Annotated in this window: 107 protein-coding genes and 4 tRNA genes (2 of these 111 running past the window's edge); 54 read left to right on the forward strand and 57 right to left on the reverse strand. The window is 56.5% G+C overall.

Going from position 1 to position 114347, the window contains the following annotated elements:
* The 3 genes from QMZ18_RS20900 to QMZ18_RS20910 form a co-directional block, all read left to right on the forward strand.
* A protein-coding gene (locus QMZ18_RS20900) for a PEP-CTERM sorting domain-containing protein (RefSeq protein ID WP_282608285.1) crosses the window boundary here: on the forward strand, positions 1–129 show its final stretch. Its footprint begins 1128 nt before the window's first position; 129 of the gene's 1257 nt are visible here — the last part of the coding sequence; its start codon lies off the left edge, out of view; it ends in the stop codon at positions 127–129.
* A gap of 177 nt (positions 130–306) precedes the next feature.
* The gene (locus tag QMZ18_RS20905; RefSeq protein WP_282608286.1) at positions 307–2148 is read left to right on the forward strand and encodes a 7TM diverse intracellular signaling domain-containing protein; all 1842 of its coding nucleotides are present in this window, start codon (positions 307–309) and stop codon (positions 2146–2148) included.
* Entirely contained in the window at positions 2135–2791 is a 657-nt protein-coding gene (locus tag QMZ18_RS20910; RefSeq protein WP_282608287.1) for a response regulator transcription factor, read from the forward strand. The genes QMZ18_RS20905 and QMZ18_RS20910 overlap by 14 nt, the downstream gene beginning before the upstream one ends.
* Positions 2792–2970: 179 nt before the next feature.
* On the opposite strand, the gene QMZ18_RS20915 is transcribed toward QMZ18_RS20910, so the two are convergent.
* Together QMZ18_RS20915 and QMZ18_RS20920 are read right to left on the reverse strand one after the other, a co-directional pair.
* Positions 2971–3354, reverse strand: coding sequence for a helix-turn-helix domain-containing protein (locus tag QMZ18_RS20915; RefSeq protein WP_282608288.1), 384 nt, complete (start codon positions 3352–3354; stop codon positions 2971–2973).
* Between the two features lie 287 nt (positions 3355–3641).
* A complete protein-coding gene (locus tag QMZ18_RS20920; protein ID WP_282608289.1) occupies positions 3642–3953 on the reverse strand; it encodes a helix-turn-helix domain-containing protein in 312 nt (103 codons plus the stop codon).
* Positions 3954–4562: 609 nt separating this feature from the next.
* On the opposite strand from QMZ18_RS20920, the gene QMZ18_RS20925 reads away from it, so the two are divergent.
* Positions 4563–4772 (forward strand): hypothetical protein, encoded by a 210-nt coding sequence (locus QMZ18_RS20925; RefSeq protein WP_282608290.1) that lies wholly within the window; start codon positions 4563–4565, stop codon positions 4770–4772.
* 597 nt (positions 4773–5369) lie between these two features.
* Here the strand turns inward: QMZ18_RS20925 and QMZ18_RS20930 are convergent.
* Entirely contained in the window at positions 5370–5834 is a 465-nt protein-coding gene (locus tag QMZ18_RS20930) for a hypothetical protein (protein WP_282608291.1), read from the reverse strand.
* A gap of 188 nt (positions 5835–6022) precedes the next feature.
* On the opposite strand from QMZ18_RS20930, the gene QMZ18_RS20935 reads away from it, so the two are divergent.
* Both QMZ18_RS20935 and QMZ18_RS20940 read left to right on the forward strand, forming a co-directional pair.
* Positions 6023–6364, forward strand: coding sequence for a DUF3088 domain-containing protein (locus QMZ18_RS20935; RefSeq protein ID WP_282608292.1), 342 nt, complete (start codon positions 6023–6025; stop codon positions 6362–6364).
* 428 nt (positions 6365–6792) lie between these two features.
* Positions 6793–8097, forward strand: coding sequence for a hypothetical protein (locus tag QMZ18_RS20940; RefSeq protein ID WP_282608293.1), 1305 nt, complete (start codon positions 6793–6795; stop codon positions 8095–8097).
* Here QMZ18_RS20940 and QMZ18_RS20945 read toward each other — a convergent pair.
* Positions 8068–8721 carry a PAS domain-containing protein gene (locus QMZ18_RS20945; RefSeq protein WP_282608294.1) on the reverse strand — a complete coding sequence of 218 codons (654 nt, stop codon included), beginning with the start codon at positions 8719–8721 and terminating at the stop codon, positions 8068–8070. The genes QMZ18_RS20940 and QMZ18_RS20945 overlap by 30 nt on opposite strands.
* A 492-nt stretch (positions 8722–9213) precedes the next feature.
* Here QMZ18_RS20945 and QMZ18_RS20950 point away from each other — a divergent pair, with 492 nt between their 5' ends.
* Complete coding sequence (locus QMZ18_RS20950; protein ID WP_282608295.1) at positions 9214–11127, forward strand: ABC transporter substrate-binding protein; 1914 nt, start codon at positions 9214–9216, stop codon at positions 11125–11127.
* 23 nt (positions 11128–11150) lie between these two features.
* On the opposite strand, the gene QMZ18_RS20955 is transcribed toward QMZ18_RS20950, so the two are convergent.
* Together QMZ18_RS20955 and QMZ18_RS20960 are read right to left on the reverse strand one after the other, a co-directional pair.
* A complete protein-coding gene (locus QMZ18_RS20955; RefSeq protein ID WP_282608296.1) occupies positions 11151–12062 on the reverse strand; it encodes an EamA family transporter in 912 nt (303 codons plus the stop codon).
* Between the two features lie 14 nt (positions 12063–12076).
* Positions 12077–12682, reverse strand: coding sequence for a nitroreductase family protein (locus QMZ18_RS20960; RefSeq protein WP_282608297.1), 606 nt, complete (start codon positions 12680–12682; stop codon positions 12077–12079).
* 181 nt (positions 12683–12863) lie between these two features.
* On the opposite strand from QMZ18_RS20960, the gene QMZ18_RS20965 reads away from it, so the two are divergent.
* Positions 12864–13412, forward strand: a complete 549-nt coding sequence (locus tag QMZ18_RS20965) for a MarR family winged helix-turn-helix transcriptional regulator (protein ID WP_282608298.1) — start codon at positions 12864–12866, stop codon at positions 13410–13412.
* Positions 13413–13478: 66 nt separating this feature from the next.
* On the opposite strand, the gene QMZ18_RS20970 is transcribed toward QMZ18_RS20965, so the two are convergent.
* From QMZ18_RS20970 to QMZ18_RS21010, 9 genes are all read right to left on the reverse strand, one after another.
* Complete coding sequence (locus QMZ18_RS20970) at positions 13479–14255, reverse strand: MBL fold metallo-hydrolase (RefSeq protein WP_282608299.1); 777 nt, start codon at positions 14253–14255, stop codon at positions 13479–13481.
* A complete protein-coding gene (locus QMZ18_RS20975; RefSeq protein ID WP_282608300.1) occupies positions 14252–15061 on the reverse strand; it encodes a TatD family hydrolase in 810 nt (269 codons plus the stop codon). Before QMZ18_RS20975 ends, QMZ18_RS20970 begins: the two co-directional genes overlap by 4 nt.
* Positions 15062–15077: 16 nt before the next feature.
* The gene (gene metG / locus QMZ18_RS20980; protein WP_282608301.1) at positions 15078–16637 is read right to left on the reverse strand and encodes a methionine--tRNA ligase; all 1560 of its coding nucleotides are present in this window, start codon (positions 16635–16637) and stop codon (positions 15078–15080) included.
* 90 nt (positions 16638–16727) lie between these two features.
* The gene (locus tag QMZ18_RS20985; protein WP_282608302.1) at positions 16728–17816 is read right to left on the reverse strand and encodes a DNA polymerase III subunit delta'; all 1089 of its coding nucleotides are present in this window, start codon (positions 17814–17816) and stop codon (positions 16728–16730) included.
* A complete protein-coding gene (tmk, locus tag QMZ18_RS20990; RefSeq protein WP_282608303.1) occupies positions 17816–18454 on the reverse strand; it encodes a dTMP kinase in 639 nt (212 codons plus the stop codon). The genes QMZ18_RS20985 and tmk overlap by 1 nt, the downstream gene beginning before the upstream one ends.
* A gap of 164 nt (positions 18455–18618) precedes the next feature.
* Positions 18619–19767, reverse strand: a complete 1149-nt coding sequence (locus tag QMZ18_RS20995) for a D-alanyl-D-alanine carboxypeptidase family protein (RefSeq protein WP_282608304.1) — start codon at positions 19765–19767, stop codon at positions 18619–18621.
* 252 nt (positions 19768–20019) lie between these two features.
* Entirely contained in the window at positions 20020–21027 is a 1008-nt protein-coding gene (locus tag QMZ18_RS21000) for a septal ring lytic transglycosylase RlpA family protein (protein WP_282608305.1), read from the reverse strand.
* A gap of 132 nt (positions 21028–21159) precedes the next feature.
* Positions 21160–22473: a lytic murein transglycosylase gene (locus QMZ18_RS21005; protein WP_282608306.1), complete on the reverse strand. Its 1314-nt coding sequence runs from the start codon at positions 22471–22473 to the stop codon at positions 21160–21162.
* Positions 22474–22603: 130 nt separating this feature from the next.
* Entirely contained in the window at positions 22604–23065 is a 462-nt protein-coding gene (locus QMZ18_RS21010; RefSeq protein WP_282608307.1) for a hypothetical protein, read from the reverse strand.
* Positions 23066–23184: 119 nt separating this feature from the next.
* Between QMZ18_RS21010 and QMZ18_RS21015 the strand changes: the two genes are divergently transcribed.
* The 5 genes from QMZ18_RS21015 (at position 23185) to QMZ18_RS21035 (ending at position 26441) form a co-directional block, all read left to right on the forward strand.
* On the forward strand, positions 23185–23655 hold the full coding sequence (locus QMZ18_RS21015; protein ID WP_282608308.1) for a PilZ domain-containing protein: 471 nt from the start codon (positions 23185–23187) through the stop codon (positions 23653–23655).
* Between the two features lie 245 nt (positions 23656–23900).
* Positions 23901–24344 (forward strand): FliM/FliN family flagellar motor switch protein, encoded by a 444-nt coding sequence (locus QMZ18_RS21020; RefSeq protein ID WP_282608309.1) that lies wholly within the window; start codon positions 23901–23903, stop codon positions 24342–24344.
* 253 nt (positions 24345–24597) lie between these two features.
* Positions 24598–25674: a type III polyketide synthase gene (locus QMZ18_RS21025; RefSeq protein ID WP_282608310.1), complete on the forward strand. Its 1077-nt coding sequence runs from the start codon at positions 24598–24600 to the stop codon at positions 25672–25674.
* Positions 25674–26222 (forward strand): isoprenylcysteine carboxyl methyltransferase family protein, encoded by a 549-nt coding sequence (locus QMZ18_RS21030; RefSeq protein ID WP_282608311.1) that lies wholly within the window; start codon positions 25674–25676, stop codon positions 26220–26222. The genes QMZ18_RS21025 and QMZ18_RS21030 overlap by 1 nt, the downstream gene beginning before the upstream one ends.
* A 129-nt stretch (positions 26223–26351) precedes the next feature.
* Positions 26352–26441, forward strand: a tRNA-Ser gene (locus QMZ18_RS21035).
* A 154-nt stretch (positions 26442–26595) separates the two neighbouring features.
* On the opposite strand, the gene QMZ18_RS21040 is transcribed toward QMZ18_RS21035, so the two are convergent.
* A complete protein-coding gene (locus tag QMZ18_RS21040) occupies positions 26596–27108 on the reverse strand; it encodes a PAS domain-containing protein (protein ID WP_282608312.1) in 513 nt (170 codons plus the stop codon).
* Positions 27109–27837: 729 nt separating this feature from the next.
* On the opposite strand from QMZ18_RS21040, the gene QMZ18_RS21045 reads away from it, so the two are divergent.
* Together QMZ18_RS21045 and QMZ18_RS21050 are read left to right on the forward strand one after the other, a co-directional pair.
* A complete protein-coding gene (locus tag QMZ18_RS21045; RefSeq protein WP_282608313.1) occupies positions 27838–28077 on the forward strand; it encodes a hypothetical protein in 240 nt (79 codons plus the stop codon).
* A gap of 317 nt (positions 28078–28394) precedes the next feature.
* Positions 28395–30911, forward strand: a complete 2517-nt coding sequence (locus tag QMZ18_RS21050) for a tetratricopeptide repeat protein (protein ID WP_282608314.1) — start codon at positions 28395–28397, stop codon at positions 30909–30911.
* 132 nt (positions 30912–31043) lie between these two features.
* Here the strand turns inward: QMZ18_RS21050 and QMZ18_RS21055 are convergent, their stop codons facing one another.
* The 3 genes from QMZ18_RS21055 to QMZ18_RS21065 form a co-directional block, all read right to left on the reverse strand.
* On the reverse strand, positions 31044–32108 hold the full coding sequence (locus QMZ18_RS21055) for an isocitrate/isopropylmalate dehydrogenase family protein (RefSeq protein WP_282608315.1): 1065 nt from the start codon (positions 32106–32108) through the stop codon (positions 31044–31046).
* Positions 32109–32277: 169 nt separating this feature from the next.
* The gene (locus QMZ18_RS21060) at positions 32278–33177 is read right to left on the reverse strand and encodes a hypothetical protein (protein ID WP_282608316.1); all 900 of its coding nucleotides are present in this window, start codon (positions 33175–33177) and stop codon (positions 32278–32280) included.
* 351 nt (positions 33178–33528) lie between these two features.
* Positions 33529–34428, reverse strand: coding sequence for a TauD/TfdA family dioxygenase (locus QMZ18_RS21065; protein ID WP_282608317.1), 900 nt, complete (start codon positions 34426–34428; stop codon positions 33529–33531).
* 109 nt (positions 34429–34537) lie between these two features.
* On the opposite strand from QMZ18_RS21065, the gene QMZ18_RS21070 reads away from it, so the two are divergent.
* Entirely contained in the window at positions 34538–35482 is a 945-nt protein-coding gene (locus QMZ18_RS21070) for a LysR family transcriptional regulator (RefSeq protein WP_282608318.1), read from the forward strand.
* An 841-nt stretch (positions 35483–36323) separates the two neighbouring features.
* On the opposite strand, the gene QMZ18_RS21075 is transcribed toward QMZ18_RS21070, so the two are convergent.
* A complete protein-coding gene (locus QMZ18_RS21075; protein ID WP_282608319.1) occupies positions 36324–37403 on the reverse strand; it encodes a hypothetical protein in 1080 nt (359 codons plus the stop codon).
* Positions 37404–37724: 321 nt separating this feature from the next.
* On the opposite strand from QMZ18_RS21075, the gene QMZ18_RS21080 reads away from it, so the two are divergent.
* Positions 37725–38954 (forward strand): MFS transporter, encoded by a 1230-nt coding sequence (locus QMZ18_RS21080; RefSeq protein ID WP_282608320.1) that lies wholly within the window; start codon positions 37725–37727, stop codon positions 38952–38954.
* A gap of 4 nt (positions 38955–38958) precedes the next feature.
* Here QMZ18_RS21080 and QMZ18_RS21085 read toward each other — a convergent pair whose 3' ends face one another.
* Positions 38959–40266, reverse strand: coding sequence for a cystathionine gamma-synthase family protein (locus QMZ18_RS21085; RefSeq protein ID WP_282608321.1), 1308 nt, complete (start codon positions 40264–40266; stop codon positions 38959–38961).
* A gap of 140 nt (positions 40267–40406) precedes the next feature.
* Between QMZ18_RS21085 and QMZ18_RS21090 the strand changes: the two genes are divergently transcribed.
* Entirely contained in the window at positions 40407–40874 is a 468-nt protein-coding gene (locus QMZ18_RS21090; RefSeq protein ID WP_282608322.1) for an Lrp/AsnC family transcriptional regulator, read from the forward strand.
* Positions 40875–41061: 187 nt separating this feature from the next.
* Positions 41062–41946 carry a sterol desaturase family protein gene (locus QMZ18_RS21095; protein WP_282608323.1) on the forward strand — a complete coding sequence of 295 codons (885 nt, stop codon included), beginning with the start codon at positions 41062–41064 and terminating at the stop codon, positions 41944–41946.
* A gap of 5 nt (positions 41947–41951) precedes the next feature.
* Here the strand turns inward: QMZ18_RS21095 and QMZ18_RS21100 are convergent, their stop codons facing one another.
* From QMZ18_RS21100 to QMZ18_RS21120, 5 genes are all read right to left on the reverse strand, one after another.
* Complete coding sequence (locus QMZ18_RS21100; protein ID WP_282608324.1) at positions 41952–42539, reverse strand: PAS domain-containing protein; 588 nt, start codon at positions 42537–42539, stop codon at positions 41952–41954.
* Between the two features lie 83 nt (positions 42540–42622).
* Positions 42623–43996: a phosphotransferase family protein gene (locus tag QMZ18_RS21105; RefSeq protein ID WP_282608325.1), complete on the reverse strand. Its 1374-nt coding sequence runs from the start codon at positions 43994–43996 to the stop codon at positions 42623–42625.
* A 56-nt stretch (positions 43997–44052) separates the two neighbouring features.
* Positions 44053–45249 (reverse strand): acyl-CoA dehydrogenase family protein, encoded by a 1197-nt coding sequence (locus QMZ18_RS21110; RefSeq protein WP_282608326.1) that lies wholly within the window; start codon positions 45247–45249, stop codon positions 44053–44055.
* 51 nt (positions 45250–45300) lie between these two features.
* Positions 45301–46071 carry a glucose 1-dehydrogenase gene (locus tag QMZ18_RS21115; RefSeq protein ID WP_322097252.1) on the reverse strand — a complete coding sequence of 257 codons (771 nt, stop codon included), beginning with the start codon at positions 46069–46071 and terminating at the stop codon, positions 45301–45303.
* Between the two features lie 39 nt (positions 46072–46110).
* Complete coding sequence (locus QMZ18_RS21120; protein WP_282608327.1) at positions 46111–47781, reverse strand: acyl-CoA synthetase; 1671 nt, start codon at positions 47779–47781, stop codon at positions 46111–46113.
* A gap of 172 nt (positions 47782–47953) precedes the next feature.
* Between QMZ18_RS21120 and QMZ18_RS21125 the strand changes: the two genes are divergently transcribed.
* Positions 47954–48595, forward strand: a complete 642-nt coding sequence (locus QMZ18_RS21125; RefSeq protein WP_282608328.1) for a DsbA family oxidoreductase — start codon at positions 47954–47956, stop codon at positions 48593–48595.
* A 204-nt stretch (positions 48596–48799) separates the two neighbouring features.
* Positions 48800–49201 (forward strand): VOC family protein, encoded by a 402-nt coding sequence (locus QMZ18_RS21130; protein WP_282608329.1) that lies wholly within the window; start codon positions 48800–48802, stop codon positions 49199–49201.
* A gap of 221 nt (positions 49202–49422) precedes the next feature.
* Here the strand turns inward: QMZ18_RS21130 and QMZ18_RS21135 are convergent, their stop codons facing one another.
* From QMZ18_RS21135 to QMZ18_RS21150, 4 genes are all read right to left on the reverse strand, one after another.
* A complete protein-coding gene (locus QMZ18_RS21135; RefSeq protein ID WP_282608330.1) occupies positions 49423–50262 on the reverse strand; it encodes a hypothetical protein in 840 nt (279 codons plus the stop codon).
* Between the two features lie 39 nt (positions 50263–50301).
* Positions 50302–53658: a transcription-repair coupling factor gene (gene mfd, locus QMZ18_RS21140; protein ID WP_322097260.1), complete on the reverse strand. Its 3357-nt coding sequence runs from the start codon at positions 53656–53658 to the stop codon at positions 50302–50304.
* Positions 53659–53816: 158 nt separating this feature from the next.
* Positions 53817–54089, reverse strand: coding sequence for a succinate dehydrogenase assembly factor 2 (locus QMZ18_RS21145; protein ID WP_282608332.1), 273 nt, complete (start codon positions 54087–54089; stop codon positions 53817–53819).
* Between the two features lie 144 nt (positions 54090–54233).
* The gene (locus QMZ18_RS21150; protein ID WP_282608333.1) at positions 54234–55289 is read right to left on the reverse strand and encodes a response regulator; all 1056 of its coding nucleotides are present in this window, start codon (positions 55287–55289) and stop codon (positions 54234–54236) included.
* 206 nt (positions 55290–55495) lie between these two features.
* Here QMZ18_RS21150 and recG point away from each other — a divergent pair, with 206 nt between their 5' ends.
* Entirely contained in the window at positions 55496–57577 is a 2082-nt protein-coding gene (gene recG, locus QMZ18_RS21155) for an ATP-dependent DNA helicase RecG (RefSeq protein WP_282608334.1), read from the forward strand.
* Between the two features lie 15 nt (positions 57578–57592).
* Here recG and QMZ18_RS21160 read toward each other — a convergent pair whose 3' ends face one another.
* The 3 genes from QMZ18_RS21160 to QMZ18_RS21170 form a co-directional block, all read right to left on the reverse strand.
* A complete protein-coding gene (locus tag QMZ18_RS21160; RefSeq protein ID WP_282608335.1) occupies positions 57593–59119 on the reverse strand; it encodes a DUF502 domain-containing protein in 1527 nt (508 codons plus the stop codon).
* A gap of 361 nt (positions 59120–59480) precedes the next feature.
* Positions 59481–59567, reverse strand: a tRNA-Leu gene (locus QMZ18_RS21165).
* A gap of 77 nt (positions 59568–59644) precedes the next feature.
* Positions 59645–59731 (reverse strand) — tRNA-Leu (locus QMZ18_RS21170).
* 354 nt (positions 59732–60085) lie between these two features.
* Here QMZ18_RS21170 and QMZ18_RS21175 point away from each other — a divergent pair.
* Positions 60086–60448 carry a TraR/DksA family transcriptional regulator gene (locus tag QMZ18_RS21175; RefSeq protein WP_282608336.1) on the forward strand — a complete coding sequence of 121 codons (363 nt, stop codon included), beginning with the start codon at positions 60086–60088 and terminating at the stop codon, positions 60446–60448.
* A gap of 46 nt (positions 60449–60494) precedes the next feature.
* Here the strand turns inward: QMZ18_RS21175 and QMZ18_RS21180 are convergent, their stop codons facing one another.
* Together QMZ18_RS21180 and QMZ18_RS21185 are read right to left on the reverse strand one after the other, a co-directional pair.
* Positions 60495–61022 carry a GNAT family N-acetyltransferase gene (locus QMZ18_RS21180; protein ID WP_282608337.1) on the reverse strand — a complete coding sequence of 176 codons (528 nt, stop codon included), beginning with the start codon at positions 61020–61022 and terminating at the stop codon, positions 60495–60497.
* Positions 61023–61124: 102 nt separating this feature from the next.
* Entirely contained in the window at positions 61125–61343 is a 219-nt protein-coding gene (locus tag QMZ18_RS21185) for a DUF3126 family protein (protein WP_282608338.1), read from the reverse strand.
* A 395-nt stretch (positions 61344–61738) separates the two neighbouring features.
* On the opposite strand from QMZ18_RS21185, the gene QMZ18_RS21190 reads away from it, so the two are divergent.
* A complete protein-coding gene (locus tag QMZ18_RS21190) occupies positions 61739–61939 on the forward strand; it encodes a hypothetical protein (RefSeq protein WP_282608339.1) in 201 nt (66 codons plus the stop codon).
* A gap of 105 nt (positions 61940–62044) precedes the next feature.
* On the opposite strand, the gene QMZ18_RS21195 is transcribed toward QMZ18_RS21190, so the two are convergent.
* Together QMZ18_RS21195 and QMZ18_RS21200 are read right to left on the reverse strand one after the other, a co-directional pair.
* Positions 62045–62455, reverse strand: a complete 411-nt coding sequence (locus QMZ18_RS21195; protein ID WP_282608340.1) for a VOC family protein — start codon at positions 62453–62455, stop codon at positions 62045–62047.
* A gap of 32 nt (positions 62456–62487) precedes the next feature.
* Positions 62488–63276 carry a 5'-methylthioadenosine/adenosylhomocysteine nucleosidase gene (locus QMZ18_RS21200; RefSeq protein ID WP_282608341.1) on the reverse strand — a complete coding sequence of 263 codons (789 nt, stop codon included), beginning with the start codon at positions 63274–63276 and terminating at the stop codon, positions 62488–62490.
* A gap of 165 nt (positions 63277–63441) precedes the next feature.
* Between QMZ18_RS21200 and QMZ18_RS21205 the strand changes: the two genes are divergently transcribed.
* From QMZ18_RS21205 to QMZ18_RS21225, 5 genes are all read left to right on the forward strand, one after another.
* Positions 63442–64287: a MoxR family ATPase gene (locus tag QMZ18_RS21205; protein ID WP_282608342.1), complete on the forward strand. Its 846-nt coding sequence runs from the start codon at positions 63442–63444 to the stop codon at positions 64285–64287.
* Positions 64288–64331: 44 nt separating this feature from the next.
* Positions 64332–65516 carry a VWA domain-containing protein gene (locus QMZ18_RS21210; protein ID WP_282608343.1) on the forward strand — a complete coding sequence of 395 codons (1185 nt, stop codon included), beginning with the start codon at positions 64332–64334 and terminating at the stop codon, positions 65514–65516.
* A 352-nt stretch (positions 65517–65868) separates the two neighbouring features.
* Entirely contained in the window at positions 65869–66105 is a 237-nt protein-coding gene (locus QMZ18_RS21215) for a hypothetical protein (RefSeq protein ID WP_282608344.1), read from the forward strand.
* The gene (locus tag QMZ18_RS21220) at positions 66095–67486 is read left to right on the forward strand and encodes a class I SAM-dependent methyltransferase (RefSeq protein WP_282608345.1); all 1392 of its coding nucleotides are present in this window, start codon (positions 66095–66097) and stop codon (positions 67484–67486) included. Before QMZ18_RS21215 ends, QMZ18_RS21220 begins: the two co-directional genes overlap by 11 nt.
* An 84-nt stretch (positions 67487–67570) precedes the next feature.
* Entirely contained in the window at positions 67571–69214 is a 1644-nt protein-coding gene (locus QMZ18_RS21225) for a hypothetical protein (RefSeq protein WP_282608346.1), read from the forward strand.
* A 2-nt stretch (positions 69215–69216) separates the two neighbouring features.
* On the opposite strand, the gene QMZ18_RS21230 is transcribed toward QMZ18_RS21225, so the two are convergent.
* From QMZ18_RS21230 to QMZ18_RS21245, 4 genes are all read right to left on the reverse strand, one after another.
* On the reverse strand, positions 69217–69723 hold the full coding sequence (locus QMZ18_RS21230; protein ID WP_282608347.1) for an N-acetyltransferase: 507 nt from the start codon (positions 69721–69723) through the stop codon (positions 69217–69219).
* A gap of 274 nt (positions 69724–69997) precedes the next feature.
* Positions 69998–70447, reverse strand: a complete 450-nt coding sequence (locus QMZ18_RS21235; RefSeq protein ID WP_282608348.1) for a PilZ domain-containing protein — start codon at positions 70445–70447, stop codon at positions 69998–70000.
* Positions 70448–70622: 175 nt separating this feature from the next.
* The gene (locus QMZ18_RS21240) at positions 70623–71171 is read right to left on the reverse strand and encodes a hypothetical protein (RefSeq protein ID WP_282608349.1); all 549 of its coding nucleotides are present in this window, start codon (positions 71169–71171) and stop codon (positions 70623–70625) included.
* Between the two features lie 28 nt (positions 71172–71199).
* Positions 71200–71781, reverse strand: a complete 582-nt coding sequence (locus QMZ18_RS21245) for a DUF1499 domain-containing protein (protein WP_282608350.1) — start codon at positions 71779–71781, stop codon at positions 71200–71202.
* A 212-nt stretch (positions 71782–71993) separates the two neighbouring features.
* On the opposite strand from QMZ18_RS21245, the gene QMZ18_RS21250 reads away from it, so the two are divergent.
* The 15 genes from QMZ18_RS21250 to QMZ18_RS21320 all read left to right on the forward strand — a co-directional run bounded on the left by QMZ18_RS21250 (position 71994) and on the right by QMZ18_RS21320 (position 84550).
* Positions 71994–72755 (forward strand): TIGR02281 family clan AA aspartic protease, encoded by a 762-nt coding sequence (locus QMZ18_RS21250; RefSeq protein WP_282608351.1) that lies wholly within the window; start codon positions 71994–71996, stop codon positions 72753–72755.
* Between the two features lie 10 nt (positions 72756–72765).
* Positions 72766–73761, forward strand: a complete 996-nt coding sequence (gene bioB, locus QMZ18_RS21255; protein ID WP_282608352.1) for a biotin synthase BioB — start codon at positions 72766–72768, stop codon at positions 73759–73761.
* Between the two features lie 98 nt (positions 73762–73859).
* Positions 73860–74159, forward strand: coding sequence for a ribbon-helix-helix domain-containing protein (locus QMZ18_RS21260; protein ID WP_282608353.1), 300 nt, complete (start codon positions 73860–73862; stop codon positions 74157–74159).
* Between the two features lie 176 nt (positions 74160–74335).
* Positions 74336–74731: a VOC family protein gene (locus tag QMZ18_RS21265; RefSeq protein ID WP_282608354.1), complete on the forward strand. Its 396-nt coding sequence runs from the start codon at positions 74336–74338 to the stop codon at positions 74729–74731.
* 108 nt (positions 74732–74839) lie between these two features.
* Positions 74840–75388 carry a twin-arginine translocation signal domain-containing protein gene (locus QMZ18_RS21270; protein WP_282608355.1) on the forward strand — a complete coding sequence of 183 codons (549 nt, stop codon included), beginning with the start codon at positions 74840–74842 and terminating at the stop codon, positions 75386–75388.
* A 36-nt stretch (positions 75389–75424) separates the two neighbouring features.
* Positions 75425–76996 (forward strand): GMC family oxidoreductase, encoded by a 1572-nt coding sequence (locus QMZ18_RS21275; RefSeq protein ID WP_282608356.1) that lies wholly within the window; start codon positions 75425–75427, stop codon positions 76994–76996.
* A gap of 265 nt (positions 76997–77261) precedes the next feature.
* The gene (locus tag QMZ18_RS21280; protein ID WP_282608357.1) at positions 77262–78575 is read left to right on the forward strand and encodes an arylsulfotransferase family protein; all 1314 of its coding nucleotides are present in this window, start codon (positions 77262–77264) and stop codon (positions 78573–78575) included.
* Complete coding sequence (locus QMZ18_RS21285; protein WP_282608358.1) at positions 78563–78781, forward strand: hypothetical protein; 219 nt, start codon at positions 78563–78565, stop codon at positions 78779–78781. The genes QMZ18_RS21280 and QMZ18_RS21285 overlap by 13 nt, the downstream gene beginning before the upstream one ends.
* On the forward strand, positions 78778–79155 hold the full coding sequence (locus tag QMZ18_RS21290) for a hypothetical protein (protein ID WP_282608359.1): 378 nt from the start codon (positions 78778–78780) through the stop codon (positions 79153–79155). Before QMZ18_RS21285 ends, QMZ18_RS21290 begins: the two co-directional genes overlap by 4 nt.
* Positions 79145–80191, forward strand: coding sequence for a sulfotransferase (locus QMZ18_RS21295; protein WP_282608360.1), 1047 nt, complete (start codon positions 79145–79147; stop codon positions 80189–80191). The genes QMZ18_RS21290 and QMZ18_RS21295 overlap by 11 nt, the downstream gene beginning before the upstream one ends.
* A 159-nt stretch (positions 80192–80350) precedes the next feature.
* A complete protein-coding gene (locus tag QMZ18_RS21300) occupies positions 80351–80944 on the forward strand; it encodes a PepSY domain-containing protein (RefSeq protein WP_282608361.1) in 594 nt (197 codons plus the stop codon).
* 61 nt (positions 80945–81005) lie between these two features.
* Positions 81006–81680 carry a response regulator transcription factor gene (locus QMZ18_RS21305; protein WP_282608362.1) on the forward strand — a complete coding sequence of 225 codons (675 nt, stop codon included), beginning with the start codon at positions 81006–81008 and terminating at the stop codon, positions 81678–81680.
* Positions 81670–83031, forward strand: coding sequence for a HAMP domain-containing sensor histidine kinase (locus QMZ18_RS21310; protein WP_282608363.1), 1362 nt, complete (start codon positions 81670–81672; stop codon positions 83029–83031). Before QMZ18_RS21305 ends, QMZ18_RS21310 begins: the two co-directional genes overlap by 11 nt.
* A 343-nt stretch (positions 83032–83374) precedes the next feature.
* Positions 83375–83947, forward strand: coding sequence for a phosphatase PAP2 family protein (locus QMZ18_RS21315; protein ID WP_282608364.1), 573 nt, complete (start codon positions 83375–83377; stop codon positions 83945–83947).
* Between the two features lie 45 nt (positions 83948–83992).
* Positions 83993–84550: a cytochrome b gene (locus QMZ18_RS21320; protein ID WP_282608365.1), complete on the forward strand. Its 558-nt coding sequence runs from the start codon at positions 83993–83995 to the stop codon at positions 84548–84550.
* 99 nt (positions 84551–84649) lie between these two features.
* Here QMZ18_RS21320 and QMZ18_RS21325 read toward each other — a convergent pair.
* A tRNA-Lys gene (locus tag QMZ18_RS21325) sits at positions 84650–84725 on the reverse strand.
* Positions 84726–85028: 303 nt separating this feature from the next.
* On the opposite strand from QMZ18_RS21325, the gene QMZ18_RS21330 reads away from it, so the two are divergent.
* Both QMZ18_RS21330 and QMZ18_RS21335 read left to right on the forward strand, forming a co-directional pair.
* Positions 85029–85598, forward strand: coding sequence for an amino acid synthesis family protein (locus QMZ18_RS21330; RefSeq protein WP_282608366.1), 570 nt, complete (start codon positions 85029–85031; stop codon positions 85596–85598).
* Positions 85599–85619: 21 nt separating this feature from the next.
* Positions 85620–85931 (forward strand): EthD family reductase, encoded by a 312-nt coding sequence (locus tag QMZ18_RS21335; RefSeq protein WP_282608367.1) that lies wholly within the window; start codon positions 85620–85622, stop codon positions 85929–85931.
* A 48-nt stretch (positions 85932–85979) separates the two neighbouring features.
* On the opposite strand, the gene coaD is transcribed toward QMZ18_RS21335, so the two are convergent.
* Entirely contained in the window at positions 85980–86492 is a 513-nt protein-coding gene (gene coaD, locus QMZ18_RS21340; protein ID WP_282608368.1) for a pantetheine-phosphate adenylyltransferase, read from the reverse strand.
* A 188-nt stretch (positions 86493–86680) separates the two neighbouring features.
* Positions 86681–89542, reverse strand: a complete 2862-nt coding sequence (gene gyrA / locus QMZ18_RS21345; protein ID WP_282608369.1) for a DNA gyrase subunit A — start codon at positions 89540–89542, stop codon at positions 86681–86683.
* 518 nt (positions 89543–90060) lie between these two features.
* On the opposite strand from gyrA, the gene QMZ18_RS21350 reads away from it, so the two are divergent.
* The gene (locus QMZ18_RS21350) at positions 90061–91239 is read left to right on the forward strand and encodes an ABC transporter substrate-binding protein (protein ID WP_282608370.1); all 1179 of its coding nucleotides are present in this window, start codon (positions 90061–90063) and stop codon (positions 91237–91239) included.
* 19 nt (positions 91240–91258) lie between these two features.
* On the forward strand, positions 91259–94294 hold the full coding sequence (locus QMZ18_RS21355; RefSeq protein ID WP_282608371.1) for a hybrid sensor histidine kinase/response regulator: 3036 nt from the start codon (positions 91259–91261) through the stop codon (positions 94292–94294).
* 9 nt (positions 94295–94303) lie between these two features.
* Here the strand turns inward: QMZ18_RS21355 and QMZ18_RS21360 are convergent, their stop codons facing one another.
* Entirely contained in the window at positions 94304–94759 is a 456-nt protein-coding gene (locus QMZ18_RS21360) for a GNAT family N-acetyltransferase (RefSeq protein WP_282608372.1), read from the reverse strand.
* Between the two features lie 18 nt (positions 94760–94777).
* Positions 94778–95317 carry a single-stranded DNA-binding protein gene (gene ssb / locus QMZ18_RS21365; protein ID WP_282608373.1) on the reverse strand — a complete coding sequence of 180 codons (540 nt, stop codon included), beginning with the start codon at positions 95315–95317 and terminating at the stop codon, positions 94778–94780.
* Positions 95318–95589: 272 nt separating this feature from the next.
* Here ssb and uvrA point away from each other — a divergent pair, with 272 nt between their 5' ends.
* The 3 genes from uvrA to trmFO all read left to right on the forward strand — a co-directional run bounded on the left by uvrA (position 95590) and on the right by trmFO (position 101022).
* Positions 95590–98460, forward strand: coding sequence for an excinuclease ABC subunit UvrA (gene uvrA / locus QMZ18_RS21370; protein ID WP_282608374.1), 2871 nt, complete (start codon positions 95590–95592; stop codon positions 98458–98460).
* A 120-nt stretch (positions 98461–98580) separates the two neighbouring features.
* Positions 98581–99588 carry a TAXI family TRAP transporter solute-binding subunit gene (locus QMZ18_RS21375; protein WP_282608375.1) on the forward strand — a complete coding sequence of 336 codons (1008 nt, stop codon included), beginning with the start codon at positions 98581–98583 and terminating at the stop codon, positions 99586–99588.
* Between the two features lie 60 nt (positions 99589–99648).
* Positions 99649–101022, forward strand: coding sequence for a methylenetetrahydrofolate--tRNA-(uracil(54)-C(5))-methyltransferase (FADH(2)-oxidizing) TrmFO (trmFO, locus tag QMZ18_RS21380; RefSeq protein WP_282608376.1), 1374 nt, complete (start codon positions 99649–99651; stop codon positions 101020–101022).
* Positions 101023–101070: 48 nt separating this feature from the next.
* Here trmFO and QMZ18_RS21385 read toward each other — a convergent pair whose 3' ends face one another.
* Positions 101071–101916, reverse strand: a complete 846-nt coding sequence (locus QMZ18_RS21385; protein ID WP_282608377.1) for a phytoene/squalene synthase family protein — start codon at positions 101914–101916, stop codon at positions 101071–101073.
* Between the two features lie 218 nt (positions 101917–102134).
* On the opposite strand from QMZ18_RS21385, the gene QMZ18_RS21390 reads away from it, so the two are divergent.
* A complete protein-coding gene (locus QMZ18_RS21390; protein ID WP_282608378.1) occupies positions 102135–102734 on the forward strand; it encodes a superoxide dismutase in 600 nt (199 codons plus the stop codon).
* A 306-nt stretch (positions 102735–103040) separates the two neighbouring features.
* Entirely contained in the window at positions 103041–103550 is a 510-nt protein-coding gene (locus tag QMZ18_RS21395; RefSeq protein ID WP_282608379.1) for an OmpA family protein, read from the forward strand.
* Positions 103551–104384: 834 nt separating this feature from the next.
* Here the strand turns inward: QMZ18_RS21395 and QMZ18_RS21400 are convergent.
* Genes QMZ18_RS21400 through yajC form a run of 4 tightly spaced genes read right to left on the reverse strand, consistent with a single transcriptional unit; the run spans position 104385 to position 107783 of the window.
* Complete coding sequence (locus QMZ18_RS21400; RefSeq protein WP_282608380.1) at positions 104385–104759, reverse strand: Mth938-like domain-containing protein; 375 nt, start codon at positions 104757–104759, stop codon at positions 104385–104387.
* A 53-nt stretch (positions 104760–104812) separates the two neighbouring features.
* Positions 104813–105757 carry a protein translocase subunit SecF gene (gene secF / locus QMZ18_RS21405; RefSeq protein WP_282608381.1) on the reverse strand — a complete coding sequence of 315 codons (945 nt, stop codon included), beginning with the start codon at positions 105755–105757 and terminating at the stop codon, positions 104813–104815.
* 10 nt (positions 105758–105767) lie between these two features.
* On the reverse strand, positions 105768–107336 hold the full coding sequence (gene secD, locus QMZ18_RS21410) for a protein translocase subunit SecD (RefSeq protein WP_282608382.1): 1569 nt from the start codon (positions 107334–107336) through the stop codon (positions 105768–105770).
* 27 nt (positions 107337–107363) lie between these two features.
* Positions 107364–107783, reverse strand: a complete 420-nt coding sequence (gene yajC / locus QMZ18_RS21415) for a preprotein translocase subunit YajC (RefSeq protein WP_282608383.1) — start codon at positions 107781–107783, stop codon at positions 107364–107366.
* Positions 107784–108250: 467 nt separating this feature from the next.
* On the opposite strand from yajC, the gene QMZ18_RS21420 reads away from it, so the two are divergent.
* Positions 108251–109138 (forward strand): ATP-binding protein, encoded by an 888-nt coding sequence (locus QMZ18_RS21420; RefSeq protein ID WP_282608384.1) that lies wholly within the window; start codon positions 108251–108253, stop codon positions 109136–109138.
* A 38-nt stretch (positions 109139–109176) separates the two neighbouring features.
* On the opposite strand, the gene QMZ18_RS21425 is transcribed toward QMZ18_RS21420, so the two are convergent.
* The 6 genes from QMZ18_RS21425 to tatB all read right to left on the reverse strand — a co-directional run.
* On the reverse strand, positions 109177–110622 hold the full coding sequence (locus QMZ18_RS21425; protein WP_282608385.1) for a peptidoglycan DD-metalloendopeptidase family protein: 1446 nt from the start codon (positions 110620–110622) through the stop codon (positions 109177–109179).
* Positions 110619–111296 (reverse strand): protein-L-isoaspartate(D-aspartate) O-methyltransferase, encoded by a 678-nt coding sequence (locus QMZ18_RS21430; RefSeq protein WP_282608386.1) that lies wholly within the window; start codon positions 111294–111296, stop codon positions 110619–110621. The genes QMZ18_RS21425 and QMZ18_RS21430 overlap by 4 nt, the downstream gene beginning before the upstream one ends.
* Positions 111293–112075 carry a 5'/3'-nucleotidase SurE gene (gene surE / locus QMZ18_RS21435; RefSeq protein ID WP_282608387.1) on the reverse strand — a complete coding sequence of 261 codons (783 nt, stop codon included), beginning with the start codon at positions 112073–112075 and terminating at the stop codon, positions 111293–111295. The genes QMZ18_RS21430 and surE overlap by 4 nt, the downstream gene beginning before the upstream one ends.
* Positions 112068–113345, reverse strand: coding sequence for a serine--tRNA ligase (serS, locus tag QMZ18_RS21440; protein WP_282608388.1), 1278 nt, complete (start codon positions 113343–113345; stop codon positions 112068–112070). Before serS ends, surE begins: the two co-directional genes overlap by 8 nt.
* 141 nt (positions 113346–113486) lie before the next feature.
* Positions 113487–114302 carry a twin-arginine translocase subunit TatC gene (gene tatC, locus QMZ18_RS21445; protein WP_322097253.1) on the reverse strand — a complete coding sequence of 272 codons (816 nt, stop codon included), beginning with the start codon at positions 114300–114302 and terminating at the stop codon, positions 113487–113489.
* 3 nt (positions 114303–114305) lie between these two features.
* Positions 114306–114347, reverse strand: partial view of a Sec-independent protein translocase protein TatB gene (gene tatB, locus QMZ18_RS21450; RefSeq protein ID WP_282608389.1) — the end only. Its footprint extends 483 nt past the window's final position; the window shows 42 of its 525 coding nt (coding positions 484–525); its start codon lies off the right edge, out of view — the gene reads right to left on this strand; it ends in the stop codon at positions 114306–114308.

A 114347-nucleotide genomic window follows, 5' to 3' on the forward strand; every position in this document is an offset into this window, starting at 1 on the left:
ACGCCTTTGCTGACAAACACGGGTGGTGGTGGAACACCGACAGCCAGCGTTCCCGAGCCTGGAACCCTTGCGCTGTTCGGTCTGGGGCTTGCTGGGTTTGTCTTTGCGCGGCGGCGTCAAAGCATCTGAAATCCCAGTAGGAACTCTTAACGGGCGACTGGGCGTTCTTCGAGTGCGATCGTTTCTACCGAACCAGTGAAAACGATCTGCCCTCGGGAACGCCCGGTTCGCTTGACCTGACGCGGTTTCTTGGGACAGGCTGCGCGGTGTGCACTGGATCGTTGTTAAATTTCGGCTGAGGGAAGCGTGACGCGAATCGTTGCCAAGAAACTCTTCCTGGCCGTTTTGATGGCGGGTGTATTCGCCCTCTCCATGCCTGGGCGTGCGGCGCAGGCTCCGGCCACGGCTTATTGGGTGGATGAAAGCGTTTCCGCCGAATTTGCCCAGGTGTCAGCGGCCGCTTTTCAGTCTCAATTCCGGCCCGTGGATAAGCCACTCAACTTCGGCCTGACACAATCGGCAATTTGGTTGCGCGTCGATCTGATGAACGTCGTGTTGGCCGAAGAGGGCGCATTGTTTGAAATCGGTCGGCCCTTTACAGATCAGATCGACGTCTATTTTCTCGACGTGGAAGGCGGGTTGATCGAGCGTCAGCTTGGTGGCGATATGCGGCGCTTCGACCAGCGGCCGCTGCCGCATGCCAAGAACCTCTTTCCGATACCGCTGAGTACGCGCGCTGCGACGGCTTTCATCCGGGTAAAATCCGAAGGCTCCATGGCTGTAAGCGTGAAGCTGCGGGCAACGCAAAGAGTCCTCAGTGATGATTCCGGCCGCCAGCTCGCCTTTGGATTGTTCTTCGGTATCATGCTGGCGATTATCCTGAACAACAGCTTTATCTGTGCCGCGCTCAGGGATGTTAGCTATCTGTATAACGTCTGCTATCTCATAACGGTCTCACTGCTGATCATGACTCTCAACGGCCAGGCAGGCATGTGGTTCTGGCCTGAGTCCGAAGGCATAACGAACACCCTTGCCTGCTTCTTCTTCGGAAGTGTCATTGCCGTCGGTGCGCAGTTTATAAGGCACTTTATCCAGACCTTTGCCACCGCGCCCAAATTCGACCTTCATCTAAAGTTTATTGCGGGTTTGGGCGCTGTCTTGGCGCTCGGCTGCGGCCTTATCCCTTACCGCATAGCAATTTCCACGCTGACCCTCGCAGCGCTTTATCTTCTGATCGCCGGATTCATAACCACTGTCGTCGCATATCGCTCCGGCTATAAGCCCGCGCGCTTTCTGATTTTGGGGATGTGTATGGTGGTTCCCGGTGGGTTTGTTCTCGTGGGACGGAGCTACGGCGTCCTTGAAGACAGTCTCCTGACTGAGTTCCTGGTCGAATTTTTGCTCGCCACTGAGGCGGTGCTGCTCGCTTTCGCACTGGCCGACCGGATCAAGCTGATCGAGGACGCGAAGCAGCGCGCCCAGTTCGCGGTGGCGGAGGCACGTGACACCTTTACCCGTCGTTTGATCACGGCGCAGGAAGCTGATCGGAAGCGCATTGCCGGCGAATTGCACGATTCGATCGGTCAGACGTTGCTTTATATTCGTAACCAGTTACGCAGGCTGCGCGGGAAATCGGAGGCTGCGGCCGGTCTCGACGAGATTACGGCCGTCGCGGGCGATTCTATCGACGAGGTTCGTGCGATCGCACAGGACTTGCATCCCCATCAGTTGGAGCGACTGGGGTTGAAAACGGGGCTTGAGGATCTCATCCAAAAGCTGGGGATGAGTGGCGGGCTCAAGACGGTGGTCGAAATCGACCAGGCCGCGGATGATCTGCCTGCAAGCAGACAGATCACCCTGTACCGTCTCGTCCAGGAAGCGCTCAACAATACACTGAAGCATGCCGAGGCGGCGACCTGCGAGCTGGCGCTTAAAATCGAATCAGGCGCTTGCGAGCTGACCATCGGCGACGATGGCAAGGGGCTGGACTGGGATGAGGCGGTTGCAACCGGGCACTTCGGACTTGCGAACATGCAGGAACGAATACGTCTCGTCGGCGGCACGCTCAGGCACAATGGCGGACCGGGCAGGGGCACGCAGCTTGTCATTACCTTGTTCGCGGAAGAAGGGCCTTATGAGACGAATTAAGATCCTTATCGCGGATGATCACCCTTTGTTTCGTCGGGGACTACGGACGGCGATAGACGGTTTGCCGGAAGATCGCATTGGTCAGAGAGTCGTATTTGAAGCGCCTGATGGAAACACAGCGCTCGAGGATATCCACGCTTTAAAGCCTGACATCGGTATTCTTGATCTGGCCATGCCTGGGCTCGATGGTCTGAGTGTCGCCGAACGCGCATTGGAGGCCGGCACCGAGACCTCCATTATTATCATGACCATGTACCCCGATGAGCCTTATATGCGTCGCGCCTTCGATATCGGTGCGGTCGGCTATCTGCTGAAGGATGATGCCGAGCAGGTGATCGCCGAGTGCATTGAAGCGGCATTGGCGGGGGAAACTTTCGTCAGTCCTTCGATGCGCGCTGATACGATGCGCGCGGCGCCTCCTGCATTGGACAATAAGGAAAAAGATAAGCTCGGCCTGTTGACGCGGGTGCAGCGTGAGGTGCTCGGCCATGTTGCCGATTATATGACGAGCAAGGAAATCGCAGAATCCATGGGGCTCAGCTATCGGACGGTGCAAAACCATCGTAACAACATTGCCCGGGTGCTGGGGCTGAAAGGCTCGAACAAACTCCTCGAATTTGCCCGCCGCCATAAAGGCGGTTAGTTCGATCTGCCGAAAGACCGTTTCGATTGCCTGAAAAATCGCCGCTGAAAACTTTGGCGTTAAGAAAATTTGATGCCGAGAAAGCGAAAACGCCGGGGCCCACTCTCCCCGGCGTTCTCAAATTCTATGCGCCTTAGATCCGATTCGATTGAAATCGGCTCATGCGCGTGTCGTATCAGTTATGCCGGCTCGGTCGTACCAAGAGCGCGGATCAAACCCGAAATGCTCCGCCGGATACTGTCGGACGGAATGGCATTGAACTGTCGGACCAAGCGTACCGATTCCATGGAACTGGTATAGTCGTTTGCCGTCTTTACCTCTTGCGAGCTGTCTTGTTCGTAACCCGCGAAAAAGTAGGTGATGCTTGTATCGAGAACGTCGGCCAATTGGTAAAGCCGTCCGGCGCTGATGCGATTCGTGCCATGTTCGTATTTCTGCAACTGCTGGAACGAGATCCCAATCAGGCGCGCGACCTGCTGTTGCGTCAATCCGACTTCGATGCGCCGTGCGTGTATTCGCCGTGCAACGTGCGCATTTATAGACTTTTGTACGTCTGGTGACATTTCTTCCACCTGTTCTGTGTGCCCATGAAACCGTAATTTCTTTTTTTGTTTTGCGGTTCTGGTGTAGGCATGCATTCTGATTATGATGAGATGGCACGAACCTATTAGTTGTTTTATTTTTTTAGAGTGTCAAACTCACACCCGACCGCAAATTAGGAAATATACTTACGCATAATGATATCAACCGCAATGCGTATACTTTGTTAAAGATCCTGATTTTTCATTCTTTTCCCGCATATTGCGCCTAAAACTTAACGACTATCAGTATAGTTAATTAGCTTATTAGTTTACTTAATAACGCCACCTGCTGAGGTGACACTTGCGGGCGGCGTTGCAACCTTTGCGGTCTCTTCCGCCGCTAGTTCTTCATTATAGCCCTCGAAAAAGAAGGTGACGGGAACGTCAACAACCTGTGCCGCCTCGTAGAGGCTTAGCGCTCCAATCGATTCTCTTCCCGATTCGATTTTTTCTATTGTCTCTACAGGCAGGCTGAGCGCGTTTGCGAGTTGTTCGGCCGAGATGTTTTTGATTTCCCGCTGATGCTTCAGTTTCCGCCCAACGAATTGATCCACTGCGTGGCTCGATCTACGCTTTTTCATGATGGCCTTGCTCCAGATGCAAGAGTCTACTCGTCAATTGTTTGAAACACTCTTTGCGCCTCTAACAACACGCCGGGCTTCTGATGGCCGGTTTTGACTGTCTCTTTCACCTTCTGCGATGGCATCGGCGACGCTGAAGTGATGATTCCCCAAAAACACCTCTTGTATCAATTTGGGGATTCTACTTATACGCGCGCATATGTTTATGCTGAAAAATGGCAGGAAACCTCAGAAAATGTAATCGTTTAATCTAATGAGAAGGAGGTAAGTCTGTCGGTCAGAGATCTTTCCTGGGTTGAAAAGGCGCGTGAAACGGGGTGTTCAATTACAAACTTAACAGGTGAATCGAAAGGGCAGCCGGACCGTTTTTCCGTGCTCAAACCAACGCAAAATGATCTAGGTCATATTCGGATCGATTTCCCTATGACCTTATTGGCTGCTGGCGCGGATCGTTTCGGTCACGGTCGGCTTGCTATGACACGTTTGTCGCAACTGCGAATCATTCTTGACATAGAGACCGACACTGTCGTTATTAACGCGGGTCCAATTATCCCGCGCTGGGGGTAGGCGTTGCCCTATAGTTTAAGCCATTTGAGAAAGACCCAAATTATGTGTCTGTGCAAAGCTGCCACCACGAAAGCCTACGACGAATTGCGAAAGCTGGGGGAAAGCGAAGGCGATGCTTACGATGCCGCGGTTCGGATTTATCGCCATCATCATCCCGAGCAGCGGCGTATCGAGGCTTACCAGGTGGTTGCTGATTGGCTCGAGCACCATGAGAGCGGAGATTCAACGGACGGCGCCACGGCGCAAAGTTGAGCGCAGAATCTAAAGTTGAGCGCAGAGTCATAGGCGCGAGATGACAGCGTGAGGGAGGCGTCGCATGAGGCGCCAAAAAGGCCAGGCGACACGAAGGCGGTGAAACGGGCAGGGCCGTCGTACCAGGACGCCCCAACCGGAATGAGTTGCCGGAGGCGCATTTGCCCGAACGCAGATAGCTTCTTTTAGTCTGGAACTGACGGCACCTCTGAACGCGGCACAGATGACTTCCGATAAATTACTGCGCTGAAGGCCGCACATTGGTGACGCTCTCATCGTACCAACTGATCGCCGTCACGAACTCGAGCGCCAATACAGGCGTCCCAAAGGACACCAACTCCAAACAAACCTCGAAAGCTTGACCGACTGCGGGGGAGCCATCTGCGCGCGCCAGGACGTCTCTTTTGAAACTACACGAAAGACGCATAATGTATATTATGGAAAATATTGTTTAGACCGTTGGACAGGCGATTTTCAGGACGCTCAGGCGATTGTTATTACAGACGAACAAACGCCTGGGCCCTCTCTGCGCACTATCTTAATCCGGGTCGGTCTAAGTCGTTTGCGGGTTTCTAAAATTTTGATTCACTGAACTACTCAGCTGGCTTTGCGCTTAAAATCTCTGCGCATTTGATCCAGATGCATCGCGAGTGTCATTTGAATCAGTTCCTCGTAGGAATTGCTACGAGCATTCATTGCCAGATCGATTTCCTTAGCTTTAGCGCTCTCAAGCCGCCACTCGAACAACCCTTTGACACCGTCATAGGTTGAGCGAGACAACCATGAAACCACCTGATCCACATCTGCATCGCGATCGAATAAATTCTCGTAAAAGCCTACTCCTGCTGCATTCCAAATGTATCTCTCCTTGTGACAGAAGCACCATTCAGTGAATGCATAGATCCTGGCTAGCTGATCGGTGTCGCCGGACTTAAGTGCTTTATCAGCAAGAGGATTGAGATCGAAAAACAAAAAATAGAGAGTTTCAGGGCGTTCTTTATCGTAAAGCTCAGGCAGAAGAGCCTTCGCTAAATGTCGCCAACGGGGAACCCACTTGTTCATTTATCCATAGGAATAGCTGTCGAACCAATCCGAACTTTAGGATCTTCCCCTAAAACCCGCAAACTACGAACCTTTCATGTGAGCCCAAAGCTTCCCCTTCAATCGCCTCTGAGGCTGTGGTTTCGCCAGGACCCGGTCTGTGCTACTCCGCATCATCGACAGCAGCGGCATTTAGGATGGTCGGTACGATGGATACGCTCTTTCTCGTCAAGCCTGGATTTCAGGATCCCGCTTATCCCGGCAAGGACTTCTATTGCTGGCACTGCGCTTTGATCGAAGGCATTCTCGCGTCCTTTCCCGAATTGGCACGCAAGCTTGAGGTCAGACGCATTGACTGGCCGCTGCCGCGGACTGATGTCATTGCACTGCTTGGCGAAGAACACCAGTCTTTGCCGCTTGTCGTCCTGGAGGACGGCGCGCAGTCCGAACATGAAAGCGGCCGTGCGCATGGACGCGGCTTTGTTGCCGACAAGGACTCCATTCTCAAGGTGCTGACCGAGCGTCACGGGTTCCCGCATCCTCATCCCTGAGTACGATCCCTGAGCATCCATCTACCTGTTTCGCCGCCGGCCACATTCCGCGATTAACTCCTATGGTTCCTGCCAGAGCGCGCGTTCGGTCCCGGTCGATGCACTGAAAAACGCGAATCCCTCTTTGAAGCTATAGTCACTCGCCAACGGCACTTTTTCAGAATCTTGCGGTTCACGCTCTTATTACGTAGCCGCTTGGAAATGAAGTGTCCGGTCTCCGGGCGCCCTGTCATGCTGCTGGAGAATTGGGCCCGAGCCAAAAGAAGATGGGCTCATCCGCCTCTGATTCCCTCCAGATAACGACGTAAAGTCCTGCTCTTGTTTGATGGCTTTACGGGGACGTTCATTTATTTTAATTGATAATGAGAATGAATCGCAATATTACATTCAAACATACCTCTACTTTCGAGTTATCCGGAGAAAATTGAATGCCTATTAAAAACGCCGCGCCTGCGGCGATTGCCTTTGCCTGCCTGATCGGTACCGGTCTGAGTATCGGTGTGACGCTGTTAAACGCCGGTTCAGTCCAGGCTGCGCCCTTCTCCCTGAATTTCGACGTCCTTCTGGCCGATCAGGGTCTGGATGGCGTTTACCGCAGCCGGGATTTTAACGGCGACGGCGATGCCAACGATGCTTGGGAAACCACGGTCTATTTCAACGCGGACAATGCCAGCGGCCTCGTCAACCCGAGCCGCAACGTTTTCACCATCCTGCAATCCCGCAGCGGCCATCAGTATATCGGCGACGGATCCAGTGATTCTGTTTACCGCTTGTCTGACGTGAATGGTGATGGTGACGCCAATGACACCGGTGAGGCCGGGCTTTGGTTTTCCGAAGACAATGCCGCCGGATTGACCCTCCCTACCCCCAACGGTATCGGCGAAGACAGAGACAATAATATCTATATCGTCAATGCAGGTGTTGGCTCCCGCCCGGCCGACGGTATTTACCGGACCCGTGATTTGAATGGTGACGGTGATGCAAATGACGCTGGGGAAGCAAGTCTCTGGCTCGATCTCGCGCGCCTGAATCCTTCGGCCTCTGCATTTGAGGTTACTTTCCAGGGGAATGTTGCCTTTGTTGCAGATACCGTCGGCGGCGACACCAACGTCATCTACCGGGCGGAAGACAACGACGGGAATGGCGAGATCAGCGACGACGAGGTGTCGGTCTTCATAGACGGTAATAATCCCTATGGCGCGAGCATCGACTTCGCCTTGGCGGGTGACGACACCAGCCTGTATATCTGGGAGTTCCTGGACATCGGAGCGCCGCAATCTCTCTTCAAGCTGACCGACCTGGATGGCAGCGGCATTATCGATGATGTCCTGGAAGTTTCGGAGATCTGGGATACGACGCTTCTGCCGAGCGGGTTTGAGAGCTTTGCCGGTTTCGGTGTTGCCGTTGATGCAGATGGAAATATCGTCCTGACGTCGAACGGCGGTGACGCGAACCAGGACAATATCTTTCTGCTGCAGGACCTGAATGGCGATGGCGATTACCGCGATGCCGGCGAGACGGGCATCTGGTTGTCGCGGCAGGCGAACGGCAGCTTTCCGGACCGGCCGCGTGCGGTCGCCTTTACGTCGCAAAACCCGGTTGTCGCCGTTGCAGAGCCGGGCTCCCTGCCCCTATTGGCAATAGGACTCTTCTCGGTGCTGGGTTTATCTGGCCTTGCCGGACGGCGCGATAGAGAAGGAATGTCAGGCTCTGGACTTCAGATTCCGGTTTGAGGCCTCAAAATCCGAACTCTCCGCCGCCCCCGGGTCGATCACGAAGAGAAGGCGTTCGTTGATATGTCCGGGGGCGGCCTGCCAGGCCGACTGCTCTGCATGCGCAGATTTGTCCCGAACCTGACCGACCAGCATCATTGTGGGAACCTCGGCCGTGCCGATAAGCGGCAGAAACAGGCGTTTGATCAGTTTGGGTCCACTGTTCGACGTATAGCCGTAGGAAAACTCGCTGTAGAGCCCTTCCCGGCTATTGGCGCCGAGGTAGTAGAGCTGCGTGATGTGGTTGCGGTATGGCCCTTCGGGCGCCTCTTCATGCAGGAACCGGCCGGTTGGGTCCGATCCGAAGGCGACATCTGTGCCCACCAACCGGAATCTGATGGATCGGCCGCCCTCTGAGCATTCGACCAGTGCGATATAAGGCAGAAGGTGGGGAATATCGATTGGGTCCAGATCTGAGCGCAGCGGCAGAAGACCGCGTTTTCCGGTGCCGGCCGTTCGCAGATCCGATCTGCGGGCGCTCGATTTCCGGAGCAACGCCCAATAGCTATAGAGGTCCGACAGGATTGGGTCGGAAATCGCTTCTGGCCCGTCGCTGGGGACATTGGAAGTCGGCTTGGTCTGCATTGAAGTACTCTAGCGGTGAGAGGTTTAGATTGATTTACCTGCGGCGATCGCGTGTGACGCCATAGTCGCAAGCTGGCTGCAGCTGGATCCACCGGGCAGTGAAAAGCAACGCCAGAGCAAGGCCTCACGTAGGAAAACCTGTCCCAGGTTTGAAGCCTTTTCCGTCGATTTGCTTCCTCGTTAGTCGAAAACGCACCTTGCGGCGTTGAATTTTTGTCACTGCAGTGGAAATTTCAACGACATGCCATGGAATGTGGGCTCCAAGCCGTGTAGCCTCTCTTCAACAAAAAGATTTAGCAGGGTTGGCGTTATATGTTGCTTGTTATGGCATCCGGACTTCGCTCAGGTTGGGCGGAGAGCAGAAAGCGTTGCTTCAGAGGTCTGTCTGGCGCTGTGAATAGCGCTATTCAAGGTGCGCGCCGGGGAAATGGCACCCGTTCCACGGCTGCGATAGGAGGCAGAGCGCTAGCTGCGACGGCGATAACGCTCGCTTTGTATAGCTCGGTTGCTGGGCTCCCGGCACAGGCCGAAGAACCGGTTGTCGAAGTTCTTTCTCTGCCTGAAGTGAAGGTCGTACGCGGCCTCCAGGAGTCGAGCTATCTGAGTGAGGCCGTGACGGCAGGGAAATTGCCGCCGGTTGCCGAGCGCCTGCCGGAAACGCCTCAGGTCGTTCCGCGCGGCAGCGCCCAGACTGTCGGAAAGTCCGGCGGTAGTGTGAAAACCCTGATCACCCGGGAAAAAGATATCCGTCTACTTGTTGTTTATGGCTATGCGCGTCTGGTTGGCTACAACGAAAAGCTCGAAATTACCCCGGATATCCTTGAGAAGGTTGAGGTTGAAGACGGTCGAAGCTTCACCTTTTATCTCCGAAAAGGCCACCGCTGGTCCGATGGACAGCCCTTTACGACGGAGGACTTCCGCTATTACTGGGAGGACGTGGCGAACAATGATCAACTGACGCCGACGGGACCGACCACCTCGCTTTCGGTTGACGGTGAATTTCCGGAAGTCGAAGTGATCGATGAAACGACCATCCGCTACAGCTGGCCCCAACCCAACCCCTTCTTTCTGACTCAGCTTTCCGGTGCCCGTCCGCTGTTCATTTTTCAACCGGCGCACTATCTGAAGCAGTTTCACGCAAAGTATGCCGACCCGGAAAAACTCGCGAAAAAGGTAGAGGATTCGAACGCAAGAGACTGGGCGCAAATGCATAACCGCAAAGCGCGGCAGTACCGCTTCACCAATCCCAAGCTTCCGACCCTGCAGCCTTGGGTCAATACGGTCAAACCGCCGTCGACCCGCTTCGTGGCCAAACGGAACCCCTTCTATCACCGGATCGACGAGTTCGGGCAGCAATTGCCTTATCTGGACGAGGTCATCTTGAGTGTGGTGGCCGGATCGCTGGTTCCAGCGAAGGTTGGCGCGGGTGAATCGGACCTTCAGTCGCGCGGCCTGAATTTCAGCGACTATACCTTCCTTAAAGAGAACGACGAGCGCAGCGCCTATGACGTACGTCTCTGGAAGACCGTACGTGGCTCACAGCTTGCGCTCTATCCCAATCTGAACACCAACGACCCCGAGTGGCGAAAGCTGTTCCGGGACGTACGTTTCCGTCGGGCGATGTCTCTGGCCACCAACCGGCATGAGATCAATCAGGTCATTTATTACGGTCTCTGTATCGAGGGAAACAATACGGTTCTGCCGGCCAGCCCCTTGTATCAGCAGGATTATCGGGATTCCTGGGCGATGTTCGATCCTCAGGCCGCCAGTGCTCTCCTTGACGAACTCGGCCTGACAGAGCGCAATGAGGATGGGATCCGCCTGCTGCCGGACGGCCGGGAGATGGAGATCATCGTTGAGACCGCTGGCGAAAACACGGAAGAATCAGACGTCTTGGAGCTGATTCACGATTCCTGGCTCGAAATCGGTGTAAAGCTATTCACCAAGCCGTCTCAGCGCGAAGTCCTGCGCAAACGGATTTTCTCCGGCGAGACCGTCATGACAATGTGGTTCGGCTATGAAAACGGTGTGCCGACGGCCGACATGAGTCCCGACGAGTTTGTTCCGCTGCATCAACAGAGCTATCAATGGCCGAAATGGGGCCAGTATCACGAGACCAGCGGCAAGTCCGGCGAACCTGTGGATTTGCCTCTGGCGCAGGAACTGCTTGAACTGCATATCGAGTGGACCACTGCCAGATCCCGCAGTGAACGGGAAAAGATCTGGCACCGGATTCTGGAGATCCACGCCGATCAGGTCTACACCATCGGCATCGTCGCCCAGGTCCCGCAGCCCATCGTGGTCGCCAACAGCCTAAAGAATGTGCCGGTCGAGGGGATCTACAACTGGGAACCCGGTGCCCAGTTCGGCATCTACCGCCCCGACCGCTTCTGGCTGGATCGTTAAATTGTAGCGAGGCATTAATTGCGCTACAGAGCCGGCTTGGGGCTGAGTACGTGGTCTGCTGAACTATGATTCGGCGGTGCGGCCCTGCGTCGGGACAGCCGCATACCTGCGATGGTCGAAGCGAAAATCACCAGGATTCCGGCGAACTGAACCTCTGTGAACCACTCGCCGAGCCAGTCGGCGCCGAGCAGCGTTGCTACGAGTGGACTGAGCAGTGATAAAAAGGTGACCCCTGCCCCAAGTCGCGTAATGCCGCGCACCCACAACCAGTAAGCCAGAGCAGTACCTGGTAGAATCAGATAGAGGAATCCACCAAGATTCTTCGCCGTCGGCATGGGCGGCAGACCTTCGATGGCGAGCGCCACAGGCGTCAGCACCAGACCGCCGAGGAACAGTTGCCAGGCTGCAAGAGCGAGCGGTGTTCCCAGCTTGCCCCAGCGTTCAATCAGCACCGTGCCCGTTGCCATCGATACCGCTGCCGCGAGCGCAGCGAAAACGCCAACCAGATTCAGCTGTGCGGAGGGATCCAAGACCAGAAGGCCGACACCGATCAATCCGGCGATCGCGGCTGTAATCTGGCCAGGACGGGGCTGCTGCATTAACAGCGGCCAGGCCAGCATCGCTACGATAAGGGGTTGGGCGGACATCAGTGTGGCAGCCACGCCACCGGGTAGGTTTGCTGCGCTGATGAACAGCAATCCGAAGAAGAGTCCGATGTTGGCCAACCCGAGGATTGTTAATGGCAGCAGCTTGTCACGCGGCGGAAGCCCCGGCCCCAGCAGCATCAAGACGATCCCGGCCGGGAGTGCCCGCAGCGCCCCCGCCAGCAAAGGATGGCTGTCCGGTAAAAACTCGGTAAAGACGATGTAGGTTGTCCCCCAGAGGCAGGGCGCCAAGAGCGTCATGATCAGCAGGATATGTCTTGAGCCAGTCATTGCTTTACTCCCGATCAGTGACTGTTTCCGGTTTGCCGGGGAAAGCCGCCTGCAAAGGCCAGTTCGTCAATGGGACGGCGCGGGCTGGGAAACTCGCGTTCCTGCAGTTCGGCCGGCAGCGCGGCTGCGTCGGCGCGGCGGCCAACGGCAATCGCGATTTCGATGCGGTAACGCTCGGGAACCTGTAAGCGAATGCGTGAAAGGTCATAATCGATGCCTGCCATGCCGTGCGCCTGATAGCCCATCCGTGTTGCCTGCAGGGCGAGCTGCGCCCAGGCGGCGCCGGCGTCGAAACTATGGCAGCGCGATGGCTTGGCCTTGCCTGGCTCATCGGCGAACATCAGGCGGTCGGATAGCAGGAAAACCAGTGCCGAAGCGTTTTGAGCCCATCCGATGTTGAAGGAGTCCAGTAACTCCAGAAAGTTTTGCCATTGGGCATCGCCCCTCAACGCGTAGAGAAAACGCCAGGGCTGAACGTTGAAAGCCGAAGGTGCCCAGCGCGCCGCTTCGATTAATGTCAGAAGGTCGGGTTCAGGCATTGGGCTGCTGTCGAACGCTCTGGGTGACCAGCGTTTCAAAAATATAGGATCAATGGGAAGATCGGTTTTGCGATGTGTCATGGTCGTCTCTCTCCGCAAAGGGGCAGCGTTGCCGGAATACGATTGCTTCCGGGGCGGGTCGGTCTGATGACCGTAAAGTTGCGGTATCGGCAAACTTTTGATAATCTTGCGTCGAATAATTTGATATAAAGTATTTCGACGTCGAAATACATTTAAGATCATTGGAGAGATGAGTCAAGACGTGAAGCAGCAGAAAGATGAGCCGCAACGGGATCAGACCCAGGACGGAGTCCAGGTACAGGCGATGAATCAGGCGCTGGGTGCGTCGATGGATGCCATCCTCGCTCAGTGGCAGCGCGAGCGACCGGATCTCGATTCAGCGGTTATGGCAATCTGCGGCGATGTTTGGCGGGCGGGCGAACGGCTCCGTCAGGGGGTGACGGGCAATCTTTCGGCCAGCGGCCTCGATATCGCCGGCTTCGATGTGCTGCTCACCTTGCGCCGTCAGGGCCGAGATGAGGCGCTCTCCCCTTCCGCGCTGGCCAAGGATATGATGCTCTCGACGTCCGCCATGACCAACCGCCTGGATCGCCTGGAGAAACGCGGCCTGATCAAGCGACAAACCGATCCGGGCGACCGTCGAGGACTTAAGATCGTGCTGTCGGAAGAAGGCTTTAGGCTGGCGGATGAACTCGTCGCCTCACATGTGCAGACGGAGGAACGGATGCTCGGCGCGCTGAGTCAGGAGGAACGAGATCAGTTACGGGAGTTATTGAGCCGGATAGGATAGTTATGGGCTCTTTGCAGAGGTTGCGTTACGCGGACTTGGACCGGACCAGACAAGCAATTGACTTTGCTAGATTTCGATCGTCAGCCCGTCATAGCCCGGTTCCACCCCCGCTGGACAGCGGGACTTGAGATCTTCGTAGTCGATCTGGTGATTCAGGTGGGTCAGGATTGCGCGTTCGGGCTTCACCCGTTCGATCCATTCCAGGGTCTGCTCGAAGTGTGAATGGGTCGGGTGCGGCTCGTCGCGCAGGCAATCGACGATCCAGACCTTGATGCCCTCCAAGGCCTCAAAGGCGGTCTCGTTCAGGGATGAAGCGTCGGTCGAGTAGGCAATATCGCGAAAACGGAAGCCCAGACTGGTGGTTGGACCATGTTGCTGCACGAAAGGCTGAACCGGAATCGGGCCAACCTCGAAGTTCCCCACGATCAGACAGTCGTTCAAAAGAGGGCGATAGAGGCTGGATTTGTCACAGCTCGAGCTGAAGATGTAATCAAAGCGCCGGGTCAGAGACTCGCGGGTTTTCTCATCCATATAGGTATCGATCGGACCCTTGTTGGCATAGGCCAGATAGCGCAATTCGTCGACGCCGTGGCTGTGGTCGGCGTGATCATGCGTGTAGATGACCGCATCCAGGCGCGTGATCTCGGCATCGATCAACTGAACCCTCAAGTCGGGCGAGGTATCGACCAGGACCTGGGTGCCCTGTTCTTCCACCAGAATCGATACCCGGCGACGGCGGTTCTTGGGATTATTGGGATCGCAGGCTCCCCAGGTGCCGCCGACGACACCGCCGGCCAGGGGCACGCCACCCGATCCGCCGCAACCCAGAACCGTCACCTTCATGAGGCAGCGTCGAACCCGGGTTCGTCCAGGGCGGCGCCGGCCCGTGAGAACAGCGTCTTGAAATTCGCCGTTGTTGTTTCGATCAGAAGATCGTTCGATACCTCTTTGATTTCCGACAATTTTTCTGCGGTGTGCACGACAAATGCGGGTTCGTTCTTCTTGCCGCGTTTTGGCACCGGCGCGAGATAGGGCGAGTCGGTCTCGACCAGCAGCCGTTCGAGGGGAACCTGTCTGACTGTATCGCGCAGACTCTCCGCATTCTTGAACGTCACGACGCCGGCGAGCGAGATGTAGAAACCCATGTCCAGGGACGCCTGGGCAAGTTCAGGTCCGGCGGTAAAGCAATGAATAACAGCCGGATAGGCGCCTTTGCTGTATTCGTCCTGAAGGATCGCGACCGTATCGTCATCCGCATCGCGGGCATGCACGATTAGCGGCAGGCCGGTTTCGCGTGCAGCGGTAATGTGTGCCCGAAAGCTGATCTGCTGCTGCTCCCGCGGTGAATGTTCGTAATAGTAGTCGAGCCCGGTCTCGCCGATGCCGACGACCTTGGGATGCTGGGCCAACTCGATCAGGCGGTCCGGCGTCTCCTGTCCCTCTTCTCCCGCTTCGTGCGGATGCACGCCGACGGAACAGAAGACATTCGGGTAACGCTCTGCGATCTCAAGCACAATCGGGAATTCACTCATCTTGGTGCAGATGGTGACCATCGCGCCGACACCGGCACGCCCTGCCCGCGCAACGACTTCGTCAATGTCGCCGTCACGCTGCAGGTAATCGAGATGGCAATGGGAATCTATCAGCATATTTCTGATCCCGCGGCTATGCGCTTTCCGCGTCTTCTTCGACGAAGCGAGGAAAGATGCCTTGCGGTTTAGGCACCGGAGAACCGGATGCGAGTGGAGTTGCGAGTGCCTCGAAACCACGTGCGTCCGCTGCCACAGAGAGCTGATCGAGCATTTTGGCCATGGAATCGGGCATCACCGGCTGGGTCAGGATTGCCAGGCGCCGGACCGTTTCGGCCAGGACGTAGAGAACAGTGCTCATCCGCTCCGGGTCTGTCTTCTTCAGAGCCCAGGGGGCCTGATCGTCGACATAGCGGTTGGCGGCAGCAATGACATCCCAGGTGGCTTCCAACGCCTTGTTAAAGGCCTGCTGGCCGTATTCCTCGCGCAGGCGCTGCGGCAGAACTTCGGACAGCGCCAGCAGAGCTTCGTCCACCGGCTGAAAGGCGCCGGGGGACGGCACCGCGTTGTTGCAGTTCTTCGCGATCATCGAGAGAACCCGTTGCGCCAAGTTCCCGAGATCGTTGGTCAAATCCCCATTCATGCGCCCGACGATGGCCCGCTTTGAAAGATCACCATCGTTTCCGAAAGGCACTTCACGCAGGAGGAAGTAACGCACCGGATCCAGCCCATAGGTTTCGACCAGTTGCAACGGGTCGATGACGTTGCCCAGCGATTTGGAGATTTTCTGCCCCTCGTTCGTCCACCAGCCGTGGGCGAATACCCTCTTGGGTGCGGGCAGATCCGCGGCCATCAGAAAGGCCGGCCAGTAGACGGCATGAAAGCGAAGGATATCCTTGCCCACCATGTGAAGGTCGGCTGGCCAATAGTTTGAATAGTCAGCGCTTTCTACGTCAGGATAACCGGCTGCAGTGATGTAGTTGGTCAGGGCATCCAGCCAGACATACATGATGTGATCTGCATCGTCTGGAACCGGAATACCCCAGGAGAAGGTTGTGCGGCTGACGGAAAGGTCCTTCAGGCCGCCCTTTACGAAGCTGATCACCTCGTTGCGGCGGGTGTCCGGGGCGATGAAATCCGGGTTTGCCTCATAAAAGGCCAACAGTCGGTCCTGCCAGGCCGACAGACGGAAAAAGTAGGAAGGCTCTTCAACCCACTCGACCTCGGCGCCGCTGGCGGTAGCGATCCTTGTGCCATCCGGCTGCTTTGTCAGCTCGCTTTCCGTATAGAAGGCCTCGTCCCGGACTGCGTACCAGCCGGAGTAGCTGCCTAGATAGATCTCGCCGGCGTCCAACAGACGCTTCCAAAGAGCCTGACAGGCGACCTTGTGGCGTTCCTCGGTGGTACGGATGAAGTCGTCGTTGCTGAAATTCAGCGCCGGTGAGAGATTTCGGAAGTTCTGTGAGACCCGGTCGGTGAAGGCTTGCGGATCGATGCCGGCCGCCTGGGCGGATTTCTCAACTTTCTGGCCATGTTCGTCGGTGCCGGTCAGAAACTTCACGTCGCGGCCGTCCAAACGCATGAAGCGCGCCAAAACATCGCATGCCAGGGTGGTATAGGCGTGACCAATGTGCGGAACATCGTTCACGTAATAGATTGGCGTCGTGATGTAGTAAGGCGTTTTCTGCCCGGACATTCCACTCTCCTCGCGGGCGATCAAAAGACGACTTCGTCCGTCACACCTGCGCCTGCAAAATTCTATCAGGCTCTTGGACGTCTCATTATCTTAAGACGTTAGGGCCTCAATCTCGGAAAAGACACTGATCACAACATGTTTGCGGTCGAGGTTCGCACGATCCGCGGAGTTGTACAGGGCCGAGGTCTTGTCCCACAGCGTGAGCCACTGCGCAAGAGGGCGCCGGGCCAAAAGGCTCTCCATAATGTCAGTCTCACCCGCGACCACAGGGGGTGGCAGTTGCTGCCGCGCACCGCCGTTGATCATCCTGGCCAGCCACCAGAGCAGCAGCTCCATGCCGGTCCGGAAGGTATCACCACCACTGTCCTGTGCCAGCCGGTCGCTAAAAGCCTGCACCTTGACGATGTCCATACCTGGTATGTGAGCGACGATATCCATCAAGGCCTTGTAAAGTTCCAGACCGCCGATTGCGTCCAACTGTAGTGCGCGACCAATGCTGCCTTCCGACAGACGGGCCAGAGCCTGCGCCTCAAGCGGGTCGAGTTTGGGCCGGTGCTGCTGAAGCAGTGTCAACAAACTCTCCTCTCCCAGCGGCGTCAGTGGAAGATGGCAGCAGCGCGAGTGGATTGTCGGCAGCAGGCGCGCCGGTTGGTGGCTGATGAGCAGTAGGAGGACATCTTTCGGTGGTTCCTCCAAAATCTTCAGTAAGGCATTGGTTGCGTTGATGTTCATGTCATCGATTGAGTCGACGATCACGATCCGCCAGCCGCCTTCCGTGGAGGTCCTGCGCAGAAAGGACACTACGTTGCGGGCGTCCTCGACCGGAATTACGGAGCGGACCTTGCCTTTCTGGTCGACACCCCGCTCCACGGTCATGAGATCGCCATGGCCGCCGGACGCGACCCTTCGAAAGACTTCGTTGCCGGGATCCAGTGAAAGCCCATCCGGTGATCCGCCGAACAGTCCGGGGGCGGAAGTGCCGCCATTGAGCACAAAGCGGGCGAAGCGAAATGCAAGTGTCGCCTTGCCGACGCCGCGTGGTCCGGTCATCAGCCAGGCGTGGGGTAAACGTCCCGATTCGTAGGCAGTTAGAAGTCTTTTCTCAGCGGCACCATGACCTAGAAGATCGGCATTTTCCCGAGGGGCCGTGGTTTCAATCTCAACTGCTGCCTTTGCCATTACGTCTGATCCAGCGAAAGGCGCTGTGCGGCGAGTTCCCGGATCTGGACCGCAATGTCGTCGATGGCGCCGTCTGCATCGATCACAGCACAACGTTCGGGGTCACGGGCGGCAATATCCAGGAAACCTGCGCGAAGCCGTTGATGGAATTCCAGGGCCATGGATTCATAGCGATCTTCGCCGCCCGCCCGTTCACCGGCACGGCCGAGGCCACTCGCAGGGTCGATATCCATGATCACGGTAAAATCAGGTAGAAAATCAGCAACAACAATGGTTTGAAGCTGTTCGATGATTTCCCGGCCGAGCTGATGTCCATAACCCTGATAGGCCATGGTCGAATCGACGAAACGATCGCACAGGACCCAGTGTCCGGCTTCCAACGCCGGTATCACCGTCTTTTCAAGATGATCGCGGCGCGCGGCAAAATGCAGGAGCGCCTCGGTGCTTGCCGACCAGCGGTCTGCCGGTCCATTGACCAGAAGTGACCGGATCTGCTCCGCTCCGGCACTCCCCCCAGGTTCGCGTGTCGTGGTGACCTGCCGGCCCTGCGCTGTCAGCCATTGGGCAAGACGCTTGATCTGCGTTGTCTTGCCCGCCCCCTCGCCGCCTTCGAATGTAATGAATTTACCGCGAAGCATGAAATGACCTTGCCGTTCGCCCCAGTCTGCGTCAACCGCCTGCCGGCTTAGGGACTGATCGTTTTTCACTGTTCGGGTGAAAAGCGTAAATCAGCCCCTCTTTCATTTTGATTCAAGAAGTAACGATCGGACTCTGCTCCCGAGAAGCAGAGCGCAATCGCACGTTAAGGCGATCCGAATATCAGGTGTTTGACACCAGCCGCGATCTTGCCGAATCCGCCAAGCTGTCCGACAGCCGCCCCAGTGACCAGCGGCACTTCGAAGGGGTCGAAGTCCGGAGCTTCCACGCGAAGGCTGCCGATCTGTGTCCCTTCGGCAATCGGTGCAGGGATCGGTCCTTCATATAAGACCGTGACCTTCATCGCGTCGCGCGACTTACGCGGCAGTGTTACCAAAACGTCATCTGCGGCAATGAGCGGGACTGTGACCTCTTCGCCGAGCCAGACGGGGGCATCCTCGACGGTTTCACCGGCTGAGAAGAGCTTGTAGTTGTCGAACTCGCGAAAGCCCCACTGAATGAGCCGGGCCGACTCTTCGCTGCGTGACCGGTTGCTCGGCAGGCCGTTGATCACCAGGATCAGGCGGCGGTCGTCCCGTACGGCGGACGAGGTCAAGCCGTAGCCGGCTTCCTCGGTATGTCCGGTCTTTAAACCGTCTGCGCCGATATTCATGTAAAGCAGAGGGTTACGGTTGCTTTGTTTGATGTCGGACCAGGTAAAATCGGTCTGCGAGTAGTAGTGGTAGTATTCCGGGTATTCGGTGATCACGTACTGCGCAAGGGTCGCCAGATCCTTGGCAGTCATGCGGTGGTTGGGGTCGGGCCAGCCCGTCGCATTGGCGAAGGTGCTGCCGGTCATGCCGATTTCCCGCGCTTTTTCCGTCATGGTCTCTGCAAATGCATCTTCGCTGCCTGACAGTCCTTCTGCCAGAACGATGCAGGCATCATTGCCTGATTGCACGATCACGCCCTGTAAAAGGTTCTCAACGCTGATTTGATCGCCGACCTTGACGAACATCTTTGAGCCGCCCTTTTTCCAGGCCTTTTCGCTGACCGGGAGAGTTTCCTCCAGCGACAGCCGCCCATCCTTCAGGCGTTCGAACACGATGACTGAGGTCATGATCTTGCTCATGGAAGCCGGCGGCATGGATTGTTCGGCGTTTTTCTGCAGAAGGACGGCACCAGTCGTGACATCGATCATGTAAGCTTCGCGCGCCTGAGTTTCGATTGCGCGCGAAGGCGATGCCCACAGGGCCGTGAGACCACCGGCCAGTGCCAGACCAAGTGTGAAGTTGCGAAGATGTCTTTGTGGCATCTTAAATTGAGATCCTTTGGTGTCGTGGTCGAATCCAGCTGGCGGAATTCATTGGCGTGAATGCCAATGCATCTAGCCTGCCCGATGTTTCTTCACATTGCGTTAACCAAACTTAGCGGGTTGCACCGAAAAGGGCTAGCCGTCTGACGCACGTTCAGTTGACGAAGCTCCCATGGGATTTTGGAGAAATTGAGGCCAGGCGCCAGACCGCAAGATCTTGTGGCTGCACCTTCGATGTGCGGTCATATCTGCTCATTCAACAACGACTCGCGCGTCGCTGAATCCATTCCCGTGCAAAGTCGTCAATAGTCTGTCCGCTTCCGTAACCGACACCATGGGGCCAAGCCGCACCCTGAAGTACTGCTCGTTGCCCACCTGTGCGGTCGCGATTTGAGTCTTACCAAGGGACGACAACCGCGCCCGAAGACGTTCGGCGTTGGCAACCCGGACGAAGGAGCCGGCCTGAACGAAGATGTTGCTTTTAATAACCGGCGTCTGGGTGACAACCCCGTCGGGTTCCGGCGCCGAGATTGTCCTACGTGCGGCGGGCGCTGCCTTTGTTGCCGGTGCGGGCTGGGCCGCCGCCACTGAGGGAACGCCATCGGGCGCCGAGAGGGATTCTCCGGTTACGGAGACTGTAGGGGCCGCTTTAACGGAGAGCGAGGTCGGCTCGGTCGCGACCTGATCGACCCGTGTGGAGGGCTGTGCCAACTGTGTTCCCCCGCCCCGTTGGGCAAGGGCCGCGAGTTGACGGCTCTCTTCCTCCAAGACCTCGACCTTCACCTTGGCTGTGCCTTGAATTCTAAAACCCAACAACTCTGCGGACCGCCGCGAGAGGTCAATAATTCGATTGTTTGCGAAGGGGCCCCGATCATTAATCCGCACCGTGATCGAGCGTCCGTTCCCCAGATTGGTCACGCGTACCATGCTTGGCAGCGGAAGCGTGCGGTGGGCGGCGGTCAGGTCGAACTGGTCGTAAATCTCGCCATTTGCGGTTTTCCGGCCGTGGAACCCTGGCCCGTACCATGATGCGATCCCCGACTCTTTATAGGCATAATCGACCTTGGGGTAATACCAGATGCCACGGACTTCGTAGGGCTTACCGATTTTGTAAGACCCTGAAGATTTCTTCGGGGCAGAAGTTCCCGGTACCTTGACCTGCTTTGCCGTATGAGAGGCCAATTCCAACTCCGCACAGGAGGTGAGAAATAACCCCGCAACAGCAACAGCGATCCAGGCCGATACACGCCGACTGAGCATTATGTTGTGCACCTGAACGATGTTAACTATAGATTTGGTAGTCTACTTACTCTCAGTGACAACAGCAACGCTGTGCTTTTTCCCAGCAAATGATGGTGGAATCTCACTCCCGCGGTGCCGGAGACGAAGCCCCTATCCACTGGCCGCGGCAGAGCGCAAGCGTTTCAGAAGGTCACTGTCGGGATAACCGTCGGCAGGCATCTCAGATTTACGCTGAAAGGCTTTGATGCCGGCTCTGGTCTGCCGTCCCGCGACACCATCCGGTTTGCCCACATCATGTCCAAGTCGGTTCAGAAGTGCTTGAATTTCTTCAATTTCACTCCGGCGCAATGGCGTTTCATTTTCCGGCGCTTCGGTCAGCAGCTTGCCTTTGCCGGCAATTCTGTCCGCCAGATGCCCGACGGCGATCGCATAGAGGATCGAGTTGTTCCACTTTAAGGTTGCGCGGAAATTGCCGTAAACCAGGAATGCCGGGCCTTTATGTCCGGATGGCAGCACGAGCGAGCCTTCAATTGCGGCACTCGGAAGGTCGCGGCCGTCGGCACGGCGCACGCCCATTTTCTGCCAATCGCCGATCGGCTTTTTGTGTTCAAAACCAACCAGCTCTAGATCGAAGTTGGATGGCAGTCTGACTTCCCTGCCCCAGGTTTCGCTGTCGTCCCAGCCGAGGTTGCTCAGGAAGTTGGCCGCAGAAGCGAAGATATCAGGGTGGCTGTTCCAGAGATCGCGGCGTCCATCACCGTCAGCATCGACGGCATGGCCGCGGAATGTCGAGGGAATGAATTGCACCTGTCCCATGGCACCCGCCCAGGATCCGCTCATCTGCGCAGGAGCGATGTCGCCGCTGTCGATGATCTTCAGCGCATCCAGTAGCTGGGCACGGAAAAAGGCGCTTCGGCGTTCATCGTAAGCAAGTGTGGTCAGGGCTGTGATGACGGAAAAGCCACCGGTATGTGACCCGAAGTTGCTCTCCAGACCCCAGAAGGACACGAGAAAACGCGCTTGGACGCCGTACTTTTTCTCCGTTTTGGCCAAGAGCGATGCATGCTTCGCCATCAGGCCCCGGGCTTTTTCGACCCGCTTTTCGTTGACGGCGCGATTCAGGTAGGTCCAGAAGGTAAGCGTGAATTCAGGCTGCCTGCGATCCAGCTCGATGACTCTGGCCAGGGGCTCGACTTCTTTAAGAGCACTGTCGAGCACGCCTTGGGATATGCCCTTAGACAGTGCTTCCTGCTTGAGTGCGGCGAGCCAGACTGAAAAGTTCTGATCTGTTGCGGGTGCCTGATCTTGTGTTTGCGTTTGGGCCTGCGCACTTGTGCCGACGGTCTGCAGACCTGCCAGAGGCAGAAGAGACAATCCGAGGAACGCGCTGCCCAGCAGCCTTGAAGTCAAGCCTGCACGAAGTGAAGGGAGTTTGGTGAGAGCCCTTCCGAATCCGAATGTCATTGGGAATCCTCTGGTCACAGCTGTGCTTGGTTCTTCTGCCACAGCGGGGTAAGTCACGCAATCGACCTATCGTGGGTTTGCCGGAGCGAGTGCGATCTTTAGCGAAGCGATCGCGAACGTGAATCAGTTTTTAGCCTGCAGGCGGCTGCAGCTGTCCTCGATGATAGACTCGACAGCGGGACGTCCCCTGGCTGCGAAACACATAGACGGTATCGGGTGCCGCGACACCGCGCGGATCATAGAGTGTTGCGCGTGATGACGTCGCTGCCCCGTAGGTACGGCCGTTCAGCACGGCGGTGTATCGGCGATCGCGCTTTTGGACGAATTTGCCTTCCCGGCAATATTCACTCAGGACCTGATCGAGATTCCAGTTCCCGGTTCCGAGTGTGTCGTCACTACGAAGCAGAACACCCGGTTTTATGGGCGGGAGGCGTACCTTGCCGTGGGGAACCGCGGCTGGTTTCGTGGTGACGCGCTTGGGCGGCGTTGCGTAGTGGCGGGGATGTGTGACTGAAATTTCAGCTTCCGCGGACCAGGTCCAAGTCAGTGAAAGAATCAAAACAACCATTGAAGGTAGAAAGGATTTGGACATCACGCATACGTTTTGGTTTGAATTTTAGAAGTATGCAGACTAAAGCCTTGGCAATAATACCAAGTTAACGGAAATTTTGTGGTCTCTGGCTAAATATCAGGCAGCTTTTGGAGCCGACCATGACTGAGAATGTAACCGAGGAAGCTGCGTTGCCCGGTGAAATTGATGCGGCTGAATCTGAAGATGTGCAAGGCGCTGAGATTTCGCCAGCCCCTGAATCTTCCTCTGAGGAACCACAGTCGGAGGCTGCCGAAAACGGTGAACCTCCGCAACGGCGCCGTGAACTCCGAGAACTCGAGGTTACCGGTACCGTCGTAATCCAAGGCGACTCCTTTCCTCTTAAGGACTGGAGCTCCAGCGGCTTCGGCGTGACCGGTTGCAAGATCGAATTCGAAGAGAACGCGCGGATCGACATAGATTTTTCCATTACGCTTTCTTCCGGCCCTCTGGCCTTTTCCTGTAAAGCGATCATCGTGCGCGCCGACGCGGAAAGCGGCGACGTCGCCGGTGCCTTCGTCGAGATGCGCCGCGAAGACCGGGTAACGGTTGCCCGCTATTTCGATTCGATGGAGGCTGGTGAATCTGCGTAGGCTCGCGCAATCACCCAGTTGCTAGGACCGAGAGCCGGTCCACCTTAAAAAATGCCGATCGTTCCTGATGGAACAGACTTGGGCATAAATCGCCCGACGAACGCATCAGATCCGCGTCATTTTCCCCGCATGGTTAACAAATATTTATACTTTGCCGCCTTTTAATGCTGCAGAGGCCTTCAGTGATGTTTGCCTGAAGCAGAAACCTAGCAGATACAACAGCGTTCTATACCCAGGAGTGAATGATGGCAGACGAAGACGACGTCGCACCGGATGCGGATTCGGAAGAAGCGAACGAGTCAGCTGCTGACGATACTGAAAACTCGGGAGAGGACGCAATCGACGACGATGCCGTCGCCGCCGAATGGGCTGCGTCCATGGGTGATGACATTGCCGAAGACGATGCCTGGGACGCGGCAGGCGGCGATGCCAGTGCGGCAGACCTTCCCGACGTGCCGGCGATACACGGTGTTTCGCTTGAGGCGTCGGCGATACTGGGCACGGCCTTGATGCCGGTCAGTCAGCTTCTGAAGATGGGCCGCGGTGCCGTGGTCGAGCTCGACAAGTCGATCGGCGATACCATTGACATCAGCATCAACGACCAGATGGTGGCTCGCGGAGAAGTGATGATCAAGGAAGAGCGGCTCTGTGTCGAGATTACCGAGATGGTCAAGCGCATCAGCAGCTAGCCGTTTCCATTTGAGCGTTCAGTGATCGCATTCGCGAAGAAAACCTCTGTAATCCGGGCGTTGCGCCGTTTTTGCCATCATGGCCAGCCTTGCGCAGAGTCGTGGCGGCCTAACGCGGTTTCACGCATTGAGCGCTCTCCCCGACAAAAAAGTTCCGGTCTGCAGCTGCCCCACTTCAGATAGTGAGGCTTTAATTACCCCTAATCCGGTCCACATCACCGAATAGGACTGCAGGGTTAGGTGTTTCTTAAATATGACAGATTTTCCACGATTGCTGTCGCTTGCGACAGCCGTTCCGCCATTTGTCCTCAATCAGACCGAGGTTGCCGCACAGGCGCGGGAACTCTTTGCACACCGCGCGCGTGACATCGACCGGTTGATGCCGGTTTTTGCGCATGCCGGTATCGAAACGCGGCATTCCTGCGTGCCACTGGAGTGGTACCGCAACGCAGCGGATTGGAAGCAGCGCAATAGTATCTACGTTGACAGCGCTGTAGACCTCTTGGCAGAGGCGGCGTCCAATTGCCTCGAGCAGGCCGGGACCGTGGTTGATGAGGTCGATGCGATCATCACCGTCTCGACCACAGGAATTGCGACGCCCAGCCTGGACGCTCTTCTCATGGACCGGCTTGCTTTTCGACGGGACGCCATGCGTCTCCCGGTTTTTGGCCTGGGGTGTGCGGGCGGTGTTCTTGGTTTGTCCCGGGCTGGTTCTTTTGCGTCGGCGATGCCGGGCAAGAAGGTGCTATTGCTGGTGGTCGAACTCTGTGCCCTCACCTTCCGACCCGATGATCTCTCCAAGAGCAACGTCATTGCGGCCGCCTTGTTCGGCGACGGTGCGGCCGCCGCCCTGGTTGGCACCAGCCCGTCACCCGCAAGCACTCACATCCAGCCCGCTTTGACGGCGGCGGGCGAATATACCTGGCCTGATTCTCTTGATGTCATGGGGTGGCATATTGAGAACGACGGCTTCGGTGTCCTGTTTTCTAAGGATATTCCGGGCATCATCGGTGAGCGCTTTGGCCCGGCGCTCGACGGTTTCCTACGCCGCAATGGCCTGAAAAGGTCGGAACTTGACGACTTTGTCTGCCATCCGGGTGGAACCAAGGTTCTGGCGGCACTGGAAGCGGTGCTGGGATTGCCGGACGGTGCCATGAGCGACGCGCGTGATGTGCTGCGGAACTATGGCAACATGTCTGCGGCGACGGTGATGTTCGTGTTGGAACGGGCCTTGAAGCGGCAAACTGAACAGGCGGGTACAGCCGGTAAAATGCTGATGTCTTCGCTGGGGCCGGGATTTTCCGCGGCATTCCAGGTGCTTGAGAGCTGATGTCCGTCTTTTGGATAATCTTGGCAGCCGTTGCGCTCGCACGATTGGGCGAACTGCTCTACGCCCGTCGCAATACACGTCGGCTTCTGGCCCGAGGCGCACTGGAAGCCGGTGCCGGACATTATCCTCTGATTGTTGTTCTCCATGCCGCCTGGCTGGCGAGTCTGGCGGTTTTCGTTCCGGCGGAGACTCTTCCGAATAGCCTGTTGCTGCTGTTGTTCGTCGCCGTTCAGGTGTTGAGAATCTGGGTGCTGATAAGCCTTGGCCGCTTTTGGACGACCAGGATCATTACCCTCCCGGACGCCCCCCTGATCCGAAAGGGGCCCTATCGCTTTCTGCGTCATCCCAACTATCTGGTGGTGATCCTGGAAATCGCCTTGCTGCCGCTTTGCTTCGGCGCCTGGCACATCGCCCTGCTGTTTTCGGTGCTAAATGGCGCAATGCTGTTCTGGCGCATCAGGGTGGAGAACACGGCGCTTGCAGCACGCAGAGGCATTATTCAAAGCAGGAACGACGCCCATTCCGCAGACCAAATGGCGCAACGCTAAACATTTCGCATCTTCGCTGGACGCGGCCCTGGCAAAAGCGTTAGAAGGTTGCCCGTGCCGCAGCGCCTCCGGCGGAGGCGGACGAAATTGAGGCCGAGGCGGTACAAAACCGGCATCGGTAGGCGCAATGGATGGGTGGCCGAGCGGTTGAAGGCACCGGTCTTGAAAACCGGCAGGCGTGCGAGCGTCTCGTGGGTTCGAATCCCACCCCATCCGCCATAATGTGATAAGCGCGAACCTATCCGCCGACGCTTTGCGATGGCATCTGGTTCACTGTTGGTTCTGTCACCCCGCCCTACCGGGACTCTGGGTTTGGGATTCCGGGCGCTTGCACTGCAGACTCCGATTTTGTGGCCAACGCTCGCCGCAGCCCTCAAAGGTCCGGCACGTGTCTGACATCAGGCCAGCAAAAAAACACGCCTGCCAGCAACATATCGACCCTGCGGTCATTTTGGCCAAGCGGCAGGATGGCGCGTAGGTAGTGGATTTGAAACCGGTTCTGGTAGCGCACCTCGCCTTCCTGAAAGCAGGGTTCGGCGCGGGATACGGTCTGTTCATAGCCACGGCGGATGATTGCCTGCATACCGCCCGTTTCTATTTCATCGAGATAGCGGCCGGTAAAGTCGACACCATAGAGCTGAACGATCGCGGTTCCGACGAGACGGAACCTGAATTGCGGTGGCGTTCTGCTCGTAACATCTACAAGAATGATGTTCGGCAAAAGCGTGGGCATTTCCGTGGGATCAATGTCGGCCCTTGAAGGAAAGGCCCGCGCACCTCTTTTTCGCTTCCAATAACTGTAAAGGGCGTCCCTGCGTTCACGTTCCCAGTGTCGTGTCGCGACTTTGTCCCTCTGGGAAACTTGCAAAAGTGGTTCTCGTGTCATGGCCCTCGTCTGAGAAATACGGCTGGGTTTACCGCACGCTTCAGCCTAAAGATCGTAATGCCCGCCGAGATCTCTTTGAGTGTAGGAAGCTTGGACCTTTTGTGGCTGAGTATCAAGAAATTGTTCACGTACAGGTGGTGTTCAATAAATTGTTTTTCGCGCCAATCTCTCGAAGTGTGGCTTACACTCACCGCGGGGACGCGAAGACGACTTGGCAAGAATCAAGCGGATTCCCCGATTAGGTTTGTTTGTGCTTTATGAAATCGTTGCAACCGATTGAATATAATAGATAGTTCAAAATCTATAAATGTTCGATCGCGATAAGTTTCTCAGCTCATGTAATTAATAAGAAGTTAACCTTAAGCATTTATTTAAAAGCAAAACACAACATCTATGACGATTCTCTTCGCAGCCCCCAAAATATTGATCAATACCAAATGTTTCACGTGAAATATTAATGACTTATGGAGATTAACTCACTTCTGGCCTGATGAGTTGTTCAGGTCTTTTTATCCATTGAACCAAAGCTATATGAATCGGCGTCCTGTCGCGCTTCGCCTCATGCCTTGTAAGCGCAGCTGCAACCCTTTATGCCTAGCAGCTTGTCTGCTGAAGGGAACTGCAGCGACCCGCCTTCTGATCCGGTTAAAACACAAGCCGGGATCGAAAGGGTTTCCATCCACATGAGCTTCTTATGACACGCGACGGCCCCTTATGAACACTGGCGGAATGATCGACGGAAAATCGCTACCGGAACTTCAGGCGCATCTCGAGCAGGTGAGTCAGGAAATGATCGGGCTCATCCGGACCTACGATCTGGATGCGACCTCACCGTTCGAGGTGATCAAAGTGGCGCGGGAAAAAATCGTAAATCAGGAAGATTACGTGCGTTTTCTGGAACTTTCTCTGGAAGGACGCATCTTCGGTGAGGCTGCCGCCGCCGTGATGGATGCAGAAAAGAATTCTTAGCCGTAAGAATTGCCGCCTCTGAAACGGATTGCGTTTGTCGTTCCATTCGTGACTGAAGCGATTTTAACGTTGGAAGAATCGTTCATTTTTTCAATATATTATCGGCCGTTCTTTATCTCTTTAAATTGCGCGACAACGAGGGCTGCAGCGGCCAAAAGAGCCGTCGCCGTCGCTGCCATCCGGGCTGGCTTCGACCTGCTCGATCATAGGTTGAGAGGCGATAAGTCTAAAAAGCCATCCAGTAATCGCACATTAATGAAGCAGGTCCATAATTGTCCCCACTTTCATAACCTTAGAGGTTGGCAGAGGCGATCATCATGGGCCCACGACTTCCGATCACGACTGCGTCAAAGATTTTCCTCACCGGCGCAGCGTTGCTGCTGCTTGGCGCTTGCACGAGCGTACCGGTTGAACCTGAAACCGGCGCGGCAGGACAGCAGGTGGGTTCCGCAAGGATCCTGGCGATCTGCGAGAAGCTCTCCACGAACAACGATACCCGGCTTGCGATCGGCCTGTGCGAAAAAGCGCATGTGGAAGATCCGGACAACCCGGTCCCATTGCTGTTGCTCGGTGATATGCTTCAGCAACAGGGTGCGCTGGCTCAGGCCGGACGCGCCTACGGCATGGTAATCGATCTGGAGCCTGACAATGTCGAGGCCCACTACGGCCTGGGTAAGGTTTTCCTGGCGCGTAACCAGTTCGAACTTGCGATCGAGCAGTTTGAAGTGGCCCGTGAACTCAACACCCGTGATCATCGCCTGTACAACGCGATTGGAGTGGTGCTGGACAATCTGGGTGATCATGTCGGCGCCCAAGCCCACTACAAGATCGGGCTCGAATTGGCGCCCAACAATCATGCTCTGCTGAAGAACATGACGCTGTCACGCCGGCTCGACAATACGGTGACCACGCCCGCAATCGGTCCTCGGCATCAGGTTCAGCCGGCTCCCGCATCGCCGCTCAACGTTTCCCCCTCTGAAGCGATTCCCACGGTCGCACCGCAATCCAGTCCGCTGCAGAGTCCCCAGCCGCGCTCTCCGGGGCGGCTCGGACATGAGCCCCTCGCTCAGGTTCCCGCTGCCGGAACCGACAGCCCAATCGAAACCGTCGCGGTGAAAGAGGTTGCCGCGAAGTCGGCGCCAGTCCAGTCACCGCCTCCCCAACCAGCAATACCCCAACCGGAGCCGATTGCAGCCCTTGAGAAAAAATCAACTGTAGAACCGACCCCCGCGCGTCGTGCCGAGGATTCGTTATTCGCCGGGACCGATAGCGGTTATTTGGCTTACTACACGATCGGCAGGCCCGCGCAGAGTTCTTCTTACGTATCGCGCGGTGCCGGTGCAGAGGTCGTTCAGAAGGCAGAGGTGGTCCAGAGGGCAGAGATTGTCCGGAAGGAAGACCGTCAAACACCTGCGGCTTCCCATGTGACGTCCTCCGTCACTTCCCCTGAAACACCAAAAGAACCGGTGAAGGTGGCTGCAGCAGAATCAGTCCAGCGGATCGAAACCCAGAATCTCGAAGCCCAGAATCTCGAAGCCCAGAATCTTGAAGCCCAGAATCTTGAAGCCCAGGAGCTCGAGGCGGCGCCTGAGACCCGGAACGGTCCGAAGGCGATTGACGCCTCTTCCCCGGCCCCTGTACCGGCCCCGGCCCATGTCCAAGGCCCAGCCAAGCTGGCCGATGTTGAAACTGCCCCTGGTTCCATTCAGGTGACTGCGGCGCCGGCAGCAAAGGCGGCCCCGATCACCTTCCCGTCCCCCACACAGCAGACTCTCTCGGCCGAGGGGCCTAGGATCCTCGGGTCAGGTTTCAAAATGGTTCAGATTGAACGGGAAGCCTTGGAAGCGCCGTCAACCCCGTCAAAGCAGCAGCTGCAGGTTGCCGATCTGCCGCATGGAGGCTTTAGGGCTGATGATCTTGAGGTCGAGGCTTTGGAATCGGAACCGAAGGAACTCGAGGTTTTTGAGTCGGAGACCCTGGGGTCTGGGTCTTCGAAGGCCGATGAATTGAAGAGCGATGAACTAAAGACAGGTGTTCCGCACAACGGGTCCAAAGCATCGCTTGGGAAATCGGTCAGCGTATCGCCGGCAGCTGCCGACAGAGTGGAGCAGATTGAGGCGGGCGTTGTCCCTGGAGACTCGAGGCACGCCTCTACGGGAACCACAATCCGTTACGAAACCGAAACGAATGACGGTTCCGATCGCCGGTACCCTGCCCGCCTCTTGTTGGCCTCGCTTCCCAAAGACGAAGAGATTGGTCGGCAGAGGAATCAAAAAAATGACCTGGCTCAGGTTCCTGCCGGAGCCGCAACTGGAGCACCCGCCCCGGCCCCTCTCTCGCTCCTGTCGACGCATATGAAAGAGGTGGACGTAACCCGGAACGATATGCCTGCCGCCGATCGCGTAGCGGTCCTTGCTGCCGTGGAAGCCGACCAGCAGGTGCGGCCGTCACGCGCCACAAAAGTGCGCCGCAGGTTTGGACGCGAGCATGAGGAAGATCACGAGACCAGACAGTTCGAGGGTGAAGTCTGGGATCTCGTCGATGTCGTTAATCCCCTGCAGCATATTCCCGTGGTCGCAGCCATTTACCGCGACGTCACAGACGACGAAATAAAGCCTGCGGCCCGAATTGCCGGCGGGACTCTCTTTGGCGGTATTCTGGGATTCGCGTCGTCTCTTGTGGATTCCGTGGTTGAGGAGGCGTCCGGCCAGGATATCGGAGAGACGGCGATCGCCGCCTTCTTCAACCCTGATGCCGACAGCACTGGGGAAGTAACCCTTGCCCAACGGGAGCGCGAGGCGGTGCTGCGTCAATGGCGCGAGTCGAACCGCTAGAAATATTGCTTTTGACAGAACGGTCCGGGAGCATCTTTTCCAGGCCCTGCAGTAAACCGTCTCTCTGATTTATCGGTCCAGCGATGGTCAAGTCCTACGCGACAACGAGTATTGGCGCCGTTCAAACCTTGCTCAGGAATGACCTTCTTTAATTCTGTCTGCGATCAGCTTGGCAAAAGCGGAGGTTCCCAAGGCTCCGCCGAGGTCTGCGGTTCGCGAAGCCGGATCCGCCAGCGCTGCCTCGCAAGCGGTCTCTATCGCACTCGCAGCGTCATTGAAGCCTAAGTGATCCAGCAGCATGGCCGCCGAGCCTATCAGCGAGACGGGGTTGGCGCTGTCCTTGCCTGCCAGGTCTGGGGCCGATCCATGTTGGGCCTGAGCAGCGGCGTGCGTCGGACCGGCATTAAGAGATGCCGCGAGCCCCAGCCCGCCAGAGAGCTCCGAGGCGAGATCAGACAGGATATCGCCGAACATGTTGGTGGTGACGATCACGTCAAATCGCGAGGGATCACGGACCAGCAGAGCCGCCGCCGCGTCCACAAGAATTTCTTCGTAGGCTATTTCCGGGTAATTCTCGGCGACCCGCCGTACTTCCCTCAGAAACAGGCCGTCCGATACCCGCATGACGTTGGCTTTGTGTATGGCGGCTACGCGTTGGCCTGGACGCTGGGCGGCGATCGAGAAAGCCTGCTCCGCAATGCGTCGCGAGGCCGTCACCGTGACCCGGCGTATGGCAAGTGCCGTATCTGGCGTGGGCATGAACTCGCCAGGGCCCAGGTGCATATTCCGATCCGCATAAAAACCTTCGAGGTTTTCGCGTACGATGATCAGATCGATTGGGTTTGCAATGGGCGTCGGGACTCCCGGACGGCTGCGCGCCGGGCGAATGTTCGCAAAGAGATCCAATGCGGTGCGCAAGATCCCGGAGGGATTCACGCCTCCTTCGGCCAGCGGCGGGTAGGCATTGTGGGATACCGGTCCAAGAATTACGCCGTCCGCTTCCTGGGCAGCGTCAATCACGGATTGAGGAAGGGTCGTTCCGTGATCAGCAAGTGCGGTAAAACCTATATTCATTGAGTGAAGTGAAAGGTCTAATCCGAATACTTCGGCGCTTGCCTTAACAACTTCGCTGGTGGCCCTGGCAATCTCGGGACCAATGCCGTCTCCGGGCAAAACGAGTATCGATTTTTCAGGCACGCGCACGGAATCCTCATTTGAATGCAGTGCCAACACCACACTCGCTATCGTTTCTCATTTTAGGTCGCACATCCTGGAACCGACACAGCCCAAAGGCGATCAGGATTGGACGAAGCCCTGGCCCGGCGATTGTTCGCGCAGCCGCACTTCGACACTCACTGGATTTCTTTTAGACGACCGAACTCTGCACGGGTAGCAGAGGAATGTCCACGTTCGCACTGATGAGGGAATTCGTCATCAGAATTGGATGGTTGTTTTCGTCTCGCCAGAAGGTGCGCAGGCATTTATATCGGCTGCGCCGGTTTTCCCCGGTCGGACGCCGTATCCGCGCATCGATATGCTCGTATTGCGGCAATCCCGTCTGCCGCATCACGGCAAGCGCCTTCGCGACCCAGGCGCCATAACCGGAATCGAACTGCTGTTCGACCGGCAATCCGATGCCCTCATGGGGCCAGGCCGTTCCGTAAACGGTAAAGTCGTTCCCGATGAAGGTGAACTTTCCGCTGTCGTTCTTGTTGGCTGGTTCAATCAGCAGGGTCCGGGACAGAAGCCCGAATTCTCTGAGCAAAGGGATGGTCGTCGCGTTAAAGACACCCATCGACTCACGCCAGACCTTCAGCAGGTTACTCAGCCGGCGTGCCTCGGCACCCCTTTCGCTAAAGAGGATGTAAGGATCCTTCGCGGAGGCGAAAAACTCATATTTCCGCCGAAGCTGCTCCGCGGACTGCGCGATCTCCATGATACGCATGCTTGCTGACGCACCATCCGTGAGCCGCTCGTCATGCCAACCGTGGAACTCGTATTTGAGGACAACTGTCTTGAGTTTCGGGATCAGCAGCAGTGCACAGACCGCTGTGACCGCCTCATCAGCCATCTCCATGGCGCGGAAGGTCAGTTTGATTTCTGCCCGCGACACAGAGTAATCAACGCCGATCCAGCCTTTTTCCCGAACCGCGTGATGGATAGCATCAAATTCAGTAGGCGCCTCTTCGTCCGACTGCCGGGCACCGTGACCCACCACTGGACAGCGCTTACCGTCATTGGTGATCAAAAAACTTTCTTTACGCATCGCCGATGTACCAACCGCCTGTTTGACCGAAGTATAGAAACTTTAATCAACGGTTGCTAGGTCCTATTTATATCAACCAGAGAAATACAGATGGCTCTAGTTCATAACAACCATAGGAAGAATTGTATTCTTAATTCATTAAGCCGAACGACTACTTCAGTAATCTCCTGACACGACAAGAGCTTTAGTGTGTTTTTAGGATATTTTTTGGTTGCAAAGATTTGCTATTCACCAGTCATTGGTTGTGTTTTGTTAGCTCTTTACGAGCTTCCACTTTTATTTGCGGTTGTCCGCCATTTCGAGGCGGCATCAATCTAACCGAAGGCACCGGTTCTGCTCTGATCCAAAAAACTACACCTGGAGATTTACCAATGCCGTGCGCGCGGCATCCAGGCCGTCGGTGCCTTGCAATGAACAGCAGACGCTGGCCAGTGTGCGCGGCTGGTCGTAGGGCCAGGGTGTTCCCCGATGCAATGTCGCACGCTGATCCCAGAGCAAAACATCGCCAACTTTCCATTTGTGGGAATAGGTGAACTGCGGCTGTGTGCAAAAGGCCATCAACTCTTCGATCAGGCTTTTGCCCTCTGACTGAACCATGCCTTCCACCTGATACACATGCGAGGCGATATACAGTGCTTCTTTGCCATTCACGGGATTGGCCCAAACAGCGGGCCAGCGCTGTGGCGGCCACTTGTTGAACATTGATTGTTGCGCAAGTTTTGGCGAAATCAATTCGCGCGAGCGCCTATAATTGTGGCCCAAAATTTTGCCCCGGATACATTCCCTCAAAGCTTCGGGCATGCCGGCCCAGGCGGCGCGGCTCGAGGCCAGTTCGGTTTCTCCGCCGGTTTCCGTGACAACTTTGGCTGCCAGAATATTGCACAGCGACGGAGTGGGCATGAATGTGGAATCAATATGCCACAACTGATTCGCCTTCAGATGCAGCGTATGCATGTCCATTTCGCCGGTTACGCGGCCGTCCGCGATTTGATTGCTGACTGGCGAGACCCCAAGCTCTTCGCCGGGCTTACGGCTGTCGGCCATGCGGTCTTCAATTGGGCCGAACATTCTGGCCAGGCGCAGATGATCTTCTGCCGACAGCTCCTGATCACGAAACAGAAGGGCTGAATGCTCTTCAAATAACGCCCGGAGTACCGGATACTCCTTGTCCTCCGCGATCTTTGACAGATTTAGGTCGTGCACCATAACCCCAAAAGTATCGGTCAATGGCGTTACCTTGAGGGAAGTCATATTGGGTCGCATTTGCTCGTCCGCGCATATGTGGATCTGCTGAAAGCTTAAGCAAAGAGAGCTGTCATATAAACTTGCTGTTTTTCTATCGGTTGCATAGCGTGAGCGTATGCCATCCCGGTTTCATCGCGTTCGTCATTTGCTCACCACCCTACCGGTTCTCGAAGCCGCGGCGCGCAATGGCAGCTTTACCCGTGCAGGTGATGAGCTTGGATTAAGCCAGCCCACTGTCAGCCGTCATATTGCCAATCTCGAGGCTGATCTGGGCGTGACTCTCTTCACGCGACAGCATAACCAGCTCACACTGACTCGTGAGGGACGTGCACTGGCAGATGCCATCGAATTGGGACTGTCGCATATCGACGCTGCAGCCCGGCAGGTGTCGATCACGCAAAAGCAGCTAGGTCTGACGCTGGCCTGTACACATAGTTTTGCTCATGGGTGGCTGTTACCGCGCTTTTCCAGCCTGAGACGCGCCACCAATCAAGCTCCCATCCATCTGGTCGTATCTTACTGGCTGGAGGATGTGGACCTTGATGAGATCGACTTGGTCATCAGTTGGCGCACTCGCGGCTGGACGGACTGGCCCCGCCTGGCCCTGTTTGACGAGGTCACATATCCTGTGTGTTCCGCCGCATTTCTGGCTCAACACCCCGGGATAAACTCGGGAGATAGCAATCCTTCGCAATTGTCGCAGGCGCCACTCTTGAACTATGTCGAGCGAGACAGCGATTACGTCAGCTGGGAAAATTGGTTCAGCCATTTTGGCTGTTCATATGTCCAGGCGCCGGATGCTTATCGCTTTTCAAACTATCACTTCATGATTCAGGCGGCGATTGATGGTGAAGGAATCGCGCTCGGATGGCATCACCTGGTGGCAGACCAGATTGCTGCTGGAAGATTGTGCCGTGTTGGGCCCGCATACAAACATCGCAATGCAGCTTACACGCTGGAGTTCCGGGACGACCGGAGCGCGCCGGATCGCTTATCACCGGTGCTTGAGTGGTTTCGGGCCGAGGCTTCAAAAACACCGGAGATTTCCATCGACAGATAGATTTGTTCGAAAACTCGCCGATGCGGCCAAAGCGATTGGCCAGACAGTTCACGACTTGGGCCAAGTCGAACGGCAAAGCCAATAACCGCTTTTCTAACTCAATTTCTCGGAAAAAATCTCACCGCTGAGACACTATTGAAGAGTTGCGGGTCGGTCAGTCATAGACTGCCGGAATTCCCATTCCTGCTTTCCGGTGCGGCTTTTGTCTGCCGGCCGAAACCACCCCGCCCTAGCATTTATATTGAACTGCCCAACGACAGCCAGACTCTTCCCCGTCCTGACAGCGCCGTCGTTCTTACCTGATGCACAAGATTAGGGGGGGCTTGGCATCGCGAACCGCGCCTTGTCAGGACGAGAAAGTTTCCGACTGAATGTTTGGAGTGGAACTTTTTTATGTTCCGGATAGCGGTGCTACATGCCTTAAAGAAAAATAGAGCTTAGCGGGCCATAACCTCGAATGCCGTCACCCATCCAAAGGTCAGTACGAACAGGAAGAAGCAGAAGCTTCCAACGGCGGCAATGCTGCTGAGGAGCATGTCGAGATTTCTTGTTCGTTCTTGAATCACTGTAAGTCCTCCATCTGCGTCTTGTTGAAAGCAGGATAGGAGATAAGGATTCTTGAATCAAGAACAAAAAGAGAACATTAAGAAATCATATAAGGAACATAGCGTGTGATCGGTCTTGAACGAAGCGAGCAAGACCACGAGGGACTTCTAACCATATGAATTAAAGGATGTTTCCCGCCTGTCACGAAACCGGCGAAAAGCGATCAAAGCGATTTTGCCAAGCGCGGCCCATCGGCAGCGCACTCTGTCGTGGAAAAATCAGACCTAAAGAGAAATTAGACGCTGATGTCGACGGGCTCGAGCAATTCGAAGGGGACAGCGGTGGGCTCGTTCGTCAATTGGTTGACGGACGTCTGTTGGGCCGGGGCTTGCTGGGCTTCTGCCGCGGGCTGTGAGATCCGCACCAGGATATCAAGCCGGAAGCGTTGCACCGCTGTACTGGCTTCTGTCGGCTGCTCGTCGGTGGGTGAGGAAATCAGGACAAGCGATCCGGCTTCACCGTCGTCATCCGATGTTTCCTCGATATCGTCCGGAGATTTGAGGCGGGTGACCGCGTCGACGTCATCGTCGTCTGTCTCTTTGGCCGCCGGCTGGACGACCGCCCTCTCCTGCTCCCCGGCCGCAAGCTGCAGGCCGTTGAAGAAGGAACCGCCGAGAAGCTGATCAAGATCAATCTGCCCGCCATCGCTGTTCAGCAGGGTTCCGGCACCGACATCATTCACGAAATCGCCGGTACCGACTTCCACTGAAATCGAAACCCGGACAACACTGGCCTGGAACACACCGGTCTCGGCATCGTAGGAAACTTCAAGCTGTTCGGCCACAAGAGACGCGCCGTAGTAGAAATCACCATCGCTCTGCTGGGCGCGGGTTTCCTGGGCGGTGATCTGGCTCAATTCAAGCTGGAAGGACTCGCGCTGAGTGGCGCCGGTCACGGCGTCCCGCGCGGCATTGGCGGCACTTGCTGCCTTGCTCGCATCGAGACCCAGGGCGGTGAAAGCCTTTTCAAGCTCGTTTCTGAGTTCCTGAATGGCCCCGGAGACGGCCTGTCCCAGATTGTCGAGGCCGAGGCCTTTGGCATCATTGTTTTCGCTTGCTCCGCTCGCCCCTTTTTCCTGGCCATAGGCCTGAAGACGGGCGCGTGCGGACAGCCTCAGTGTCGTGGCATCGCGATCGAAGCGATCGAACGAACCGCCCTCTCCGTCGCTTTTCTCGAGTGCGGGAACGGCGCCTGCGGGGTTCTTTGCTTCAGAGGCAGAGTCGGAGGATGCGGGGAGACCCAGGGAATTAGCGTGCAGCCGGTCTCGGGTCTGCTGCAGCAGATCGGAAGCCTGATTCATCAAAGCGGACAGCATACCTTGCGTCTCCTCGTCGCAATGCGTAGCGGTCCATGACGAATTGGATATGACCGCTTGGATTTATCTAAAACATGATCCTGCGCGTGCGAACTATAGGTGCACGACCTTGAAGAAGCGTTAATTCACGCCGTTTTTCCGTGATCAATCACGAAAGCTTAAGCAGATATTGCGATTTTAAGACCTTGATTATCGGCGAGTCTGTGTCATGAACGAAACTTGTTCTCAGCACTACCCTCCGACTTTTGACGTCGACTGCCGAAAGTTGACGCCATTCGTAACCTCTTGCTGTGTTCCGCCCGCATTTGGACACTTTATTGTATGAGCTACCTGTCGTTCATATTCGCCAATCCGCGATTTCTGGGTTTTGGCCTGTTTCTGACCTTTGCGTCGAGTTTCGGGCAGACCTTTTTCATCTCGTTGTTCGGCAACGAATTGCGGAGCGACTTCGGGCTGAGCCACGGCGAATTCGGCAGCGTCTATTCAATAGCAACCCTGAGCAGCGGTTTCTTGCTGATCTGGGTTGGCCGGGCGATCGATCGTTTAGATCTTAGGATTTTCACCGCTTTGGTCATTCTCGGGCTTGCCGCGGCCTGTCTGACCATGGCAAACGCGACTTCGGTCGCGTTGCTTTGCCTGGCGATCTTTGGGTTGCGGCTTTGCGGCCAGGGTCTCTTAGGGCACATCGCCTTGGTCTGTATGGCACGTTACTTCAAGCGCGCGCGCGGTAAGGCGGTCAGTCTGGCGACTCTCGGTTACCCCTTGGGCGAAGCCGCCCTGCCCTTTATTGCGATCGCGGTTTTGGGGGCTTACGGCTGGCGGTCTTCCTGGAGTCTCTTTGCTGCAGCCGTCGTGGTCGTGATTCTGCCGATCGCGATGGTCCTTTTGAGTTCGGCGCCCCATAAGAGGGTCTCGGAACCCGAATCCGCCCTGCCGGGCAACGAGCGCAAGCGAGTCAGCAGGGAATCATCCCTGCGGGAGGTTCTGCGTGACAGCCGCTTTTACCTGGTCCTGCCGGCGGTGCTGGCGCCTTCTTTCATTACGACCGGAATGTTCTTTCATCAGCGCCACCTGGCCGATGTAAAGGGTTGGTCTCTCGAATTGCTGGCAACGGCCTTTATCGTCTTTGCCATCAGCCAAAGTTTAACCGGACTCTGCGCAGGTCAGGCAATCGACCGTTTCGGTGCGCGCCGCCTGCTGCCGGTCTTCCTGTTGCCCATGGGCGCCGCCATGCTGCTACTGTCCTTTTCGTCGGATCCTCTGGCTGCGACCCTCTACATGTTTGCAACCGGTGCGACGGCTGGTACTGGTGCCGCGCTCTTCGGCGCGCTCTGGGCGGAGCTTTATGGCGTGACCCATCTAGGGGCCATCCGTTCCTTCGTCACTTCCCTTATGGTTTTTTCGACGGCGCTGTCGCCACCCTTTATGGGCCTGCTGTTCGACGCCGGGACGTCCTTCGAAACCCTAACCATGGGCTTCTTTATCTACAGCTTCCTGGTTTCTGGGTTGTTATCCCTGGTGGTTCGCCGAAAAGCCTGGTCTGGCGTCTGACCGGCTATTCGGCCGCGGCCTGTCGTTTGATTACCGTGCGAAAAGCATTCTCCAAATCGGCGATCAAATCGTCTGGATGTTCCAGGCCGATTGAAAAACGGATCAGGCCTTCCTCGATGCCGACCTGATTGCGTACCTCATCCGGCACGCCGGAGTGGGTGGTCGAGGCTGGATGGCTGACCAGGGATTCCGTACCGCCGAGGCTGACCGCGGATTTGAAGAGAGAAAGGGCGTTGATGACGCTAAACGCCTGGCTGCGGGTTCCAGGGAAGACAAAGGAAAAGGTCGAGCCGCCTCCGCTGCACTGGCGTTTATAGACGGCCTGATAGATTTCGCCTTCCATGGCTTCGGGATGAAGGACACGGCCGGGAAGGTAGCTGTTGCCGGCGAGCCAGGCGGCAACCTTCAGAGCAGACGTCGCAGCCCGCTCCATCCGAAGGGTCAGGGTTTCCAGCGAGCGAGAGAGCATCCAACTGGTATGCGGGTCCAGGTTCAAGCCCATTGCGCCGCGGATCGCCCAGACCTTTTTGACCGCCTCTGCCTTGCCACAGACTCCGCCAGCGACCAGGTCGCTGTGCCCGCCGACATATTTGGTCAGTGAATAGACGGAAAGGTCGATACCGTGCTGGACCGGGCGCTGGAACACGGGGCCGAGCATGGTGTTGTCGATCACAGTTACGGGCCTGAGACCCGTATCTCTTTCCAGTTGCTTGGCGAGATTCGTTATCAGATCGAAATCGACGAGGGCATTCGTGGGGTTTCCAGGAGTTTCCGCGTAAATCATAGCCACCCGCCCAAGTGACTTGGCCTTTTCGGCCGCAGTGGCGAGTTCTTCATGGTTCAAGCCGTCGTGGAACTCGACCGATTGGATGCCGAATTCGGGAAGAATGTTACGAATCAGCACCTCGGTTCCACCGTAGAGTGGCGAACTGTGCAGTATGACGTCACCGGGGCGCAGAAAAGCCATGAAGGTTGCGGAGATGGCTCCCATTCCGCTCGACAACACCACTGCGGCCTCAGCCCCTTCCATGAGGGCAAGGCGGTCCTCGACGATCTCGACGTTGGGGTGATTGAAACGGCTGTAGATTAGGCCCGCCGTTTCGCCTTCGGGCAAGGGTTTGCGACCGGACGTGACGTTGAAGAATTCCTCGCCGTCCTCTGCAGTGGGAAAGACGAAAGTGGAGGTAAGAAAGACTGGCGGCTTCACCGCGCCTTCGGACAGACTGGGATCGTAACCATAGGACATCATCAGAGTCTCAGGCTGCAGCTCCCGCTCACCAATGCGCGTTTTTCCGTAGTTCGACTTGGTCATGACTCGCTCCATGCAATTCCACGGCGCCTTCGCTTTGAACGGGCCGGTGGAAAGCATTCTAGCGATTCTCTAGTAGTGTTATCGGCCTATTTCGGCTAAATAATATCTATATTTTAGTGTTTTTCTCTAATATTGATCTCATGAAACGAACCCTAGACCACTTTGATCGTAAGATTATCACAGCTCTCCAGATAAAGGGGCGCATGCCGGTTCAGGAGCTCTCCGAACGCGTTGGCCTTTCCCCGACCCCCTGTAAGCGCCGATTGAAGCTGCTGGAAGAAGCCGGTGTCATCCTTGGTTATAGCGCGGTGGTTGATCCCAAGGCTTGCGGCTTTTCCATCTCGCTCTATGTCTTCGTGAAGCTGGAAAACCGGAACCGGGACAACATCCGGCGCTTTGAAGACGCGATCCGGCGGATCGATCATGTCCTGAACTGTCAATTGATCACCGGTGCCTACGACTATCTGCTGACCATCCACCTGCCCGAAATGTCGGATTACGAAGCTGTTCTGCGTCAGGAGTTGGCGGACGTTCCCGCAGTTTCCGAAATCCAGACGTCCGTCGTCATCGGCGATGTGAAGGCGAAACGGGATTTTGTATTCGACTAGGTATGCTGAGATTCAAGAGTTTGTTGCGGCGATATCCAGAACCTCAATAATCCCTAATGCGGCCCGAAGCCTGTACGCGTGCGGTTTGGGAGAGACGTCACAGAGTCTTGAAGAGAATCGAAAGCTTTTGCAATTACATAGGCTTCGTTTACCATGCCGCGATTCTCCGGGGGATTCCGCCAGAAACATGATTCGCATCGTCTTTTCCTACCTGTCATGGCCGCTGCTTTTAGCGGTCTGTATAGGTTTTACCCAGCTCGGCATGATGAACGGTCATGGTGTGCTCACCTTCAACGCTGTCTATTTGAGCCTTGCCGTGACGCTCTTTTTCCTGGAGCGCGCCATGCCGCACGAGGCCAACTGGCTGCGGAATGACGGACAGATCCTGCCAGATCTTTCGCACACCCTGTTGAACAAGGGGTTGGTTCAGGTTTTAGTCGTGACGGCGACGGCAATGGGTGCCGCAGAGACGCTGGCACCGGAAGGCGGCGGGATCTGGCCGCGTGAATGGCCTCTTGCCGTGCAGGTCATCGTTGGACTGGTGGTTGCGGAATTCGGTCTCTACTGGGCACATCGTCTGGCTCACGAGATCCCCTATCTATGGCGCTTTCATGCCGTGCATCACAGTGTCAAACGCCTCTGGTTCTTCAACACCGGCCGGTTTCATTTTGTTGACACTGCGCTCAGCATTGTGCTCAGCCAACCGCTATTGTTCCTGGCCGGTGCGCCCAAGGAAGTGTTCATTTGGGTCAGTGGGATCACCGCCTTTATCGGTATCCTGACTCACTGCAACATCGAGATGCGTTTCGGCTTCCTGAATTACATCTTCAACACACCGGGCCTGCACCGCTGGCACCATTCGATGGACCTGCGCGAAGGCAATAAGAACTACGGCGAGAACCTGATGCTGTGGGACCTGCTGTTCGGAACTTACTTCGACGCACCGCGGCGCCCGCCAGCAGTCATCGGCATTCACGATCATATGCCCGAGAGTTTTGCCGGCCAGCTGATACAGCCGTTCAGCCCGCGGATACCGCCGTCAGACGCAACAGCTGAACGCACGAAAGCCTAAGAATTTTAGGAAATAGCCTGAGTTTGGGGCGGGCTTGGTGTCTGGATCGCGAAGAGCGCAGCCGGTTCGATGAGTTCGGGCTCGGTCAGCCAGATCGGCTTGGCCAGCGGCGTGCTTTTGTCGCGTACCTGTCCGACCAGAAGCATCGAGGGGATATCCTCATCGCCGTTTAACGGCAAAAAGATGCGCCTGACCATTTTGGGACCGCTATCGCCAAGATAGCCGTAAGAGAAGGCGCTGTAGACGCCTTCTGTACTGGTGGCGCCCAGGCGGTAGAGCTCGCTCAAATGCTCCAGATAAGGCGTTTTAGGCCCTCTTTCGTGGATGTAACGTCCCGTGAGGTCCGAACCCGGTGCAAAGGCGATGTCGGAGCCGGTCAGCCGGAATTTGATGCGTTGGCCGGCGTCGTAGCATTCGGCCAGAATGACGTAGGGCAGCAGATGCGGGATATCGATAGGATCCAGATTGCTGCGCAAGGGGATCGCGCTACCCAACCGCAAACCTGACCAATAGAGATAGAGATCCGCCAGCAGTGGATCGTCAATCTGATCAGGTGTGTCTTCCGACAGGCTATAAAGTGGCTGAGAGCACATCACGCCAGTCTACAAACAAACTCTTTAGATAAACTTGCCAGTAATACGCGAGGATTTTTTCTCGAGGTGCACCAAGGCGATGTTCAGCTGTCGAGGTTTCTGGAAATCTCTCCTAAAAGCGCAAGGTGCGTGGCGTTTTCGCCGTCCATGTCGCCGTTGCGAATTTGTGCGGCAAGCTTCTCATCTTTGGACGAAACTTGCTGTCCGGCTCCGTTTTCATTCGGTTCCAGATCTGACAAAACACAATCGAGCGCATCGCGGATCATACGGCCCGTTTCACGCCGATTGGCTGGCAACACCGGTTCAATCTCGTCCTGGAACAGCGTGGCGGCACTTGCGAGAATGCGCCTGCTTGCTTCGCGATCGGTCATGCTTCTTCCCTTCTGCGGCCTTGCCTGCGGGATATTGCTGTTCGCGGACTCCGGCGGTGGCATCCGGACCTCCCACATTTCCGGCGCCGTCATCTTAAGCAGCAACGCCTGTATCTGCGCAGGCCTGCGCCGCCCGGTCAGGGCCAGGTCGAGGCTGTCTTCCCTGCCCTCAAAAAAGCGGCTGCCCTGCTGCACTGCTATCACGGCCCAGCGAATATGGGCGAGCACCTCCCAGAACCGGACTGCTTGAGGATCGACCTTTGCACCGGATGCGTCCTGATAGGCCTGATAGAACACTTTCCTTGAGCCGATCCCGCCGGCCTCGAGATCAGGACGGTCAAAACGCCAGCAGGTTGCGCAGAACCAGCCGATGTCGCTCATGGGATCGCCCCAGGAGGCGAATTCCCAATCCAGGATTCCAGTCAGACGTCCGGTGCCGCCCGCTTCGGCTTCGACCATGTAGTTGCCTGTGCGGAAATCACCGTGCAGCAGGCATTCTTCATCCGGCTCGGCGGCGAGATGCTTTTCACACCAGCGCAGGCTCCATTCGAGGATGGGCCATCTGCCGGGAAGGTCATCGAGTTGCTGCCGCCAATGCCGAACCGCATTCTCTGCAGGACTTCCGAGTGGTTCGCGTAGGGTCACGAGTTCGGGTGGCAGGTGTTTGATGTTATGTATTTTTGCGAGCTGCTGTCCGAGTTGACACACCAGATCGGGATTACCGTCCTTTTCCCGGTTTAACGCCATGATCGCGTGGCCTCGCGCGCAACCTGCGACCTCCCGTGTGAGAAAGAAAGGTGCTCCGATCACTGCTTCGCTCTCGCAGATCCACAGGGGTTCGGGTACCAGGACACCGGCCGCCCAGGCCAAGCTCTGGATGTTGAATTCCTCAGATTTAGGCCGGCTGTCCGGTAAGGCCGTTTTGGCGTCCGTGCGCAGGACATAGCGCTCAGTTTGGCCGGCGTCCCGATCGCCAATGGCAACGACAAGTCGCCAGTTCTCCTGCACCGCGCCGCCTTCCAGGCGTTCGCAGGACAGGAGCCTGATATCGCTCCGGCCAAGCCTTTGTGCAATAAATGCGGTCAAGCCTGCCGCCGGCTGCGGGGATGATGTTCCCGGCCCTTCTCGCGGAAGGGAGTGATCTAGCGCCAGGACCAAAAATCCGAACCTTCTTTCATGTAGTTACGTGCCAGAACCATCTTGTGGACCTCAGACGCCCCATCGACCAGCCGCGCCTGGCGGGCGTAGCGGTACATCCATTCCAGCGGCGTATCCTTCGAGTACCCCCGGGCGCCGCAAAGTTGGATCGCGGTGTCGATGGCTTTATGAAGGGTTTCGGAGACTTGCACTTTAGCCATGGAGACCTCTTTGCGCGCAAAATCGCCAGAGTCCAGAGTCGCGGCGGCTTTCATGGTCAGCAGCCGTCCGATCTCGATTTCCATGGCGACTTCGCCCAGCAACCACTGTACGCCTTCATGTTCAGCCAGTTTACTGCCAAAACTGTCACGTTCACGCACGTAGGGCACTGCGATCTCCACCGCACGCTTAGCCATGCCGAGCCATCGCATGCAGTGGGTCAGGCGGGCCGTGCCCAGACGGATCTGGGTCAGCTTGAGTCCATCGCCGGCCTCCATCAGGCGGTTCTCGTCGGGGATCTCCAGATCTTCCAGGTGGACCTCGCAGTGGCCGCCGTGTTCTTCCGGTCCCATGATGGGAATGCGCCGGCCGACTCGGAAACCGGGCTGGTCGTGGGCGACCAAGAAGGCGGTCAGGCCTCTGCGTGGATCGTCCGAAGTTTTTGCGAGCAGGATGAAGTGCTTTGCTTCTGCCGCGCCGGTGATGAACCACTTGTGACCGTTGACGATCCAGCGGTCGTTCCGGCGCTCTGCACGGGTCAGCATGACCGAGGGGTCGGACCCGGAACCGGGGGCAGGTTCGGTCATGGCAAAGGCGGAACGGACCTTGCCGTCGATAATTGGCTGCAGCCAGCGTTCCTTCTGCTCCTCCGTGGCCACCCGGTTCAAGACGTACATGTTGCCGTCATCGGGCGCGGCGGAATTGAACACCACAGGCCCGAAGATGGAGCGGCCCATTTCCTCGTAGCAGGCTGCCATGCCGACTGTGGAAAGCCCGCCGCCGCCCCGTTCCTTGGGCATCTGTAGCGACCAGAGCCCTTCGGCCTTCGCTTTGGTACGGACCGTCTCCAACACATCCAGGCGGATGTTCTCATGTTCGTCGAAGTTGGCGCGGTCGTCTTCCAGCGGCAGGATCTCGTCGGCGACGAAGGAACGGATGCGCCGACAAAGCTCGGCGGTTTCTGAATTTAAAGCAAAATCCATGGCTTAGGCCTCTGGGTTAATCTGGTTTTTTGACGTTTCTACTGAGTGGAATTACACCGCCGCCGACTGTCCGCCGTCGATGGTAATGACGCTGCCGGTCATATAGCGTGAGGCTTCTGATGCCATCAGCAGGAGGGCGCCGTCCAGATCGCTTTCCTGGCCGAAGCCGCGCTGGGGAATTTTCTTCTTCAGGGTTTCACCGGCGGCAGAGTTGAGAAATTCGCGATTGATGTCGGTCTCGATATAACCCGGCGCCAGCGCGTTGACGCGGATATTATAGCGGGCCAGCTCGATCGACAGCGCCCTGGTCAGATTGACCACGGCGGCCTTGGTGGCGCAGTACCCCGCCAGGTGTCCGGTTGCGCGCATCCCCAGCACAGAGGCGATATTAATGATCGAACCGCCATGCCCCAACCGCGTCATGTGCTGGGCAACTTGCTGCGCCATATGCCAGACACCATTGAGATTGGTATCGATCACGCGGTTCCACTCTTCACGGTCAAGTTCCAGCGCTGGTTTCGAAATCGCGATGCCGGCGTTGTTTATCAGGATGGTGATCGGGCCCAGTTCGGTCTCGGCAGTTTCGATGCAGGCCCCGATCGAATCAGGGTCGGTGACGTCGAGGCGGACCGGGATGGCACGGCCGTCTTCCGCGCCGATTTTGCGGGCCAGATCACTCAAGGAATCCGTGCGCCGGGCCGCAAGCGCTACTTTGGCGCCGGCGGCGGCGAGGGTTTGCGCAAAGTGCCGGCCTAGACCGCTCGATGCACCGGTGACGATGGCGACCTGGCCTTCGAGATTAAAGAGAGAATTCATAGGCATAACGCGAAGATATCTCCATCAAACTGTTTCATCGCTCAGTCATAACTCCTGGGCTTGGTCTCGCAGCAGGTACTTCTGGATCTTACCGGTCGAGGTCTTGGGCAATGCGCGGAAGACGACCGTTTTGGGGATCTTGAAACCGGCCATGTTCTCGCGGCAGAAGGCAATAATATCTTCAGCGGTCGCGTCTTGACCTTCTTTCAAAGTCACAAACGCACAGGGAGTTTCACCCCATTTCTCATCCGATTTCGCAACCACGGCGGCTTCGAGAACTTTTGGATGACGGTAGAGCGTATCCTCGATCTCGAGACTGGAGATGTTCTCGCCGCCCGAGATGATCACGTCCTTGGCCCGATCTTTGATCTCGATGTAGCCGTCCGGATGCCGAACTGCCAGATCGCCGCTATGAAACCAGCCACCCGAGAGCGCAGCGCTGGTTGCTTCCGGATTCTTCAGATAGCCCTTCATCACGGTGTTCCCACGCAGCATCAGCTCGCCCATGCTTTCGGCATCCCAAGAACACTCCTCAAGACTCTCCGGATCGGCAACCATGATGTCTTCAAGGGTCACGAGGCTTACACCCTGACGCGCCATCATGGCCGCCCTGCCCGGTAGATCCAGCCTGTCCCAATTATCCTGCCAGGCGCAAAGCGTTGCAGGTCCGTAGGATTCTGTCAGGCCATATAGATGGAGGACTTGAAAACCATTGTTTTCCATAGCTTCGATCACGGCGCTTGGTGGTGCTGCGCCGCCGGTTGCGATCTCCACCTTGTGGTCGAAGGCTATTTTCAACCTATCCGGCGCATTGGCCAGCATGTTGAGCACGATTGGTGCGCCGCACATCTGGGTGACTTTGTGTTCATTAATCATCGGATAGATCAGGGCCGGATCGACCTTGCGTAGACAAACGTGTGTGGCACAAGCCGCAGTCACCGCCCAGGTAAAGGTCCAGCCGTTGCAATGGAACATCGGCAGGGTCCAGAGATAGACGCTCGCCGGAGAAAGACCGAAGGTGATCACATTGCCCAGGGCATTCAGATAGGCGCCCCGGTGATGGTAGACCACACCTTTGGGGTTACCGGTGGTCCCCGAAGTATAGAGCAGACAGATGGCTTGCCACTCGTTTTGAGGCTGGCCTGCCGGAAACGCTGCGTCGCCCTCGACCAGCAAGGTTTCGTAATCCAAATCGCCCAGGAGTTCGCCCGAGTCTGCAAGCGGATCATCGATATCCACGACCAGAAGATCGCTTTCGACGTCTTCGAGCGCCTTTGAAATGACCGGTGAAAATTCCCGGTCTGTGATCAGGACCTTAGCTTCCCCGTGCTTCAGGGTGAAGGCGATGGTGGCGGCGTCGAGCCGGGTATTCAGGGCGTTGAGTACGGCCCCCAGCATTGGAATACCATAGTGTGCTTCCAGTAAGGCCGGCACATTTGGCGCCATGACGGCAACGGTATCGCCCGGGCCGATCCCCCGCTTTGCCAGGGATGAAGCCAGCCGGCAGCTACGCTGATGGAATTCGCGATAGGTGAAGCGTTGTTCGCCATGAATGACGGCAATTTTGTCCGGGTAAACCTGGGCCGCGCGCCGGAGGAAGCTGACCGGTGACAGAGGCTCGAAATTTGCCGGGTTGGCGCCGAGACCGCGTTCGAAAATCGAGACCTCACCGGGCATCGCGCCAGTCCCCGCGTCAATTTCCTTCGAACCCGGCATTGCGCCTCCCAACCCGATGTCTTTCTTACTCCGCGATCCTGCCTTGTCCGCTGGACCGGGGTCACGATTAGGCGAGTATGCTTGAATGCTGGGGGAAGAAAGGTCAAGTTTAACAGGCTTTAAATAACGACCTGCCGGGTTTTCTTCCGGCTGAACTTAAGGACGCCGCGCCATGGAACTCGACATTTTCTCCGACACGATCTGCCCATGGTGCCTGATCGGTAAGCGCCGCCTGGAGCGGGCGCTGGCTGAGCGTCCGCAGCCGGAGCTCAAGATCCGCTGGCGTGCCTTTCAGTTGAACCCGGACATGCCGGCGGGTGGGATGGACCGGAAACTCTATCTGGAAACCAAGTTCGGTGGCCCCGAGAACGCCAAGAGCGTCTATGACCGGATCCGTGAGGCGGGTGTTTCCGAAGGCATTCAATTTAACTTCGATGGCATCACGCACACACCCAATACCGTCGATTCCCACCGTTTGATTCGTTTTGCGGAGCGCAACCTCTGTCAGGATGCGGTGGTTGAGAATCTGTTTCAGGCCTATTTCATCGATGGCCGTAATATCGGCGATCACGACGTACTGGCCACGGTTGCGGCCGACAGCGGCCTAGAAGAAGATGCGACGCGCAGCTATCTGGCGTCCGGCGAGGATGCCGATGCAATCCGCGCCGAGGATGCACAAGCCCGCGGTGTCGGGATCAACGGCGTGCCCTGCTTCATTTTCAACGGCCGACACGCCCTGCCCGGCGCTCAGTCGCCGGAGGTTTTCTTCCAACTCTTCGACCTCGCGCGCGAAGAAGCGGAGCCGGTTGGGTAGGCTTGACTGCGATACGCCCGGTAAAGCCAAAGTGCCTCATGTTGCCAATCCGGATTCCAGTTTCCTCTTAACGTGCTATCGTTCTTGACCGAAGCGATCAAGGACCTGCACCATCCTCTACCAGTATGTTATAGAGGCCAACTAACGCATTTCGCAGACTGAGTGAAATGCGACCAGACTCTAAAAAGTACCTGGAGCCGAACATTGAAAGAGATTACGCGGATCAATCATGCAGGCCTGAGGGTGCGGGACTTGAACGTCACCCGTGATTTTTACGACAAGCTTGGCTTTGAGTTTATCGTCGGCCCGATCGGTCCAGAACCCGTTGCGGTCATGGAGCACCCAAGCGGAGTTAATATCAACTTCATCCTGAATGCGTCAGAAGATGCGGCGCCTGAGAACCTGCTTATGGATGTGCCGCAAAAGCATACCGGTTTTACGCACATTGCCTTGGAGATTACAGACCGGGATTCTGTGAAGGCTCAGCTTGCTGAACTGGGGATCCCAATCACGGAAACCGTGAACCTGCCTGACGGGTCGCAGTTCTTTTTCATTCGTGATCCAGATAAAAATGTCATCGAATTCCACCATCCAGGCAAAGCGTGATTGCCCGCTTAAGGTAGTAACAAACACTTCAGTGTTGGTCTGGTTCTTCGATAGCTGAAGTCTATGCCGCCACGCCCTAGCCGACACTCAGTTGCCGGGATCTTCGTCCAAATCTTGATGTTACGCGTGAGCAAGAAAAGTCGGTTGGATAGCGCTGGCTGCGCTTGTACCCGCCCGTGGACACATGCCGTCTGGCCAGAGGCAATGCGTGCCAATACTCCCTAACTCGCCGCCTTCCAGATTTCGAAGGCGAGATAGCCCAATACGGTGACACGTAAAACAATTGCAATCGGATGTGTTTTCAACGTCGTGTTCTTGGTTTCGATATTTAGTTTCAGATGCTTTGTCGGATTGGCCCAAATTAAGAAACCGAACTGCACACATCGTTCGGGTGTCTCCAACTGAAGAATATTGTGAGTGAAAGGCCACTGCTTCGTCTTATAAACTGTCGCCTTAGTCACCTCGGAAAAGGGGAAAATCCAATTGCCGCACTGGACCTTGTCGTCGAAGATTCGGAAAAACGCGCGGCGCGCAAGAATCCAAGACCAGGAAATTTTCGGTTCTCCTGACTCGCCATCAGCGGCCTTGCAAAAGCAGCTATATAGTTGCTGCCCTTTAGAATCATACCACTCGCTCGACGAATTGCCTCCGCTTGCTTGTCCGTTGCCCGTACGTCGTTTGGTTGGCAGAATCAGGAGTGCGATGACAAAGAGTAAATTAACAACTGGTATAAGTGCGCAATAGGCGACGATCTTTCGTAAGCCTGCGTCAATGCTCCGCCGTGCAATCCGTTGGAAATAAAAGAAGACTAATGCGTATGCGGCCAGCAAAGGAGGCAGTACGGATACCTCGGGAGGTAGTCCAAATTCGCCGTAAGCCCCGCCGACATAGGCGAGAATTAGAAATAACAAAACGCAGAAACCGACTGTCCAAAGGGCAAATTTTCCTCTCGTCGTAAACTTTTGTCCGCGTTCAAGGGCAATCGCTATTGTGGGTAGTGCAATAAAGACAACCAGACCAACAAGATCGAATATGCTGCCCTCACCAACCGGTGCGTTCATGAGTCCTGGTTCCTGTTCGCGTTTGTTTTTCTTAACGCCCTAACCGGTGGCCAACTTCACCAGACTGTCCAGCATCATCCGTACACCCTTCACGCGCGCCTTGGCATCGCTCCAGGCGCGTTTGTAGACCAGTTTGTGGTCCGGGCGCAGGTTGACGATCCCGGCCTGGGACTGGATGTAGCCGATCAGCTTTGCCGGGTTGGCGAACTGGTCGTTGTGGAAGGCAACGACGGCGCCCTTGGGACCGGAATCGACCTTGATTACGCCGGCGTCGCGGCAGAGCTGTTTAATTGTCATGATGTCGAGCAGATTTTCGACCTCCTCAGGGAGATCGCCAAAGCGGTCGATCAATTCGGCGGCAAAACCCTCGATCTCGTTACGCGTAACCAACTCCGACAGGCGGCGATAGAGGCCAAGACGGACGTTGAGGTCGGTTACGTAACGCTCTGGAATCAAAACCGAAGTTCCGACATTGATCTGCGGCGTCCAACCCTTGGCTTCGTCTGCCTCTTCGGCCCGGCCACCACTTTTGGCAACCGCGACAGCCTCTTCGAGCATTTGCTGATAGAGTTCAATTCCGACTTCGCGGATGTGCCCGGACTGTTCCTCGCCCAACAGGTTACCGGCACCGCGAATGTCCATGTCGTGGCTGGCGAGTGTAAATCCGGCACCCAGACTGTCGAGAGTCTGCATGACGTTCAGGCGCTTTTCGGCGGCCGTGCTCAACAATCGGCCCGGCGGCAGGGTCAGATAGGCATAGCCACGGGTTTTGGAGCGGCCGATACGTCCTCGGATCTGATAGAGTTGGGCCAGGCCAAACATATCTGCCCGGTGGACAATCATGGTGTTGGCGCTGGGGATATCCAGGCCGGACTCGATGATGTTGGTGGAAAGCAGCACGTCGTACTGGTGATCGTAGAATGCCGTCATGACGGCTTCCAGTTCGCTGGGCGGCAATTGCCCGTGTGCCACTGCAATCTTGACCTCAGGCACCAGCTTGGCCAGCCGCTCTTTCAGTTCGGCGATATCGGCCAGACGCGGGCAGACGTAGAAGGTCTGTCCGCCCCGATAATGCTCGCGCAGGATCGCTTCTCGAACGATCACCGGATCGTAAGGCAGTACGAAGGTACGTACGGCCAGCCGGTCGACCGGCGGTGTCGCGATCAGGCTCATTTCCTTCACGCCTGACATGGCGAGCTGCAGCGTACGTGGAATCGGCGTCGCGGTCAGGGTGAGGACATGTACGTCCTCGCGGATCTGCTTCAGGCGTTCCTTCTGTTTCACGCCGAAATGCTGTTCCTCGTCGACAATCAACAGACCCAGATCCCGGAAGCGAACCGACTTGCCCAACAACGCATGTGTTCCGATTACGATTTCGACTGTGCCCTTCTCCAGGCCCGCCCTGGCGTCGCTGGCGTCCTTGGAGGTGACCAGGCGCGACAGTTGCACGACATTCACGGGCAAGCCCGTGAAACGCTCTGAAAAGGTCTTGTAGTGCTGACGCGCCAGCAGGGTCGTCGGCACCACCACAGCGACTTGTTTGCCAGCCATGACCGCGATAAAGGCGGCGCGCAGGGCGACTTCTGTTTTGCCGAAACCGACGTCGCCGCAAACCAGCCGATCCATGGGTTTACCGGATCCCAGATCGTCCAGAATATCTTCGATGGCGCGCAATTGATCTTCGGTTTCCGGAAAGGGGAAGCGCGCGGCGAACTCGTCGTAAATGCCCTCCTGAGGCACAAGTGAATCCGCGGTCTTCATGGCACGGGCTGCGGCGATCTTTATGAGCTCGTCGGCAATTGCCTTGATACGCTGTTTGACTTTGGCCTTGCGGGACTGCCAGCCGGCGCCGCCCAGCCGGTCGAGCTCGACCGATGCATCTTCAGAGCCGAAGCGCGAGAGCACCTCGATATTCTCGACCGGGACAAAGAGCTTGTCGCCCCCGTGGTAGATCACCTTGAGACAGTCGTGGGGTGCGCCACCGACCTCGATGGTCTCCAAGCCCTCGTAGCGTCCTATGCCATGGTCGACATGAACCACGAGATCCAGCGCCTGCAGCGTCGAGACTTCGGTCAGGAAGTTCTCTGAACGCCGCCGTTTTCGCTGTTGGCGTCCGATCCGTTCACCCAGGATGTCCTGCTCGGTGATGAGGGTGAAGTCCGGTGTAGTAAAGCCGTGATCGATCTCCAGCGTGATCAGGCCAACGGAGGATCGGTCCAGGTTGCCTGCATCGGCCCAGCTCTCTGCCGCAGCCAGACCTGCCTGACCATGCTCGCGCAGCAGGCTGCTTAGGCGGTCCCGGGCCCCGTCGCTGTAAGCGGCAACGATGACCCGTCGACCGGCTGATTGTTCCTGCAGGATGAACTGCCGGACAGCATCGAAGACATTGGTGTCATCTTTGGCCCGGGCTTCCGCGAAGTTCTCGCCCGCCTTTGCGCCGGCATCCAGGATGCCGTCAAGGTCGTCCGGGAGGTCATAGGGCGTGAAGATCCCGCCGCGCAGGGCTGAGAGACCCTTGTCCCATTCATCCGTGGTCAAGTAGAGGTGGGCGGGGTTTAAGGGCTTATAGGGTGCGCCACCCGCGTCGCGAACGGATACCATGGCCTTTCTGGCGCCATAGAAGTCGTCGATTGCCTCCAGGCGGGCGTCGCGCGCTTCGGCCGCCTGATGATCCAGCAACACGACGGGATCGGAGAGGTAATCGAGCAGGGTTTCAAGCCGATCATGGAAGAGCGGCAGCCAATGCTCCATGCCGGGATGAACCCGGCCGTCCGACACGCTTTCATAAAGCGGATCGTCTCGCGATACCGCGCCGAAGGTTTCGCGATAACCGGAACGAAAGCGTTCAACGGCATCAGGAGTCAGTGTGATCTCCCCGACCGGCTTCAGAACGACCCGTTCCAGCCGGCCCGTGGTCAGTTGGGTCAGGGGATCGAACTGGCGAATGCTCTCGAGTTCGTCACCGAAGAAGTCCAGCCGTACGGGCTGTTCTTCACCGGTTGGAAAAACATCCAGGATCCCGCCACGGATGGCAAACTCGCCGGCTTCGCCGACGGTTTCAGTGCGGAAGTAACCGTTTGAAGACAGAAACGAGAGCAACTCCGCAGTTTCGATCCGCGCACCCGGCGTGATCTCCTTGAGACGGTCGGCGAAGGTGGTGCGCGGCGGGACGCGCTGCATCAAGGCATTGACCGTCGTCACAATCACGCGCGGCGGCCCTTTGGCACCGGTCGCGGCTTTTGTCCCCGTGGCGAGATCCGTCAGGACATCTATCCTGCGCGCCAGAATATCCCGATGTGGACTGACCCGGTCGTAAGGCAGGCAGTCCCAGGCTGGAAAGCTACGGATTTCGACTTCCGGCGCAAAAAAGGCGAGCACGCTTTCCATCTTCGCCATGCGGGCGTCATCACGGGCGACAAAAACAAACGTGCTGTCTTTTGCTGCCGATGCAAGATGGGCAAGGGCGACGGCGTCGACGCCGTCAGGGGCGTTGGCGATCTGGTGCCGTACCGACCCGTTTTCACCGGCCGGTTTAAGAAGAGACTCTAGGGAATTCAAAGTTTTTCAGGCGTATAGCGGAAGTTTAGGAGAAGCTGGGTGACGTCGTTCAGCAGGTGTTCGGCTGGTTGCGACTCACCAGTGAACCACTGATAGACGACAGGATCGGGTTGATCCAGGATAACTTCGTAGCGGTCAAGCTGGGCTGCGTCCATAGCGGCCAGATGCTGGTCGGCGAAGTTCCCCAAAAGCAGATCCGCTTCCTTTGTGCCGCGATGCCAGCTTCTGAATTTCAACTGTTTGCGGCGCTTGGCAAGGTCATCGCTCATTGGAATTTACCGATCTGCTTAACGAAGAAAATTCGGCGCGTCTGCCGATCAGGATGCCGTCGAATGACACGAGCAAGATGTGCCGTCTCCGTCGGGCTTTCAAGTGTCGCATGCAGGCGCCGGCACCCAGCCACAGGAAACGCTCTATTGATAGCGTTTGACCGCTTCGCTGATTTCCTTCAGCAAAGCAGTTCCGACCTCGCCGCCGTCCCCAACAATCTTATTCTTAAAGACGGTGCGAATGGTGTCGATATGTGCACCGATCAGTTTGATCCGGTCCTTAGTCGGTGGGTGGCCGGTCGGTTTGGTTGCCTTGTAGAGGGATTTTCCCACGTCTGTAATCAGGGGATAGTCGAAGATGCCTCCCTGCCCGCGAAGTTCGTGCGCGACTTCGTTGATCTTGGCTATTGCCTGATCCGGATCGCCCTTGCCTGTCTGCAAGGTCTGTTGCGCTTCCGTGGCCGCGATGAGATAGCGTTCCATCCAGTCGCCATAATCGCCGACAAGCGCCTGAATGCGTTTCTCGGCCGCCTGAATGAGTACCGGATCGAAGGCGACCGGAATCTTGCGGGCATCCGGGCCCAGTTTTTCACGCAGACGGTCGTCGAGGTCGAAGTGAATCGCCCGGACGTCCTCGCGCAGCGTCTTCTCCGACGACGGTCCCCGGATAAACTGGATATCCTCGCGCATCGTCACGCGCCGCTCTTCTGCAACCGGCACCGTGGTGCGCCGACGGTCCGGACCGAAGTAACCGGCTGCCAGGACGTAGTGGCGTGGTGTGTTGACCAACATCAAGAGGCGGTCCGCGATGGTCTTGGAGGCAAAGGGCTTCGCGAGAAACTCTGTGACGCCGCCGTCTCTGGCGTCCTCCACCACTTCCCGGTCGGCGGCGCCTGATATCATAACAATGGGCACGAAGCGATCCGGCACATTCGGTCCCGTGCGGATCCAACGCAAAAACAGCTTGCCGTCGACTTGAGGCATGACCCAATCCGAAATGATCAGATCAACGGTTCCGATCCCCGCACTCACCGGATCTTCAAGGCTCAGCTTGAGGCGATCGATTGCCGCTGCGCCGTCGACGTCCGCAATCACTTTACCAACACCGAGGGTCTTCAGAACCGAGGTCAGCAGTTCCCGGATGAAACGATTGTCGTCGACAATCAAAACCGTCAAACGATCCCAGCGAAGATCTTTCATACCTACCAAACGTCCCCAGCCGCTCGAATACCCCCGAGGGGGACCGTGCTTTTCTTTTGTCACGCCGTTTCATAGCCAGCCCGTGACCGAACCATTTAATGCTATAGGATGGCGGTTGTAAGATAACTCCGATTCTAGAGCCCGATCGATTCGATCAAGACCGATCTTGCACTAGGCTCTCATGCCCATTTCAGGCTTATAGACCCTTGCGACCCGAAATCCTCTTTCCTCTCTTTGCTCCGATTACCAGTATTTCCGGCATCGGTCCACGTTTCGCTGTGCTTTTTGAGCGCTTGGTCGGTGTTCACATCCTCGATCTTTGCTGGCATCTCCCAAATGGGTTGATCGATCGCCGCTACAGTCCGCAGGTTGCTCAAGCCGAAGCGGGGCGGATCGCGACGCTCGTCGTACGTGTTCTTCGGCACCACCCCGCTCCGGCGCGGGGCCGTCCCTACCGCATCACCGTGGCCGATGAAAGCGGCGAGCTGCAACTGGTGTTCTTCCATGCCCGGGCCGATTATCTGGAGAAAATTCTTCCTGAAGGCGAAACCCGGGTGGTCAGCGGTAAGCTGGAAGTCTTTGGCGGCGGATTGCAGATGCCCCACCCCGATCATATCGCGCCCGAAGCAGAGCTTGCTGAAATTCAAACCGTGCAACCGGTCTATCCTCTGACCGCGGGCCTGCCGCAAAAGGTCGTGGCCAAGGCCGTTACCTCGGCCTTGGCGCACACTATCGATTTGCCGGAATGGCTGGATCCGGCCTTTCAGCGCCAAGGCGGCTGGCCGGCTTGGAAAGATGCCCTGGACAGTGCTCATTGTCCCCACGAGTTGCCGGACCTGGACGCAACAACGCCGGCGCGCAGCCGCCTGGCTTACGACGAACTGCTGGCCAATCAGTTGGCCCTCGCCCTGATCCGGCGCAATCAGACCCGGCACAAAGGGCGGCAAATCAAGGGCGACTCGCGTCTTCGGACACAGGTGCTCGAGGCCCTGCCCTTTTCTCTGACCAAGTCCCAGCAGCAGGTGTTGCTGGAAATTGATGATGATATGGCCAGTGACTCCCGCATGCTGCGATTGATTCAGGGCGATGTGGGCAGCGGAAAGACCGTGGTGGCCCTGTTGGCGATGTTGGCGGCGGTTGAATCCGGCGCCCAAGCCGCAATCATGGCACCGACCGAAATACTGGCGCGGCAGCATCATAAGACGATCGAACCCCTGGCCCGGGCCGCCGGCGTATCCGTCGAGCTGCTGACCGGGCGGGACAAGGGCAAGGCACGCGCCGCGGTTCTGGCCAGGATCGCATCCGGGGAGTCTGCGATCGTGATCGGGACCCACGCCCTGTTTCAACAGGACGTCGCCTTCCAGGACCTCGCTTTGGCGGTGATCGACGAGCAGCATCGCTTCGGCGTCCATCAACGCCTCACCCTGGCGGATAAGGGGCGCGGGGTCGATATGCTGGTGATGACGGCGACGCCGATCCCGCGGACCCTGATGCTGACAGCCTACGGCGACATGGATGTTTCGAGGATTACCGAAAAGCCGGCAGGCAGGCAGGCGATCGATACCCGGACCATGCCCATCGACCGCCTGCCCGAAATCGTCGACGCTATCGGCCGGGCGCTGCGCAGCGGCACGCGCGCCTATTGGGTCTGTCCACTCGTCGAGGACTCCGAACTCAGCGACTTGGCGGCGGCCGAGGAACGCCATCGGGAATTGCAGGCCCATTTCGGTGATTGTGTGGGTCTCGTGCACGGCAAGATGAAGGCCAAGGACAAGGATGCCGCCATGGCCGCCTTCGTCGCAGGCGACATCACTCTATTGGTGGCGACCACGGTGATCGAGGTCGGTGTGGACGTTCCCGAGGCGTCTATCATGGTGATCGAACACGCCGAGCGTTTCGGCCTGGCTCAGCTCCATCAGCTCAGAGGCCGGATTGGCCGCGGTTCGCTCAAATCGAGTTGTTTGCTGCTTTATCAAGGGCCGCTTGGCGAAGTCTCGCGCGCACGGCTAAACATCATGCGTGAGACTGACGACGGTTTCCGGATTGCTGAAGAAGACCTGCGTCTGCGCGGCGCCGGTGAACTTTTGGGAACGCGCCAAAGCGGTTTTCCAGAGTTTCGCCTCGCGGATCTGCAGGTGCACAGCGATTTACTGGCCGCTGCGCGCGACGATGCAGCGCTGATCCTGAATAAAGATCCCGACCTGGAATCGGACCGGGGCCGGGCCTTGCGCATCCTGCTCTATCTCTTCGAACGGGATGCGGCAGTGAAGTACTTAAGATCAGGGTAACAGTGGGAAAACGGGTCAGCCGGCCTTTGCGACCTTTTCCATGCCCTGTGGCGGTTGGCCGGGATCTTCGGGATCGTTGTCACTATCCGAGGCCAGTTCTGCGCCGGAACCGGTAATTTGGGTCGGTTCGGTGGACCTGAGCCGCCGATCCGGGGGCGTCACGATTCCGCCCGAAACCACCATCTTGATCCCCTCCTCCACCGTCATGCTCAACTTGCGGGTCTCTTTTTTGGAGACAAAAAGCAAAAAGCCCGATGTCGGGTTCGGGGTGGTCGGCAGGAAGATATTGACCGCGTCATCTGGTCCGGCCTCGGTGAGACGATAGTTTGCATCGCCGGTCAAAAAGCCGATGGCCCAGCTTTCCTTGCGCGGATACTGCACCAGGACAACGTCTCGAAAGGCATTGGACTGCTGTTTGAAGACGGCTTCGAAGATCTGTTTCAGTGCACCGTAGACACTGCGAATGACCGGCATGCGATCGAGCAGGCGCTCTCCGATACGTACGATACTGCGGCCGACCAGTCCGGCCGTCATAAAACCGATAAGCGTCAGGACTGCCACCACCACGATCACACCGAGACCCGGGATGCCGAAGGGCAGATAGGTTTCGGGGTTCCACTGCGCCGGAATCAGCGGGGTCACCCGGTCATCGATGAAGGTCACGATCTCCAGCGCCAGCCAGCAGGTGATGCCGATCGGTGCCGTAATCAGAACGCCAGTGAAAAAGTGGTTCCTCAGCCGGCCGATAATTCCGAGTTTATGAGCTGCCTGCACTTCGCTCTCAGCTTTTGCGTCCCGTTCGGACAGGCTTTTGGCAAGCGTTGAGGTTTCTGCTGCTCCGCCTTCGCCATTGACCCGTCCGTTGTCAGGCGGCGTGACAATGCCACTGGAAATGACCAGCTTGATCCCCTCTTCGACGGTCAAATCGAGGTGGTGAACATCGCGTTCGGGAATGAAGAGCAGGAAACCTGTTGTCGGATTAGGCGTGGCTGGAACGAAAACGTTGACGACGGTTTCCGAGGTAAGTTCCTGAACCTCGCCTTCAGTTCGTCCCGTAATGAAGCCGACCGCCCAGGTTCCCCGGTTTGGGTATTCGACCAGGACCACTTCCCGAAAGGCTGTGGATTTCTGGGACAACACGGTTTCGAAAACCTGACGGGTCCAACTGTAGACGCTGCGCACGATCGGCAATTGGGAAATGGCGCTTTCGCTCACTCTCGTGATCAGGCGGCCGAGATATCCGGTGGTAACGGCGCCAACCATGGTCAGGGCGATCAGAACGACAAGCAATCCGATGCCGGGCAGCGCAAAGGGCAGATAGCTTTCCGGGTTCCACTTGAACGGAATGTAGGGACGGACCGTATTGTCGACAAAGGAGATGAACTGCCAGGCCAGCCAGAAAGTGATTCCAATTGGCGCGGCAACCAGCAATCCGGCAAGGAAATAGTTCCGAAGACGCCCGGCAAAGCTCAGCGCATGAACTGGCTTCGGCTTACCTGCCTCAGGTTTATCGGCCTTCTTGCGATCTTTCTTGATCGTCATCCAGGTCTCGTCCTTTTAAGGGCTGTCATTCCGCAGCCTCAAAACTAGCTTGGGAACCGGTCCATGCCTCAGTTTTACGCCCCATGGCGCAAACGTAATCTCGGATTGCGTCACATATGGGCATCGACCGGTGGCTCCGCCAGTGCGAACTCTACTCTGTGGATCACTTCTGCGGACGCCGATTGAATAACCCCAAACATCGTACCCTAGTGAAGATCGTGCCGGGGAGCCAGCATCGGATTCGGCGGCAACAGCTATTTTCGCGCGCCGGGTCCACAAGGACGATAAATTGTCTGGAAATTGTCGCTCGGTTTTAGTTCTGCCACACTAGCCCGGCAGTTTCTCATCGTTCCGGGTCAGGTGGTGCGGATGAGAGGACTTGAACCTCCACTCCCTTTCGGGAACATGCACCTGAAGCATGCGCGTCTACCAATTCCGCCACATCCGCATCAGTCGGTCAGGTTCAAACTTGGAACCCAATACCGTCTCGTGACTTCCATACCATCCGGCTCGATACTCCGGATTTGGTGCGGCTGAGAGGACTTGAACCTCCACCCCGTTTCCAGGACAACGACCTCAACGTTGCGCGTCTACCGATTCCGCCACAGCCGCATGCATGGAACGAGCCATTGGCCCGTCGTCACGGAGCCGGATTTATAACGTTCTAATCCGAAAGGGCAACGGAAATTTGCGCCAATTCGTATTTATTCGCTTTTCCCATGTTTTCTGGCGCTTGCGGGAACCTGAAGACCGCTTTTGCCGTACCAAAGAGGCGATGTTCGCGGAGAGGACGCGATAACGTTTCCGGCAGTGGTTCTCCGATTCTCCGACGAATTACGAGTGTCTTCTCGCGGTTGAACGACCTTGAATTGTATCGCGCACTTGCTGCAATTATGTCTATTCGCGCTAGAAATGCAGGACTAGACTATACGAGCGGCCAATATTCCTGCTATCCTGCGAGTTCTTGTGACCGATCGAAACGACATCGATATTCCTGCCGTGACCAAACGCTTGCACGATCGCCGTGCCGAGCTTCAGGAGCTGACAGCCAGCAGTGAAGATCAGCGACGGCCCGTCGAACTGGACCAGACCCGTGTCGGTCGTCTGTCCCGTATGGATGCCCTGCAGAATCAAGCCATGTCGATAGAGACCGAGCGCCGCCGATCGATCGAGCTGAGTCGCATCGAAGCTGCATTGGAGCGCATTGCCGGCGGCGACTACGGTTACTGCCTGGTCTGCGGTGAAGATATCGCCATCAAACGGCTTGAACTCGATCCTACGGCCACGACCTGCATCTCCTGTGCCCGCGACAGCCAGCACAAACATTAGTGGCTGAATGGTGATTTTCACTCAGCTGGTGAAAAACCAATAAAATCTAGCTGTTACTCCCGCCTTCGTGCCAAATCAGATGCTTGCGTCCGGGGCGCGTCCCAGCCTGTCCGTCATGACGAAAGCCGATGCTCTGAAGCATATGCCACGAAACTTCGTTTTCCGGACGGCATTCGGCGATAATCCTGCGTGTTGGTATGGTGGCATGCAGCAGAGTGACCACGCTTGCCGCAGCTTCACGCGTATAACCTTGCCGACGATAGGCCGCACCAGCCCAATACCCGATTTCGATGTCACCCGTGTTACGCAGATGACAGCCGACAACGGCGACCAGGGCCTGATCTGTTTTGCGTGTCGCTCCAATGAATTGCTCGTTCCCCGACATTCCGCGCCGGATCAGCGCCTCGATGTCGGCGAGCGTTGGTGCGGACTCGAAAAAGGGAATGCTCGCGATCACATCAGCTTCGTCCGTGATTTCGAGCAAAGCCGGCGCGTCGCATAAAACCAGTGGGCGAAGCCGCAACCGCTCACTATCCACGTCAGGCAGCATGGTAAGCGTTCTATTATCTGACATGACAGGCGGCCGCTAATCTATCGCTCCGGCTTGACTTCGAGAGCCTGTACGAGGGTTTTCACCGGTTCAGTGAAAAATCACCGGACTCTTGTTCGTAGCGGTTCAGGGAGCCAGCGGCAGGTCGATGTCCAGAATCGCCATGTTGAAGGCATAGGAGGTTTCGCCCTCGTCTTCATCCTTGTAGATGACGCCGATAAACTCACCGCCGATGCTGACCTCGACCGAATCGCTTTTCCTGGTCTTCATATCCAACGTGATCCGCTCAGTGTTGAACTTTTCGCGCAGATAGCTCTGGATGCGCAGGATTTCTGATGTATCCACGTTGGAACTCCGTTCTTTAGGCTTTGCTGCTTTGTGGTTACCGCTGCCTGCACTGCCCTGTCATTGACGAAGGGTCGCAGTCGCGCAACTAAGCAGTCCCTTAACATATTGATCGTTCTTACGGCTTTTCCAACGGAATAGTTGCTGTTGGTTAAGCTTCTCCCCCGAGCCGCGTCCCTAGGGTTAGCAGGCACTGTCGGGGCACTGCAATGGTCAATTTTCGTCTTTGGAACAGTCAATTGGCAGATAGAATAAATCTTGTCATTACATAGTAAATAAAAATTTATTCAAATTAATCGTTAAATTATTATGTAATATTATGGTAAAGATAAAATATATACTTGACTTATTTCAATACGTACAATATATATCTCGTTATGATTATCCAAAGTCCCATGACGCCAGCAGCAGTGCGCGATGGCGATACTTCTGCGGCTCCGTCCCTGGTGGCCAATCAGCCACGGATATCTCAGTCGACCGCTCCGGAAACCTCCCGGCCGGTTGAAGCCAGCGATCATGCGGAGATCGTCCGCGGAGACGACTCGGCACCCAGCGAAGCGTCCGGTCGCGGCAGCCTGGTCGACGTATCGGTCTGATATTACAGAAAGTTCGGCAATAAAGTCGGATCAATCACCCATAGCCGGACACCGGCTATGGGTTTATTTCGTTTGACCCAACAGCGGAGTCAATTCGGGAGTGCTTCAGCGCGGATCATAGGCGAATTCCACGCGCAGGCCGCCGGGTTCGCGAATCATGGTGTGAATCTTCGGTCCTGCCCCAGAGGGCTCCGGGGAGAACTCGACATTTACGCCAGGCCAGGACGCGACCGCTTCGAAAAGCGTGTTGAGGGAGGCCTCATCCGCCACTTTGAGAGCCAGATGATGGAGGCCGACATTCTGGTGCCGGTCGAAGGAAATACAGCCGTCCGGATCTTTCACCTGCCACAGGGTCAGCACCGATTTCCCATCCGAAACGAACGCTGCCGGGTATTCGGGTTTGCCGCCGACCTTTTTCCAACCGAGGCAATTCGTAAAGAAACCTTCCGAGGCTTCGAGGTTCTGGACGGCAAGCCCAACGTGATCGACGCCAAGTGTCAGAGGGGAATCCGGCACGATATGTCTCCTTTAATGGAAGTCATGATTGCTTAAAGCACGGTAATCAGCCGCCGCAGCACAATGGCGGCACCGGCGGCTGTTTCATGCAGGAACTTGATGAAGTCGATGCCGCTTTCCTCGCCGGCGAGATCACTCAGAGAGCGCACGACAAGCCAGTCAACGCCGAAACGTTCTGCGACCTGGGCGACGGCGGCGCCCTCCATCTCAACCGCCTGCCCGCCCAGTTCGTTATGAAGGCGGTTGCGGGTGGCGGTGCAGTTGACGAACTGGTCACCGGTCAGGATCGTCCCGAATTGAAGCGTTGGGGTTCGGGCCGTACCGCCACTGGCCTCGGCGGAGAGTTCAGGCAACACAAAGCCTTTCAATGCCTGTTCGATGCGAGTGTGCAGCGCACCGTCCAGATGATATCCGAAGCGCTCGCTGGGCATGAAAATCGGCAGATGTCCGGGGTGATAGCTCTCGGTCACCTCATTATTGATGATGCCGTAGTCATGCTGGATCAGATGTTTGCCGATGACCACGTCGCCCACGCCGAGCGCCGGATCGAGTCCGCCCGCGACGCCAGAAAACAGCAGGCTCCGGCAATTGAAGTTCTGCGCCAGGATGGTCGCAACCACTGCGGCATTCACTTTGCCCATGCCGGCCTCGACCAGAATGCAGCGCTTGCCCTCAAGCAGGCCCTCTGCAAAGTCGAAGCCGCCAAAGCTGGTGCTTTTTTCCTTCTGAAAGGCATCGCCGAACTGTGCGATTTCGTCCGGGATCGCACAGATGATCCCAATGGCTGCGGATTCTTGCGCGGACAGGTCATGCTCGGGCACGGGCGACTCCTTGGTTGAGGAAAGCTACAAAGCTATACGGTCTTGGCGGGCGGCAATTCAAGCCTTTCGCTTTGCGAATGAAACGATCACGCACTAGTCTGCGCCGAGTTTGTGCGGTGCGGATGAAGCGTGCCGGGATTTTGATGTTTCCAAGGAGGAACAAGCGTGCAGTTTCAAGGCACCGAAGCTTACGTAGCGACTGAGGATTTGAAGGTTGGCGTCAATGCGGCAATCACGCTGGAACGGCCCCTGTTGGTCAAGGGCGAACCGGGCACCGGAAAAACGGTTTTGGCAGCGCAAGTCGCTCAATCCCTGGGCCGCAACTTGATCGAATGGAACATCAAATCAACGACAAAAGCCCAGCATGGTCTTTATGAGTACGATGCCGTTGCCCGCCTGCGTGACGGCCAATTGGGTGATGAGCGGGTCAACGATATTTCCAACTACATTATCAAGGGCAAGCTCTGGGAAGCCTTCAACGCCGATGTCGCACCGGTGCTGCTGATCGACGAAATCGATAAGGCAGATATCGAGTTTCCCAACGACCTGCTGCAGGAACTCGACCGCATGGAGTTCTATGTCCATGAGACCAAGCAGCTGATCAAAGCGCGCAACCGGCCGATCGTGATCATCACCTCCAACAACGAGAAGGAACTGCCGGATGCCTTCCTTCGGCGATGCTTCTTTCACTACATCCGCTTTCCCGATCGAGACACCATGGAGCAGATCGTTCAAGTTCACTATCCTGATGTAAAACAACAACTTCTCCGCGATGCTTTGACCGTTTTCTATGAAGTCCGGGATGTCACGGGCCTGCGGAAAAAGCCTTCGACATCGGAACTGCTCGATTGGCTGAAACTGTTGATGTCAGAGGACATGCCCGAGGATGTACTGCGGGCACACGATCGTTCCAGCATGATCCCGCCTCTTTATGGCGCGCTGCTGAAGTCTGAACAGGACGTGCATCTGTTTGAAAGGCTTGCTTTTCTGAACAGGCGCGAGCGGACCTGATTGGGATAGCATAACGCCTCAAGGACCAGGAAAGCTGCGAAGCGATGTTTCTGAAACTCTTTTTTGAACTGCGGGACGCAGAGGTGCCGGTCACCTTGCGCGAATATCTCGATCTGTTGAACGCGGTACAATCGGGTGTAGCGGACTACCGGGTCGACGACTTCTATTACCTGGCGCGGACGGTGCTGGTGAAGGACGAACGCTACCTGGATCGGTTCGATCAGGTTTTTGGACATGTCTTCAAAGGCTTGGAGAAAGCAGAAGGCGTCGGACGTGAAGCCGAAATTCCCGAAGAATGGCTGCGCAAGCTCACCGAACTCAATCTGACGGACGAGGAAAAAGCCAAGATTAAGGCCATGGGTGGCTGGGATGCTCTGATGGAAACCTTGAAAAAACGGCTTGAGGAGCAAGAAGGCCGGCACCAGGGCGGCAGCAAGTGGATCGGTACCGGCGGCACCTCGCCCTACGGCGCGTACGGCTACAATCCAGAGGGCGTACGTATCGGCCAGGATGGGAACCGGAATTTCAGCGCGGTCAAGGTCTGGGATAAGCGCGAATTCAAGGACCTGGACTCTAACGTCGAGCTTGGGACCCGCAACATCAAGATGGCGTTGCGCCGCCTGCGCAGCTTCGCGCGCGAAGGAGCCGCGACTGAACTGGATCTTGACGACACCATTTCCTCCACCGCGCGTAATGGCGGCTGGCTGGACGTAAAACTGGTCCCCGAGCGGCACAACGCGGTGAAACTGTTATTGATGCTTGATGTCGGCGGTTCCATGGATCCCCACGTGAAGACCTGCGAAGAGCTGTTTTCGGCTGCCCGGACCGAGTTCAAGCATCTGGAATATTATTACTTCCACAACTGCCCCTACGAGGCTTTGTGGCGGGAGAACCGGCGCCGCTGGAACGAAACCACAGACACCTGGGAGGTTCTGAACACCTACCCTTCCGACTACAAGCTGGTCTTTGTCGGCGACGCCTCCATGAGTCCTTATGAAATCACCTATCCCGGTGGTAGCGTCGAGCATATGAATAAGGAGGCGGGCGCGGTCTGGATCCAGCGTTTGTTACGTGCCTATCCCTCGGCCGTATGGTTGAACCCCATGAAAGAATCCTACTGGGGGTACACGACCTCGATCGGAATCGTCCAGCAGCTGATGGAAGGGCGTATGTTCCCCATGACCTTGGAAGGGCTGGATGCCGCCATGAGGGAATTGGCAACGCGCTGAAGCCTGGCCACTTCACTTCGAAGCCGTTTCATTCCGAACCTACACAAACGAAAATCAGCCACTTTACAATCAGATAGAGGGCGGAGAAGAATTGCGGCAACAGCGCTGGAGGCCTGGGGTATCGCAAGGCGCGGAGCAAGAATGCCCAACTTAGCGCCCGCCGTTTCCGCGTTTCTTCGGTTGAAATTCTTCTCTATTAATCGCAGCCCTTGAGTTGTGCCAGGATATCATATTACAATTTTATTACAGGTTCGGACTGGTTTTTTGCTGGTAAACCTGCGCTTAATTGTTTGGTAACAAAGCAAGATTGCTTTCGGGTTTTTTATTTGTTTCAGTGCGAGAGGCGTATTCGATGAAGAAATCATTCTCTGCTTTTTTAATAGCAGCTCCATTTATTTTGATCTCGCAACCTTCCTACGCTTACCTTGATCCTGGTACCGGGGCCTTTTTGCTTCAGGCGTTACTCGGCGGTGTTGCGGGTGTTCTTGTGGTCGGCCGAATTTATTGGGCGAAGATCAAGGGTTTTTTCCGCGGGACGCCAGCGAAATCTCCTGAAGCTGCACAGCCAAGCAGAATAGATGAAGCCTGATCCCGGGTCGTTTCGTGACCCTAGTGGCCGTGTCTATAGCAGGGATGGCCACATCTATCGGACGGTGAGTGCCGCTGCCGCCGAGGAATTCGATGCGGTACGGGCAACCGGTATCATTGAGGAGTTGGAACGCGAAGGGCTTGTCGTCGGGACCGACGAAGCTGATGCGGGGAAGCTTGGGCTGGACATCGAATCCGGTGGCCGCGTGCTGGAACACGAACGGATTCCCTTTGTTTCTTATTATTACGAATGGCCTTTCTCCGCGCTGAAAGCGGCGGCTCTGCTGCATCTTCGCATGCACCTGCGGGCCTTGTCCAAAGGCGTAACACTCAAGGATGCCACTGCGTACAACGTGCAGTTCAAGGGCTCCCAGCCGGTGTTCATCGATCTGCTGTCGTTCACCCCCTACATCGAAGGTCATATTTGGGAGGGGCATCGTCAGTTTTGCGAACAGTTCCTTAATCCTTTGCTCTTGCGCGCTCTGCTTGGTGTCCCCCACAACGCCTGGTGCCGCGGTTCGATGGAGGGCATCGATAGTGGAGAACTGAGTCGACTGCTGCCCCTGCGCCGCAAGTTCAATCCCAAGATCCTCATGCATGTGACGCTTCTGTCGCGGCTGCAGACACTGGGTGCTGGGGATCGCGATGCGACGTTGGAGACCATGTCGATGCCGCCGGTTCTGCCGCGAGAAAAACTCGTGCGCATGCTGGAGAAGCTTGAGAGTTGGATCGAGGGCTTGAGTCCGGCAGATACTGGAAAAACGGTTTGGGCCGACTATGAGAACGACAATATTTACGATTCCGAGGAACGGGCTGCGAAACACGAGTTCATTGCCAAGACCGTGACGGAACAGCGGCCTTCCCTTGTCTGGGATATCGGCTGCAATACCGGCGAATTCAGCGAAACGGCCCTCAAGGCCGGCGCCGAATATGGCATCGGCTTTGATTTTGACCAAAATGCCTTGGATTCAGCCTTCACCAGAAGCAGCAAAAAGGAACTGGCGCTTCTGCCTCTGTTCCTGGATGCAGCAAACCCTTCGCCCAATCAGGGTTGGAACGAACAGGAACGCAGTGGTTACAACGGCCGCATCTGCGCCGACTGCGTGCTTGGTCTGGCGTTGGTGCATCATCTTGCGATCGGAAAAAACATTCCCTTGCGCGCTGTGGTTCACTGGCTGATGGCCACAGCGCCTCTGGGCGTCGTGGAATTCGTCCCTAAAAACGATTCCATGGTCAAACAGATGCTGGCTTTGCGGGAAGACATCTTCCCTGACTATACGGCCGAGAATTTCGAGGCCTATATCAAGGAAAAGGGAGAAATCCTGGGCAAACAGCAGACATCGAAATCCGGACGCTGTCTATACCTCTATAAAAGGCGATGATCGAAGGCATCTCTATAAAAGGCAATGAGCGAAGGCGCCCAAGTTTCTTCTGCTGAACCTGAAGCAAAAACCCAAGAGAGCGGATTGCTTATCCGGTTCTTTTGTTATCTCCTCGCCTTTTCCGCCCCATTTTCGAGCTTTCTGGTCTACCACGACTATCTGGAGTTCCGATCCGAGGTCGCTGGTATCTTTGTGTTGTTCGTGGTTTTTGCCCTCCTGTTGACCGCGGTAAACCTGTTTCAGAATCTAATTTTCAGTTCTGTGATTTACGGCGGGATCGTTGTCGTTTTCTGCGACTTTGCTTTCGCAGAGATGATCAAGCAGGACTCACTTGTCCTGTCGTTGGTGATTTTATTTGCGGTGTTCTTGGTATCGGCATTTGCAGCCAGATTTATCACGAAAGCCTGCTGGCCGGCCCTGCTTGCCTTCCTGTTGGTATTTTTGATTTCCAGTGTTGTTGTTCCGCAACAGCAGCAAGCAGAAGACAGCTCGACCGGTCTGGCAAGTGCAGAGGGTAACCCATCGCTGCCACCTGTCATCCATATCATTCTCGATGAGCATCTTGGGCTGGATGGCTTTCCGCCTGATATGCCTGAAAGCGCGGCGGTCCGGACGGAACTTCTTGGGTTCTTTCATCGCTGGGGTTTTCGGGCCTACACACAAGCTTTCAGTGAGGAATTTGCGACCAAGAATTCTCTGCGCAATCTCTTCGCGGCCCAATCGGGTCCGGAGTCTATGGATAAACTCGGCGAAGATGACATTGCTTCTGTTGCCGGTGACGCTCTGCGGGACATGTCGGCGCAGGGCTACAGGTTTGTTGTCGAAGGCATAGATCACGCCAACCTCTGCAACTTTATCGGTTTCGCGGGAGTCGAGTGCCGAAACTATGAAGCTCTCTCAATCCGTACGCTCAAAGATATGCCGCTTCCCAGCTGGCAGAAGACTCTTGTCATTGCCGGTAACTATTTGAAACAAAGTACTTTGTACAAAATTGCCCTGAATGTGGAGATCCTTGCTTTCAAGCAACTTCAGGCGGCCGGGATCACTATTCCAATCTTCGACGCCGAAGCTTATTCACTCTCCACGCTGTCCAGTTTTCGCCACATCGACAAGATCATCGGTGACGTTCCGCAGATAAAGGACGGCGAATACAGGATCTATCACCTGGTCATTCCGCACTTTCCCTATGCCCTGAAAGCGGATTGCAGCATTCGTGAGGTGAGCAACTGGCAGAGTTACGACAGCTTGTTAACGGCAACATTTAATTCCCTGGAAACCAGGCGAGAGAAGTACCCACTCTACATCGAGCAGTTGCGCTGCCTTTATGCGCGCCTGGATGTCCTGATGCAGAGACTGCGTGAATCCGGGTTGGAAGAACGCGCGGCGATTTTGCTCCATGGCGATCACGGGTCGCGGATTACCGTCAACCTACCGCCGGATACGCCGCGCGCTAGAATAACTGACACTGATCTTGTCGACAGCTATTCGACCCTTTTTGCCGTTCGTGCGCCGGGTTTGAAGGCGGGCGTGGACAGAAGCAGGGTTTCCATCCAGAAGCTCTTTCCCGCCTTTACGGGCAGTGCATTTTCCGCTTTGCCGGCGCCTGAGGTGACCGGGCAGCCGCCGTTGCTTAACTTACGTGGCAAGCCTTCGCATCGTTGGATCGAAATGCCGAACTTCGGCATGGGCTGGTACAAAAACCCCGACCGGGAAATTCCTGAACCTTGAAGTCAATGGCCGTCGGAATGCAGGTCCAGCGTCATCAGGTGGTACTTTCGGCGTGGTACGAAACCGCAGCGTTCGTATAGGGTCTGTGCGGCCCTATTGTCGTTGTCGACCTCCAGGTGCAAAGCGACGACACCGGCCTTGGTCAGGCGCTGCGTGATCGCCTCCAAGGCCCTCCTCCCGAGACCCCTGCCCCGTTCTTGCTCGGCGATATAGAATTCATCGATAAATGCGTCCCGTCCGGCCAATTCAATAGAATAGCCGAAGCAGATGGCGATGTAGCCGATGGCTTGCACATCCCGTTGGATCAGCCAGATCTCTCCCAGAGCCGGTTCCTCGAGCAATTTCGAGATCGCCTGCCGCCGAGAGGCTTCGGACATCATGATGCCCTCGAAGGTATGATAGGCAGAAACGAGAGGAAGCAGTGGGAGCAGATTTTGGGGCAAAGCCTTGTGGAGACTGAAAGGTCCCTCGCCGCCGATGGAAATGTCGCCGTCAACGGGGTCAACCACGAGAGACATCCGTGGCGAACTGTGGGTCTTTTCGGCAGCCAACCTTGCCGCGCGGCTTAAATTCAAGATGCATGAGCGAAATTTGTCCGAGAAACCAGGGTGTTAGAGTCCAATTAGCCGGACGTTATCTCAGGTTTTGCGGTTTGGGAATGACCAATCTGCTGTCCAGTGCCTGCTGAGGCAGCGACAAGCAGTTCAAGGTTGGATGCCCGGGGCTCAGATGCCAGAGCCCAGATAGTAGGTTACAGATGCCAGAGCTCAATTGGGCGAGACGTCAGACAGCTTCGACCTGTATTTCGCTGTGCAGAATCATGCTGATCAAGCGGAGCAGATAGGTGCGCCGGTTTTCGTCGTCCAGCATGCGGATACCGATATCGCTGTCGGTCTGCCAGGCCAAACGACCACGCATGGTGCCGGCGGTCGGATGACAGACGGCCACCTCGCTGTCGTGCGGAAGCTCTTCGGTGAGATGGAGGCGGAAACCTCCTAGAGAAACATCGACCAAAGGCACTCTTTCGAAGGCATCCCGTCCTGCGACCTGCAGAGTGATATGCGCAGGATCTTCCAGCATGAATCGTTGCCAGGCGCGCCTGTCTTCATCCGACAGATAACTTGCCGACTGTTCGTTTTCTGTGCCGTGGTCTGATGATGTCTGTGCAGGCGCAACCTCTTCCGATGATAATTTGGTCGAAGTCAGGTCGATCGCCGTATTGACCCGTGCCATGATTTTCCCCATGAAGCCTTAAAAAGGTCCAGGAGGAGCTTGGCAGAATATGGTTAATCAATGGTTAAGAGGTCGCTATTGACGTGTGCTGCCGGCGCTACGGTGCGGGGCTTCGCAAGTCGGCTGATCGCTGTTCAGGGCACTCGCTGCGCCGCCACTGACAACCGGTAATCCGCTAACTGTTGCTCGCTGCCTGAACTAAAAGCGTATCAAAGGTGGTTTGATCACGCTTCAGGACGAAAGGCAGATGGCCGCTGGAAAGACTGAAACTGTCTTCTCGCCGGATTTCGGCAATGGATTCTGCATAGTTGGACAGCAGGTCACAGGTGAGATTCTTGCCGCGTTTTCCCGTGATGAAATGACGGCTGTTGGGCCCGTAACTCCAACAGATCTCGTACTTTTCCCGCCAACGCCGAACAACCCAGTGACCGCGAACCAGGCGCCTATTGCCCGGGAACCAAAGGTAGCTCTGCCCGTTTTCAGCCAGATACTCGACCTGCGTGCCGGGTCCCGGCCTCTCACTGCAGGAAGTCGAATAGTACTTTCCAACCGGATAGGTGCGGCAGTCCCGGTAGACGTCAATGAAGGTCATGACCGTCTTTCCTGCAAGATGCGTACGCGCCTCTTCGACCGGCATTTTGTATATTTCATAGATCGGTGGGCCGAAAACCTCGCTCTGATAGCCACAGGCGCTGAGGAACAGGCAGACTCCGACGAGAGGCATGAAAATCCTGGGAACGGTCATAGAGATGTTAACCTGACGTAGAAGCTTGCTTGGCAACCGCAATCTCGATGGCTTCGATCCAGGCGGCGATGCGATTTTGATTGGCGCCGAAGTCCTTACGGCCGTAAACCGCGCGGCTGTAGATTACCAAACTCGATTTTCCGTCTCCGGCTTCTAAGATCCTGATCGTGATGAGATCGGGAAATTTCATGTGTCGGGTTGTTGCGACATAGTCCCACTGCATCGCGGGGGGCGGCTGACTGGACTGATCGGCCTTTGGCCTCTCCCTGTCATCCCGTCGCAAGCCTTCGGTCGATTCGACGACCTTGCGCACGATCTTCACCAGCTGTTCCTGTGAAACGTCGTAAACCGAACTGGCCCTGTCCGGCGGACGCTTGGCGCAAAAATTCTCGGGGCACAGAAGGAAACTGTTGGGGGTGGCGCGCGGTTCGAGTGTTGCGAAATCGACCACATCCAGTGGCGGGGCGCCGAACAGGACCGCCCAGGTGTTCTCCCGGCCGATAATTGCCATGACGATAGCCAATGCCAATGCGGCGGCAATAAGGAGTCCGAACAGCCACTTGAAGCCGGTAACGAGAATTTTGATCATTGGTCCTTTTTTCGCCGTCGAACTTACCACTGTGCGTAAGCGTCCTGCTGGGTTACAGCAGGCCAGCGCCGATCGCGCAAGTCAGAAGCCATTGGAGCTAGCCGGAAATTCACCGCCAAAGGGGCGGGAAAAACTTGTAAAGTCCTGACTTATCCTGCTTTTCTCTTGAGCCTTCGTTTTCGACACGGAATCCGGATTTTTTAAGAAGCCTTATGTCCGATCAGTTTCCCCGATCGCCGATCGACCAGGAGCCACCCCGGCGTGGCGTTTCCGGTGTCTTGATCTTTGTCTTGATTCTGGTGATCGGAGCCGTTGCCCTCTATTTCCTCGTACAGCGATTTCCAGGTGCGCTGTCGGGCCAAGACAATCAGATTTCTCTGGTTTATCTGGTCGTTCTGGGGGTTGTCGTGCTTTTGTCCGCATTAAGCATTCGCCGTCTGGATGGAACCGCCCTCGCCCGCTATTTACGCTATGGCGCGCTCTGGGCCGGCATATTTGTCGTGCTGGCCGGCGGCTACAGTTACCGGACCGAGATGCGCAGCCTGGGACAGCGGATCATGGGTGACATGCTGCCAGGCTACGGCGGCGCGACAGGCCCGAACGAATTGACTTACACGCGGGCTGAGGACGGTCACTTCTATGTCGATACCGAGTCCAGCCAGGTGCCAGTCCGCTTCCTCGTGGACACCGGTGCGACTCTGGTCGTGCTTAGCCCCGGGGACGCTCAGCGGCTGGGGTTTGATTTGACGAAAGTTCGCTTTGATCAGTATTTTCAGACCGCGAACGGCACCGTCAGAGGCGCAAGCGCTGTCCTGAACGAGCTTTGGTTCGGCGAACGGGTGCTCAGGAATGTCCCCGTGTCGATCAACGAGGCGCCGATGTCCGACTCCCTACTCGGCATGTCCTTTCTTCAACAACTCGACAGCTTTGAGGTTCGCGGCGACCACCTGATCCTCCGCTGGTCGGCCAATTAAGAGGTTATCCATGCAGGTTGCGTTGAGCGCGAAACCGCTAGAGCAGCATGACGATGTGAGCGCGCCGCGCCACGACTGGACCCGCGAGGAGGCTCAGAGGCTTTATGATCTCCCCTTCAACGATCTGCTGTTTGAGGCGCAAACCGTTCACCGCCGGTATTTCGATCCCAACAAGGTCCAGAAGAGCCGGCTGCTGAGCATAAAAACGGGTGGTTGTCCGGAAGATTGCGGCTATTGCAGTCAATCGGCAAGTTATCCCTCCGGCCTGAAGGCTTCCAAGCTGATGGAAGTTGAGCGGGTGCTGAACGAAGCAAAAAAGGCGCGTGATGCCGGTGCCAGCCGCTATTGCATGGGCGCGGCCTGGCGCAGTCCAAAAGCGCGTGACATGGAGAGTGTGGTTGCCATGATCCAGGGCGTGAAAGCGCTGGGGATGGAGACCTGCATGACTCTGGGCATGTTGAGCGGCGACGATGCCGTGCGCTTGAAGGAGGCCGGACTTGATTACTATAACCACAACATCGACACGTCCGAGCGCTATTATCAGGAAATTATCACCACCCGGAGCTTCGAAGAACGGCTCGAGACTCTGACCAACGTTCGCGAAGCCGGCATGAAGGTCTGTTGCGGCGGTATTCTCGGTATGGGCGAAGACTCCATGGACCGGACCGACATGCTGGTAACGCTGGCCAACTTGCCGCAGCACCCTGAAAGTGTGCCGATCAATATGCTGATCCCGATTGAGGGCACGCCGCTGGCCAAATCCGAACCTATTGATCCGATTGAATTCGTCCGAAGTATCGCTGTCGCGCGTATTATGATGCCGAAGTCCATGGTCCGGCTGTCGGCCGGCCGGACCGAGATGTCCGATGAAACCCAGGCTTTGTGTTTTTTCGCCGGTGCCAACTCGATATTCGTAGGCGATACATTACTGACTGCCGGAAACCCGGAAGAAGACAAGGACGCGGTCTTGTTCGGCCGCTTGGGTCTCAAGCCGATGGAGCTGTAAGTGCGGGACACCCCTACGGGTTGCAAACGGTTAAAAAGTGCGCCACGCCAGTCAAAGGCGGGCTATAATCCCACACAAAACAGAGGTGGGAGAACGAAATGTGTCACATATTTGCGGGACAGGATCCTGAGAGTTACGCCTATCAGACCCGCTCAATGCGGCTGAACGGCCAAAGTACCAGCATTCGTCTGGAAGAGACTTTCTGGAACCTGCTCGAGGAGATTGCCGCGTCCCAGGACATGACGGTGCCGAAGTTCGTCTCGACGCTCCACGACGAAGTCTTGGAGATTCACGGTGAAGTCAGCAACTTTACCTCTTTGCTCCGTTGTGCCTGCACGGTCTACCTCGACAAGGTGAAAGCCGCGAGTCCCGCCATAACCGAGAGCGAAGCCGCGTAGTATCAGGATAACACCTCCTCTGCATCCGGGCCGGTTACACTCTCTGTAACACAACGGCGCGGATCTCACTGTCGGCGGTCAAAGACCGCTCGACAGGACCAGCGGCAAAGCCGCCTCTGTCACGCGCCCCAAGTGAGCCCAGGTGAAAAACACCGGGCGATACAGGGAAAGGCGCAATGGCAAAAGCTATCCACAGTATGATTCGTGTCCTTGAAGAGGCACGATCGGTCGATTTTTACCAACGAGCCTTTGGTTTGGAGGTTGCCGACCGATACGAATTTGACGGATTTACACTGGTTTACCTGCGTAACGGCGACGCGGATTTCGAGCTGGAACTGACTGTGAATCACAGTCAGACCATGCCCTATGAACATGGCGACGGTTATGGCCATATTGCTTTTGCCGTCGACGATCTGGAAGCCGAACACAGCCGCTTTCACTCTTCGGGCCTCGCACCGAGAGATATCGTCGAATTCGAACGCGACGGCGCGTTGATGGCTAAGTTCTTTTTCGTGCAGGATCCGGACGGCTACAAGATCGAAGTGCTGCAGCAGCACGGCCGCTATCGCTGAGCACGCGGGCATTCCTGTGGAACGACTGGGCCATGTACCTGGTAGATGCCGATCAAAAAACAAGCAAGACAAACAGAAGCAAAAATTTTCCGAGGGAGGAAAAAAACAATGAGAACAGTGGATAAGCGACAAAAGCTATCACGCCGCGGCTTCCTTGCCGCGTCCGGTGGCGCCGCTGTCGGGGTTGCTCTGGTCACCTCAGCAGGCGTCGTTTCGTCGCCTAGCGGTGCCTGGGCAATGGAGGTTAAGGCTTTGAAGCCCGAAACCATGGCGACCCTGATTCAATTCGCCCGCGACATCTATCCGCATGACCAAATCGCCGACCGCTATTACGCCAAGGCGGTTAAGGGGCACGACGAGACCGCAATGAAGGACGCCAAACATAAGGCGATGATCGAGGAAGGGATTGCCGATCTCGATCGCCGGGCCGAAGCCGCCGGTTCCACGCAAGGTTACCGCGGTATGGGTTGGGAAGCAGAGCGCGCGGCACTTCTGCGTGAAATATCATCCACCGCTTTTTTCCAGGCTATCCGCGGCGGTTTGGTGGTCAGTCTCTACAATCAAAAAGAGATCTGGCCGCTGTTCGGCTTCGAAGGCGCCTCCGCTGATAAAGGCGGATACATCGAGCGCGGCTTCGACGATATCGACTGGGTTTAAGGCGCAATGCGCTGATAAAGAGGTGGGAGAAGAATTATGACTGCGCCTTATGAAATGAATGATGGCTCTGTGGTGGTCGTCATCGGTTCGGGTGCCGGCGGCGGCACGCTTGGCAATGAATTGGCCCAAAAGGGCATTGATATCGTGGTGCTCGAAGCGGGCGGGCGGCACGAGTATGATGACTTTACCAACGACGAGTGGGCAAGCTTCGGTCAGCTGGCCTGGCTCGATAACCGCACGACCTCAGGGTCCTGGCTCGTGGCGCGGGATTTCCCGAACCTGCCGGCCTGGATCGTCAAGGCGGTCGGCGGTTCCACGACCCACTGGGCCGGAGCATCTCTGCGTTTTCAGGAGCACGAGTACAAGGTTCGCACGACCTACGGTGAAATCGAAGGGGCCAACCTGCTCGACTGGCCGATTACCCTAAAGGACATGGAGCCTTACTACGACAAGGCTGAGAACAAGATGGGAGTCACCCGGACCAATGGGATCCCTGGCCTGCCGGGCAACAACAACTTCAAGATCATGAAAGCGGGCGCAGACAAGCTCGGCTACAAGGAATGCCATACGGGGCGCATGGCCATTAATTCGCAGGACCGCGATGGGCGTACCTTCTGTCAGCAATCCGGCTTTTGTTTCCAGGGCTGCAAGTTCGGCGCGAAATGGTCCACGCTCTACACGGAGATCCCCAAGGGTGAGGCGACCGGAAAGCTGGAGGTCCGGGCAAATGCTCAAGTGCTACAGATCGAGCATGACGACAGCGGTAAGGTCACCGGCGTGGTCTACGCGGACAAAGATGGTAACCAGCAGCGTCAGAAGGCCCGCGCCGTCTGTGTGGCAGGTAATTCGATCGAAAGCCCTCGCTTGCTGCTGAATTCCGCCTCGTCCAAGTATCCGGACGGTTTGGCCAATTCGTCGGGTCAGGTCGGCAAGAACTACATGCGGCATATGACCGGCTCGGTTTACGCCGTGTTCGACAGACCGGTGAATATGTACCGCGGCACGACCATGGCCGGTATCATTCAGGATGAATCCCGTTTTGATCCTTCACGCGGATTTGTCGGTGGTTACGAGCTAGAAACCCTCTCGCTCGGCCTGCCCTTCATGGCGGCCTTTCTGCAACCGGGTGCCTGGGGGCGTGAGTTTACCACGGCACTGGATGCTTATGACCATATGGCCGGCATGTGGATCGTAGGCGAAGACATGCCGCAGGAAAGCAACGCGGTTACACTGCACGGCGAGTTGAAGGATCAGCACGGCCTGCCGGTTCCCGATGTGCATTTCGATGATCATCCAAATGATATCGCCATGCGCAATCATGCCTATCGTCAAGGCGCCGCAGTCTACGACGCGGTGGGCGCCACCCGGACTTTCCCAACACCCCCCTACCCGTCGACCCATAATCTGGGCACCAACCGGATGAGTGCCAAGGCGTCGGATGGAGTTGTGAACAGTCATGGTCAAACCCATGATATCAAAAATCTTTTCGTTTCCGACGGAAGTCAGTTCACGACCGGTGCAGCCGAAAATCCGACTCTGACCATCGTAGCGCTGGCCATTCGCCAGGCCGACTACATCGCCGATCAAATGTCCAAAGGCGCTTTATAAACCCTGCAGCTTCCTAAGGCTGATTTTCTTGGCCGGTCCTTTACAGGGCCGGCCATTTTTTTGACCCGGTATGAGGAGTTTGTGCCGCAACCTTAAGCAGAATCCCTAAAGTTTTGGACACAAATCGGTCACTGGAATTGACGAGATCTGGCTTGAAAAAAAACAAACTTGGTATCATCATCCGGCATTAGATTGGCAGTGGGGAACCAGTTGATTTTAAGTTAATAACTCTCGGCGCACATAAACTGCTTCACGGATCGAAGTAATGAATTTTGCGCAGCGCGCCGGGTTTTTTTATTTATTTGCCTTGATTTTCGTCGGCTGGGGCGTGGCAATTGGTAAGTACGAAGTTTTTCCTTATACCGTACTTAAAGGTATTCAAGATTTTTTGGTCGGAGACCCGGCTGAAGAAGCTGATTTATTTAGCAAGTTAAAAAACGACTTGGATATCGCACCGGAACGGCAGCTGCATAAAATCGTTCCTAACCCGAATCGTGAATTCACCGAGTTACGCGTCGACGGCTTGAAAGCGCGGCGCGACTCTCCACGCATTTTTCTCGGTGATGCTCAGGCTCCCGGTTACCGGATCCTTTTCGGCGCCTTTGACTTCGATCAGCATTTTTGGGGCGCTTTGCTGCTGGACGACCAGGGCAAGCTTGTTCATCGTTGGCTGCTTTCCACTGAAGAGCTGCCGACCAACGAGGCTCAGGATCTCCTGAAGAATCTGTACGGGGTCGCCGTTCTGCCTGACGGGTCGGTCATTTTCTCTATGCAGGAAAAGGCTGGTGGAATTGCGAAGGTCGATGTTTGCGGTAATCACCTTTGGGCTCTGGAAGGCAAGTACCACCATACGGTTTCCTTGACGGACGAAAATAGCTTTTGGACCTTTGGCGGGTCACAGAAAGCCTTCGATCATCACCTGCACCTGGTCGATGTGGAAGACGGAAAGATCCTGAAAACGATCGATATGAAGGAGGTTCGTCTCAAGAACCCAAACATTCATATCTTCGACCTGCAGGTCGAAAAAGGTGTTCCGGACGCCGTTCACGGTAATGATATCGAAGCCCTGACCGCTGCGATGCTGCCCGCCTTTCCGGGGTTTGAAAAAGGCGATCTGCTTCTGAGCTTCCGAACCACCAATCTGGTCTTCGTGCTGGATCCGGACAGCCTGAAAATTAAATGGTGGCGGGTCGGTCCTTGGGATCGGCAGCACGATCCTGATTGGAACCCGGACGGCACGATTTCCGTGTTCAGCAACAACGAACGCGGCGTCGGTAAATATTCCAACATCATCTCGATCAACCCGCAGACCTATGAATTTCAGACCCTGGTCGACGGCTCGAACTATGACTTCCGTTCGAGTTTCAATGGAATGCATCAGATCACCGATCGTGGGTCTGTACTGATCAGCAGCGGACTGCAGGGCCGTCTGTTCGAAGTCGACCGCAACGGCGAGGTCATTTTCGACTTCGTCAACAGCTACTCCTGGGAACATCAGCGGGCCTTGCGTGTTTCCGAAGCCCGTTATCTGGAACGTGATTTTTTCAGCTTTGAAGGATTTCCGACATGCGAAAACTGATTGCTATTCTATCCTTCGGTCTCGCCCTGTTGGCAGCGGGAAGTGCACAAGCCTACGTCGGCCCCGGCCTTGGATTGGGGGCAGTCGGCGCTATCTTGGGGGTTGTTCTGTCCATTGTTTTGGCGTTGTTCGCGATCTTTTGGTACCCGCTGAAGCGCCTGTTCAAGAAGAAGCCTCAGCCTAGGAAGACCGAGAAAGAAGCGTGACCTACTTTTTGGTCGTTATCGCCAGCGTAATCGCAGTTGAGCTCTTTGTCCGGCTGCCGGTCGTCGATCAGGTTTACCAGCTGTTTGGGACGACGCAGAAGGCAGGCCATATCATTGCCGCCAAGGCCGTTTCCGACCATTGGAAAGAACGAGTCATGCTCCGCTACGCCCAGGAAATCCTGCTCAGTTCGATAAAGCTGGTGATGTTCATGGCCGGCGTCCTGTTCCTCGCAGTTCTTCCCGCGGTCCTGGTCCAGCAGTTGATCGATCCCAATTTGTCGATCGAAGCGCTGTTTTCAAGCTGGAGCGCCGTCGTGGTCTCATTGATCGCGGCAACCATCTATTATGTCATGAGGCATCGCGTTGTCGGATAGCGCCTACGGGACGACATCCAAGGTCTTGCATAGATTGGCGCTGGCCTCGCCGATGGTGGTTCAGGTCTCCCACGACATCGAATCCATGATGAACCGGGGTGCGGTGGCGCCCCGGAGCGAGCGGCATGTGTTCGTTGCCGGTCTTGCGCGCGCCGGCACGACCATCGTTATGCGCAGCCTCTATCAATCGGGCTTGTTCCGGTCTCTCACCTACCGGGACATGCCCTTTGTTTTGATGCCCAGGACCTGGTCGGGCATTTCCTCGTTGTTCCGGCGCCACAAGGAACAGGAAGAACGCGCTCACGGCGATCGGGTTATGGTGAATTTCGACAGCCCGGAGGCCTTCGAGGAAGTCTTCTGGCGCAGCTTTTGCGGCGCGGACTATATTTTCGAAGATGCCTTGAGGCCTCATAGGCCGGATGAGGAGATTGTCAGCCAATTTCGCCGTTTCGTCGAAAATATCCTGGCGAGCGGAGAGTCCGACTGTCAACTGCGCTACCTCTCGAAGAACAACAACAACCTTCTCCGGCTGCCTGCCATTGCCGAGGCCTTTCCCGAAGCAGCGATCTTTGTGCCCTATCGCGATCCGATCCAGCATGCGCTTTCTCTCAGTCGACAGCATGAACTGTTCCGGCAAACCCATGCACAAGACGCTTTCGCGCTGGATTACATGAACTGGCTCGGGCATCACGAATTTGGCGGCAATCACCGGCCTTTCCGCTTTGGAGAGAGTGGTCTTGAACTTGCGACCTTCTCACCGGACGGTCTGGATTACTGGCTTTGCTGCTGGGCCGACGCTTATGCCTACACTCTGAAAAACCTGCCCGAAACGGCCCGCCTCATCTCCTACGAAGGCCTCTGTGCGCAGGACGGCATCGAACGGGCACGTTTGCATGATCATGCCGGGCTCTCGGCGGAGCGTGGCGCGAAGAAATTTGAGTTCACAAAAGCCAGACCTCATGCCGCACCTGACGTCACCGCCAAGGTCAAAGCCCGGGTCTACGAGCTATATGCGGCTCTGCAGGACGTCCATTAGCGATCGTCCGGGCCCGGTCGGACTCAAAGAGCGCGTCGTATCCGAACCGTTACTCTCCTCCATCCAACATTAAGAATAATTCACGATGCCGAAAGCTTCGTGACAATGGCGGTTTGTTAGCGTCCAGATACATTAAGGCAAAAGACAGAGAGCAGTTTTATGAAACAGTTAAAGGTTCGCCCCCTTGCACTTGCGTTTGTCGCTATGACAATGACGAGCGGGGCGATGGCTGGTGAGTGGGAGCAAGACGACGCCCTGGCGTTGATTGAGCTTATCGATACTCTGAATCAGGAAGCATTGAGCCTTCCTCAGGCCGTCGAATTTGCGCTGAAACAACAGCCTGGTCTGGTCCAGGAAGCACGAGTGGAGTGGAACGACGAGCGCATTCACTTTGAAATCGAGATTACGAGTGGGCGCGACGTTTACCAGCTGGAGATCGATCCCAGTGAGAGCAAGGTCCTGAATAAGGGATTGAATCTAGGTGAGACGGTCGTCAATCATATGGCGTCGAGCGGAGACTTCATTTTCGGCGGGAATGCTTTGTCGGCAGAACGGCAAGGTGAAATCACGGCGATGCTGAAAACCGGGTTAACTCAGATTGAGGGCAAGCCGATCGCCCTGTCGTTGGAGGAAGAACGCGGAAGGATATTTTACGAGGTTCTAACCCTGGCCAAGGGGCGTCTCTCGACGGCAGTGATCAGCGGCCAAACCGGAAAAATTATCTTCTACCGCCATTATTCGAATGACGACTAGATCACAAAATGCCTTTGAGGAACCAAGAGTCGTCTTTCAGCAAGTCGGACCTGTCGGACCCATGCGTGTACTCGTAATCGAAGATGACCGGCAGGTCGCGGATTTTGTGGTCAAGGGGCTGAAGGAAAACGGTTTTGCTGTGGATTCAGCCCATGATGGCCGCGAGGGGATTTTCCTGGCCGCCAGCGAGCCCTATGACGTGATCGTGCTGGATCGTATGTTGCCACAGGTTGATGGACTTTCGCTGCTTAAAACCCTGCGGGCGACGGGCGTCGAGGTGCCGGTGCTCATTCTAAGTGCCATGGGAGAGGTCAATCAGCGCATCGAAGGGCTCCGTGCCGGCGGAGACGATTACATGGCGAAGCCCTTCTCGATTACCGAACTCGTGACCCGGGTTCAGGTTCTGCTCAAACGTAAGGTAAGCCATGGCAGCGAAACACTTCTCCAGGTCGGCAGCCTTTCCGTCGATCTCCTGACCCGCAGAGCCAGCAGACTGGGCAAGGAAATCGACCTCAAGCCCCGCGAGTTCCAGTTACTCGAATTCCTGATGCGGCACGCCGGTCAGATCGTGACCCGGACCATGATTCTGGAACATGTTTGGGACTACAATTTCGATCCGCAGACCAATGTGATCGACGTTCACATCAGCCGCTTGCGCAATAAAATCGACAAAGGCTTTTCGCCAAGTCTGCTGCACACGGTACGGGGAGCCGGCTATTCAATTCGTGAAGACTAGAGGCGCGTACAAACGCTCCATTGCTTTCAGATACACAGCTACCTTTGCCGGCGTCTTTGCCGTTCTGGCGGTTCTCTTCGCCGGGACGGTATTCTGGCTTTCCCAGTCCTTCCTCAGACAACAGATCGACAACACCATTGAGGCCGACGCAAGCGGCCTCATTGAATATTACGAAAGTGGCGGTCTGGAGCTTTTAACCGATTTGCTCAAGACCCGCCTGAAGCGGCTTTCAAAGGACGATGCGGTCTATCTTTTGACCGACCGCGAGTTCCACCCCGTGATGGGAAACATCTCGGAATGGCCGAAAGGCCTGCCCAAGGATGATCAATGGGCCGACGTGGACCGGGGACAGAATTATCCCGGCGACAGCGATTTACGTTTGCTCCATCGTGTTCTGCCGGACGGGCATCATCTGTTGGTTGGCCGCGATACCTATCAGGCCGAGGAACTCGAACAACGTACGGTTATCACCCTCCTCATCATCCTCGTCCTGACCATGACCACAGGCGGCGTCGCCGGCCTGTTTCTGCATTTTAATCTGAGGAACCGGCTGCGCCTGGTGGCTGAGACCTGTGGGGAAATAGCCGAGGGGAACTTTTCGCACCGCATCCCGGTTACGGCCGTGCGCGACGAAATTGATGCCATGTCACAGACCTTGAACATGATGCTGGACCGGGTCGAACAGCTCATGCAGGGGATCAGGCAGGTCACGAACGGTATCGCCCACGACCTGAAAACACCTTTGACTCGATTGCGTGGACAGCTGGAAATGCTGGCCCTGGAGGAGCCGGAAGAGGCGAAGCGGGAGAAAATGGGCCTGGCACTCTCGGAAGTCGATCGTCTGCTGTCGACCTTTAGTGCGTTGCTCAGGATTTCGCGCGTCGAATCCGGCGACAGCCTGAGCGAGTTCGTTCCGATCGACTTGAGCGCCATGCTGCGGGACGCCGTAGAGTTTTACGAACCCATCGCCGAGGAACGCGGACAGGGGCTCGTTTTGCAAACCGAGCGCGATATCCATCTGACCGGTGATCGGGATCTTCTGTTCCAGTCGGTCGCGAACCTCATCGATAACGCGATCAAATATGGTGGCGGCGGCACCGCAGTTACAGTCAGCTTATCCCGACACGGAACTAACGCCGAGATCACTGTTTCAGATCACGGCGATGGTATACCCGAAGCGGAATTGGACCGGGTCTTCGAGCGTTTCTATCGGGTCGAGAATAGCAGAACCCGCCCCGGAAACGGGCTGGGATTGTCATTGGTTGCGGCTGCCGTGAAGCTGCACAAGGGAACGATACGGCTCGAGAACGGCAATGGACTAAGCGTGATCGTCCTGCTTCCCTTGTCCTGATCTCTATCTACAGTATGGCTTCTTACGACTGATACTGTACCTGGCGTGCGGGCAATGCTCCGTGGTCATGACCTCCTTGCGTGAACGAAATTTAATGTTCGGGTAACGACGGCGATAACCCCCTCATTCTACTCTCCTTCCAGAGCTTGATCGTTGTTCACAGCCTTGTTGAAAAGCGATCGAACGCCAAAGAATTTTTGCGCGACTGCAAAACTAACGCCCTGAATTTGGTTCGTGTTTGAGCGTAATCGTAGTCCGAATGTTCAACGGATATTGCGGTGATCTTTTTGCAACTCATCACGTTACGACCGGGCATATGTCATTTTGAATAAGGAATATCGCGATGCTGAGCGAACTGAATCACTCATTCTTCCTCTTCCTCAATGCGGACAGCTCGACCCCTTGGTTACTGGTACAGTTCGCGAGCATCTTCGCCGAAGCGCCGCAGTTCATTCTGGCGATGATGCTGGTTTATTCCTGGCTGCGCGACCCGCATGGCGGTTGGCCGATCGTCGTCAGGGTCGCGTCCACCATGACACTCGCGCTTATTTTCAGCAAAGCCATCGGCATGGCCTATCCTGTTGATCGTCCCTTTGTAATCGGCCTGGGTAATCAATGGCTGGAGCACAGCCCAGACCCATCGTTCCCCAGCGATCATGCAACGCTTCTTTTTGCCATCTCCTGCGCCTGTCTGGGACGTCCAGGCTGGCCAACCGTCGGTTGGACAGCGCTGATTCTCGGCGTGGTGAATGGCTGGGCGCGTGTCACCGTCGGCCTCCACTACCCCTTGGATATCCTTGCTGCGCTGGGTGTCGGACTCGCCAGTGCGGTCATCGTCAGCCAGGGCGCAAAACTGCTTTCGGTCCGCAATATTCGGCTGCTGCAGCGTAATATCAACTCAAAAACAATGAGATAACACGCGATGTCAATTGGCGTTGGGACGTGTCGTGGCGGAGTCAGCATGAAAGACAATCTTGAGAAGACTTGGGTAACGATGCTTTGTCTGCATTGCGGTCTCGCAGCAGTCATCGTCGTAGTCACATCGTTTGGGCTTTACCTGGAACCCTTGGACAACGGTCTAAATGCGGACCATCTCCTGGACCTTCACAAGATGGCAGGTTTTGTCGTCGTTGCGCTGGCCGCGCCATGCTTCGTGTGGCGATCACTGGCTGGCGCCCCTCCTCGGACAAGGCACTCAGCTGGCCGGCGATACAAAGCGGTTTGTGTGGCTCACGGCCTCTTGCTGTCGAGTATCCTGTTGCTTCCCGTCTCCGGCGTTTTGGCGATCGTATGGAGTGGCCGGGATGTGTCGTGGCTGGGTTTACACCTAATCTCGGCAGGGCCGAAAAGTGAAACGCTCCGTGCACTATGCCTGACCCTGCACGAACTATCGGCGTTTCTCATGGCCGCGGTGCTGCTCGGACATTTGATCCTTGCCTTGAGAGGGCTCGTGATCGAACGAGATGGAGCGGTTTACCGCCTGTTTTCCAGACGCCTTATTGTGAAGCGGGCAGAATAGAAGACAGCCTGCTTGTCTTGACCAGGATCATTGCTCGCTGGTCCCGAAGGCGCGTGAGAACAGCTTCGGTCGAAATAATCTGCTGAAATCTTGAAAGAATGGTGAGCCCGACAGGATTCGAACCTGTGACCCGCTGATTAAAAGTCAGCTGCTCTACCAACTGAGCTACGGGCCCACTCTGCCCACTGGCGTGAGCGGGCGCACCATAGGGCCGGGATGGGATTCGGTCAACCTCGAGAAACAGCGATTTTGGCTCCGAATTGCGATTTTTCTCCTGTGTTGTCGACTGCGTATAGAAACAGCCCAGGAATCAAGACTTTTCAGCCGAATTTGGCGGGCGATTAAAGCGTTAAACCGGGCTTCTATGCCCAGATGATTCCTAAATCTATTCGAATCTGGTGAATCTGCGCCCAACAATTTGTTTGTTTGGCCTCCACCGACTTCATACCATTCGCGCTGCAAAAATGCGGGGAGCAAGATGATAGACAATGAACAGGCATCGCAGCCAGAAATCCGAAAGATTGTCGTGCAGCTGGAGGAGACCTATAGCGAGGCAGGCCGGCAGGTCGAGGGGGCGAAACACAAGGTCACTGTAGCCGCAGTCATTCGGAACCCCTTCGCGGGACACTATGTCGACGATCTGGCACCGCTTTACGATCTCGGCCGCAATATCAGTGGCATGCTCGCTGACCGGGGCGTTCAGGTTCTCGGCGTAAAACCTGAAGAGGTGACAAGCTATGGCAAGGGCGCCGTGGTTGGTGTCGATGGCGAGTTGGAACATGCCGCCGCGCTGATACATCCTCGATTTGGAGCACCTGTGCGCGCAGCAGTCGGCAAGGGCGACGACATTATTCCCTCAACCAAGAAGATGGGCGGTCCGGGCTCGGTCATCGTGATGCCGTTGACCAACAAAGACAGCATCTGGGAATTCGACGATATGGATGCAACAGAAATTACCGTGCCCGACGCGCCGAGGAGCGATGAGATCCTGGTGGCTGTCGCATTGGGGATAGGCGGGCGGCCGTTGAACCGGATCAAGCCGGATTAATTCACGCAGAAGGGAGACGGCATGTTCAAAGCAATGATTCTACTGAAACGGAGCGAAGGAAGCGATTTCGAGAGCTTCAAAACCTGGTGGTTGAAGGATCACAGGCCCCTCGCCCAGCAGCTCCCCAACCTGCGGCGAGCCGTCTTTAATGTCGTTGAGGGCGACGGTTCAGGTGAGTTCGACGGAATCTCCGAGCTCTGGTTCGACAGCCATGCTGATTTCGATTCGGCCTACAAGTCGGACATCGGCAAAGCTGTGGCGGAGGATTCGATGGCCCATGTTGCGCGCCGGGAGCGCCTTTTTATAGCCGAGCACATCGTCAAAGACAGTTAACCTCAGTTTCTCGTCTACCCATCATCAGGGACAAGCAAAACAGTTGGGTTAGTCCATCGGATTGCTTTGAAAGCGTTCTTTCAATCGAGTCGCAGTCAAGGGGCTGACGAAGGTTGAGATATCGCCGCCCAGTTTGCCGATCTCCTTGACGAAACGCGAAGAGATGAACTGCTGACGCTCGGACGCCATCAGGAACATGGTTTCGATCTCTTTATCGAGACGGGCGTTCATTGCCGCCATCTGGAATTCGTATTCAAAGTCAGATACGGCGCGCAGGCCACGGATGATGACTGCCGCTCCGGTATCGCGCGCAAAGTGAACCAACAGATTGTCGAAGGCCATGACTTCAATGTCGAGCCCGGTACGACGTAGTTCGGCGATATCGTCGAGTACCATCTCGACCCGTTCGTCGGTCGAGAACATAGGCCCTTTGCCGGCATTGCGCGCGACCGCGATGATCAGTTTGTCGACCAGCTTGGCGCCACGCGTAATAATGTCCAGGTGACCATTGGTGATCGGGTCGAATGTCCCGGGATATAGTCCGATCCGTTTCCCGCTCATACCTCTCCATCCCTCGTGATCCGGCCCAAAACCCGGTTGCATTTCATCGATTTAGTAAAATCCGCTACCAGTCTCTGGTGTTGAACGACACACAGGAATTCACAAAGTCGCGGGAAGCGATTCTGTGAGTTCGCGTGCATTGAGATCCGTCGTTTTGGCGTATTTGCTGTTTCTGTCAGCCTTAATCCCTACGCGTCGGATTCATCGGAAGGATCATCCCCGACTTGATCGCCTGGATCAACGGAATCCTCGGGCGAAGGGTTCTCAGCCCCGGTCACTGCATCCCCGTCCGCGCCGGCAGTGCTTTCCTCGCCCTCTTCTCCGATCGATTCATCGTCCTCGGCATCTTCTGCGCCGTCGTCGGACAAGCGGGTTACAGAGACGACCTTTTCATCATCGGCCACGTCGAGAACCTTGACGCCCCGGGTGGAACGGCCGGCGATGCGAATGCCTTCAACCGGGCAGCGGATGAGCTTTCCGCCGTCTGTCACCATGACGAGCTGGTCTTCCGATTCGACCGGGAAAACCGCAGCGACCGAAGTGGACCTGCCTCCGGAGCGTGTCAGATCGAGATTGGCGATACCCTGCCCACCCCGCTTGGTGATGCGGTACTCATAGGCGGAGGAGCGCTTGCCGACACCGTCTTCGGCAATTGAGAGGATGAAGTCTTCCGACTCTGCCATTTCGGCGATGCGTTCCTGTGACAGTTCAGTCTCGACGCTATCGCTTTCTTCACCGTTTCCGCCGTTTTCAGTGCGGCGTAAAGCAGCTGCATAGCGCAGATAGCTGTCGCGTTCCTCGGTCGAAAACTCCGTATGGCGCAGGATCGACATCGAAATAATCGTATCGCCCTTGGCAAGCTGAATGCCACGGACACCAACCGACGTCCGGCCGGAGAAGACCCGCACATCGCCGACTGGGAAGCGGATACATTTTCCGCGTGCAGTGGCCAGCAAGACGTGGTCACTCTCGAGACAGGTCTGAACGTTGACCAGCCGCGCGCCTTCTTCCTCAAAGCGCATGGCGATCTTGCCGTTGGACATCACGCGGGTGAAATCCGACAGTTTATTTCGCCGGACACCACCGGTGGAAGTCGAGAACATGGCGTACATATCGCCCCAGGCGGTCTCGTCTTCCGGCAAGGGCATCATGGTCGTGATGGTTTCGCCTTCCTGCAAGGGCAACAGGTTGATGAGCGCCTTGCCGCGCGACGTCGGCGAGCCGAACGGCAGACGGTAGACCTTCATCTTGTAGACCATGCCGCGTGACGAGAAGAACAGCACAGGAGTATGGGTGTTGCAGACGAAAACCTGGCTGACGACATCCTCATCGCGGGTCGCCATGCCCGCCCGGCCTTTGCCACCACGCCGTTGCGCCCGGTAGGTATTCAGAGGCACGCGTTTGATATAGCCACCGAGGCTGACAGTGACGACCATATCCTCACGCTGGATCAGATCTTCGTCGTCATGATCGAAACCACCTTCGGCAATCAGGGTCCGGCGCGGTGTCGCAAAGCGGTCGCGCATATCGCGCAACTCTTCGCGCATGATGTCGAGCAGCCGGTCCCGGGATTCCAGGATCTCCAGGTAGTTTTTAATTTCCGCGGCGATTTCTTCCAGTTCCGCGGCGATCTTTTCGCGCTCCAGGCCGGTCAGGCGCTGCAGGCGTAATTCGAGGATCGCGCGGGCCTGGATTTCCGACAACCGGTAGGTTCCGGCATCCGAGACTGCCCGCCCCGGCTCGTCGATCAGTTTTATCAGCGGGGCGACGTCGGCGGCCGGCCATTCGCGCGCGGTCAACTGCTCGCGCGCCACGACGGGATCGGGAGCCGCACGGATCAGGCGAATGATTTCGTCGATATTGGCAACCGCAATCGCCAAGCCTGCCAAGACATGCGCCCGATCGCGGGCCTTGCCGAGTTCGTAGATCGTCCGCCGGGTGATCACTTCCTCGCGGAAGGCCACGAAGGCGGCAATGATTGACTTGAGGTCCAGCAGTTCCGGTCGCCCGCCGTTGAGCGCCAGCATGTTGGCGCCGAAGGAGGTTTGCAGCGAACTGTGGCGGTAAAGCTGGTTGAGCACGACTTCGGCTTCGAAATCGCGCTTGATTTCGATCACCACGCGAACCCCGTGACGATCACTCTCGTCGCGCAGATCGGCAATGCCTTCGACGACCTTGTCCCGGACCAGTTCGGCGATCCGCTCCAGCATGCGCGATTTGTTGACCTGATACGGGACCTCGGAGACGATGATCGCCTGACGGTCCTTGCGGATCTCCTCAATTGCGGTCGCTGCGCGCATGGGGATGGAACCGCGCCCCGTATGATAGGCGTCGCGGATGCCCTTGCGCCCCAGAATGATACCGCCGGTCGGAAAGTCCGGGCCCGGCACGATTTCATTCAACTGGTCGATCGAGATCTCGGGATCATCCACATAGGCCAGGCTGGCATCGACGACTTCGCCGAGGTTATGAGGCGGAATGTTCGTCGCCATGCCCACTGCGATGCCGCCGGCCCCATTGACCAGCAGATTCGGGTACCTGGCGGGTAACACCGAAGGTTCACGCGTGGTTTCGTCGTAGTTATCCTGGAAATCAACCGTATCGCGATCGATATCCTCAAGCAGCGCCTCGCTCGCGACCCGCATCAGACGGGCTTCGGTATAACGCATGGCCGCCGCGGGGTCGCCGTCCATCGAGCCGAAATTGCCCTGTCCGTCGATCAGCATCAGGCGCATGGAGAAATCCTGCGCCATACGCACCATGGCATCGTAGATCGCGCTGTCGCCGTGTGGATGGTATTGACCCATCACGTCACCAACCACACGGGCTGATTTACGATAGGTGCGGTTCCAGTCGTAGCCTGCTTCTTTCATGGCGTAGAGAATACGCCGATGAACGGGTTTTAGGCCGTCGCGCACGTCGGGAAGTGCACGAGAGACAATGACGCTCATCGCATAATCGAGATACGAGCGCTTCATCTCTTCTTCGATGGTAACCGGAGTAATGTCGAAGCCGGAAGGCGAGCCTGGAGGCGTGGTACTGGAACTCAAAAAACTGTCCTGTCGAACTGCTGAGAAAGAAATTTCGTGGCGCTGAAGCAGGAATGCGATTCGTTTCGAACCGAGCCTCAGTGACGACAATATGTAGCAAAATTCCCCTGCCTGAACAACAAAATGCAGCGACTGACAGCTTCCAGAAAATTGCTATTAACATATTGTTTTTAATGGGAATATTTTTAATTTTCCCAACCCATCTTCATAAAAGCCGAATCACCTGTCTCATCTGGCAATTTCTGAAGGTTTTTTTACCGATTCGCAGCCGTAAAAAGAGGTTCTTAAGTCCGAAGATTTGGCCTGCAGGGTTTCTTAGTAATTGATACATCTTATGCGCGTATACGATTCGAGTCATGCGACTGCTTCGAACAGGGAAAAGTCGTGTTCCCGCCGCGCGAACCCTAGGCGTGACCAGGAGCATCGGCCTGTAAACAAAAGATTTGCCTTAAAAGTTCTTAAACGCCTCATCGTCCAGAATAAGGGATCGGAAAGTGCCGGAACACCTGAATAAAACAATGACAAAACTCTCACTTACGCTTTTGTTTGCTGCTGCCACCTTTGTTGCAGGCCCGCTTACCGTCAACGCGAACACGCCAATCATTGTTGGTATGGATGCCGATATGTCATCCGGCGCTTCGGTGTCGGGTGAAGCCATAAAACGCGGCGCTCAGATTGCAATCGACGAGATCAATGCGCGCGGTGGCGTCCTGGGGAGTCAGTTAGAACTGAGGGTCCTCGATCACAGGGGCAACCCTGCGCGCGGTAAGGACAATATCGAGGAACTGGGTGAAACCGAAGGCGTCGTTGCCGTCGTCGGCGGCATTCACACACCGGTTGCGCTTGCTGAACTCGATATTATTCACCAGAACGAACTAATCTATCTCGGTGCCTGGGCAGCAGGAACACCCGTGGTCGATAACGGGCGTGATCCGAATTATGTTTTTCGAGTATCCGTTCGCGATCAATTTGCAGGCGAATTTCTTCTGTTGGCTGCTGTCGACCGCGGACACGCTTCGCCCTGTCTTCTGCTCGAGGAGACAGGTTGGGGACGTTCCAGTGAAAGGGCCTTTAAAACAGCCGCGAAGAAACACGCGACTGGAATTGTTGACATCCAGTGGTTCAAATGGGGCGTATCGAACCTCAGCGAGCACTTGCGTCTCTTTAAGGAACGCGGATGTGACGTCGTCATGTTGGTGGCGAATCCCCGCGAAGGTGCTGTCGCGATCCGGTCAATGCTGTCTTTGGATAAATCCCAACGCCTGCCCATTGTATCCCATTGGGGTATCACCGGCGGAGATTTCAGTGCTGCGGTTGGTCAGGACTTTTCAGAAATTGATCTGGTTTTCCTTCAGACCTATTCCTTCATCAACCCGACACATCCCGAACGCGCCGCACAGGTGATCGAGAGCTATCTCACGCGCCACGATGATGTTTCGACAGTGGAAGAAATTGCGGCGCCGGTTGGGACTGCGCATGCTTACGATCTGATCCACCTTCTCGCGATGGCGCTTGAAACGGCGGGAACGACGGACCGAGCCAAGGTTCGTGAAGCCCTCGAAAATTTACCGGAATATAATGGCCTGATCCGCGATTACGCGCCTGCCTTTACACCTGAACGACACGACGCGTTGGATGCCAGCGATTTCTCCTTAGCCCGCTTTGCGCCCAATGGCGCGATCGTTCCGGCAGAGTAGAGTCGGGATCATCAAGCATATGGGGGCAAAGAAACAGTCGCAGGGTATCCTGACCTACATTGCGCTGCGCGTGATGGTGCCGATGATCATTGCGTTGGCGGCTGCGGCCGTATTCACGGTTCGTGAAATCGATGAGACGAACACAACCTTCGTCGAAGAACAGCTCGCGACCCAATCTCTGCACACTGCGGAGATTCTAGGGTTCAGACTGGAAAACCTTGTCGATGCGGTCAATGCTCTGGCGGAGAACGACATCTTCGTAAACGGGCTGGTCGACGAAACCAACAGACACACCTATCTACCGGCCTATTTTGCGTCGCTTCGTCTGCCGGGCAGCCAAAAGAACAATATTATCCTGACAGACTACAAGGGACGGCCCATCGCGTCGACGCAGGGCAAAGTGAACTTTAAGGGGGAAAACTGGGTCAGCACGGTCATGTCGGGCGATTCGCTGTTACTGATCGATGCTCAGAAACTGATCATTGCCGTTCCAATCGTAAATAATGGCATGCCAGAGGGGATGCTTGTTACCGTGTACGATGCAGAGGGCTTGGTGGAGACGCTCGATTTTCCTTCTCTCTCCCGCTTAAGCGCAGTGGTAGACATCAGTACAGGGCTGGTTATCTATTCATCGGTTGAAGCCTTCGCTCGCCAAGGCGAGAAAGATCCTGGGCGAAAGGTTGAGGGTTGGGTGCAAAGCCGGAGTTTTGTGAACAGCCACGGTGAATCTAAAAATTTTGGCGGCAATTTGATCGTCGTTACCGGCGAACTGACGAAAGAAGCATTCGCGGTTTCCGAGGAAATCAGCAAGGTTATTCTGTTCGCCTTTGCCGCTGCAGGTCTTGCCCTTCTGATCACGACCGGATTGATTACGTCGCTTGTCAGACGGCCATTGGTCGGCCTGCTCAAAACCGTCAAGAGCATTAGTTCCGGTGCTTCATTGAACGAACGCGCTCAGGTGGAGGGTGCCAAAGAATTCCGCCAGCTGAGTTTCGCATTTAATGGCATGCTGGAACGCATCGCAGAATCCACAGCATCCAGGGAACAGGCCGAACAGGCCAATAAGGCGAAATCCGAATTCCTGGCAACTATGAGCCATGAGATCCGGACTCCCATGAATGGGGTGATCGGAATGACCGGTCTGCTGCTGGAAAGCAAGTTGGAGCAGGATCAGCGGAAGTACGCGGAAACCATCCGTGAGTCCGGTGAAGCCCTATTGGCGATCATCAACGACATTTTAGACTTCTCCAAGCTGGAAGCCGGCAAGGTCGAATTGGAACTGGTCGATTTCGCCCCTGTTGCCATGGTGGAAACGGTGACCGATTTGGTGGCTCAGCGCGCAATCGCAAATGGCAACGAGATCCAATCCTATATTGATCCTGCAGTCCCTCAGGCCGTGCGCTCGGATGTTGCCCGCGTGCGCCAGATCCTGCTGAATCTGGCGGGAAATGCGACCAAATTTACCAAAGATGGTTCTATCTCCGTCACCTGCACCTTAGATGACAGCTCCAGCGCCGAACGTTGCGTCCTGAAGTTTTCGGTGGCCGATACCGGCATCGGTATCCCGAAGGAAGCGCAAGACAAGCTGTTCCAGAAGTTCAGTCAGGCCGATGCATCCACCACGCGAAAGTTTGGCGGTACCGGTTTGGGACTCGCGATCTGCCGGCAGTTGGTCCAGCTAATGAACGGTGAAATCGGTATTGAGAGTGAACCTGGTCAGGGAAGCACCTTTAGCTTCACTCTGCCCGTTGAACCCGCGGTTGCAAAGATCGAGGCCGTGTCGACGGTCTCGCCGAAGGAAGAGTTAAAAGGCAAGAAAGCGTTGATCGTGGACGATTCCGAAATGAACGTCCTGATTATGGAAAAACAGCTCCAGTCCTGGGGCATGGAAACGGTTTCGACGCTCGATCCAAAGCAGGCGGTCGGCATTTTGCAGGCTGAATTGAAAAAGGACGCAGCCGTCGATCTTGTTTTCCTCGACTACATGATGCCCGATATCGACGGCGAACAGCTGATCAAGATGATCAAGGGTATTCCAGAATTTAAAGAGCTTCTGGTGATTTTGGCGACGTCTGGCATGGCAAGCCGTAAGCTGAGTGAGCTTCAGGCGATGGGTTTCGCTGCACGTCTTGTGAAACCGCTCAAGCAGTCGGATCTGTTCGATTCGATCAGCACTGTTCTGCTGAACGAGACGGTGTCTGCTGCTCCCGCTGCCAAACCGGCGTCGGCCATGTCCAGTGCGGTAACAGGGCGAATTCTGGTAGCTGAAGACAACATGGTGAACCAGATTGTTGCCGTGAAGATGCTGGAATCCATGGGGCACCATGCAGATGTCGCCGCCAATGGGCGCGAGGCGCTGAATGCCGTTCAAAAGATGCCGTACGACTTGGTCCTGATGGACATGCAGATGCCGGAAATGGACGGACTGCAGGCAACGCAGGCAATCCGTGCGTTGCCCAGCGACGTTTCGAACATTCCAATCGTGGCCCTGACAGCCAACGCAATCCAAGGCGACCAGGAGCGCTGTATCGAAGCCGGCATGAACGACTACATTAGTAAGCCGGTCGAGAAAAAGGCCCTCTTTGAGGTGCTTGAATCCTACCTGACACAGTCAAATACTTCGTCAGACGAGGCCGGCGAGACACAAAATGCGGACGCAGCATCTTCCGAACCTGCCAATACCGACCGGGCTCCAACACCCGTCGTCAAACTGGATCGCCTGCGCGAGCTTTGCGATGAAATCGGAGTCGAATCGCTGGAGATTATCTTGTCGTCCTACACAGACGACAGCCTGCAGCTGATGGATGACATCAGAGAGCTGACGGACCTTGCCGACATCGAAAACCTTAAGAACAGGCTTGAAACTCTGCAGGGCAGTTCGGAGAACGTAGGACTGACTTCCCTGTCTGAGCTCTGTGAAGAGGCTCTCGCTGCGTTACAGCATGGATTAACGGCCTTCGAAACCAAACTGCTCGGTAATCTTGACGACGTTCATGACCAATCCTGCAGCGAGGTCAAAGACTGGCTGGACGAGGCCAAACGAAAGACCGCGTGAGTTCCCAACCTAGCGCGCAGTCTTACCGAAAATCATATCCACATGAAGAATACCGGCGTCGTCGTAGGGTTCGCCCGGAACGCGCACGAATCCGAGGCTGCCGTAAAAGGCTTCCTGCTCGATTTGAGCGGACAGCTTTATCGGTGACTGACTGTAGAGACGCCCCGATTCTGCGATTGCTGCCTCCATCAGGACACGGCCGAGCCCCTGCCCCCTCGCTGACTTTCGTAGCACCACTCGAGACAGGGTAATCTCATCGCCGTGATCGGGACCTCGCAGGCGGAGGTAACCTGCGAGGTTGCGGTCGATCAAAAGCAAAAGATGGCGAGCGTGCCGGTCCAGACCGTCGATATCGGGAAACAGCGATTGCTGTTCGACCACAAAGACCTCATTGCGGAGCTGCAACAGGTCGTAGAGCTGGTCGCGGTCCAGATCCTTGAAGTCTGCCCAGATGAGATTTTGCACCAGTGTTCTAGACCGAATTTAGAACGGAATTTCGTCGTCCAGATCCCCGCCCGAAGGACCGGAGCCGCCGCCGCCGAATCCACCGCCGCCGCCTTGGCCGCCACCCTGACCGCCGCCACCCTGGGAACCGCCGCTGCTGAAACCGCCACCGTAGCTGCCGCCACCACCCTGGCCGCCGCCAAAGTCTCCACCACCTCCGCCTTCATTGCGGCCATCGAGCATGGTAAGTTCCCCACGGTAGCGCTGCAGAACGACTTCGGTGCTGTATTTCTCCACGCCTTGCTGGTCGGTCCATTTTCGGGTCTGTAACTGCCCTTCGATGTAGAGCTTCGAGCCTTTGCGCAAGAACTTCTCGACAACGTCGACCAAGCGGTCGTTGAAAATCACGACCCGGTGCCATTCGGTACGCTCGCGTCTTTCGCCTGAGTTTCGGTCACGCCAGGTCTCGGACGTCGCAAGCGACAAATTGGCGATTTTCGTGCCGTCTTGCGTGCTGCGGATCTCCGGGTCGCGGCCCAGATTGCCGACGAGAATGACTTTATTTACGCTTCCGGCCATGCCGTTCTTCCCTGTATCTTCGAAAACTGAATGTGCGGACTCGACAGTCGTCGAGACTCTTGGCGACTTTACCGATAAGGTTCGTCAACTGCACCGAATTTGTTGTGTCTAAATTTTCGTTCCTCAGACTAACAAATTCGTTGCCGCATCTCCATATTCATGTTTTGTTCCCCTTCATATCGGTTGGGATCAGACCAACTGTTATGCGATCTATCGAGGCTGATTGTAGAACGCCATGACGACCAGAGAGCTATCATGACCAGAGAGCTATCATGACGAGACCGGCCGATCCCGTCATATCGGTTCGCGGAGCGCGCGAGCATAACTTAAAGAACGTCAGTATCGACCTACCACGCGATCAGCTGGTGGTGATTACGGGACTCAGCGGTTCTGGAAAATCGTCACTCGCCTTCGATACAATCTATGCCGAAGGCCAGCGCCGCTATGTCGAATCGCTGTCAGCCTACGCGCGCCAGTTTCTTGAGATGATGCAGAAACCGGACGTGGATTCGATCGACGGTCTTTCGCCTGCCATCTCCATTGAACAGAAGACGACGTCCAAAAATCCGCGCTCGACAGTCGGCACGGTGACCGAAATCTATGATTATCTGCGCCTGCTGTTCGCGCGCGTCGGGATCCCCTACTCGCCGGCGACCGGTCTGCCGATCGAGAGTCAAACCGTCAGCCAAATGGTTGATCGGGTCATGGAGATGCCGGAGGGAACGCGCCTTTACCTGCTGGCCCCCATCGTGCGTGGCCGCAAGGGCGAGTACCGCAAGGAGCTTGCAGAGCTTCAGAAGCGCGGCTTCCAACGGGTTAAGATAGACGGCGAGTTGATGGAGATTGTCGAGGCCCCTGCTCTCGACAAGAAGCGCAAGCACGACATCGAGGTGGTGGTTGATCGCCTGGTGGTCCGTGCCGACATCGAGTCTCGCCTGGCCGACAGTTTCGAGACTGCGCTGGAACTGGCGGATGGTCTGGCCTACACGGAAAATGCCGACGGTGGAGAACGTACGACATTTTCGGCCCGCTTTGCCTGCCCCGTATCAGGCTTCACCATTGATGAGATCGAGCCTCGGCTTTTTTCCTTCAACAATCCCTTCGGCGCCTGTTCAGCGTGTGACGGCCTGGGCATCGAGATGTTTTTCGATCCCGAACTGACCATCCCGGATCAGGGGCGGTCCCTCGCCGAAGGCGCGGTCGCGCCCTGGTCCTCGGCGACAGCTCAGTACTACAAGCAAACCCTGGATTCGATTGCCCGGCATTACGGCGTTTCTTCGCGAACCGCATGGCGGGATTTGCCGGAGAAGGTCCGTGACACGATCATCAATGGCTCCGGCAAGGAGTCCATCACCATGCGCTACGACGATGGCTTGCGGTCCTATGAGACGTCCAAGCCATTCGAAGGTGTCTTGCCCAACATGTCCCGGCGTTGGCGGGAGACGGACAGTGACTGGGTGCGCGAGGAACTGTCGAAATATCAGGCGACCCAGCCTTGTGATGCCTGCGGCGGACATCGCCTGAAGCCGGAAACACTGGCCGTTAAAATCGCAGGGCTGCATATCGGTGAAGCTTCCAAGTTTTCCGTGGCTGAGGCCGAGCGCTGGTTTGCTGGTCTCAACGAGAAATTGACGACGAAACAGCAGGAAATTGCCGGCCGTATTCTGAAGGAAATCAACGAGCGCCTCCGGTTTCTGGTGGATGTCGGCCTGGAATACCTGACCCTCAGCCGCGGCTCGGCAACTCTGTCCGGTGGCGAGAGCCAGCGGATCAGACTGGCTTCCCAGATTGGCTCCGGATTGACAGGCGTTCTCTATGTTCTGGACGAACCTTCCATCGGATTGCACCAGCGCGACAATGCGCGGCTTCTTGAAACCCTGAAACGCCTGCGCGACCTGGGCAACACGGTTATTGTGGTTGAGCACGACGAGGACGCCATCCGCACTGCCGATTATCTTGTCGATATGGGACCCAAGGCGGGCACGCACGGTGGCGAAGTGGTGGCGCATGGCTTGCCGGATGAGGTGATGGCGGTGCACGGCAGCTTGACCGCTGACTATCTGACCGGAAGGCGAATGATCGAGGTGCCGGAAACCCGTCGTCGGGGTCGCAAACGCCAAGTGTTGAGCGTGAAATCCGCGACAGCCAACAATCTGCAGGATGTCAGTGTCAGTATTCCCCTGGGAACCTTTTCCTGTGTGACCGGTGTATCGGGCAGCGGTAAGTCAACGCTGATCATTGAAACGCTGTTTAAGGCCGTCGCACGCCGCCTGCACAACACCAAGGACACGCCGAGCAAACACGAATCCATCGAGGGACTGCAATTCCTCGACAAGGTCATCGATATCGATCAATCGCCCATCGGCCGCACGCCGCGTTCCAATCCTGCAACCTATACCGGCTGCTTTACGCCGATCCGCGAGTGGTTCTCCGGCCTGCCCGAGTCCAATGCCCGCGGATACAAGCCCGGACGTTTCTCGTTCAACGTCAAGGGCGGACGCTGTGAAGCCTGTCAGGGTGACGGCATGATCAAGATTGAGATGCACTTCCTGCCGGACGTTTACGTTCAATGCGATGTCTGCAAGGGAAAACGCTATAACCGGGAAACACTGGAGATCGTTTTCAAAGGCAAGAGCATCTCGGACGTTCTGGATATGACCGTGGACGAGGGCGTCGAGTTTTTCAAGGCGGTCCCGGCGATCCGTAACAAGCTCGAAACGCTTGCACGGGTCGGCCTTGGGTACATTCACGTGGGTCAGGCCGCCACCACTCTTTCAGGCGGTGAGGCACAGCGGGTGAAGCTGGCCAAGGAATTGTCGCGCAAGGCGACAGGCCGGACCCTCTATATTCTCGACGAGCCGACAACCGGTTTGCACTTTGAAGACGTCCGCAAACTGCTCGAGGTTCTGCAGGCTCTGGTGGACCAAGGCAATACGGTTCTCGTGATCGAACATAATCTTGAAGTCATCAAGGTGGCCGACTGGATCGTCGATCTCGGGCCTGAAGGCGGCGACAAGGGAGGCCGCATCGTTGCCAGCGGTACACCCGAAGACGTCGCCGGGGTCCCGGAAAGCTTTACCGGACAGTATCTGGCGCCTTATTTGAACGGAGTCGCTTCGCAAACGCGAAAAAAGAGCGCCTGAACGTCAGCTTCTATTGAAAAGCCCGTCGTTCGGCTGCTTAAAATTCTAGATTGAATCTTATCTGCTGCTAAGCTCCCCGTCGTGCTTGTGACTGTACAAGTCGTTGAAGGGGACCTTTGTATGCGGCGTTCGTCAATCCTGTTCGTGCTAGCCAGCCTGGCATTGAGTGCCTGTGCACAAATTCAGCAGCAACCGCAACCGCAGCCGATAGTCAAACAGCCTGATCTGGGAACGGGGCCGTTCTTGATTGGGACCGGAAGTACTGCAGGCGTTTATCATGCGCTCGGGCAGGAGATCTGCCGCAGCTACGAGAAAGCCTACGTTGTCGAAGCTTCCTCCTGCGACATTCTGGTTCAGCGCTGGTCCGAAGCGAAGCTGAAATCTTTACAGAGCCAGATTCTCGATATGGCTATTGTCCATTCGGATTGGGCACGCTCTGCCACCAACGGAACAGGCCCCTTTACCAATTCTGGCCCTATGAACCGGCTTCGTTCGGTCGCGTCGTTCTATTCGCAACCCCTATCCGTCATTGTTAAACGCAACTCAGGCATTACTGAATTGGACGAATTGCCTGAGGCACGGCTCGTCGCCGCATCGAATTCCTCTGCTGACGTGATGTTCCAAATCGTTTTGAGATCGAAAGGCTGGACGGAAGAGAGTTTTGCGTCATTAGTGAAGGTCGATTCGACACGGGCGGCACTCGATGCCTTCTGCGAAGGCAGTGCGGATGCCATGCTGGTAAATGCCGGGCATCCCAGCGGATTTGTACAAAAAGCGACGACTGAATGCGGCGGTCGGCTTCTGCCCGTGGAAATTCCGGGGATTGCCGAAGAGATTGCAGACAATCCCGCGCTTGCCGAAGCATCAATTCCGGCTGGGATGTATCGGGGACAGTCCGACAGCATCCCGACTTTCGGGTACCGCGCTGTACTGGTGGCACGAAGCGATACGCCCGACGTCGTGGTCGCGGCTGTCGTCAACGCCGTTTTGAATGATTTCGACGCTTTTAAAAGACGGCATCCGGCGTTTGCAGAGCTTGAGCCAGGCGAGATGGCAATTGCCGGATTGGCTGCTCCCTTGCATCCCGCTGCCGAAGCCGCGTACCGGCTAAAAGGTTTGGTACCCTGAAGGGTCAAAAGACGACATTGAGGGCTGTCGGGCGCCGTTTCCTTGGAGTATGGTCCGGCTATGACAACAGCTGATATCAAACCCGTCCATGTGGTGGGCGGCGGCATGGCCGGCAGCGAGGCGGCCTGGCAGATTGCCGAGATGGGCGTACCAGTGGTTCTGCATGAGATGCGGCCGGTGCGCAAAACCGACGCACATGCGACCGAGGGACTGGCCGAGCTGGTTTGTTCAAACTCGTTCCGTTCCGACGATGCAATGAACAATGCGGTCGGCCTGCTGCACGAAGAGATGCGGCGGCTGGGGTCGATTATTATGTCCGCGGGCGATGCGCACAAGCTGCCGGCTGGCGGCGCGCTCGCTGTCGACCGGGACGCTTTTTCCGACGAAGTTACCCGACGTCTGGAAGCCCATGCCCTCGTCGAAATCCGCCGTGAGGAGATTGATGGTTTACCGCCTGAGGACTGGGATTCGGTGATCCTTGCCACAGGTCCCCTCACCTCTCCTGCATTGACTGAGGCGATCGGCAGGGTGACCGGCGAGGAATACCTCGCCTTCTTCGATGCCATTGCCCCGATTGTCTACAAAGACTCGATCGATTTCGAGAAAGCCTGGTTTCAATCACGCTACGACAAAGTCGGTCCTGAAGGCGACGGCGCCGACTACATCAACTGTGCCCTGACCAAGGATGGCTACGAGGCCTTCATCACAGACCTGATCGAAGGTGAAAAAACCGACTTCAAGGAATGGGAATCTTCGACTCCCTACTTCGAAGGCTGTCTGCCGATTGAGGTCATGGCCGAGCGCGGCCCGGAAACACTTCGATTTGGCCCGATGAAGCCGGTCGGACTACAGGATCCCCGCAGCGAAACGCGTCCGCATGCGGTTGTTCAGCTGCGGCAGGATAATGCACTGGGCACGCTCTACAATATCGTCGGCTTTCAGACCAAAATGAAATACGCCGAACAGGTCCGCGTGTTCCGAAAGATACCCGGACTCGAGAACGCCGAGTTCGCGCGGCTGGGCGGTCTGCATCGCAATACCTTCATCAACTCCCCGCGCCTGCTGGATGGCAGCATGCGCATGACTTCGGCGACTCGGTTGCGTTTCGCCGGGCAGATTACCGGCGTCGAAGGTTATGTCGAAAGTGCCGCGACGGGATTGCTTGCCGGGCGCTTCGCGGCTGCCGAACGCCTTGGGACGGCAGTTGTTCCACCACCAGCCACGACGGCTCATGGTGCGCTGCTCAGCCACATCACTGGCGGTGCCGATGCCAAGACCTTTCAGCCCATGAACGTAAACTTCGGGCTGTTTCCGCCGTTGGAAAAGGTTGAGGGCAAAAAGATCAAGAAAAAGGAGCGTAAGCCGGCCATGGCTCAACGCGCGCTCGATGATCTTGCCAGATGGATTGGTGACAGTGCGGCGGCGGCGGCCTGAACAGAGGTTCCCGCGCCGACGCTGACTTTACTGCGATGCCGCAGCACGTCAGAACCGAACGAAAAGATAACCGAGGAAAAGCCGCCAGGCCTGCCCATGGCTGTTGTCCTGGACGGCAGGATCGAGCGGATTCCAACCAGCCCGTTCGAGGGATTTTAGGTGTCGTCTGGCGATGATGGCGGGAAGCACGGCGGCCACTGTGGCTCGTCGATAACTTTTCCCATGTTTTCCGGCTTCGTTCAGGTGCCAGCTCGCCCGCTGTGCAATATCCTTTGTTACCGCTGCCAAGGCATCACTTGGCCGGAGTTCAAAGAGATCCCCCAGCCGAAGAGTATGCCGGTCTGAGAGGTCAGCAGGCAGGAAGTTTCGTTTGCGCGCAGCGTGAAACGGTACGGCCCTTAACAGCCCGATCATCGCCCAGGCAATGCCAACGTGATTGGCGGATTGCAGCGCCGTTTTGTCCTCTGTCCCCAAAACCATAGCCGCAAGCTGTGTTAGAGCACCGGATGTTGAAGCCGCATAGGCCTCCAACGCGGCCAGGTCAGACGGCGGCTCTTCTTCCAGGTCCAATTCGCGGCCATCCACGATCACGTCAAAGCGATCCCTTGGCAAGCGATGGCGGGACACGACTGAAGCCAGGGGTTCGACGACCGCATGCTTGCGGGGGGCACCGTCATAAATGCCATCCAGGCTTTCACGCCACCACTGCAGCCTGATCCGCCCGAGCATCGCTTCGCTGACGACCTCGGCGGTCTTGGCGACTTCCAGGTTGAAGGCATAGAGCGTGAAGAGATCGTCGCGCAGATGAGAAGGCGCAAAGAGGCAGGTCAGAAAGCGGTCGTGATCCTGTGCGCGAAGCTCTTTCCCGCAATAGGACAGCGAGGGTGTCGTCATGGCGTGATTCGCTTCGCTGAAAACATTGCGCGACTATAGGCAAAGTCACGCCCCACGCAACGTTCGACCAATGCCGGACGCCGTTTTAGAATTATTACCATTAACAATTGACGACTACGGCATGAACGCTATGTTCCTAGCGAGATTTCTCTCCGGTGGAAGCGCTAGCCTCTATCGCCAATAAACCAGCAAACGACCTAAGACAAGGAGTGCACCGCATGGCCTTCGAGCTTCCTTCCCTCCCCTATGCCGACAACGCCTTGGAGCCGCATTACTCCGCCAACACCTTCAGCTTTCACCACGCCAAACATCATAACGCCTACGTGGTCAACCTGAACAAGCTGATCGACGGCACCGATCTGGCAGGCAAGTCATTGGAAGAGATCATCATGGCGACTGCCAAGGATGACTCCAAAGCCGGTGTTTTCAACAATTCCGCTCAGGTTTGGAACCATACCTTTTTCTGGAACTCCATGGCGCCGAACGGTGGCGGCCGCCCCAGCGGTGCACTCGCAGCCAAGATCGATGAAGATTTCGGCAGCTTCGATGCTTTCGCCGAAAAGTTCAAAGCATCTGCAGTGGGACGTTTCGGCAGTGGCTGGACCTTCCTCGTTGTCGAAGGCGGCACGCTGAAGATCGTCAACACCCTGAACGCTGGCACGCCGATGACTGACGGCCAGACCGCTCTGCTGACCATCGACGTATGGGAGCATGCCTACTATTTGGATTACCAGAACCGGCGTCCGGATTACGTTCAGACCTTCCTCGACAAGCTGGCGAACTGGGATTTTGCGTCGGCAAATTTCGACGCTGCCTGAGGAATTGCCGCTTTTGACGGCGGTTGTACGGAGTGTGAAATGATTTCTCGTAAGTAAGATGAAGCCTGGTGCTTCTCAATCGATCTAAACGAGAGTAATCAGGGTCCGGACAACCGATACAGCGTTAGAATCAAAGGGGGGTTATGCCCCCCTTTTTTTGTCTTTGACGTTGAAGCATCTGATTCTATTGTACTCTTTGCGACGGAAAAACTGGACCTCCTGCCGATTTGATCGTACAGGTGGAAATTATTAGTCTTAATTTATCAATCGGCGGACCGAAAATGACGAAAACATGAGGGCTTCACCGTGAGATTTATCGGAACGATATTTGTATGTCTTGCCACGCTCGGGCTGGCGGGCTGTGCGTCGAAAGAACCAACCACCAACGAAGTGATCGAAGACCAGCTGAGCGGACCTGAATTTCGGACCGTGGAAACCGATCAGGGCGTTGTCGTCATGTTGGTCAATCCGCTCTTATTTGCCTTCGACAGCGATGAACTGACCGAAGAATCCCGGAATCCCATCGCCTATATCGCACGTGTGCTGAATACGCCGGGTGTCCAGTCGCGGCAGGTTCACGTCAACGGCTATTCCGACAGTGTCGGCAACGAAGACTATAATTTGGATCTTTCCCGGCGGCGCGCCGAGGCCGTTGCAAAGGAATTGGTCTACAACCAGGTAGCGGCCGAGCGGGTTCTCTACAACAGCTTCGGAGAAGCCAATCCGATTGCCCCGAACGTCACCGATGACGGCAGCGACAATCCGGAAGGACGCACGCTGAACCGGCGGGTTGAGATCGTAATCCTGAACCCATGATGTAAGAATCAGTCTCTAGGTGACCTGACTTGTCGGCGAACCGAGGTTTTTCTCCCGGTAATGTTGCTTAGTTTGCGTGAGGACGCGGCTATGGACTTGCGATGCTTGTAGCCGTTCTTTCGCATTCGGTTGCCACCTGATCTCTACCGTCATTTACAAACCATAGCAGGGGTTCGTGAAAGATCGTAAATCTGGCCCTTGTCCTGAAACTCGATTCTGCTGCCATTTTGTATTTTATTCTGGCAATGCAGGTCCGTATGGGTTTTCCACCGTTCTACCGGCGTTTTATGTCCGCGCCTATTCTTCCAGACCCAACCGCGGGCGACTCGGCAGAACTCGAGAGAGTAATCAAATTACTTCTGCCTGTTGGCTTTGGAATGATTGGGGTTGCAGCCCCCTCCATTTTCCTTGAGTGGCCAGGTTCCTTTCTGATTATTGGCTGTATTGCGATATGGGGAGGCGTAAGGTTGAGACAGGATTTGCGCAGAACTATTGGCGGTCCCCTTCCGTGGATTGAGAACAGATGGACTTTGAAATGGCCCATGCTTGTGTTTGACGTCTGGACTCTGACTTTCAGTTTAGCCGTTGTACTAATTCCGATGCTTTGAACATCCAGCCTAGAATGATAGCGCGCGAGAATGCTCTGCAAGCTCTTGGCAGTGTTCTTTCTTTAGACAACTGATATCACCGACCGCATCCAGAGATACACTGCGAATCAGGAGGTCTCGCACATCACTGCTCGCCCTCCGCTTGTTAACAGCGCCTGGTGATTCGATTGCGTTTAAGTATCTGGATGTCTTCTTGAAGACCTTTGGCCCAGCCTAGTCAGGGAGATCACTCGATCGCGATCAAGGCAGCCGCGACGGCACGCCCCTCAGCAAGCAGAACATTGTAGGTCCGGCAGGCCGCCCCGGTATCCATGGGTTCGATCGAGACGCCGTGTTTACGCATTTCACCGCGAAGTTCCGGCGTGATCATCTGCATGCGGGTGCCGCAACCGACAAGCAACACTTCGATCTGTCCCGATGCCGTTACCGGCATTAGCGACTGGGCGGTCAGTTCCTCAAAGCCTGAGATTGGCCAGGCTTCGCTTCTGTCGGGGAAAACGATCACTGAGCCCTGAAACTGATGACCGCTGACCTTGAACTGCCAGTCGCCATAACTTTCCACGACCTGCCGGTCTTTTGGGACTGCGAGCGAGATTTCCATAGATCTCTCCCGATTCTCAGGTGTTTTCAGGCGTGACCGCTACGGCTCTTTTTTTACGAAGCTGCTGGAGCCGCCTGTTCGGCCTTGTCCGGGCCGTCGCTTACACCGACGCGAATGTTCATGTACGACAGGATCGGCACGGCCAGCGCGACGGAAGAATAAGTCCCGATGATGACACCCCAGATCAGCCCCATGCTGAATCCGCGAATCACCTCGCCGCCGAAAATGAACAGCGAAAACAGTGCCAAAAGGGTCGTGACCGAGGTTAGGACCGTTCGCGACAGTGTTCGGTTGATGGACATGTTCAGCACTTCGGTGATTGCCAGCTTTTTGTATTTACGAAGCTCGTCGCGGACGCGGTCGAAAATCACGACCGTATCGTTGATCGAATAACCTGCAATCGTCAGAACCGCCGCGAGAGTCGAAAGATTGAATTCGACCTGGGTCAGCGAGAAAAAGCCCACCGTCGCAATCACGTCGTGCAACAACGCAACCAGGGCGGCTGCAGAAAAGTGCCATTCGAAACGGAACCAGATATAAAGACCGATAGCGCCCAGGGCGAGAACGGTTGCCAGGATACCGGCCTCCTTGAGTTCTCCACCCACTTTCGGGCCGACAAACTCTGTCCGGCGGTACTCCACCACATCGCTGCCAAGTGCTTCCTTGACCAGCTGAATCGCGGCTTCCTGCGCGCCTTCTCCACCGTCCTGCTTTTGAATATTGATAAGCACGTCGGTTGGCGCGCCAAACTCCTGCAGGGTGACCTCGCCGACATCCAGGGCTGACAGGCGGCTGCGCAGATTACCGAGGTCGGCGGGACCGTCGGTGCGCACCTCAAGCAGGATACCGCCGCGAAAATCGACACCGAAATTCAGGCCGAGTGTCGCGAACGAGATCACCGACCCCAGCATCAACAGCGCAGAAAAAGCCAGGAACAGCTTGCGCTTCGACATGAAATTCAGCTTCGGCGCGACGGGAAAGAGTTTAATGATAGCCATGGTGCGCCTCCTATATGCCGAGTGCTTGCGGCCGGCGGCGGCGCAGCCAGGTCACAACGAGTAGACGCGTAAGCATGATTGCCGTGAACATGGAGGTCACAAGGCCTATCGCCAGGGTGACAGCGAAGCCCTTGATCGGTCCGGTTCCGAACTGAAGCAGCAATAGGGCCGCGATCAATGTCGTAAGGTTAGAGTCGACAATTGTGGTCAAGGCCCGGCGGTAACCCGCATCAATCGCAGAAATCGGACTTCGCCCGTTCCCCGCTTCTTCACGGATGCGTTCAAAAATCAGGACGTTGGCATCAACGGCCATACCGATGGTCAGCACGATACCGGCAATTCCGGGCAGCGTCAGGGTCGCGCCCAGGCCGGATAGCGCCGCAAGGATCAGGACCAGGTTCATGACGAGAGCGACATTCGCCATGAGCCCAAACAGTCCGTACGTCACTGCCATGAAGATGATCACCAGGATAAGGCCGAGAACACTGGCAAATTCGCCCGCTCGGATTTGGTCAGCCCCCAAGCCCGGGCCCACGGAACGCTCTTCGAGAAACGCGATCGATGCCGGCAATGCGCCGGCCCGCAGCAGCAGAGCCAGCTCCTGGGTCTGGTCCAGGGTGAAACTGCCCGAGATGATGCCCCGGCCGTCTAAAATCGGTGACCGGATGACCGGCGCTGAGACAACCTTGTCATCCAGAACAATGGCAAATGGCCGTCCGACGTTGTTCTTCGTCGCGTCGCCAAAGCGTTTTGCGCCCGAGGAATCGAACGCGAAACTGACCACGGGCTGCCCATCCTGAAAGGTGGCCTGTGCGTCGACCAGGGTCTCGCCGCCGACGATAACGCGCTTCTTGATCACGTAACGCTGGGTTCCGCCCGAAACATCGGATTCATCGGCGAGCAGAAACTCCGACCCGGGAGGCGCGCTGCGGGCACCGGGATTGGCGTTTTCGTCGACAAATCGGAAGGTCAACTTCGCGGTTTTTTCGATTTTCCGCTTGGCATCTTCGGTATTCTGAACCCCTGGTAACTGGATCAGAATTCGGTCTTCACCCTGGCTTTGTATCGAGAGTTCAACCGTGCCGTTGGGATTGAGTCGGCGGCCGATGACTTCAATCGCCTGTTCAAGCACACTGCCGCGCCTGCGTTGCTTTACGGCATCGGAGTCGGTGATGTCGAAGATGCCATCGCTTTGAGTGATCAGCGATTCCGGGGCAAGATTGCGTAGGAGTTCACGTGCTCGCGCAATGTTTTCGTCGCTTGGATCGGTCAGTTGAAAGGTGACGTCATCGCCCTTCGTGCCGAGTTCGACGTAACCCAGTTTCTCGCGCCGAAGGTCCGGGCGAAGCGAATCGACCAGGTTTTCGGCCTGTTCCGCGAAAACCGAATTTACGTCAACCTCCAGCAGCAAATAGGACCCGCCCTGAAGATCAAGACCCAGATTGATCTGATCCTTGGGAACCCAGCCCGGCACCTCCTGGAGCGTCTCGTGTTTAAAGAGATTCGGCGAGGCGAAGAAAATACCGCCGATCAACACCAGAAGCGTGAGAATGACCTGCCAGCGTGGAATGTGAACCATTGCGCGGAAAACCCGGAGTTATTTTGCTTAGCTTTTGGAGTCGGCCGAATCGCCGTCATCGGCGACCTCGGCGTCTTTGTCCTTCGACCCTTTTTTGCCGCCTTTTGCTTTGCCGGCTGGGGCTTTATCGGACACAGGTTCGGTCTTGGACAGAACCTCCTGGACCATACTCCGCACGATCCGTACCCGTACGCCCTCGGAGATTTCCACCTGGACCTCCGTGTCGTTGATTACCTTGGACACGGTGCCAATCATGCCACCGCCGGTAACGACCCGGTCACCTCGTCGCAGAGCTTCAACCATCGCCTTGTGTTGTTTGACTTTTTTCTGCTGCGGACGAATGAGCAAAAAGTAAAAAACGACGAAAATCAGAACCAGCGGCAGAATGCTCGTTAAAGCCGAAGCGCCGCCGCCTGCGGCCTGTGCAAATACCGGCACAATGTTCATATAGAAAACTCCCCTAACTCTCCGGCCCCGGTCTCGAAGCCGTAACACTCTCGCACCAACGCGTACACAGGGGGCGCCGATACGCCAGTAACCCTGAAAAATGGCAGCCGGACTATAGCCATACCTTGACGAATTGCAACGTCCGTCAATCCTTCAGAGTACGATCGTTCTTGGCGGAACCCGTCCTGACGGCGAATCGTCCTCAAACTACGTGATGGAGAGACTGATTCACGTTTTTCACTGATCCAGTGAAAAACGATCGGACTCTCACGCTCGTAACATCGGTGCTTTGTAACAATTGACCTCACCAGCGCCCATAGCTAGGGTCGCGACGACCTTGAAACATCAGTTATGCACCCGTTGCCGCCTGCGGTCAGAGACCCGATAAAGCGTTGGCGGCATGCGGCCTGATTCCGAAGGGCTCAGCCCGGGTTCCTCTCCATATTGGCTTTCTTTACGGCATTACCATGAGCGACAGCAAAATTGATGACCTTGCCCCTCTTCTGAACCGCATTGCGGTCGCTCTTGAGCGTCTTGCGCCGCCCGAACCCCTGTCGGCTTCACTGTCCGATGCGGATGCTTTTGTCTGGCTGGCAGAGCATGACTCGCTTGAGGCCATCGACAAGGTCAGCCGGGTGGATTTTGAGCTGTTGCAGGGCATTGACCGGCAGAGCGATATCCTGCTCGACAATACCCGGCGCTTTGCGCAGGGATTCCCGGCCAACAACGCTCTGCTGTGGGGGGCGCGCGGTATGGGCAAGAGTTCCCTGGTCAAGGCGGTTCATGCGACGGTAAATCGTGAAATCGAACGGGATCCGGGAGCCCAAGCAGAGGCGCTCGCTTTGGTGGAGATCCACCGGGAGGATATTCCCTCCCTGCCCCGTTTGCTGCAGCGCCTGCGGACGTCAGGCCGTCCTTGCATCCTCTTTTGCGACGACCTCAGCTTCGATGGCGATGATTCGACCTATAAGTCGCTTAAAGGCGTGCTGGAAGGCGGAATCGAGGGCCGTCCGGCGAACGTCATCTTCTACGCCACTTCCAACCGGCGCCACCTCATGGCCCGGGACATGATTGAAAACGAGCGCTCGACGGCGATCCACACCTCTGAAGCGGTTGAGGAAAAGGTCAGCCTGTCGGATCGATTCGGCTTGTGGCTCGGCTTCCACAACTGCGATCAGGATACCTACTTCGCCATGATCGAAGGTTACGCCAAGCGCCACGGCCTCTCGCTTCCGATCGATCAGCTTCGGGCAGAATCCAAGGAATGGTCTATCACCCGGGGCAGCCGCTCAGGCCGGGTCGCCTGGCAGTACATACAGGATCTAGCGGGCCGCCTGGGCAAACACCTGGATTGAGCCCTCTTCTGCCCCAACTTGGACAAAAGACTCGGTACCTATAGTTTCGCCTGCTGTTTTCCGAGCAGTTTTCGGGGATCGACGGCACGGGTACCCTGGCGGATCTCGAAGTGGAGTTGTGGCTTCGAGACATTGCCGGTCCGGCCTACTTTGGCGATTTCCTGCCCGCGTTTTACGGTTTGCCCGCGTTTGACCAGTACCTCGCCGAGGTGGGCGTAGGCCGTCACCCAGCCGTCTGCATGCCTGATCAGAAGCAAACGCCCGAAACCGCGCAACTCGTTGCCGGAGTAGGCAATGACGCCATTTTCGGCGGCGCGAACGATGGTGCCCGACGCGGCTTCTATGTTGATACCGTCGTTGTGGACTCCGCCTCCTTTGCTGCCGAATGGGGACAGAACCTTACCGCGCAGCGGCCAACGGAACTTGCTGCTCGAACGCGGCGGCGGCTTGGGAACACCGGCGGGCGGGCGGCGCGTGGGTTCTGGAGGTTTTACGCGTGCCGTCTGAGGTTTCGCGGCCTGCGGCGTTGCAGCGGGCTTGGGCGCCGTTTTGGGTTGAGATTCCGCGCTTGTTCGTGGTTTGGACGCAGGTACGGGTACGGCGGGCTTTGTCTGAACCGACGCGGTCTGTTCGGGGCGTGACTCTACGGCTCCGCTTGCAGGTTGCGGCGTTGCAACGCTTTGAGGCGCTGTCACGGCCGGAGTTGGCGCCTGAGGAGTCGCGGCTGCAAAGGCATTGTTGGAGCCCGGCAGGTTCAGTACCTGTCCAACCGAGATACGATAAGGTGGCGGAATTCGGTTTTGCTGAACCAGACTGCGAATATCAATACGGTAACGCCTTGAAATGGCATAAACCGTCTCGCCGCGTGTGACGATATGGCGGGTTGGGATCGGAACAACCAGGCGCTGTCCCTTTGAGAGCTTGTAGGGCGGCCCAAGGCGATTGGATTCCAGGAGCGAGCGAATTGGCACGTTGAGCTTCCGTGCGATTGAAAAGACGTTTTCGCCCTGCTGCACGATGTAGGATCCTGCCGCCGGGGTTGGGACCGGAGCCGGGCGTGGTACGGGGCTGGCTGCTTGCTGGAGCGGCGCGCTCGGTGGGTCGGTTACCCGTTGTGAAGGAACGCCTGGTTTCGGTGTCGGCCTGGGCGCTGTTTGCGCTACCGCACCGCTGTTCTGCGGCACGGTCTCTACGGTCTGCTGAATCTTGGCAGGCCGCGGATTCCGCCGCGGCAACGGCAAAGCCGCGACAGCCACCGTTTTAGGCGTGCTTACCACGCTGCTTGGCACGCTTGCCGGGTTTCGCTTTAGGGCAAATTCGAAGGGTACGGCCGGTTTGCGCTTTGGAATCGGGGCAGGTTCCGGTGGAGTCGGCAGAGTCGAAACTCTTGTGCCCCCGGCGCAGGAGGCCACGAGCATCGCCGCCGCGGCGACCGCAGCGATTTTGACCCACGGGCGGGATCTGCGCCTAGCAGGTCGCGTCATGTGCCGGACTGGGCCGCTTTCTGCGGTTCCGCGGCCGCCTCCGGTAACTGGCCTTCGATCAGCGGGACGAATTTAACATCTCCCAGGCTTTCTTCGAACACGCCGTCTTCCGTTCGGGTTAAACGTACCAATTCTTGCGTGCGACTGGAACGGGAGATCGGAAGGATCAGAATTCCGTTGATCGCCAACTGGTCCACCAGGTCGCTCGGGATCGTATCGGCGGCTGCCGTCACAATAATGCGCTCAAACGGCGCTTGTGCCGGCCAGCCACGCGAACCATCGCCGACATGTGTGGTGATATTATGGAGACGCAAGTCCGAGAAGCGGCTTTCCGCGCTGCGCATCAGCTCTCGATAGCGCTCGATGGTATAGAGACGCCGGCAAAGCCGCGACAGTATTGCGGCCTGATAGCCTGAGCCGGTCCCGATTTCCAGCACCTTCATACGCCGGGTGACCTGGAGGGATTGGGTCATCAGTGCGACCACCTGCGGCTGACTGAGGGTCTGGCCGTGGCCGATCGGCAGCGTCCGGTTATCGTAGGACTGGTGCTGAAAAGGTGGTGGGACAAAATCCTCGCGCGGAATCCGCTCGATCGCAGACAGCACATTAGTGTCCGCGATTCCGCCGCGGCGCAATTCCATGATCAGACGGATTTTGCGGGCAGCGATGGTCACGCAAAAAGATCCGTTAAGGTTTGCATGCTTTGGGTATGGGTCAGATCAAGATGAAGGGGCGTCACAGAAATGGCGCCCTCTTCTATCGCCGTCAGGTCAGCGTTCTCATCCGAGCTTGAATGGCTGAGGAATTGTCCGACCCAAACGTATGGGCGCCCGCTGGGATCCACACCGTCCACCAGATCCGTTCCCAGGTCCCGGCGGCCTTGACGGCAGATCCGCACGCCATTGACCGCGTCGGGCGAAACTGCCGGAAAATTGACGTTGACCAGGAGCTCCGACGACCAGGTCATGCTCGAGAGACGCCGGACAATATCAGGACCGAACCGGGCGGGAACGTCCCAGGAGATCTTTTCATCCTTGCTCCGGACCTGACTGAAGGCAATCGCGCGGCTGCCCAGCAATGCCGCCTCCATTGCTGCCGCCACAGTGCCTGAATAGGTCACATCCTCGCCCAAATTGGCGCCATGATTGATCCCGGAAAGTACCAGATCTGCGGGCCGGTCCTTGAGCAACTTCTTCATTGCCACCAGCACGCAGTCGGTCGGCGTCCCGTCGATGGAGTAGCGCTTATCGGACAGCCGGCGGCTGCGCAACGGCCGGCGCAGGGTCAGCGAGTGGCTGGTGGCCGATTGTTCGCTCTCGGGTGCAACCACCCAGACATCGTCAGTAAGTTCCCGCGCAATGCTTTCCAGGGCCGACAGACCCGGGGCGTGAATGCCGTCGTCATTGGTTACGAGGATCCGCGCTCCCGCGAGGTCTAAGCTGCCATTAGCCATCTGCGCGCAGAACCTCCATGCCGCCGGTATAGGGACGCAGGGCTTCCGGTATGATTACGGAGCCATCCGCCTGCTGATAATTTTCCACTACAGCGATCAGGCAGCGTCCGACTGCCACGCCCGAACCGTTAAGTGTATGGACAAAGGAAGTGCCTTTTTCCCCGGCTTTGCGGAAGCGCGCTTTCATCCGGCGGGCCTGGAAATCACCACAGGTCGAACAGCTCGAGATCTCACGGTAGGCATTTTGGCCGGGCAGCCATACTTCGATATCGTGGGTCCGGCGTGCGCCAAAGCCCATATCGCCGGTCGAAAGCACCATCACCCGATATGGAAGTCCAAGATGTTTAAGTACCTCTTCGGCGCAGCCGGTCATGCGCTCCAACTCGGCATCGGAGTCGTCGGGATGAACCACTGACACCAGTTCGGTCTTTTCAAACTGATGCTGGCGCAGCATGCCCCGAGTGTCCTTACCGGCAGCACCCGCTTCCGAGCGGAAGCACGGCGTGAGGGCCGTCACCCGGACCGGTAGCTCTTCCGCATCCATGATGCTGTCGGCCGCCAGATTGGTCAGCGGGACCTCCGCCGTCGGGATCAGCCACAGGCCGTCCTCAGTCCGGAAGGAATCCTCTCCGAACTTGGGAAGCTGTCCAGTGCCGTAAAGTACGTGATCACGGACTAAAAGCGGCGGAATCACCTCGGTGTAGCCATGTTCGCGCGTGTGCAGATCGAGCATGAACTGCCCGAGGGCGCGATGCAGCCGCGCCATTGCGCTGCGCATGACAACAAAACGCGAACCCGAAAGTCTTGCCGCGGCTTCGAAATCCATCAAGCCAAGTGCTTCACCGATCTCGAAATGCTGTTTCGGCTCGAAATCGAAATTTCTAAGCTCACCTTCCGTACGCAGGCAGACATTGGCCGCCTCGTCCGGTCCATCGGGGATATCGTCCCTGGGCAGATTTGGAAGACCCGAGAGGATGCCATCAAGCTCCTCCCCGCCCGCCTTTTCGGTGTCCTCGAGCGAAGCCATGCGGGACTTGATGTCTGCGACCTCGGCAATCAGCGTATCGGCGGATTCGCCGTTCTTTTTTGCCATGCCGATGGATTTGGAAGCTTCGTTCCGCCGCGTTTGCAGTTCCTGCAGTTGCGTTTGCGTCTCTCGACGCTTGGCATCCAGCGCGATGATGCGTTCCGCCATCGGGGCGACGTCCCGTCTGGCCAGGCCGGCATCGAATGCGTCCGGATGTTCGCGGATCCATCTCAGGTCGAACATGGGTTTCTAATCGCTCGTTAAGGGTTGTAAACCATATCGTTGCCTGACTTATACGGCCTCGAATGAGTCACGTCCATGCCCTTGCAGGCACTTTATCAAGCGGTTATGTCGCGGGGGCTATGAATGGGCGGCAGCCTGCTTTTAGGCTGTTCCGGAGCCGTCTCCATCTTCGGCAGCCTGCTCAGCTTCGCGCTTCTTCTCGACCATGCGAGCCAGGAGAATCGAAACCTCGTAGAGCAGAATGATGGGAATAGCCAAGAGCAGCTGGCTGATCGGATCCGGCGGCGTAAAGATCGCTGCAACGATGAACACGCCGACAATAGCGTATTTGCGTTTTGCGGCCATACCGGCGGAGGTCGCAATCCCCACCCTTGCCATGAGGGTCATCAAGACGGGAAGTTCGAAGCAGATACCAAAAGCGAAAATCAGCTTCATCAACAAGGCGAGGTATTGATCAACCTTGGTTTCCAGCTCAATCGCCAGCGACCCCGACGTTGCCGTCTTTTCGTAGCCGACGAAAAACTCGAGGGCGACCGGGAAGATCACGTAGTAAACCAGCGCGCCGCCGATGAAAAACAGGATTGGCGTAGCGATCAGAAAAGGTGCAATGGCGCTCTTTTCGTTATTGTACAGTCCCGGTGCCACGAACAGCCAGATCTGCGTCAGAAACACAGGCACGCAGACAAAAGCGGCGCCAAAGAAGGCCACTTTGACATAAGTGAAGAAAACTTCAGTCGGATCGGTGAAGATTAGGCGTCGTTCCTGCCCTGTGGTCTCCCGTTGGAGGAGGACATCGGCCAGCGGTTGCGTGAGGAACTCGAAGATCGGTTCCGATACGGCAAAACACGCGACAAAGGCGACCAGCAGTATCACGACGCATATCAACAGCCGCTTGCGTAACTCGATCAGATGATCGAGAAGCGGCATCTTGCTGGCGTCTATCGAGTTTTCAACCACGCTTTAGGCACTCTGCTTTGACGAATCGCTGCCCGGATCCGGGAC

Origin of the sequence: Pelagibius sp. Alg239-R121 (genome assembly GCF_947331435.1) — a bacterium.
In the GTDB taxonomy this organism is placed as follows: Bacteria; Pseudomonadota; Alphaproteobacteria; order Kiloniellales; family Kiloniellaceae; genus Denitrobaculum.

What these genes read in the sequence shown, in the direction of transcription:
- QMZ18_RS20910 (WP_282608287.1), top strand. Translation starts at nt 2,135, where the DNA reads ATGAGACGAATTAAGATCCTTATCGCGGATGATCACCCTTTGTTTCGT.
- QMZ18_RS20915 (WP_282608288.1), bottom strand. Translation starts at nt 3,354, where the DNA reads ATGTCACCAGACGTACAAAAGTCTATAAATGCGCACGTTGCACGGCGA.
- QMZ18_RS20920 (WP_282608289.1), bottom strand. Translation starts at nt 3,953, where the DNA reads ATGAAAAAGCGTAGATCGAGCCACGCAGTGGATCAATTCGTTGGGCGG.
- QMZ18_RS20925 (WP_282608290.1), top strand. Translation starts at nt 4,563, where the DNA reads ATGTGTCTGTGCAAAGCTGCCACCACGAAAGCCTACGACGAATTGCGA.
- QMZ18_RS20930 (WP_282608291.1), bottom strand. Translation starts at nt 5,834, where the DNA reads ATGAACAAGTGGGTTCCCCGTTGGCGACATTTAGCGAAGGCTCTTCTG.
- QMZ18_RS20935 (WP_282608292.1), top strand. Translation starts at nt 6,023, where the DNA reads ATGGATACGCTCTTTCTCGTCAAGCCTGGATTTCAGGATCCCGCTTAT.
- QMZ18_RS20940 (WP_282608293.1), top strand. Translation starts at nt 6,793, where the DNA reads ATGCCTATTAAAAACGCCGCGCCTGCGGCGATTGCCTTTGCCTGCCTG.
- QMZ18_RS20945 (WP_282608294.1), bottom strand. Translation starts at nt 8,721, where the DNA reads ATGCAGACCAAGCCGACTTCCAATGTCCCCAGCGACGGGCCAGAAGCG.
- QMZ18_RS20955 (WP_282608296.1), bottom strand. Translation starts at nt 12,062, where the DNA reads ATGACTGGCTCAAGACATATCCTGCTGATCATGACGCTCTTGGCGCCC.
- QMZ18_RS20960 (WP_282608297.1), bottom strand. Translation starts at nt 12,682, where the DNA reads ATGACACATCGCAAAACCGATCTTCCCATTGATCCTATATTTTTGAAA.
- QMZ18_RS20970 (WP_282608299.1), bottom strand. Translation starts at nt 14,255, where the DNA reads ATGAAGGTGACGGTTCTGGGTTGCGGCGGATCGGGTGGCGTGCCCCTG.
- QMZ18_RS20975 (WP_282608300.1), bottom strand. Translation starts at nt 15,061, where the DNA reads ATGCTGATAGATTCCCATTGCCATCTCGATTACCTGCAGCGTGACGGC.
- metG (WP_282608301.1), bottom strand. Translation starts at nt 16,637, where the DNA reads ATGTCCGGGCAGAAAACGCCTTACTACATCACGACGCCAATCTATTAC.
- QMZ18_RS20985 (WP_282608302.1), bottom strand. Translation starts at nt 17,816, where the DNA reads ATGGCAAAGGCAGCAGTTGAGATTGAAACCACGGCCCCTCGGGAAAAT.
- tmk (WP_282608303.1), bottom strand. Translation starts at nt 18,454, where the DNA reads ATGCTTCGCGGTAAATTCATTACATTCGAAGGCGGCGAGGGGGCGGGC.
- QMZ18_RS20995 (WP_282608304.1), bottom strand. Translation starts at nt 19,767, where the DNA reads ATGCCACAAAGACATCTTCGCAACTTCACACTTGGTCTGGCACTGGCC.
- QMZ18_RS21000 (WP_282608305.1), bottom strand. Translation starts at nt 21,027, where the DNA reads ATGCTCAGTCGGCGTGTATCGGCCTGGATCGCTGTTGCTGTTGCGGGG.
- QMZ18_RS21005 (WP_282608306.1), bottom strand. Translation starts at nt 22,473, where the DNA reads ATGACATTCGGATTCGGAAGGGCTCTCACCAAACTCCCTTCACTTCGT.
- QMZ18_RS21010 (WP_282608307.1), bottom strand. Translation starts at nt 23,065, where the DNA reads ATGTCCAAATCCTTTCTACCTTCAATGGTTGTTTTGATTCTTTCACTG.
- QMZ18_RS21015 (WP_282608308.1), top strand. Translation starts at nt 23,185, where the DNA reads ATGACTGAGAATGTAACCGAGGAAGCTGCGTTGCCCGGTGAAATTGAT.
- QMZ18_RS21020 (WP_282608309.1), top strand. Translation starts at nt 23,901, where the DNA reads ATGGCAGACGAAGACGACGTCGCACCGGATGCGGATTCGGAAGAAGCG.
- QMZ18_RS21025 (WP_282608310.1), top strand. Translation starts at nt 24,598, where the DNA reads ATGACAGATTTTCCACGATTGCTGTCGCTTGCGACAGCCGTTCCGCCA.
- QMZ18_RS21030 (WP_282608311.1), top strand. Translation starts at nt 25,674, where the DNA reads ATGTCCGTCTTTTGGATAATCTTGGCAGCCGTTGCGCTCGCACGATTG.
- QMZ18_RS21040 (WP_282608312.1), bottom strand. Translation starts at nt 27,108, where the DNA reads ATGACACGAGAACCACTTTTGCAAGTTTCCCAGAGGGACAAAGTCGCG.
- QMZ18_RS21045 (WP_282608313.1), top strand. Translation starts at nt 27,838, where the DNA reads ATGATCGACGGAAAATCGCTACCGGAACTTCAGGCGCATCTCGAGCAG.
- QMZ18_RS21050 (WP_282608314.1), top strand. Translation starts at nt 28,395, where the DNA reads ATGGGCCCACGACTTCCGATCACGACTGCGTCAAAGATTTTCCTCACC.
- QMZ18_RS21060 (WP_282608316.1), bottom strand. Translation starts at nt 33,177, where the DNA reads ATGCGTAAAGAAAGTTTTTTGATCACCAATGACGGTAAGCGCTGTCCA.
- QMZ18_RS21065 (WP_282608317.1), bottom strand. Translation starts at nt 34,428, where the DNA reads ATGACTTCCCTCAAGGTAACGCCATTGACCGATACTTTTGGGGTTATG.
- QMZ18_RS21070 (WP_282608318.1), top strand. Translation starts at nt 34,538, where the DNA reads ATGCCATCCCGGTTTCATCGCGTTCGTCATTTGCTCACCACCCTACCG.
- QMZ18_RS21075 (WP_282608319.1), bottom strand. Translation starts at nt 37,403, where the DNA reads ATGCTGTCCGCTTTGATGAATCAGGCTTCCGATCTGCTGCAGCAGACC.
- QMZ18_RS21080 (WP_282608320.1), top strand. Translation starts at nt 37,725, where the DNA reads ATGAGCTACCTGTCGTTCATATTCGCCAATCCGCGATTTCTGGGTTTT.
- QMZ18_RS21085 (WP_282608321.1), bottom strand. Translation starts at nt 40,266, where the DNA reads ATGACCAAGTCGAACTACGGAAAAACGCGCATTGGTGAGCGGGAGCTG.
- QMZ18_RS21090 (WP_282608322.1), top strand. Translation starts at nt 40,407, where the DNA reads ATGAAACGAACCCTAGACCACTTTGATCGTAAGATTATCACAGCTCTC.
- QMZ18_RS21095 (WP_282608323.1), top strand. Translation starts at nt 41,062, where the DNA reads ATGATTCGCATCGTCTTTTCCTACCTGTCATGGCCGCTGCTTTTAGCG.
- QMZ18_RS21100 (WP_282608324.1), bottom strand. Translation starts at nt 42,539, where the DNA reads ATGTGCTCTCAGCCACTTTATAGCCTGTCGGAAGACACACCTGATCAG.
- QMZ18_RS21110 (WP_282608326.1), bottom strand. Translation starts at nt 45,249, where the DNA reads ATGGATTTTGCTTTAAATTCAGAAACCGCCGAGCTTTGTCGGCGCATC.
- QMZ18_RS21115 (WP_322097252.1), bottom strand. Translation starts at nt 46,071, where the DNA reads ATGCCTATGAATTCTCTCTTTAATCTCGAAGGCCAGGTCGCCATCGTC.
- QMZ18_RS21120 (WP_282608327.1), bottom strand. Translation starts at nt 47,781, where the DNA reads ATGCCGGGTTCGAAGGAAATTGACGCGGGGACTGGCGCGATGCCCGGT.
- QMZ18_RS21125 (WP_282608328.1), top strand. Translation starts at nt 47,954, where the DNA reads ATGGAACTCGACATTTTCTCCGACACGATCTGCCCATGGTGCCTGATC.
- QMZ18_RS21135 (WP_282608330.1), bottom strand. Translation starts at nt 50,262, where the DNA reads ATGAACGCACCGGTTGGTGAGGGCAGCATATTCGATCTTGTTGGTCTG.
- mfd (WP_322097260.1), bottom strand. Translation starts at nt 53,658, where the DNA reads ATGGCGAAGATGGAAAGCGTGCTCGCCTTTTTTGCGCCGGAAGTCGAA.
- QMZ18_RS21145 (WP_282608332.1), bottom strand. Translation starts at nt 54,089, where the DNA reads ATGAGCGATGACCTTGCCAAGCGCCGCAAACAGTTGAAATTCAGAAGC.
- QMZ18_RS21150 (WP_282608333.1), bottom strand. Translation starts at nt 55,289, where the DNA reads ATGAAAGATCTTCGCTGGGATCGTTTGACGGTTTTGATTGTCGACGAC.
- QMZ18_RS21160 (WP_282608335.1), bottom strand. Translation starts at nt 59,119, where the DNA reads ATGACGATCAAGAAAGATCGCAAGAAGGCCGATAAACCTGAGGCAGGT.
- QMZ18_RS21180 (WP_282608337.1), bottom strand. Translation starts at nt 61,022, where the DNA reads ATGTCAGATAATAGAACGCTTACCATGCTGCCTGACGTGGATAGTGAG.
- QMZ18_RS21190 (WP_282608339.1), top strand. Translation starts at nt 61,739, where the DNA reads ATGACGCCAGCAGCAGTGCGCGATGGCGATACTTCTGCGGCTCCGTCC.
- QMZ18_RS21210 (WP_282608343.1), top strand. Translation starts at nt 64,332, where the DNA reads ATGTTTCTGAAACTCTTTTTTGAACTGCGGGACGCAGAGGTGCCGGTC.
- QMZ18_RS21215 (WP_282608344.1), top strand. Translation starts at nt 65,869, where the DNA reads ATGAAGAAATCATTCTCTGCTTTTTTAATAGCAGCTCCATTTATTTTG.
- QMZ18_RS21220 (WP_282608345.1), top strand. Translation starts at nt 66,095, where the DNA reads ATGAAGCCTGATCCCGGGTCGTTTCGTGACCCTAGTGGCCGTGTCTAT.
- QMZ18_RS21235 (WP_282608348.1), bottom strand. Translation starts at nt 70,447, where the DNA reads ATGGCACGGGTCAATACGGCGATCGACCTGACTTCGACCAAATTATCA.
- QMZ18_RS21240 (WP_282608349.1), bottom strand. Translation starts at nt 71,171, where the DNA reads ATGCCTCTCGTCGGAGTCTGCCTGTTCCTCAGCGCCTGTGGCTATCAG.
- QMZ18_RS21245 (WP_282608350.1), bottom strand. Translation starts at nt 71,781, where the DNA reads ATGATCAAAATTCTCGTTACCGGCTTCAAGTGGCTGTTCGGACTCCTT.
- QMZ18_RS21250 (WP_282608351.1), top strand. Translation starts at nt 71,994, where the DNA reads ATGTCCGATCAGTTTCCCCGATCGCCGATCGACCAGGAGCCACCCCGG.
- bioB (WP_282608352.1), top strand. Translation starts at nt 72,766, where the DNA reads ATGCAGGTTGCGTTGAGCGCGAAACCGCTAGAGCAGCATGACGATGTG.
- QMZ18_RS21260 (WP_282608353.1), top strand. Translation starts at nt 73,860, where the DNA reads ATGTGTCACATATTTGCGGGACAGGATCCTGAGAGTTACGCCTATCAG.
- QMZ18_RS21265 (WP_282608354.1), top strand. Translation starts at nt 74,336, where the DNA reads ATGGCAAAAGCTATCCACAGTATGATTCGTGTCCTTGAAGAGGCACGA.
- QMZ18_RS21270 (WP_282608355.1), top strand. Translation starts at nt 74,840, where the DNA reads ATGAGAACAGTGGATAAGCGACAAAAGCTATCACGCCGCGGCTTCCTT.
- QMZ18_RS21275 (WP_282608356.1), top strand. Translation starts at nt 75,425, where the DNA reads ATGACTGCGCCTTATGAAATGAATGATGGCTCTGTGGTGGTCGTCATC.
- QMZ18_RS21280 (WP_282608357.1), top strand. Translation starts at nt 77,262, where the DNA reads ATGAATTTTGCGCAGCGCGCCGGGTTTTTTTATTTATTTGCCTTGATT.
- QMZ18_RS21285 (WP_282608358.1), top strand. Translation starts at nt 78,563, where the DNA reads ATGCGAAAACTGATTGCTATTCTATCCTTCGGTCTCGCCCTGTTGGCA.
- QMZ18_RS21300 (WP_282608361.1), top strand. Translation starts at nt 80,351, where the DNA reads ATGAAACAGTTAAAGGTTCGCCCCCTTGCACTTGCGTTTGTCGCTATG.
- QMZ18_RS21305 (WP_282608362.1), top strand. Translation starts at nt 81,006, where the DNA reads ATGCGTGTACTCGTAATCGAAGATGACCGGCAGGTCGCGGATTTTGTG.
- QMZ18_RS21315 (WP_282608364.1), top strand. Translation starts at nt 83,375, where the DNA reads ATGCTGAGCGAACTGAATCACTCATTCTTCCTCTTCCTCAATGCGGAC.
- QMZ18_RS21320 (WP_282608365.1), top strand. Translation starts at nt 83,993, where the DNA reads ATGAAAGACAATCTTGAGAAGACTTGGGTAACGATGCTTTGTCTGCAT.
- QMZ18_RS21330 (WP_282608366.1), top strand. Translation starts at nt 85,029, where the DNA reads ATGATAGACAATGAACAGGCATCGCAGCCAGAAATCCGAAAGATTGTC.
- QMZ18_RS21335 (WP_282608367.1), top strand. Translation starts at nt 85,620, where the DNA reads ATGTTCAAAGCAATGATTCTACTGAAACGGAGCGAAGGAAGCGATTTC.
- coaD (WP_282608368.1), bottom strand. Translation starts at nt 86,492, where the DNA reads ATGAGCGGGAAACGGATCGGACTATATCCCGGGACATTCGACCCGATC.
- QMZ18_RS21350 (WP_282608370.1), top strand. Translation starts at nt 90,061, where the DNA reads ATGACAAAACTCTCACTTACGCTTTTGTTTGCTGCTGCCACCTTTGTT.
- QMZ18_RS21355 (WP_282608371.1), top strand. Translation starts at nt 91,259, where the DNA reads ATGGGGGCAAAGAAACAGTCGCAGGGTATCCTGACCTACATTGCGCTG.
- ssb (WP_282608373.1), bottom strand. Translation starts at nt 95,317, where the DNA reads ATGGCCGGAAGCGTAAATAAAGTCATTCTCGTCGGCAATCTGGGCCGC.
- uvrA (WP_282608374.1), top strand. Translation starts at nt 95,590, where the DNA reads ATGACGAGACCGGCCGATCCCGTCATATCGGTTCGCGGAGCGCGCGAG.
- QMZ18_RS21375 (WP_282608375.1), top strand. Translation starts at nt 98,581, where the DNA reads ATGCGGCGTTCGTCAATCCTGTTCGTGCTAGCCAGCCTGGCATTGAGT.
- trmFO (WP_282608376.1), top strand. Translation starts at nt 99,649, where the DNA reads ATGACAACAGCTGATATCAAACCCGTCCATGTGGTGGGCGGCGGCATG.
- QMZ18_RS21385 (WP_282608377.1), bottom strand. Translation starts at nt 101,916, where the DNA reads ATGACGACACCCTCGCTGTCCTATTGCGGGAAAGAGCTTCGCGCACAG.
- QMZ18_RS21390 (WP_282608378.1), top strand. Translation starts at nt 102,135, where the DNA reads ATGGCCTTCGAGCTTCCTTCCCTCCCCTATGCCGACAACGCCTTGGAG.
- QMZ18_RS21400 (WP_282608380.1), bottom strand. Translation starts at nt 104,759, where the DNA reads ATGGAAATCTCGCTCGCAGTCCCAAAAGACCGGCAGGTCGTGGAAAGT.
- secF (WP_282608381.1), bottom strand. Translation starts at nt 105,757, where the DNA reads ATGGCTATCATTAAACTCTTTCCCGTCGCGCCGAAGCTGAATTTCATG.
- secD (WP_282608382.1), bottom strand. Translation starts at nt 107,336, where the DNA reads ATGGTTCACATTCCACGCTGGCAGGTCATTCTCACGCTTCTGGTGTTG.
- yajC (WP_282608383.1), bottom strand. Translation starts at nt 107,783, where the DNA reads ATGAACATTGTGCCGGTATTTGCACAGGCCGCAGGCGGCGGCGCTTCG.
- QMZ18_RS21420 (WP_282608384.1), top strand. Translation starts at nt 108,251, where the DNA reads ATGAGCGACAGCAAAATTGATGACCTTGCCCCTCTTCTGAACCGCATT.
- QMZ18_RS21425 (WP_282608385.1), bottom strand. Translation starts at nt 110,622, where the DNA reads ATGACGCGACCTGCTAGGCGCAGATCCCGCCCGTGGGTCAAAATCGCT.
- surE (WP_282608387.1), bottom strand. Translation starts at nt 112,075, where the DNA reads ATGGCTAATGGCAGCTTAGACCTCGCGGGAGCGCGGATCCTCGTAACC.
- serS (WP_282608388.1), bottom strand. Translation starts at nt 113,345, where the DNA reads ATGTTCGACCTGAGATGGATCCGCGAACATCCGGACGCATTCGATGCC.